The sequence below is a fragment of the Streptomyces sp. NPDC040410 genome, from assembly GCF_055595715.1.
Window position 1 is genome coordinate 1 of the sequence record NZ_JBVIVK010000022.1, and the last position, 102,655, is coordinate 102,655.

Here is a 102,655-nt window from a genome sequence, read left to right on the forward strand (position 1 = left end):
CCCCCCCCCCCCCCCCCCCCCCCCCCCCCCCCCCCCCCCCCCCCCCCCCCCCCCCCCCCCCCCCCCCCCCCCCCCCCCCCCCCCCCCCCCCCGCGCCCCCTCCGGCTCCCTCGCGGCCGGCGCGTGGGTGCGGTGGGCGTTGGCGGGCCCTTGCTGTCTCTCGGTGCTGGTGTGCCTTCTTCGGTTCCTTTGTGGCCGGCGCGTGCGTCGGGTGGGCGTGGGCGGGCCCCTGGCGCTGCCCGGCAGGGCTACCGTGGTGTCCGTGATGGACGTACGGCGCGCCACGGAGCGCTACCGCGGCGGCGACCCCGAGGCCGGCATCGAGTCCTGGCACGCCTTCTCGTTCGGCCCGCACTACGACCCCGGCAACCTCCGCTTCGGCGCGGTGCTGGCGTGCAACGAGGAGCGGCTCGCCCCCGGCGCCGGCTTCGACGAGCACCCCCACAGCCACACGGAGATCGTGACCTGGGTGGTCGAGGGCGAGCTGACCCACCGCGACTCGACGGGCCACGAGACGGTCGTGCGTGCCGGGGACGTGCAGCGGCTGAGCTCGGCGGCCGGCGTCCGCCACGTGGAGCGCAACGACGGCACGGCCCCGCTGACCTTCGTCCAGATGTGGCTGGCGCCCCTCACGGCGGGCGGCGACCCGTCGTACGGGATCGTCCGCGGCATCGCCGACGCGACGCCGTACGCGGTCCCCGGGGCGGGCGCCATGCTCCATGTACGCCGGCTGGCGGCGGGGGAGGGGACGGCGGTGCCGGACGGGCCGTACGTCTACGTGCATGTCGTACGCGGTGAAGTGCGGCTGGAGGACGAGGAGTTGGCGGCCGGGGACGCGGCGAGGATCACCGACGCCAAGGACCTGGACGTGGTGGGGGTGACCGCCGCGGAGCTGTTGGTGTGGGAGATGTCCTAGATCTGGGCGGTCTCGGCGATCTCGGCGCGCACCGCGTCCGTGAACTCCGGCCACGCCTGGACCGCCCACGGCCCGAAAGCGCGGTCGGTGAGGGTCACGCAGGCCGCCTGTGCGTCCGGGTCGATCCACAGGAACGTACCGGACTGGCCGAAGTGGCCGAAGGTGCGCGGGGAGGACGAGGGTCCCGTCCAGTGCGGGGACTTGGCGTCGCGGATCTCGAAGCCGAGGCCCCAGTCGTTGGGGCTCTGGTGGCCGTAGCCGGGCAGCACGCCCTTCGTCCCCGGGTACTGGACGGTCATCGCCGCGGCGACCGTACGCGGGTCGAGGAGGCGGGGCGCCTGCACCTCCGCCGCGAATCGCAGCAGGTCCTCGACCGTCGACACGCCGTCCTTGGCCGGCGAGCCCTCCAGCGAGGTCGACGTCATCCCCAGCGGCTCCAGGACCGCCTGCCGCAGGTACTCGGCGAACGGGATGCCGGCGGCCTTGGCGATGTGGTCTCCGAGCTGCTCGAAACCGGCGTTCGAGTAGAGCCGCCGCTCCCCGGGCGCGGCCGTCACCCGGCGCTCGTCGAAGGTCAGCCCCGAGGTGTGCGCAAGCAGATGACGCACCGTCGCTCCGGGCGGCCCGGCCGGCTCGTCGAGCTCGATCGCCCCCTCCTCGTACGCGACGAGCGCGGCGTACGCCGTGAGCGGCTTGGTGACCGAAGCCAGCGCGAAGCGCCGCGCGGCCGGCCCATGGGTCCCCAGGACCGCACCGTCCGCCCGTACGACACCCGCCGCAGCGGTGGGAACCGGCCAGTTTTCGATCAACGCAAGGCTCTGCAACGACATGCCGTCGAGCCTAAGTGCTCACAGAGTCAGCCCCATCGCGGGGTCCGGTTTGCGGACGAAGCCCAGGGAGGCGTACAGGGGCTCGGCCTCGGCGGACGCGGTGAGATTGCAGTACGTGACGCCCCGCTCGCGGAACCACTCCAGGAGTTCCATGCACGCGCGCGCGTAGCCCCGGCCCCGCGCGTCCGGGTCGGTGGCGACGCTGAACACGTAGCCGACCCTGCCCTGCGGACTGCCCGCCCTGCCGATCCGGTAGTCGACCGTCCCGGCCACCAGCGCCGCCAGCGCCTTCGGCCGCTCCGGGTGGTCGACGACGAACGCCGCGAAGCTCCCGCCGGGCTCCCCCAGCTGTTCCCGCAGCGCCGGCAGAGCCTGCGCGTGCCACCCGCTGTCGGGGTCCGACCCGGCGATCGAATCGATCATCACCTGGCGCAGACGCAGCACTTCCGCGGCGTCCTCGGGCGTGGCACGGCGTACGAGACTCATGCCTCGCACGGTAGCCACCGTGCCGCTGACGCGTCCTGTGGATTTCTCACCTGTTCTCCTTGCTTGGAGTGCACTCCAAGGCCCTAGCGTGGTGGCCATGACGGTGATGGAGACCACGGGTACCAGGACCGACAGCTGCGCAGCCCCGGCGCAACCCCGGCGGCGGCCGGAAGGCCAGGACAGCTACACGATCAGCGAGGTCGTCGCCTTCACCGGCCTGACGGCCCACACCCTGCGCTGGTACGAGCGGATCGGTCTGATGCCGCACATCGACCGCTCGCACACCGGCCAGCGCCGCTACAGCAACCGCGACCTGGACTGGCTCGACCTCGTCGGCAAGCTGCGGCTCACCGGCATGCCGGTGGCCGACATGGTGCGGTACGCGGAACTGGTGCGCGAGGGCGACAACACGTTCACCGCGCGCTTCGACCTCCTTGAGGAGACCCGCCGGGACGTTCTGGCCCGGATCGCGGAACTCCAGGACACGCTCGCAGTACTGGACCGGAAGATCAGTTACTACGCGGACGCCGGCCGCGCCCACGAAACGGGGAAGACAGGATGACGAACGCCAGGATCCCGACCGCGCGACTGGGCGGGAGCGGACCCGAGGTGGGCGCGCAGGGCCTCGGCTGCATGGGCATGAGCTTCGCGTACGGCCCCTCGGACGCCGGAGAGTCGCGGGCCACCCTGGAGCGGGCGCTGGAGCTGGGCGTGACGCTGTACGACACCGCGGACGCCTACGGAGCCGGCGAGAACGAGCGCTTCCTGTCCCCGTTCTTCAAGGCGCACCGCGACGAGGTCGTCATCGCCACGAAGTTCGCCCTGTCGGTCCCGCCGGGCGAGCCGGCCCGGCGGATCATACGCAACGACCGCCCCTACATCCGCCAGGCCGTCGAGGCGAGCCTTCAGCGCCTGGACGTCGACGTCATCGACCTCTACTACATGCACCGCCGTGACGTGAACGTCCCGATCGAGGAGACCGTCGGCGCGATGGCCGAGCTGGTACGCGAGGGCAAGATCAAGCACCTCGGCCTCAGCGAGGTCACGGCCGGCGAACTGCACGCCGCACAGGCCGTGCACCCGATCGCCGCCGTGCAGTCGGAGTGGTCGCTGTTCAGCCGGGACATCGAGGCGAACGTGGTCCCGGCGGCCCGCCGCCTGGGCGTGGCCCTGGTGCCGTACTCACCGCTCGGCCGAGGATTCCTCACGGGCTCGTTCGCCGACGCGGACCAGGACCTCACCGCCGACGACTTCCGCCGCCTGCAGCCGCGCTTCACCGGCGGCAACGCGGCCGCGAACGCGGCTCTGCTGGAGCCGATCCGAACCGTGGCCGAGGCCCACGCCGCGACGGTGGGCCAGATCGCCCTGGCCTGGGTGCAGCAGCAGGCAAAGGTGCACAGTCTGCCGGTCGTCCCGATCCCGGGCACCCGTAAGCCGGGAAGGGTGGAGGAGAACACGGCGGCGACGGCCGTCGAGCTGACGGAGGAGGAGCTGGCCCTCCTGGAGCCCATAGCGGCCAAGGTGGCGGGAGATCGCTACACGGACATGACGTTCACTTCTGCGGGACGGGAGTGAAGGCACCCAAGGGGCGCTGGGAAAGACACGAAAAGCCCCCACCGAACCGCACCACGCGGCACTAGAGTTCCGCCAGCAACTCGGCCTTCTTCACGGAGAACTCCTCATCAGTCACCAGTCCGGCCTGATGCAGTTCCCCGAGATGCCGAATCCGCTCGGCGATGTCCGCAGGGTCCCGGCGCGGCGCAGCCGCGGCCGGGACCGCCGCCACACCCCCACGCAGACGCACCGCGGCAAGCACCGCCGCCGCGAACGGCAACGACTCGTGTACGGGCCCGTATCCGAGCCCGAACACGACCGCCGCCGGATCCTGGTCGACCTGAGCCGGCGGCGCCCCCGCATCACGCCGCAACAGCCGTAGATGCCCCTCGAACACCTCGGGCGAGCGCCACTCGACCCCGCTCAGGCCGGTGACCGGAAAGCTCTGGTCGCCGGCCTTCCACTTCGTCGACGACGCCCCCGTCCAGAACCACCGGAAGTGCACCGTCTTACCGTCGAAGGACGCCTTCCCGTCGTACGCCTTGAAGTTCAGCGGCACGTCCGGAGCCGGCACCAGGAACCGCTCGGCCGGCCGGCCGTCCGCTTCGGTCAGCCGCGCCCGCAGCTCGTCCGCGTAGTACTCGGCGAGCGTCTCCCGCTCGACGGGCAGCACCAGCCGATACGGATCGCACCCCTCCTTGAGCTGTCCCGCGGCCGCCTCCATCAGCGGATCGGCGCCGGGCCTCGGCTCGGCGCGCAGAACGACGGTGCCGCGTTTGCCGGGGGTCAGGGTCACCCCGGCGATCGCCTCCAGGGGGATACGGCGCTCCCCCAGTGCCTGGAAGAGCTTGGGTGTTCGAATGCCCCGTTCGTAACGGATGAGCACCGAGTCGGACTCGAACTCCCAGGCGGCATGAAATCCGGCCAGTACGTCACCCATGCGGCTCATCGTATGCGGCACGAGCTCCTCCGTCCCATCCCCGCGCAGACCGCAGTTTCTGCGCCTCTACGCGCGTCCGGCCGTCGCCGTGCCGGACAGACCCTTCCAGCAGGCGTTGTCCTCGTCGGCACACACGACCGAGCGGTATGCGCCGACGCCGATCTCCGCGAAGTTGAGCAGGCTCGCCGTGCCCGGCTCGAAATAGCCGCTGTGGCCCTCCGCGCCCTGCGCCGACAGCACCCGCGCACCGAACGCCGAGGACACCGGGTCGGCGCCGTGGCCCAGCCCGCCGACCTCCAGGTACGGCACGTCCTGGACCCAGTCGGTGGCGTCCCGCATCGCCCACACCTGGGCGGAGGTGTCCAGCTGGGAGGCCTTCTCGACGCGCATGCCGGGGCTGGCGGCCACGGCCACGTCGGACACCCGGTCCGGCAGGGTGTGCGCGGCGAGGCCGCACACCACGGAACCGTAACTGTGGCAGAACAGCGCGACGGGCGAGCGGCCGGGCAGGCCGCCCAGCAGCGCGTTCAGGCGGACGGCGCCGTCCTTGGCGCGCATCGCGGTGGCCGAGTCGATGCCGAGTCCGTCGGGTGCCGTGTAGTCGGCCCAGGCGATCACGGCCGTACGCGTGGTGGGGCCCGCGTCGCGTTCTGCCGCGTAGAGGGCCTTGGCCATGCCGACGGGCGCCGAGTACTTGCGGTTCGTGCGCTGGAAGGTGAGCAGGTCGGTGTCGACGCCGGGGACGACGACGGAGACCCGCTCGGCCTTGGTCAGGTTGCCGAAGACCTCGGCGACCCGCCCCGAGCCCGCGGGGTCGAAGGCGAGGATCTTGCGGTGCCCGCTCATCAGCGTCCCGAAGCGCTCCATACGGCGGGCCGCCGCCTGCTGCCCGTCCGGCGTGAGGCGGCTGTCGTGCATGCGCTTGCGCTCGACCGTGCGCGCCTTTCTGAGCGCGATGCGGTTGGCGCGGTAGCGGAGCGTGACGGGGGCGCCGTTCATGTTGCCGACCGCGAGCGGGTAGCGCCGCGCCAGCCTGGCGCGCTCCTGCGCGGTGAGCGAGGCGAAGAACCGGGTGAGCAGGGCGGGCGCCGCGTTCGGGTCCGGCAGCCGGTGTCCGTCGATGCGGCCGTGCTCCCACGCGGTGAGCGAGGCCTGCAGTGCGGTCGTGCCCCGCTGGTGGCGCAATGCGGTCCAGCCGGTGGTCGCCAGCATCACGAACACCACGGCCAGCGCGAGCAGTGCGCGCCAGACGTTCAGTTGGGGGGAGGTGTCGAAGGAAGTCACTGAAAGGACACACTAGGAGAACGAGAGGGTCTCGCGTTAACCAAGTGACGGGGATCACGTTTGGCCAAACGCGACAATGTCCTCAACTCGTACGCCAGTTCCCGACAAGGGCGGTCCCGTCCGGTCGAGATACGACGCGGCCCGCTCGGGCATGGCCTCGACGCTGAAGTCGTCCCCCACGGACCGCATCCGCTCGGTCACCCGGATCACGGCACTGAAGACGGCCACTCCGCTCGGTCGCGCTGGCCGCGGGTGTCGTCCTGATGGTCCTGACGGCCATCGCCTTCATGGGCGGCCTGTCTTCGTCACCTTCCACCTGCGGAACGTGCACCGCATGAGCCCGATCGACGGCGGCAGTCCTCGTCGCGCTGCTCACCAGGCGCGGGGAGAACGCGGAGGCGGGCGCGGGCGCCGCGCACACCTGACGGCCGTCCGGCCAAGGCAGGGGGAAACAAGCCGAGTTCGCCTATCAGGGTGACAACGCTAAAGATCCCTCCCTTCCGGTACGCGCCGCGGGTCACAGTGGCGGCCGGTGCTGGGGCGCGCTGCCGGAGGGGGGCGGCGCGCCCGCAGACCGGAGGATTGGGAGACGCAGCGGGGGTACTCGCCTCGTCGAACCCGGAAGAGAACCCGAATCAACCCAGGGTTTCAGGGAGTTGATGATGGCGGGCTTCGGACACGGAACGCGCGGGTACCCCCGCTCTCGTGGCCGCATGGGGTCACGGACCGGGCCGGATCGCGCGACGCTCGGGATCATCGGAGTCATCTGCGCGGTCGCCGGTTTCGTCGTGCTGGGGATCGTCCTCGGCCCGTTGGCGGTCGTCTGCGGCTGGCTCGCCATGGGCCGCGGCCGGTCGGGCGGAAGCCGCTCGGTCCCGGCCCTGGTCGCCCTCGTTCTGGGCGCCATCGATACGCTCCTTGCGGTCATCTGGCTCGCGTGGGCGGCGACTCCGGGAAGCGGCATGTTCTGACCCGGGCGGGAAGGCCCCCGGAGGGACGCCCGGGGGCCCGCGTCCGTTCCCGTCAGCCGTCGGCCGCTCCGGTCACGCTCTCCGACGGTGAGCGCAGCGCAGCCACCTCCGCCCGCAGCGCCCGCACCTCGTCCGTCAGCGCCCGGATCGCCTCCGTCTGCCGCCATTCCTCCACGTCGTCCTTCTCGAACCGTGCGATGAACCACGCGGCGATGTTGGCGGTCACCACACCGAGCAGCGCGATCCCGGAGAGCATCAGCCCCACCGCGATCATCCGCCCCAGCCCGGTGGTCGGCGCGTGGTCCCCGTACCCCACGGTCGTCATCGTCGTGAACGACCACCACACCGCGTCACCCAGCGTCCTGATGTTCCCGTCCGGTGACTCCCGCTCCACGGACAGCACCGCCAGCGAGCCGAACATCAGCAGCCCGACCACGGCCCCCGCGACATACGTCGTCAGCCGGATCTGCGAGGCCATCCTCGCGCGCCGCTGAACCAGCAGCAGCGTCGAGACCAGCCGCAGCAGCCGCAACGGCTGGATCAGGGGCAGCAGCACCGCACACAGGTCCAGCCGGTGCGTGCGTACGAACTCCTTGCGGTGCCGTGCGAGGGCCAGCCTCACCACGTAGTCCGCGGCGAACACCGCCCACACCACCCACTCGACCACCGTGCACACGGCGGTCAGCGTCTTGCCCGCCGAACTGTCCACGATCGGCACCGCGTACGCGACGGCGAACGCCACCGCGAGTGCCATCAGAGGTCGTTGGGTGCGCTGTTCCCACCGGGCCTGCGCCGACTGTTCCTCCATGCCCGCATCGTAAAGAACGTGTGAAGGGCGGCGGAGCCGCAAGCCCCGCCGCCCTCGGGCGCACCCGTGTACCGGTCGCTACGCGTCGCCGCCCGCGGCGCCGGGGTCGGCCGCCGACACGTCCAGCAGCTGGTACCGGTCGATCGCCTGCTTCAGCACCGACCGGTCCACCTTGCCCTCCTTCGCCAGCTCGGTCAGCACCGCGACGACGATCGACTGCGCGTCGATGTGGAAGAAGCGCCGCGCCGCACCGCGCGTGTCCGCGAACCCGAACCCGTCCGCTCCCAGCGACTGGTATGTCCCCGGCACCCACCGCGCGATCTGGTCCGGCACCGACCGCATCCAGTCCGACACGGCGACGAAGGGCCCCTGCGCACCCGAGAGCTTGCGCGTCACGTACGGCACGCGCTGCTCCTCCTCGGGGTGCAGCAGGTTGTGCTCCTCCACCGCGACCGCGTCGCGCCGCAGCTCGTTCCAGGAGGTCGCCGACCACACGTCGGCGCGCACGTTCCACTCCTCGGCGAGGATCCGCTGCGCCTCGATCGCCCATGGCAGGGCCACGCCCGAGGCGATGACCTGCGCCGGGATCGATCCCGACGTGCCCTCGCCGAACCGGTACAGGCCCTTGACGATGCCCTCGGCGTCCACGTTCTCCGGCTCGGCGGGGTGCTGGATGGGCTCGTTGTAGACGGTGAGGTAGTAGAAGACGTCCTCGCTGTCCGGCCCGTACATCCGGCGCAGGCCGTCCTGCACGATGTGCGCGATCTCGAACGAGAACGCCGGGTCGTACGCCACACAGCCCGGGTTGGTCGAGGCGAGCAGCTGCGAGTGGCCGTCGGCGTGCTGGAGACCCTCACCGGTGAGCGTCGTACGGCCGGCGGTCGCACCGAGGACGAAACCGCGCGCCAGCTGGTCGGACATCTGCCAGAACTGGTCTCCGGTGCGCTGGAAACCGAACATCGAGTAGAAGACGTACACCGGGATGAGCGGCTCGCCGTGCGTGGCGTACGCCGAGCCGGCCGCGATCAGTGAGGCGGTGCAGCCGGCCTCCGAGATGCCGTCATGCAGCATCTGCCCGGTCGGCGACTCCTTGTAGGCGAGGAGCAGATCCCGGTCCACGGACTCGTACTGCTGGCCGAGCGGGTTGTAGATCTTCGCGCTCGGGAAGAAGGAGTCCATACCGAAGGTGCGGTACTCGTCCGGCGCGATCAGCACGAACCGCTTGCCGATCTCCTTGTCCCGCATGAGGTCCTTCAGCAGTCGTACGAACGCCATGGTCGTGGCGATCGACTGCTGGCCGGAGCCCTTCTTCACGGTCGCGTACGTCTTGTCGTCGGGCAGCGCGAGTGGCTTGGCGCGCACGACTCGCGTCGGGACGTACCCGCCGAGCCCCTTGCGCCGGTCGTGCATGTACTGGAGCTCCTCCGAGTCCCGGCCCGGGTGGTAGTACGGCGGCGCCCCGGACTCCAGCTCCTTGTCGGAGATCGGCAGGTGCAGGCGGTCGCGGAAGCCCTTGAGGTCGTCGACCGTCAGCTTCTTCATCTGGTGGGTGGCGTTGCGGCCCTCGAAGTTCGGGCCCAGCGTCCAGCCCTTGATGGTCTTGGCCAGGATGACCGTCGGCTGGCCCTTGTGCTCCTTGGCCGCCTTGAACGCCGCGTAGATCTTCCGGTGGTCGTGACCGCCGCGGCCCAGGTGCAGGATCTGGTCGTCGGTCATGTTCTCGACCATCGCGCGCAGCCGGTGGTCGTCGCCGAAGAAGTGCTCGCGGATGTAGGCGCCGGTCTCGGTCGCGTACGTCTGGAACTGCCCGTCCGGCGTGGTGTTCATCTTGTTGACCAGGATGCCGTCCCGGTCCTGCGCGAGCAGCGGGTCCCAGGAGCGGTCCCAGATCAGCTTGATCACGTTCCAGCCGGCGCCCCGGAAGATCGACTCCAGCTCCTGGATGACCTTGCCGTTGCCGCGCACCGGGCCGTCGAGCCGCTGCAGGTTGCAGTTGACGACGAAGGTGAGGTTGTCCAGGCCCTCGCGCGCGGCGATGGACAGCTGGCCGAGCGACTCGGGCTCGTCCATCTCGCCGTCGCCGAGGAACGTCCACACGTGCGACTTGGACGTGTCCGCGATCCCCCGCGCGTGCATGTAGCGGTTCATCCGCGCCTGGTAGATCGCGCCGATCGGGCCGAGGCCCATCGACACGGTCGGGAACTCCCAGAAGTCCGGCATCAGCCGCGGGTGCGGGTAGCTGGACAGCCCGTACGGCGCCTTCGACTTCTCCTGCCGGAACGCGTCCAGGTTCCGCTCGTCCAGCCGGTCGAGCAGGTACGCGCGCGCGTAGATGCCCGGCGAGGCGTGGCCCTGGAAGAAGACCTGGTCGCCGCCGTCGCCCTCGTCCTTGCCGCGGAAGAAGTGGTTGAAGCCCACGTCATAGAGCGAGGCGGAGGAGGCGAAGGTGGCGATGTGGCCGCCGACACCGATGCCCGGCCGCTGGGCACGCGAGACCATCACGGCCGCGTTCCAGCGGGTCGCGTTGAGGATCCTGCGCTCGATCTCCTCGTTGCCGGGGAAAAACGGCTCGCTCTTGGTCGGGATGGTGTTGACGTAGTCCGTGCTGCGCATCTCGGGCACGGCCACGCGCTTCTCACGGGCCCGCTCGATCAGTCGCAGCATCAGGTAGCGGGCCCGCTCCCGGCCTCGCTCGTCCACCGCGGCGTCGAGGGAGTCGAGCCACTCCTGGGTTTCCTCGGGATCGAAGTCAGGAACCTGACTCGGAAGGCCGCCAATGATGATCGGGTTTCGATCGGATCCGGAAGCCACGCTGTTCCTTACCTGTCAGAGGGCTGCTTTTTCGAGGTTTTCCTTGGGGGGATTCGGTATGCCTGCGCCGTTCCCCATCGTGTACCTCGGGAGGTCAAACGTCATCTCTACTGCGAGGTAACCAGGATCTGCGCTGCCTCTCCTGGTTCCCAAACGCACAAACAGGGCAGAAAGGTGTGGTGTACGTCACCTCGGGACCGGACAGCGTGCCTGGAGTTGCGGCGACACGGCCCGGATCGTCACCGTTTCGGCGGTCTGAACGGCCGGGTACTTGCGCGATCCGTCCCGCCCGTGTGGACTACGGCCAATGCCTCGCGCACGCGCGTGGCTGAGATATTCACCAAAACATGATCAGGAGGCAACCCGTGAGCGCGACCGCGGACCACGCGGAGGAGCGGACGAACCCTGCCGTCAGGCTGGGGTTCCAGCCCGAGCAGGTGGTCCAGGAGATCGGCTACGACGACGACGTAGACCAGGAACTCCGCGAGGCCATTGAGGAAGTCATCGGCAGCGACCTCGTGGACGAGGAATACGACGACGTCGCCGACGCCGTTGTGCTGTGGTTCCGTGACGAGGACGGCGACCTGACCGATGTACTGGTGGATGCCATCACGTACATCGAGGAAGGCGGCTCGATCCTGCTGCTGACGCCGAAGACCGGCCGTGACGGCTACGTGGAGCCGAGTGACATCTCCGAAGCCGCGACGACGGCGGGGCTGTCCGCGTCCAAGAGTGTCAGCGTCGGCAAGGACTGGAGCGGCAGCCGGCTGGTGACGCCGAAGGCGGCCAAGTCCAAGAGGTGACCTCCTCCCGGACGGGCTGATTTCGGTCGGCCCGTCCGTGGGCCCCAGGTGATCGCTGCGTAGGGTGTTCCCACCACCCGAACAGCCCCACCGAAGGGACATTCAGGACCATGGCGATCCAGGTCGGCGACAAGGCACCCGACTTTGAACTCAAGGACAACCACGGCCGGACCGTGAAGCTGTCCGACTTCCGCGGTGACAAGAACGTGGTGCTGCTCTTCTACCCCTTCGCCTTCACCGGCGTGTGCACCGGTGAGCTGTGCGAGGTGCGGGACAACCTGCCGAAGTTCTCCGACCGTGACACCCAGGTGCTCGCCGTCTCCAACGACTCCATCCACACCCTGCGCGTGTTCGCCGAGCAGGAGGGTCTGGAGTACCCGCTGCTGTCCGACTTCTGGCCGCACGGCGAGGCCTCGCGCGCGTACGGAGTATTCGACGAGGACAAGGGCTGCGCGGTGCGCGGGACCTTCGTCATCGACAAGGAGGGCGTCGTGCGCTGGACCGTTGTCAACGGTCTGCCGGACGCGCGTGACCTGAACGAGTACGTCAAGGCGCTCGACACCCTGTGATTCTTCGGGTCCAAGCCCTGCGTCGGGCGGGAACCCGTCACTAGGATCGACTCGTTGATCCGATATCAAACGCACGGCGGGGCTCCCCGCCCCTGGACACAAATGGAGGACTCGTGGGAGTCAGCCTCAGCAAGGGCGGCAACGTATCACTGACCAAGGAGGCCCCGGGCCTGACCGCGGTCATCGTCGGTCTGGGGTGGGACGTCCGCACCACGACCGGCACCGACTTCGACCTCGATGCCAGCGCGCTGCTGACGAACGCGGAGGGCAAGGTCGGCAACGACGCGAACTTCGTCTTCTTCAACAACCTCAAGAGCCCGGACGGCTCGGTCGAGCACACCGGTGACAACCTCACCGGTGAGGGCGAGGGCGACGACGAGCAGATCAAGGTCAACCTCGCTGGCGTCCCGACCGACGTCGAGAAGATCGTCTTCCCCGTGTCGATCTACGACGCCGAGAACCGTCAGCAGTCCTTCGGCCAGGTCCGCAACGCGTTCATCCGCGTGGTGAACCAGGCCGGCGGCGCCGAGATCGCCCGCTACGACCTCTCCGAGGACGCTTCCACCGAGACCGCCATGGTCTTCGGTGAGCTGTACCGGCACGGCGCGGAGTGGAAGTTCCGCGCCATCGGCCAGGGCTACGCCTCGGGCCTGCGCGGCATCGCGCAGGACTTCGGCGTGAACGTCTGAGTTCGTCCGAGAGGTCTCACCGTCCGGCGCCGTACCGTTTGTGTGCGGCGCCGGACGTGCAGGACAAACCAGAGAAGCACTGTCTCGGGGAGGGACCAGCAACATGGGCGTCACGCTCGCCAAGGGAGGCAACGTCTCCCTGTCCAAGGCCGCTCCGAACCTCACGCAGGTGATGGTCGGACTCGGCTGGGACGCGCGCTCCACCACCGGAGCCCCCTTCGACCTCGACGCCAGCGCACTGCTGTGCAACGGCGGGCGAGTGCTGGGGGACGAGTGGTTCGTGTTCTACAACCAGCTCAAGAGCCCGGACGGCTCGGTGGAGCACACCGGTGACAACCTCACCGGCGAGGGCGACGGCGACGACGAGTCGCTCCTCGTCGACCTCGCCAAGGTGCCGGCCCAGTGCGACAAGATCGTCTTCCCGGTCTCCATCCACATGGCCGACGAGCGCGGCCAGACCTTCGGCCAGGTGAGCAACGCCTTCATCCGGGTCGTCAACCAGGCCGACGGCCAGGAACTCGCGCGCTACGACCTGAGCGAGGACGCCTCCACCGAAACGGCCATGATCTTCGGCGAGCTCTACCGCTACCAGGGCGAATGGAAGTTCCGAGCCGTTGGACAGGGGTACGCGTCGGGCCTGCGGGGCATCGCTCTAGACTTCGGAGTCAACGTTTCGTAAAGCCGAGTACGGCGCGGGGGAGACCCGTACACACATGATTGGGTAGCCAGTGCTTCTGAAAACCTTCGGCTGGTCGTTCGCGGTCACCGCGCTCGGCCTGGTCGCGGCGGTCTTCTACGGGGGGTGGACCGCCTTCGGTATCGTGGCGATCCTCTCCGTCCTGGAGATCTCCCTGTCCTTCGACAACGCGGTGGTCAACGCCGGGATCCTGAAGAAGATGAACGCCTTCTGGCAGAAGATCTTCCTCACGATCGGCGTCCTCATCGCCGTCTTCGGTATGCGGCTGGTGTTCCCCGTCGTCATCGTCGCGATCAGTGCCAAGATCGGCCCGATCGACGCGGTCGATCTCGCGCTGAACGACAAGGACCACTACCAGGAACTCGTGACCGACGCCCACCCGTCGATCGCCGCTTTCGGTGGCATGTTCCTGCTGATGATCTTCCTGGACTTCATCTTCGAGGACCGGGACATCAAGTGGCTCGCGTGGCTGGAGCGCCCGCTGGCCAAGCTCGGCAAGGTCGACATGCTGTCGGTCTGCATCGCCCTGATCGTGCTGCTCGTCTCCGCGATGACCTTCGCGACCCACGCCCACCAGCACGGCGGTGCGCACGTCGACAAGGCGCAGACGGTCCTCATCTCCGGCATCGCGGGCCTGATCACCTACATGATCGTGGGCGGCCTGTCCGGCTACTTCGAGGACAAGCTCGAAGAGGAGGAGGAACGCGAGCACGAGGCGGAGGAAGAGGCCGAACGCAGCGGCAAACCACGCTCGGCAGTAGCCCTGGCCGGCAAGGCCGCGTTCTTCATGTTCCTCTACCTCGAGGTCCTCGACGCGTCGTTCTCCTTCGACGGTGTGATCGGCGCCTTCGCCATCACCAACGACATCGTGCTGATGGCGCTGGGTCTGGGCATCGGGGCGATGTACGTCCGTTCGCTGACCGTCTACCTCGTGCGTCAGGGCACCCTCGACGACTACGTGTACCTCGAGCACGGCGCGCACTACGCGATCGGCGCCCTCGCCGTGATCCTCCTGGTCACCATCCAGTACCAGATCAGCGAGATCATCACCGGTCTCATCGGCGTCGTCCTGATCGGCTGGTCCTTCTGGTCCTCCGTGCGCCGCAACCGTGCCCTCGCGGCCGAGGGAAAAGCGAAGGCCTCGGACGAGAAGACTGAGGTCTCGTCCGGGGTGTGACCGGCCCCGTTCCCGGAGGCTCGGTTCGCCTCCGGGGCGCCAAAGCCGGGTCCGTTCCTTGGTGTGAACCGGGCCGGGGAGAGGAACGCTCTGTGCGGGGCGGCCGGTGAGGACGTGTCCTCCGGCCGCCCCGCCGGTTTTTCCAGTGGATGTGGGGGCGGGAATGGGCTTCTTGGACGGACTGTGGCCCGGTCGGGTGGCCGACTTCGACTCGGGCAGCGCGGCGACCAACGCGATCGAGCTGACCAAACGGCACCACCAGGTCTCCCTCACCAGGCAGGGAGCGGCCACCGGGCACCTGCGCGTCAACCTGAACTGGCGGATGCGCACGTCCGACATCGGCGGTTCGCAGCGGGAGAGTCTGCTGCGGCACCCCTTGAAGGCGCTCAAGCCGCCGGAGGTGCTGGAGCACAGCCAGAGCATGGTCAACGTCGACCTCGACCTGGGGTGCCTGTACGAGCTGGCGGACGGGACGAAGGGGGTCGTCCAGCCGCTCGGGGGGTACTTCGGTGACGTCAATGCTCCGCCGTACGTCAAGCTCAGCGGGGACGACCGGTTCGGGTCCGCGTCGGGGGAGACGATGTACGTCAACCTCGACCATCGCGACGACATCAAGCGGCTGCTGGTCTTTGTCTACATCTACGACCAGACCCCCGCGTTCGACCGTACCCACGCAGTCGTCACGCTCTACCCCAGCAACGGGCCCCGCATCGAGATCGGCCTCGACGAGCGGCATCCGCAGGCCCGGTCCTGCGCGGTCGTGATGATCGAGAACGTCAAGGGCGAGATGATCGTGCGGCGTGAGGTGAAGTTCGTCTACGGGTTCCAGGCCGAGCTTGACCGGTTGTACGGGTGGGGGTTGCAGTGGGGACGGGGGTACAAGGCCAAAGCGGAGCGCTGACGCCGGGTCCCGGCCGGTTCGCCCAAAAGCTCGGACTCTCCCGTGCGCCGGGCGGCTGCGGCCCGTCTGGCCGGTCGCGCAGCTCCCCGCGCCCCCGGGCGGCTGCTCCTGGTGCCGCGGCCCTAGCGTCCGATGAACTGCGGCCCTTGCGGCGGCAGGCGGAAGTCCGGGTTCGGCGTCGTCGTCGCAGGAGGCGGATAGCCGTACCCGGACTGCGCACCCGTCCCCGCCGCGGCCGGAAGAGGAGCCGTCTGCGGGTATCCGTACGCCGGCTGTCCGGCCGTCTGGGGATAGCCGTAGGCCGGCTGGGCCGGGACCCCCGTCGGCTGCTCCGGCGGGAGCGGGCGGGAGACCTCCGGTGCCGTCTGGGCCGGGGCCGTCCACTGGGGCGGCTGGGTCGCGCCGGGTTCCTCCGCCGTCTCCGACTCGTCGACCGAGATGCCGTAGTCGGTGGCCAGGCCCTTCAGGCCGTTCGAGTAGCCCTCGCCCAGGGCGCGGAACTTCCAGCCCTTCCCGCGGCGGTACAGCTCACCGCAGATCAGCGCGGTCTCCTGGCCCGTCTCCGGCTTGATGTCGAAGTAGGCCAGCGGCTCGCCGTCGGCGGCCGAGGCGTCGTACAGCAGGATGCGCAGGTCCCGTACGCGGTCGAAGGTCGTGCCGTCCGCCGAGGCGACCAGCAGAATCTGGCCGACTCCGGACTCGACACCGGCCAAGTCTGTCTGGATCGTGTCCGTCAGGCCCTCGGTGCCGCGTTTCTTGCCGAGCCGCCAGACCTTCCCGGAGGGGTGCCGGGGCTGGTTGTAGAAGACGAAGTCCTCGTCAGAGCGCACACGACTGTCGAGGCCGAGGAGCAGCGCCGAGGCGTCGACGTCCGGAACCCCCTGCCCGGGTGTCCAGCGCAGCACGGCGCGCACCGTCGTGGCCTCCAGTGGGACGTTCGACCCCTTCAGCATCGCGTGCGTCATGCGGTCATCCTGCCCTCTCGGTCCTGATCACGACAATGCGGGGTACTCGCTCCGACAGAGCCGGGTTACCTGAAATTCATGCCCTGCCGGAGCGTCTGACATGGATCCCTACGTACTATTACCGGCCACCTGTCATCAGTTCACAGGGGTCGCTCAGCCATCACGGGGGAGTTCTATGCGTCATTTCGGGCACATCGCCCCTGAGGTGCGGCAGCGCCTGTTCCACCAGGAGCCGTGCGAGTTCACCGCGGACTCCCCGGCCAGGCTGCTGTCCGTCGCCCTCGGGGCCACGCTCTACAGTCCGGCCACGCGGCCCCGGCTCGCGGACGACATCGTCAAGCAGACCGGGCGCGGCGTGGTCTCGATGGTGCTGTGCCTGGAGGACTCGATCGGCGACGAGGACGTCGCCGACGGCGAGGAGAACCTCGTACGACAGTTCGCGGACCTCGCCGGACGGGACGGCGCGGACCCGCCGCTGCTGTTCATCCGGGTGCGGGTGCCCGAGCAGATCCCCGACCTCGTACGACGTCTCGGCCCCGCCGTCCGGCTGCTGTCCGGGTTCGTGATCCCGAAGTTCAACGAGGAGCGCGGTGTCCCGTTCCTCGAGGCCCTGGCGACGGCCGAGGCCGAGAGCGGACGGCGCCTGTTCGGCATGCCGGTGCTCGAGTCGCCGGAGCTGCTGTACCGGGAGTCCCGCGTGGAGACCCTGGAGGGCATCTCCCGCGCGGTCGGCAAGTATCGCGACCGCGTGCTGGCACTGCGGCTCGGCGTGACCGACTTCTGCTCCTCGTACGGGCTGCGCCGGGCACCCGACATGACGGCGTACGACGTCCAGATCGTCGCCTCCGTGATCGCCGACGTGGTGAACATGCTGGGGCGGGCCGACGGCACCGGGTTCACGGTGACCGGGCCCGTGTGGGAGTACTTCCGCGTCCAGGAGCGCATGTTCAAGCCGCAGCTGCGGCGCAGCCCCTTCCTGGAGGGGCAGGCCGAGGAGCTGCGCGAGGCGCTGATCGAGCATGCCATGGACGGGCTGCTGCGCGAGATCGCCCTCGACCAGGCCAACGGCCTGCTCGGCAAGACGTGCATCCACCCCTCCCATGTGCTGCCGGTGCACGCCCTGTCGGTGGTCAGTCACGAGGAGTTCAGCGACGCGCAGGACATCCTGCGGCCGGAACGCGGCGGCGGGGGTGTGCTGAGGTCGGCGTACACGAACAAAATGAATGAAGTGAAACCGCACCGCGCCTGGGCGGAGCGGACCGTGCTGCGCGCCGAGGTCTTCGGGGTGGCGAACGAGGACATCGGCTTCGTGGAGCTCCTCGCGGCCGGGATACCGGCCGACAACCGCTGACAACCAAGGGACGCATGAACAACGCAGTGAACAACGGGGTCTGGTCGGGCAGCTGGGTCGCCGAGCGGCTCGGTGTCGAACTCGCCGGGGACGGCAGGCTGACCGATCTACTGGGGCTTGCGCTGCGCCGCAACCCGAAGCGGGCGCATCTGCTCGTGTCGAACGTGCTCGGCAAGCACGTACCGCAGTCGCCGTCCGTCGTGTACGGCCACGGGTTCGCCCTCGGCCGACGGGTGCGCGAGCTGCTGGGCGCCGCGGAGGCGGGCAGGGCGGTCGTCGTGGGCTACGCGGAGACCGCCACCGGTCTCGGCCACTCGGTCGCCGACGGGCTGGGGCTCGCCCCCTACCTGCACTCCACCCGCCGCCCGGTCCCCGGTGTCGCGGCCGCGGGCGGCTTCGAGGAGTCCCACTCGCACGCCACCTCGCACCTGCTGCTGCCGGAGGACCCGGCGCTGCTGGTCGGGGACGGCCCGCTGGTCCTCGTCGACGACGAGTTCTCCACCGGGAACACGGTCCTGAACACCATCCGCGACCTGCACGAGCGCTACCCGCGCCGGCGGTACGTCGTGGTCGCCCTGGTCGACATGCGCTCGGCACAGGACACGGACCGGCTGGCGGACTTCGCGCGGGAGATCGGCGCCCGGGTGGACCTGGTCGCGGCCGCCTCGGGGAACGTACGGCTTCCGGAGGGGGTGCTGGAGAAGGGGCGGGAGCTGGTCGCCCGGCACGAGTCCCAGGAGGCGCCCGCCGAGCGGTCGTACGGCCGTGTCGCCCGCGTCGACCCGGGCTGGCCCCGCGGACTGCCCGACGGTGGCCGGCACGGGTTCACGCCCGCCCACCGCGCCCGGCTGGAGGGCGCCCTGCCCGCGATGGCCGCCCGGCTCGCCGAAGCCCTGCCCGAGGATGCCGGGCGGGTGCTCGTGCTCGGCTTCGAGGAGCTGATGTACGCGCCGCTGCGACTGGCCCGTGAACTGGAGCAGGCCGTGGGCGCCGAGGTGCGCTTCTCCACCACCACCCGCTCTCCCGTCCTCGCGGTCGACGACCCCGGCTACGCGATACGCAGCCGCATCGTCTTCCCGTCCCACGACGACCCGGCCGACGGGCCCGGCGAGCGCTACGCCTACAACGTCGCGGGCGCCGGCTTCGACGCCGTGGTCGCCGTCGTCGACTCGGTCGCAGACACCCCCGCACTGCACGCGCCGGACGGCCTGCTGTCCCAGCTCGCCGCGCACGTCCCGCACGTCCTGCTCGCGGTCCTCCCGTCCTACGTCCCCCAGCCCCTGTACGTACCCGAAAGGCCCTCCATGCTGCCCGAGCCCCTCCGCGGCCCCGCCTTCTCCTCGTATCCGCCCGAGGAGGTCGGCTGGCTGCTGCAGGACCTCTCGGACGTGACGCTGGAGGCGCCGACCGAGGAGCGCGAGGAGGCCATCCAGAGCGGCGGCGCGCACTACGCGGAGTCGCTGCCTGTGGAGTACCAGCCGAGCGAGCAGTACCAGGAGCTGTTCCAGGCGGCGCTGGCGGAGTCCGCGGCACGGCTCGCGCTGGCGGCCGGTGCCGTCACCGAGATCGTGCTTGCCGAACGCCCCCACTCTCGGCTTCGCTCGAGCGGGGGGACCCCCGTGCCCCGGCCCGTCCTGGTGTCCCTGGCCCGAGCGGGCACGCCCGTCGGCATCCTCATGCGCCGCTGGGCCCGGTTCCGGCACGGGCTGGACCTGCCGCACTACGCCGTGTCGATCGTGCGCGGCCGCGGCATCGACGCCAACGCGCTGCGCTGGCTGGCCGCCCACCACGAGCCGTCCGACGTCGTCTTCGTCGACGGCTGGACCGGCAAGGGCGCCATCACCCGCGAACTCGCCGACGCCCTAAAGGAGTTCGAGGCGTCAGAAGGCATCACCGGCTTCGACCCGGAGATCGCGGTGCTGGCCGATCCGGGCTCCTGCGTGCGGACGTACGGCACTCGGGAGGACTACCTCATCCCCTCGGCCTGCCTCAACTCGACCGTCTCGGGACTGATTTCGCGGACGGTGCTGCGCGCGGACCTCGTCGGCCCGAACGACTTCCACGGCGCGAAGTTCTACCGCGAACTCGCGGGCGCCGACGTGTCGGTGGACTTCCTGGACGCGGTGACCGCCCGCTTCCCCGAGGTCGCCGACGCCGTCGACGTGCAGGCCAAGGACCTGCTGTCCGGCGACCGCAGCCCGACCTGGGCGGGCTGGGCCGCAGTCGAGCGCATCAGCGAGGAGTACGGCATCCACGACGTGAACCTCGTCAAGCCCGGCGTCGGCGAGACCACCCGGGTGCTGCTGCGCCGGGTGCCGTGGAAGATCCTGGCGCGGGCCGGGGCGGGCGCCGACCTGGACCACGTACGCCTGCTCGCCGAGCAGAGAGGCGTACCGGTCGAGGAGGTAGACGAACTGCCCTACACCTGCGTGGGGTTGATCCACCCCAAGTACACGCGCGGTGCGACGGGCGCCGACGGCAAGGCGGTGACGGTCTGATGCCGGTGCTGGTGGCGAGCGACCTCGACCGTACGCTCATCTACTCGTCCGCGGCCCTCGCGCTGACCATGCCGGATGCGCGGGCGCCCCGGCTGCTGTGCGTCGAGGTGCACGAGAGCAGGCCGCTGTCGTACATGACCGAGACGGCCGCGGCACTGCTGACGGACCTCGGGGACGCGGCGGTGTTCGTGCCGACGACGACCCGCACCCGCAAGCAGTACCAGCGCATCAGCCTGCCGGGCCCCGCGCCGACGTACGCGATCTGCGCCAACGGCGGGCACCTGCTGGTCGACGGAGTGACCGACCAGGACTGGCACGCGTGCGTGAAGGCCCGGCTGGACGACGAGTGCGCGCCCCTCGCGGAGGTGCGCGACCACCTGATGGCGACGGCCGACCCGCTGTGGGTGCGCAAGCACCGGATCGCCGAGGACCTCTTCGCCTACCTCGTCGTCGAACGCGAGCTGCTGCCCGAGGAGTGGGTGAAGGAGCTCGCGGTGTGGGCGGAGAACCGCGGCTGGACCGTGTCGCTGCAGGGCCGCAAGATCTACGCCGTCCCGAAGCCGCTCACCAAGAGCGCGGCCCTGCACGAGGTCGCCCGCCGCACCGGCGCCGACCTCACGCTCGCCGCCGGAGACTCCCTCCTCGACGCCGACCTGCTGCTCGCGGCGGACCGGGGCTGGCGCCCGGGCCACGGCGAACTGGCCGACAGCGCCTGGACGGCACCGGCGATCAGCGCACTGCCGGAGCGGGGCGTGCTGGCCGGCGAGCGCATCCTGCGGGAGTTCCTCAGGGCGACGCGCGGCACGGCGCCGGGGAACGAAAGCTGAAGATCTTCTGAAGAAACGCGGCCGGCGGCGGGTCAGCCGCAGCAGCCGCCGCCGCAGCAGCCGCCCCCGCCGCCCGCGCGGGGCGCGGCTGCCGGGGCCTTCGCCGAGCCGCCCACGGCCACCGTCGACAGCAGCTTGACCGTGTCTGAGTGCCCGGAAGGGCAGGTCGCGGGGGCGGAGGACTCCGCCATCGGGCGGCTCAGTTCGAAGGTGTCGCCGCAGGTCCGGCACCGATACTCGTAGCGAGGCATGCGCTCAGGTTAGCGGGAGCCACAGGCTCGGAGAGTTGCGTGGCTCACAGCTTCCACTTCTGTCCGATCGCCTGTCGAACAATTCGAAAAAATCGCTGGTAATTTGTGGATGCCGCGAGGAGGCCGGAAGGCCGGGGAAATTGGGGGGCTTGCAGCCGAGACGTCGGCCGCCGCATCTACCCGCGCGAGCAACATTGTGTGCGGAGGGAGACGCAGGCGTGACCGAGGCAGGGCAGGGGGATGGCGTCGAGGAGGGCCGTGAGCCGGGCCCTCGGGATACGCCTTGGCGGGCCTGGCGCCGGCACAGGCAGGCCGAGGTCCGGGCCGAGGCGCCCGCGCAGGAGGCGGAGACGCCCCCGGCCGACGAGACCATGCAGCTGAACGTCGACTCGCTGCGCGCCGACCACATGCGGAACACCGACCGGGCCGCGAAGGCCGACCGGGCTGCGAAGGCCGACCGGGCTGCGAAGGCCGACCGGGCTGCGAAGGCCGACCGGGCTGCGAAGGCCGACGGGGTCGCGAAGGCCGACCGGACTCCTAGGGCCGAGCGGACCACCAGGGACGAGGGAGCTCCGAAGACCGGCGGGACGCCCGCGCCGGACCGGACGGCAAAGACCGGTGGGACGCCCGCGCCCGACCGGACGACCAGGCGCGACCGGGCCCCCAAGGCCCATCTGCCGGCCGACGAGACCATGCAGCTGAATGTCGACTCGCTGCGCGCCGACCACATGCCGAAGGCCGACCGGGAGGCGAACGCCGACCGGGCGGCGCAGGCTGAGCGGGCTTCCAGGGCCGATCGGGCGGCGCAGGCTGAGCGGGCTTCCAGGGCCGACCGCGCCGCCAAGGCCAAGCGGACTCCCAGGGCCGAGCGGGATCCGAAGACCGACGAGGCTCGAAGGACCGACCAGGCTCGGACGGCCAACTCGGCCCGGGAGACCAACTCGGCCCGGGAGACCAACCCGGCTCGGAACCCCGACCGGGCGCCGAAGACCGACCGGGCGCCGAAGACCGGCCGGGCGCCCAAGACCGACCGGACGCCCAAGTCCGCCCCGGCTCCCGACACCGCCCGGGCTCCCAAGGCCCACCCCCCGGCGGACGAGACCATGCAGCTCAAGGTCGACTCGCTGCGGGCCGACCCCGCTCTGAAGGCCGACCGGGCCGCGCAGGCCGGTCCGCCGGCGGACGAGACCATGCAGCTGAAGGTCGCCTCGCTGAGGGCCGACCACGCGTCGGCGGAGTCGCGGGCGGGCCGGTCGGAGATGCCCGCCCGGTCGGGCAGCCGTCGTAAGACGTCGCCCCCCGTGCTGGCCCGCGTCACTGTCGCCGCCGGCCCGCTTCTCGCCCCGGTCGCCGCCCGGCTGGCGCCGCTCGTCCAGGGGCTCGCGCCGTACGCGGGCAAGCTGCGGCCGCAGTACCCGCGTCCCGGCCGTACCGACTGGCGCCGCTGGATACCGTCCTGGCGGCAGACGGTGGGAGCCGCGCTGGCCTCCGTGGGACTGACCGGCCTGATGCTGGTCGTCGCCTACGCCGCCACCGACATACCGGAGAACCTGAACACCTACGCCACCCAGCAGGACAACGTCTTCTTCTGGTCCGACGGCACCCCGATGGCCCGCACCGGCTGGGTGCAGCGGCAGGCGATGCCGCTGAAGGACATCCCGGAGGACGTCCGCTGGGCGGTGCTGGCCGCGGAGAACGCGAGCTTCTACTCCGACCCGGGCATCTCCGTCAGCGGCATCGGCCGCGCCCTGTGGCGCACCGTGGGCGAGGGCGACACCCAGGGCGGCTCCACCATCACGCAGCAGTACGTGAAGAACGTCTACCTGAGTCAGGACCGCTCGGTCAGCCGCAAGTTCACCGAGGCGATGATCTCCCTCAAGCTCGACAACAAGATGAGCAAGGACAAGATCCTCGAGGGCTATCTCAACACCAGCTGGTTCGGCCGCGGCACCTACGGCATCCAGCGCGCCGCCCAGGCCTATTACGGCAAGGACGTGCGTGAACTCAACGCCAGCGAGGCCGCCTTCCTCGCCTCGCTGCTGAAGGGCGCCGGCCTCTACGACCCCGTGCTCAGCCCGGCGAACCGCGACCGGGCCGTGGAACGCTGGTCCTGGACCCTCGACCGCATGGTGGAGATCGGCAAGCTCTCGCGCGCGGAGCGCGCCAAGTACAAGACCTTCCCGGAGCCCCTCAAACAGTCCCGCACCTACGACACCGGCAAGCAGAGCGACTACCTGGTCGAACTCGCGGCGCAGTACGCCAAGAAGACCGCGCACATATCGGACAGGGAGTTCGACATGGGCGGTTACCAGATCTACACCACCTTCGACCGCACACGGGAGGCCGAGCTCACCGCCGCCGTGACCAAGGCGCGCAAGGTGGCCAGGAGGAACAGCCCGGCCAAGGCGAAGACCGTCCACTACGGAGCAGCCTCGGTGACCGCCGACGGCAAGATCCTCGCCGTCTACGGCGGACCGGACCACCGCACCCAGGGCTTCAACGAGTCCAACGCCACCACCGTCCCGGCGGGTTCGGCCTTCCTCCCCTTCGTGTACGCCGCCGGCCTGGAGCACGGGGTCACCAAGACCCGCGACGGGGGCGCGACGCCCGTCACCCCGGAGACCGTCTACAACGGCGACAACGCCATCCCGGTCACGACGCCCGAAGGTCCCTACTGGGACCGCAGCGGCAAGCAGGTCTCCGCCCACAACGACGGCGAGGAGTCGTGGGGGCCGATCAGTCTGCGCACGGCGCTCGCCCAGTCGGTGAACACGCCGTTCATGCAGCTCGGCATGGACACCGGCCTGTCCAACGTGCGCAAGACCGCCGAGGCGGCCGGCTTCCTCTCGTCCAGCTTCGGCCGTCAGGTGCCCGAGCTGTCCCTGGGCAGCGTCACGCCCAGCGCGCTGCGCATGGCGAGCGGCTACGCCACCTTCGACGCCGACGGCATGCACACCGAGCCGTACTCCGTCAGCCGGATCACCCGCAACGGCTCCAAGGTCGCGCTGGACCGGCTGAAGCCGAGCCGTGCGATGCGCCCGGAAACGGCCCGCCAGGTCAGCGAGGCGCTCACGGACTCGTTCCGCGGGGCCCATGCAGCCGACGCCACCGGCACGGCGACCGTGGCGGGCAAGGCCGGTACCACGCAGGACGACACGGCGGCCTGGTACGTCGGCACGGACAAGTCCGTGTCGACCGCCGTCGTCGTCTACCGCATCGACCTGTCCAAGAGCCTGGAACCCCTGCCGCTGAAAGGAGTCGCCGGCACGAACGCCACCGACGTCCCCTACGGAGTCTGGTTCAGAGCCATGAGCCCACTCGGCTGACCGCAGCGCACCCGCCACCCCCCTCGAAGAATGAGCCGCCCATGAAGCCCCGCACGCTTTCGGCATCCGGCCGCCGTCGGAGAGCCCGAGCATCCCGCCGTACCACCAAGCCCGGGTTCCTGACCCTGGCCGCCCTCCTCGTCGTGGCCTCGCTGGTCGGGGGCTATCTGGCCCTGAACCGCTCGGACACCACCACGCCGACCGCGTCCTCCGACGACCGTGAGCCCGGCAGGAACCCCTCGGCGGGGGCGAGCAAGGAACCCGAGTGGGACGGCGAGACGAAGGTGCTGGGGGACGGCTCCACGTCGTACACGGGCCTCCAGGAAGGCCAGTTGAAGCCCGAGCGGCTCAAACCGGGCGAGAAGCCGCCCCAGTTCGTCGTGTTCTCCTGGGACGGCGCGCTCGCGGGCGACGACAACCTCTTCTCGCACTACCGGGAGCTGGCCAGGGAGTACAACGCCCACATGACCTTCTTCCTCACGGGCATCTACGTGCTGCCCAAGAGTAAGAGGGACCTCTACCAGCCCCCGCAGCACCGCAAGGGCTCCGCGGCGATCAGTTTCCCCACCGACGAGCACATACGCACCACGCTGGAGCAGCTCGGCAAGGCGTGGGAGGACGGCAACGAGATCGGCACCCACTTCAACGGCCACTTTTGCGAGGCCAAGGGCGGCGGTGACTGGAGCGTCGAGGAGTGGAAGAGCGAGATCGACCAGTTCTACTCCTTCGTGGAGAACTGGAAGACCAACACCGGGTACGAGGACATCGATCCGCTGCCGTTCGACTTCAGGAAGGAGCTCACCGGCGGGCGCGCGCCCTGCCTGGAGGGCCAGAAGAACCTGCTGAAGGCCATCAAGAGCTACGGCTGGCGCTACGACGCCAGCTCCGCGGGTGACTTCCAGATCTGGCCGACGAAGAAGAACGGCGTCTGGGACTTCCCGCTGCAGATGCTCCCGTACGAGGGCGGCACGTACCAGGGCCTGTCCATGGACTTCAACTTCCTCTACAACCAGTCCGAGGGCGAGACCCACGGCGACCCGGCCAAGTACCCCGAGTGGCAGCAGCAGACCCTCGACACCTACATGGCCGGCTTCAACCGCGTGTACTACGGCAGCCGGGCCCCGCTGTTCATCGGCAACCACTTCGAGGACTGGAACGGCGGCATCTACATGAACGCCGTCGACCAGGTCATCAAGAGCGTGTGCACCAAGAAGGGCGTCAAGTGCGTGTCCTTCAAGGAACTCGCCGACTGGATGGACGTGCAGAAGCCGGAGACCCTGGAGCGGCTGCGCAGCCTGGACCCGGCACAGTCGCCGGACTGGTCGACGGTCGTGAAGTAACCAAACCTCAACCGCATCCCTCTTCACAACACGCACACAGGGCGTGCGAAGATTCGCTGCCCGGCTTTCCCCAGTGCCGGGGCAGAGGGGAATCTTCAGTGAAGTCAAGGAAATTGAGCCGCACTCGGCGCCGCGCCACCATATTCGGCGCGGCGGCCGCTTCGGTCGTTGCGGGAGCGGCGCTGCTGCCCAACTGGAGCGCAGGCGCGGCCGTGGTCGACGACCCGACGGTGGACGCGCAGACCAAGGCCACCTTCCAGCGTCTGGCGGACGCGGTCTTCACCGACCGTACGGACGCCCTGGTGACCGGAGGGCAGGGCAACCGCGAGAAGCCGCTGACCGACGGCTTCGCCGGCGACGTCCGGCTGTCCTCCGGCGTGGCCCACAGCGAGGACACCGCGCTGTCCTCGCTCGACCAGCGCAAGAGCCGCCTCGCCAAGGCCGGCGAGAAGTACAGCAAGGCCAGCACCACCGTCACCCTGGACGCCACGCGCGTGACGGGCCGCACGGCCAAGGCCGCGGTCACCGAGACCACGACCCTGACCTACCAGAAGCTCCGCGGCGACGAGCCGAGGACCACCGGGTTCCAGGCCCACCACGAGCTGACGTTCACCGCCGACCGGCAGGGCAACTGGCAGCTGACCGGCGTCCGTGACACCGACGAGGGCATCGCGGTGAACACGCTCGCCAAGCCGTCCGTCACGGCCACCGCCGCCGACACCGACATGCCGGACGCCCCCCGCGCGGCGACCACTTGGCCGGCGCCCGCCAAGGCCAAGACCCTGACCGGCACCGCGCTGGACTACAGGGCCATGGCGACCTACGCGGAGAAGTACTGGAGCACGTACAACAAGGACTACCCGGACTACAACGGGCAGGGTGCCGGCGGCGACTGCACCAACTTCGTCAGCCAGTCCCTGAAGGCGGGCGGCTGGAAGCACGTGCCCGGCTACGTGTACGACTACACCAAGTGGTTCGGCGACGCGAGCATCCAGTCGCACTCGTTCGTCGGAGTCAACGAGTGGTCCTGGTTCGCCCAGAACTCCAAGCGGACCACCAGCCTCACCAACGTCTACCAGCTGGACGTCGGCGACGTGCTCCAGGTGGACTTCGACAAGGACGGGTCCAAGGACCACACGATGATCGTCACGTACCGCAGCCGGCGGGGCCTGCCGTACGTGACCTACCACTCCAACAACACCTTCCGCAGGTCGGTGGCGAGCATCGTCGCGTCGTACCCGAACGCGGCGTACTACGCCTACCGCACCTGACCGGTGCCGCGGGCGGGAGCCGGCCTCAGTGGCCGGCTCCCCGCTCCTCCCGGATCTGCGAGACCACCCGCGCCACCGTCTGCCGCACCGCCTCCGTCTCCGTGAGGAAGTGCCAGTAGTCGGGGTGGCGGCCCTCCTCCAGTGTGCCGATCGCGCGCTCCAGCCGGGCGACCGCCTCGTCCAGCGGGCCCGCGTGCCGCGGATCGGGCGTGTTGCGGCCGGTCATGGCCAGCCGCTGCGCGTCCCGGATCGCGAACCGGGTCCGGTCGATCTCCTGCCGCGGATCCTTCTGCACGGCGTTGAGCCGCCGCAGCCGGTCCCCGGCCGCCGACACGGACTCGTCGGTCGTGTTCAGCAGCGCCCGCACCGTGGACAGCAGCGCGGTCGCGTCCGGCCAGCGCTGCGCGTCCCGCGCCGCCTGCGCCTCCTTCAGCTTCAGCTCGGCCTGCCGTACGTTCTCCGCGGCCTGCTCCGGCACATGCTGGAGGTCCTGCCAGCAGGCGGCCGTGAAACGCCGCCGCAGCTCGCTCAGCACGGGCTCGACCTGACCCGCGCGGGTGGTCAGTGCCTCGGCGCGGGTGCGCAGCGAGACGAGCCGGTGGTCGGTCTCCGCCGCCCGCTCCGGCAGCCGCTCGGCCTCCGCCCGGACCGCCCCGGCCTCCCGGGCCACCCGCTCGGCACGCTCCAGCGTCTGCGGCACGCCGTGCTGCCCGGCGCCCTGGTTGAGCTTGGTGAGCTCCGGCCCGAGGGCGGCGAGGCGGGCGGCGAGGTCGTCCGCCTTCAGGCCCGAACCACGGACCGCGTCCAGGGCGTTCGAAGCGGCCAGCAGCCCCTGCCGGGCCCGCTCCACGGCGGGTGCCACCCGGGCCAGCTGCGTCTCGGCCTTGCCGAGCAGCGGCCCGAGCCCGTCTGCGAAGCGGTCCAGCTCCTGCTTGACACGGCCCAGCTCGTCCTTGGCGGTGGTCAGCTCCGCGCGGGCACGGGACGCGGCGTGCGCTTCCAGGTCGTCGCGGTCGAGATCGTGCGCGTCCACGGCGTTGATGTACTGGTGGCTGGCCTCGTCGATGCGTCTGCCGAGCGCCTCGAAGTCGGCGACCGCGCGCCGGGCGGCGGGGGAGTCGTCCACGGCCGTGATCGTCTCCACCGAGATCCGCAGATCGCGCTGGGCGGTGTCGAGCTCGTAGAACGCGGCCGCTGCGGCGTCCTTCGCGGCCTGCGCCTCGGCCCGCTGGCTCTCGGACCGCCCGCCGAACCAGCGCCGGGTGCCGCCGCCGGCGTACGCGGCGGGCAGCGCGAGCGCGGCGACGAGGGGCAGGCCGATCAGTATGAGGGTGTCGCGGAGCGCGTGACGCCCGGGACGGTGGTGTGCGCGCGGCACCAACGGCGAGTACGGCTGCGAAGGTGTCGCCGTCACATCCCTCTCCCGTGCTGTCATCCGTCCTGGCCGGTGCCCTTGTCATTCTCCCACCGGTTAAGGACGAACACACGGGTCGGTCAGTTCGCCGTCGGGACGGTGACTTTGCCGTCGCCGGTGTGCGCGGACACGAGGTACGAGCCGGCCTCGTCCCGCGGCACGGCACCGAGTTCGAGAACCGCCGCGCCCGCAGGCTCCCGTCCCCGTCCTCGGCCTTCACTGCGACGCCTCGCGGTACCTCGATACACGCTGATCGGGATGTTTGTCCTGCCTGGCGGAGGTGCCACGGGCGGTGCCGCCGGGAGCTACACCACGACAGCACCGGCGACGGCCACGGCGCGGCCCGCGAGACGGCTAGGGCGTGGCCCGCGATACGGGTTTGCAGGACAGGGGGCCGGGCAATGTAGGCTGTCGACTCGTCTCGGGTGCGTAGCTCAGGGGTAGAGCGCCTGCCTTACAAGCAGGATGTCGGCGGTTCGAAACCGTCCGCGCCCACACCGGCGGAAGACCCCGGCCGATCGCGGCCGGGGTCTTCCGCGTTCGGGCCGCCCTCAGGTCTCCCGCGCGTGCTTCAGCGTCATGCGGGCGTCGACGCGCTCCGTGGTCGCGGCCTCCGCCCAGAAGCGGTGTGTGCTGACGAAGACGGCGAGCTCGTGTTCCCGCTGCCGGAGCTTCTCGACCTCGGCCTGCTCGTCGGCCGTCCAGCCGGGGGAGGCGGGGCGTTCCACCTTGCGCCAGCCGTTGTCGTCGCTGAAGCCGTCCAGGGGCTCGACCGACCAGGGCAGCCGCTTGAGCAGGGCCGACAGCTCGGCCCGGACCTGATGCAGCTCCTCCTGACCGGCGAGGAGGTCACTCGGAAAGTCGTAGGTCGTAGCCACGGGGCAATGCTACGCCTGTTCGATTTTGGGCCGCGAGTTCCCGCCGGGTTCATGCGAAACGGTGAGCCCGCGGCGCGGGGCCGCACGGGGGAACGCGCCGCGTGGGTCCGTGACGGTGAGCGGTCCCGAGACGGAGGTGCAGCTGGTGACCCGGCATCGGCGGTATGTCGAGCCGAGGACAGGGGCGGATGTACCGGGTCGCGGCCGGCGGGCAGCGGGGAGACCGTCGGGTCGAGCGGGTTCTGGGGGGCGCGCGAGTGGCGGGGCGGGGAGGTTTGGGAGACCGGGTGGGGGATTCCTGCCGGTGTACCAGGGGCGGGGTCTCCCGGCCGAGGCCGCCCGTGCCGCCGGGGCCGGCGTGGAGGCGGCGCGGGCCGCCGGCGGGCGACGGTGTCCGCACGCGTTCCCGGAGGTGGACCACGCCGCCTCGAACAGGGTCTGCCGCCTGGCCGGGTTCACCCTGCCCGGCACGGTCGCTTCGCGTACCCCAAGGGGCACTGGATCACGTCCAGCGGCTGGCGGGTGGACCTGGCGGGCGGACCCGGCTGATGGAGTCGGCCGGGTCCGCCTCTCGTCGGGTCGTCAGTGAGCCGTTGCCCTCAACTCCCGTACCAGGCGCGCCGTAACCGGTACGGCTATGCCGTACCTGTCGGCCGCGCGCAGCAACGCGCCGCCGATCGCGTCGAGTTCGAGGGGACGGCCCGCCTCGGCGTCGCGCTGCATCGAGGACTTGGTGTGGGGCGGGAACGCGTCGTAGCGGGCGAGTGCCCGGGCCGGGTCGGCGGGGGCGCCGCACGCGGAGCTCACCGCGGCCGTCTCCGCCACCAGGGCCGCCAACTCCTCGCGGTGAAGCGTCCGTACGTCGCCCAGCGGGAGCCCGTGACGGGTGGTCAGCAGCGCGAAGGGTGCCAGGAAGGACATCTTCGCCCACAGGGCGGCGGTCTCGTCCGTCAGCACCCGGGTGGCGGGGCCGGCGGCCGTCAGAGCCTGTGCCAGGGCGTCGAGACGCTCGCGGGGGGCCGCGTCGGCCGTCAGGTCGACCTCGGCGAAGGGGCTGCCGTGTTCGATCATCCCCGGAGCCACGCGAGTCGACTCGACGCGGATGACGGCCGGGGCCACCCGGTCGGGGCGGTAGCGGGCGCGCAGGGCCGCCGGGTGCTCGACGCCGTTCAGGAGCGTTACGACCAGGCCGTCGCCCAGCGCAGACGGCGGGACGCGGTCCAGGGCGGCGTCGAGAGACGTCTGCTTGACCGTGACCAGGCAGGCGTCGACCGGTTCGCGCAGCTCGGTGCCGGCCTCGACGCGGGCCGTGAAGTCGCCGAACTGCCCGCTGCGGACGCGGATTCCGGACGTACGCAGTGTGTGTGCCGTCTCCTCCCCGGCCAGGCAGATCACCCGGTGGCCTGCCCGGGAGAGGAGGGCGGCGAGCAGGCCGCCCGTGCCGCCGGGCCCCAGTATCGCCACCGTGAGGGTGTCGTTCGAGGTCATGGGTTGGTTCCCTTCGTCGGTCGGCCCCGGGTCGGTGGCCGCCTCGGGATAGATCATCGCAAGGCGGGGTGTGAGACTGGAGGCATGTGCAGAAGCATCAAGACACTTCGTCCGCCCGTGTTGCCCGAGGAGGCGACGGAGGCGGAGATCAGGGCCGCTGCGCTGCAGTACGTGCGGAAGGTCTCCGGGTTCCGGGCGCCTGCCGCGCACAACCGGGAGGTCTTCGACCGTGCGGTGGATGTGATCGCAGAGGCCACCGCTGACCTGCTGGCGGGGCTGGAGGTGCGGGGGCAGGCGGCTCGGCGGGCCGGATAGCGGGCGGGGCCGGATCCGCCCGGCTGATTCGGGCGCAGCCGTTACGCCGGCTGTCGCCGCATCACGTACGCCGCACCCGCTCCCGCGCCGAACAGGGCCACCAGGGACACGCCCGTGGCCAGCCAGGTCGCGCCGAGCCAGTGTGCGCCGAAGTAGCCGAGGGCGACGCTGTACGCGGCCCAGGCGATGCCGGCGAGAGCGGACCAGGGGAGGAACTCGCGGACGCGGCGGTGGGCGGCGCCGGCGACCAGGGAGACGACCGAGCGGCCGGCCGGGGCGAAGCGGGCGAGGACGACCAGGGCGCCGCCTCCCTGGGACAGCGCCCCGCCGAGACGTTCCTGCGCGGTGGTCAGACGGCGGGAGCGGGCTATCGCCCGGTCCAGGCGTTCGCCGCCGCGCCAGGCCAGCCGGTAGGCCACCAGGTCGCCCAGGACGGACGCGGTGGCGGCGCAGAAGATCAGGACCAGGATGTCGGGGACCTGGTGCGGAACCTGGCCGGTCGCCGCGCCCGAACCCGCGGCCGCCGCCGTGGCGGCGGTGATGACGAGCACGCCGCTCGGCAGTACCGGCAGGAAGACGTCCAGCAGGACCGACAGTGCGACCATGGCGTAGATCCATGGGCTGCCGGTCAGTGACCCCACGCTCTCGAGACTCTCGAGCACCCTCAACACTCCCCGTGTTTCCCCCGTGAGCCACACAGCGTACGCGGGAGGTGTGACAGAAGGTTAGCGGGGGGCTCATGTGTTCGGCAGAGAGTGTTCACTCGACGGGCAATGGGGCTGCCCCGCAATGTGAACGGCGCCCGCCGCCGCGTGAGCCGCGATTCGGCCACGGGTTCGCCTCGGTTTGCGGTTCCGTCCCGCCCGCAGCCGCACGTAGAACGGCTCTCGCCACCGAGTCGGCGTCCGCGAGCATGACCGAATCCACCCCTGGTCGCGCTCCCGCCGCGGTCACCCAGTGCACACCCTCCGTGGGCACCCCGAACGCGAACCGCCGTGGATGCGCGTGCCCTTGACGGTCCATCAGGCGGTACGGCCGCCGCGTCACGTCCAGCCCTCCGGTTTCGTAACCGTCGACGGTGTGGGGGCGGCACTGACCGGTCTCGAGCAGGCGGGCGAGGAGGCCGTCGGCGGTGCGGCGCAGATCCGGTTCCGGCAGGCGCGCCTCCACGAGCGTCGTCACCCGGACCGCCGAACCGGGCACCTCCGGGGAGCGCGCCAGCCAGGCCCCGCCCTCCTCCCGCACCTCAAGCCGCGGTCCGAGCACCTCCACCACACCCGCCTCCACCAGCGCGGCCAGCTCCTCGATCCGCCGCCGGGGCGGGCCGATGGACAGGAAGGCGTTGAGCGGGGTGTACCAGCGGTCAAGGTGGTCCCGCCGGGACCGGCCCGCGAGCCCGCAGTGGTCGACGATCTGACGCAGTTCGTTGCGCAGGTCCCGCAGCACGTCGAGGGCCGCCTTCAGCGGACCGGCGACATTGCCGAGGGCCGCCTGCGCCGCGTCCTCGCGGAGGTGCCCGAGCAGCCAGTCCCGCCAGGCGTCCGGGTCGGGGAAGGCGTGGCCCGCGTACGGCCGGGAGATCCGGTCCCACGACCAGCGGTCGGCCTGAGCCACTCCGAACTCGTCGAGCACGGCGGCCACTTGGGTGCTGCGGTGAGGGGCGGCCAGGAAACGGTCCCTGAACTCCGCGACCCCGGACTCCGCGACCCCGGACTCCGCGACCCCGGACTCCGCGACCCCGGACTCCGGGTCCGCGAACTGCCGGGTCCCGAACCCCGGCACTCCGAACCCGCCGGCCCCCAGAAGGGCTTCGTAGTAGACCGTCTCCACCTCCTTCGCCACCAGCGGCCATATCTCCGTGAGGAAGTCGGGTGCCTCGCCGGAGTCGGCGCGCTTGCGGAAGCGGGCGATGGTCTCGCCGGTGAGGACGAGCGGGAGGTGACGGCCGTAGGAGCCCTTCGCGTTGTCTCCGCGTGCCTGGTACGGGACGCCGCGCCGCGAGCCGGCGTACAGGCGAGGCTCGCGGCCGGAGGGCGTGTAGCGCAGCCGCCCGTTCTCCGCGCGGGCGAAGCGGCCGCCGCGGCCGGTCGTCAGCAGGGCCGTGTGGTCGAAGAAGTTGAGGCCCAGACCGCGCAGCAGGACCGGTTCGTCCGGCGTGACGCCGGACAGGTCGACGTCGGCCGGGTTGGCGGGCGGGACGTGGCGCAGGCCGTGGCGTTCCGCGTACGCGGCCGGCCCCCGCTGTGCCGTGTCCGCGGCCACCGGCAGATGGCCCTGCGCGAGGACGACGGCCGCCAGCCCGGACAGGGTGCGGCCGTCGTCGAGGGTGAGGGCCTGGCGGCCGTCGGGGGCGTCGTCGAGCCGGACCGCGCGTGCCGTGTGCGTTTCGACCCGCACCCCGTGCGGCGCCTCCCGCACCGTCTTCGCGAACATCCACTCCAGATACCGGCCGTAGTGGGCGCGGGTCGGGTAGTCGTCCGGACTCAGCTCGCCGTCCGCCCACTCGTGCAGGCTCGGACCCGGCCGGACGGGGCCCGAGCAGTCCACGCTGTCGTCGGTGAACAGGGTCACCTGGCAGGCCACGGTGTTCATCAGCAGCTCGGCCGGCTGCGAGGTGCGCCAGACGCGGCCGGGGCCGGGCGGCGCCGGGTCGACGACGTGGACCGTCAGCCGCGCCCCCGGTGGGAGGAGTTCGGGTGCGGAGGCGCACAGGCGCTCCAGAACGCTGGTGCCGCGCGGCCCGGCCCCGACCAGGGCGACGGAGACGGGTACGTGGTCCGTTGTCGGTACAGGCTCTACACGCTCTACAGGCTCTACAGGCAAGGCAGACGGGACAGACTGGACAGACTGGACAGACTGGACAGACAAGACGGGGACTCCCGGGCGTGGGGGCGCGTGGCGGCGGACCATCCGCCGGAAGCGGACGGTCCGCCTCATCATGCCGTCGGGAAGGCGGCGGGCAGAGCCCCGTGTGGCCCTGGTGTGGGATGCGTCACAAGCATCCCGGCCACGGCCGCAGCAAGCGGACGCAACGGGCGGATTACGGGGCGAGTTCGGACTCCGTCACGGTCCGGAGCCGGGTACGCCCGCCGTCGACCGCCCGCGCCTGTTCGAGCCGCACGCGGGCCGAACGGCCGCTCAGCGTCAGCGTCATGAGCTGGTTGCCGAACCAAGGACCGCCTGTCTTGCGCCAGTTCACCGCCGGCCGTGGACTTCGCGCGTGCCGGGCGAAGCACCGGCCGAGGGCGCGGGCCACCGCGCTCCAGCCGAAGCGGAAGCCGAGCCGTATCGACAGGGGGATGGAGTTGTGGACGGGGGAACAGGTCAACTGCACGACGCGGGCGTCCGGCGGCCCGGCCGGCCACTCCGGCTCGGCGACGTACGCGTGATGGACGTCTCCCGAGAGCACGCACACCGTCGCGGGCGCGCCGGGCCCCGAACCGGCCTCGGCGATCAGCTCCGCGAGCGCGGTGAAGGACGCCGGGAACGCCGCCCAGTGCTCCAGGTCGGCCTTGCGCCGCAGATCCTCTCCGAACCGTGCCCAGCGCGCGCCCTTCTCGCCCCGGCACACGGCCGCGTTCCACGCCTCGGCGTCGTGCACCAGGTGCGGCAGCAGCCAGGGCAGGGAGGTGCCGATGAGGAGGTGGTCGCAGGACCCGGGACCGTCCAGTGCCTGCTCGCGCAGCCAGTCCGCCTCTCCCGGGGCGAGCATCGCCCGGCTCTCCTCGTCGAGGACGCGGGCCGCCCGGGTGTCCACCATCAGCAGGCGTACGCGGCCGAAGTCGCGCCGGTAACTCCAGCGCACCGAGGCCGGGTCGGCGTCGGCCCCGCAGGCGAAGGCGCGCACGGCGTCGGTGCCGTCCGGGGTCTCGCGGACGGCCGAGTACAGCGGGTCGGCGGCGAGTTCGGCGGGGGGAAGGTTGCCGAGGTGCTGGTGCACCCAGTACGACATCAGGCCGCTCAGGATCCGCTCCTGCCACCACGGGGTGGCGCGCATGTCGGCGAGCCAGGCGGCGGAGGTGTTCCAGTCGTCGATGACGTCGTGGTCGTCGAAGATCATGCAGCTGGGCACGGTGGACAGCAGCCAGCGGACCTCGGGGTCGAGCCACGATTCGTAGTAGAGGCGGGTGTACTCCTCGTAGTCGGCGACCTGGCTGCCCGGCGGGTCGCCGAGGTCGCGGCGGGCGGCCAGCCAGCGCCGGGTGGCCTCGGACGTCTCGTCGGCGTACACCTGGTCGCCGAGCAGCAGCAGGACGTCGGGCCGTTCGCCGTCCGGGTCGGCCGCCAGCCGGGCCGCCAGGGTGTCAAGGGCGTCCGGGCCGACCCGGTCGTGCCCGTCGGCGGGCGGCGCCGCCCAGCGGCAGGAGCCGAAGGCGACGCGGAGGCCGTCGTCCTCGCCCGGGGTGCGGATCACCGAGGGCGGGAAGGGCGCGTCGGGCAGCGGCCATACGCGGGTGCCGTCGAGGAACACCTCGTACGACCGTGCCGTGCCCGGCGTGAGGCCGCTCACCGGGACCAGGGCGTAGTGATGGCCCGCGACCTGGAAGGTGCGGGCGGAGCCTTCGGCGCCGTCGGAGCAGCGCACTTCGGCGGTACAGGGGCGGCTCGCCTCGACCCAGACGGTCGCGGACGAACCGTCGGCGTACCTCAGCAGTGGTCCAAGGCGCAGTCCCGCCATGTGATCACCCTCCTCCGTCGCCCCGTACGGTACGGAACGACGGAGGTCAGTGGCGAGATCCCGGCGCAGAATCCGCGGATCGGCATCCGCCGGATCAGCAGGCGGAGAGGTAGTTCGTGAGCGCGCTCTTCTCGGCGGAGTCGACCGAGAGGTCGTAGTAGTACTTCACCTGGACCCAGGCGCGGACGTAGGTGCAGCGGTACGCGGTCCGCGACGGCATCCAGGTGGCCGGGTCCTGGTCGCCCTTGGCCTGGTTCACGTTGTCGGTGACGGCGATGAGCTGCGGGCGGGTCAGGTCGTTGGCGAGGGCCTGGCGCCGGGAGGTGGTCCAGCTGCCGGCGCCGGAGTCCCAGGCCTCGGCGAGCGGGACCAGGTGGTCGATGTCGAGGTCGGAGGCGGCGGTCCAGGTCGCGCCGTCGTACGGCGAGTACCAGCTGCCGCTGGTGGAGGCGCAGGCGGAGTCGGTGACGACGTTCGAGCCGTCCCTCTTGAGGACCGTCTCGCGGGTGTTGCAGGTGCCGCTGATGGTGATCCAGTGCGGGAAGAGGTCGCGGTCGTAGCCGGTGCGGTCCTCGGTCGCCACGGTGAGGGAGGCGAGGTAGGTGCGGGCGGTGGCGGCGCTGACCGGGGTCGGGAGCGCGGCGGAGGCGGAGGGCGGGTTGAGGAGGGCGACGGAGGATATGAGGCCGGTGAGGGCCGCGACTATGGCCAGCCGTCGACGCGCGTAGAACTTCGGCATGCGAACTCCCTTGGGGGGTGGGGGTGTTGGAGCGCGAGCGAGTGGAATGCTCGCCGTGCCGTATTGCGGGGAGGTGTGCGGTCGGTAAGAAGCTAATGACGTGCACATGACATGACAAGTCATATCGCAAAACGATCTCGTACCATGAAGACCGCAGAAGGGGAGTAGCTCTTCGCCGGACCGTCGACATACTGCTCAGCTCGTCTGGGCCGGCGCCCGGAGGCGGATCGTTCACGTGGATCCGCCGGCGAGACCTTCGGCAAGCAGTGCACGCCCGTGCCACGCGGCACCGGTGACATGTGTGCTGCCGTGCCGAGAAGGTCTTCGCGCGAAGTGCGACCCACTCTCGGTGGGGCAGCCCCGACCGATTGAGGCACCTTGATCAGCCCGACCGTGACGGCGCTCGTCTTCGGCGTCGTCTTCCTCGCCGAACTGCCGGACAAGACCGCGCTCGCGGGCCTCGTCCTCGGCACCCGCTACCGCGCCTCGTACGTCTTCGCCGGTGTCGCCGCCGCCTTCGCGCTGCACGTGGCGCTGGCCGTGGCGGCCGGAAGCGTGCTCACGCTGCTGCCGCGGCAGATCGTGCACGCGCTCACCGGTGTGCTGTTCCTGGGCGGTGCCGCGATGCTGCTCATGAAGAAGGACGAGGGCGAGGAGGAGATCCGGGGCCCCGGGAACCAGTCCTTCTGGAAGGTGGCCGGGGCCGGATTCATGCTCATCCTGATCGCCGAGTTCGGCGATCTCACCCAGATCATGACGGCGAACCTCGCGGCCCGCTACGACGACCCGCTCTCGGTCGGCCTCGGGGCGGTGCTCGCGCTGTGGGCGGTGGCCGGGCTCGGCATCGTCGGCGGAAAGGCGCTGATGAAGCGGGTCCCGTTGCGGCTCATCACGCAGATCGCGGCGCTGCTGATGCTGGGGCTCGGGGGGTGGAGCCTGTGGGAGGCGGTGGCCGGACAGCCGTCGTGATGCGGCCGGGCGAGCTGAACGGTGAGTGAACAGTCGCCGGAGGAGGTAGCGGGAACCCCGCCGCATTTTGTATCGTGGGGAAACAAAGTGGTTCCCGCCCGTTTTCCCTGACCGGCGGGCGGGACCACCTTGTCCCCTCGGGGGCCGCACCCACACCCCGGCGCCCCCACCCAGCGTCCTGGAGCTGCCGATGACGGCCACCACCGTGCCCACCGTGCTCACCGCCCGCGCCCTTCTGCTGGACATGGACGGAACGCTCGTCAACTCCGACGCCGTCGTCGAACGCTGCTGGCGGCGCTGGGCCGAGCGGCACGCGCTGGACGCGGACGAGGTCATGAAGGTCGTCCACGGACGGCAGGGGTACGCGTCGATGGCGCTGCTGCTGCCGGACCGGCCCATGGAACACAACCACGCCGACAACGCGCGCATGCTCGCCGAGGAGACCGCCGACCTGGACGGCGTCGTCGCGGTCCCCGGCGCACCGGAGTTCCTCGCCGCCCTGCGCGGGCTGCCGCACGCCCTCGTGACCTCCGCCGACGTCGCGCTGTCCACCGCCCGGATGGCGGCCGCCGGCCTCGGCCTTCCCGACGTCCGCGTCACCGCCGAGTCCGTCGGAGCCAGTAAGCCCGACCCCGAGGGCTTCCTCAAGGGCGCCGCGGAACTGGGCGTCGCCCCCGCCGACTGCGTCGTCTTCGAGGACTCGGCGGCCGGCATCGCGGCCGGGCGCGCCGCGGGGATGCGGGTCGTGGGGGTCGGTCCGCGGGCCGGCCTCCATGAGCCGGATGTGGTGGTGCGGGACCTGACGGAGGTGCGGGTGGAGAGTGCTGGGGACGGGGAGATACGGCTGTACGCGGGGTAAGCGCGGGTGCCGTGTGCTTTTCGGACGAGGGAGGGCCGATTCGAGCCCGTCCGGTGCTGAGGACGAGGCCGTTCAGGCCGAAGCGGGGATTCGGCGGCGGCGGCCCCCGGTGACGGCCGCACCGAGGCCGGGTGACCCGTCGCCGGCCCGGCTCGCGCGGCGCCACTGCTCGCGCGGCGTCACGGTTCCGTCGTCTCCGACTCCAGCCGCGCCCGCGTCGCCTGCCCGTACACGCCGAGTTCGTCGCTCTGGATGCCGCGGGCCAACTGGTAGGTGGTGACGGCGTCCTCGACCTGCTCGTTGTAGTTGCCGCTGGCGTCGCCGGTGTACAGGTTCAGCTGGCGCAGGCGCAGCTGGAGTTCGACGACCTCGGGGCCCTTGTCGCGGCGTTGCAGGACGGGGCCGCCGGAGCGGCCGTTGCCGCCGGACTCCTCCACGGGGCCGGGGCCCGTGGCGGTGGCCGTCGGCGCGGTCCGCGACGGAGAGGCCGACCGGGACGGGCTCGGCGAGGCGCTCGACGCCGAGGGCGACGCGGAGGACGGCGACGGGCTCGTACTGGCCGAAGCGGACGGCGACGCGGACGCCGGTGCGGCGGACGAGGCGGGTGGGGGCGGGGACGCGGATGCGGTGCTCCGTGACGGCTCGGGCACGCTCACCCGTACGTCCTCCGGCAACGCGCCGTCCCGCGACGGGGTGTCGTACGAGAACAGCCCGCTAGCGAACCCGGCCGCCGCCACCACCGCGACTACGGCCCCGGCCGTGCCGAGCAGCACGGTACGGCCCCGGCGGCGCGGCCGCCCCCCGTCGCCGGACGACCCCGGCACCGCGGAGTCGTCGCCCGCCTCGAACAGCCGCAGGTCGGTGGCGCTGGGCGGGATCTCGGGGGGTGACAGGGGGGTGGGGAACACGGAGGTCACGTCCGCCGCGTCCGGCTCGGGCGCGACGGCCCGAAACGGCATGGTGGCCTCGGAAGGCGCCACCGCCGGCTCCCGGCTCTCCCGGCCGTCCCCGCCGCTCCCGGCCGTCGTCTCCAGCTCCACATACGGCCGAATCCGCAGCGGATCGAAGTCCTCCGCCGCGGCCGCCTCCGCCGTACGCGCGTCGCGCAGGGCTTCGGACGCCCGCTGCGTGCATCCGCAGGAAGGGGTGTTGTCGGCCCCCCGCGGCACGCCGCATTCCGGGCACAAGTGCCCCTGCGTCTCGTTCATGCATCCATCCCTCCCCTCGCTCACGCGTTCGTTCGTCCCCCAACGACCTCCAGAGATTATGCAGATCTCCTCCACACCCTCTCCCACAAGCCCCCGGAATACAGGCTTCCGCAGGACTCGACAGGCCATAACCGGTCACTCCGACCACGATGGAAGACAACGAGACCCCGAGGGAGGACTTCATGGCAGGGGATGCGCCCGCTGTGACCGGGCATGCGCGTGACGAACGGGAACCGCACGTGCCCGGAAACGTCCTCGCCTCGATCGGCGCGCTGCTGCTCGGGATGCTGCTGGCGGCTCTCGACCAGACCATCGTGTCGACCGCGCTGCCCACCATCGTCAGCGACCTCGGCGGACTGGAGCACCTGTCGTGGGTGGTCACCGCGTACCTGCTGGCGTCGACCGCGGCGACGCCGCTGTGGGGCAAGCTCGGTGACCAGTACGGGCGCAAGAAGCTGTTCCAGATCGCGATCGTGATCTTCCTGATCGGCTCCGCACTGTGCGGAATGGCCCAGAACATGCCCGAGCTCATCGCCTTCCGCGCCCTCCAGGGTCTCGGCGGCGGCGGGCTGATGGTGCTGTCGATGGCGATCGTCGGCGACCTCGTCCCGCCCCGCGAACGCGGCCGCTACCAAGGGCTGTTCGGTGCCGTCTTCGGCGCGACCAGTGTGCTCGGACCGCTCCTCGGCGGGCTGTTCACCGAGCATCTGAGCTGGCGCTGGGTCTTCTACGTCAACCTTCCCGTCGGAGTCGTCGCGCTCGCCGTGATCGCGACCGCGCTGCACATCCCGCGCAAGGCCGCGCGGCATGTCATCGACTACCTCGGCACGTTCCTCGTCGCGTCGGTGGCCACCTGTCTGGTGCTCGTGGCCTCCCTCGGCGGCACCACCTGGGACTGGGGTTCACCGCAGATCGTCGTGCTGGCGGTGCTGGGGGCCGTCCTGGCGGTCGTCTTCGTGGCAGTCGAGCGGAAGGCGGCCGAGCCCGTCCTCCCCCTCAGACTCTTCCGGATCCGCACCTTCACCCTCTCCGCCGTCATCAGCTTCGTCGTCGGCTTCGCCATGTTCGGCGCGATGACCTATCTGCCGACCTTCCTCCAGGTCGTGCAGAACGTCACGCCGACCATGTCCGGTGTGCACATGCTGCCGATGGTGGTCGGCATGCTGCTGGCGTCGACCGCGTCCGGACAGATCGTCAGCCGTACCGGCCGGTGGAAGGTGTTCCCGGTCGCGGGCACCGGTGTCACCACGCTCGGCCTGCTCCTGCTGCACAGGCTCGACGCACACAGCTCCACCGCAGGGATGAGCGCCTGCTTCTTCGTCTTCGGCCTCGGCCTCGGCCTGGTCATGCAGGTTCTCGTCCTCATCGTGCAGAACGCCGTCTCGTACGAGGATCTCGGCGTCGCCACCTCGGGCGCGACCTTCTTCCGGTCCATCGGGGCCTCGTTCGGCGTCGCCGTCTTCGGCACCATCTTCGCCGGCCGCCTCGGCGACAAGCTGACGGACGCCTTCCGCGGCGCCGAACTCCCGGCCGGAATCTCGGCGGACGCGCTGGAGTCCGACCCGCGCGGCATCGCCGAACTGCCGCCCGCCCTGCGCCCGGCTGCCCTGAACGCGTACGCCTCGGCCATCACCGACGTCTTCCTGTACGCCGTCCCCGTCGCCCTTCTCGGCTTCGTGCTGGCCTGGTTCCTGAAGGAGGACAGGCTGCGCGGCTCCGTCACGGCACCCGACCTCACCGAGACCCTGGCCAGCAACCCGGTCGAGCGCTCGTCGTACGACGAGGTGTGCCGCGCGCTGTCCGTGTTCGGCACCCGCGAGGGCCGCCGCGAGGTCTACCGGAAGATCACCGCACGGGCGGGCTACGACCTGTTGCCCGCGGCGAGCTGGCTGCTGCTGCGGATCAAGAAGTACGGCTGGGCGGAGCCGGCCGTGCTCGCCGAGCGGGTCTCCATCCCGCTGGGTGTCGTCATCGGAGCCGCCCGCCAGGTCGAGGAGCGGCACCTGGCCGAGCGGCAGGGCCTGGACCTCGTCCTCACCGACGAGGGCCGCGAGGTCGCCGAACGGCTGTCCCGGGCCCGTGAGGAGTCCCTGGCCGAACTCCTCGGCGACTGGTGGGGGCCGGACCGGCCGACCGACCTGACCCAGCTGGTGAAGGAACTCAACGACGAGCTGTGCGGCTCGGACCGGGAGCAGCCGCACGACGGGTCGGCGCGGCTCGGCTGAGGCCGATGCCGAGGTCGTTGCCGAACAAGTGCTCGGCGTACGGGCCGTCGTTGTGCGGGCCCACGCCGCCGGCCGGCTCACCGTCGTACCGTGCCACCAGCAACTGCCCGCGGGGCGGGGCGGTTCGGCGCAGGTGCGGCACCGATCTCCCGGGCCCTCGCCGCGCATCCCAGGCGCCCCTCGTGCAGCAGACACCGGCGGTCGCTGACCCCTCGCGCGCGCCCCTGCGGCTCGGCGGGCAGTACGCCCGCCGGCGTGCGGCGGCGACGGGGGAGCCGAACGTTCCGGAGCGATCGTCCAGGCCGTGGCGCTCATTCCCGGGAGGCGGTGTGCGGGGCGCGCAACCGGATATGCGTGACCTCCGTCGAGTCCAGCACCTGAGTCTTGCGCCACTCGACGTGCTCGTCCCCGAGGTTGTCGAAGAGCCGCCGCCCGCCGCACGCCAGCACCGGCACGACGTGCAGCAGCAGCTCGTCCAGCCATCCGGCCCGGATGAACTGCTGCACCAGGTCCGCGCCGCCCGCCAGCGAGACGTCCTTGGATCCGGCCGCCCCGCGCGCCAGCTCCAGCGCACGCCAGGGCCCTTGGGTGACGAAGTGGAACGTGGTGCCGCCCTCCTTCACCAGCGACTCGCGCGGGTGGTGGGTGACGACGTACACCGGCATGTGGAAGGGCGGCTCCTCGCCCCACGGGACCTCGCCGGTGATGTACATGCCGTGGCCCATGACCACGGCGCCCGGCCGCTCGGTCCACTCCGCGATCAGCTCGTCGTCGGGGCCGCCCGCCCCGCCCTCCATTCCCTGCATCCGGCGGAACGTGCGCAGCCCGTACACCCACTCGTGCAGCCGTTCCCCGCCGATGCCGAGCGGGTGCTCGCGCCCCGAGTCCGGGCCGGCGACGTATCCGTCGAGCGACATGGCCAGCCGTGCGATGACCTCACTCATGACAACCTCCTCGGTCGGTGACCCCCTACACCCTTGCGTCGATCGGGCCGCCGCCGAATCGACACGCCGGTCCCGTGAAACGGCCCGGCACCCCGGGCGCCGTTTGAGGGCCGCCTTCGGGGCAACCCGGTCAGGGAACCGGTCCGTAAGGGGAGCCGGTTGGGTCGAGAACCCCGGAAGGCATACATGTCCACTGGCGTGATCATCGCTCTGATCGTGATCGTGGCGGCCGTCGTCATCGTCGCGGCCGTCCTGACCCTGCGTGCCCGGCGCGGGCACACGGGAGGCAGCCTGAAGCGGCGCTTCGGGCCCGAGTACGACCGTGCCGTGGCCCGGCACGACGGGGACGCCGAGGCCGCCGAGCGCGAACTCGCCGAGCGCGTGGAGCGGCACGGATCGCTGCGCGAGCGGGAGATCGAGCCGGCGCAGCGGGAGCAGTTCGAGGCGCGCTGGACGGCTGCACAGGAGCGCTTCGTCGACTCGCCGCCGGAGGCGGTGGCGGAGGCGGACCGGCTGCTCGCGGAGCTGGCGGAAGTGCGCGGCTTCCCGGCCGGCGCGGAGTACGAGGAGCAGCTCGCCGCGCTGTCCGTGCACCACGCGGACCATGTGCACGGCTACCGGCGCGTCCACCGCGTCACCAGTACTCGTGTGAGCGGGACGCCGGACGGCGGCCGGGCCGGCACGGAGGAGATGCGCGAGGCCATGGTCGAGGCCCGGGCCCTGTTCGAGGACCTGGTGGGCCCGGCACGCCACAGGGATCACAGGGATCACGAGGACCACAGGGATCACAGGGACCGGGATGAGTCCCGGACGCCCGCCCGCGGCCACGGCCGCGGCCACCTGCCGTGGGCCGTCACCCGGCGCCACGCGAAGGGAAGCTGACCGACATGACGGACGCGACGACCGGCGAGGGCGCGGAGGGCGCTCCGCGCGACGACGAGAAGGATGGCCGCCGGACGTCCCCGGCGACGACTCCGGGTCACGACCCGGCGTCGGCTGCGGGCTCCGACCGGCCGACAGCACCGGTCCCGGACCCGGTGACGGGTAAACCGGCGAGCGTGCCGCGCGGCGAGACGGCGCCCGGCACCGCGACGACCGGCCACCCGGCCGCGCCAGGCGAGGGCCGCGAGACCGTCGCTTCGGGCCGTGAGTTCGCTGCGGGCTCTGAGTCCGGCGCGGGCCGTGAGTCCGTTGGTTCGGGCCGTGAGTCCGCTGAGGGCGGTGGGATGGCCTCGGGCCGTGAGTTCGCTGCGGGCTCTGAGTCCGGCGCGGGCCGTGAGTCCGTTGGTTCGGACCGTGAGTCCGCCGAGGGCGGTGGGATGGCCTCGGGCCGTGAGTTCGCTGCGGGCTCTGAGTCCGGAGCGGGCCGTGAGTCCGTTACTTCGGGCCGTGAGTTCGCTGCGGGCCGTGAGTCAGGCGCGGGCCGTGGGTCCGCTGGGGGCGGTGAGACAGCCGCGGGCCGTGTCGCCGCACCCGACGCCTCCGGGCGCGAGACCCCCGGCACTCGTGCCACACAGGACACCCACACCCCGGAGAGCACCTCAGCACCGTCCACCGCCGCGTGGGAGCCCGGCGGGAGCGGCACGCACCTCTTCCCGCACGACGAGGGCGACAAGCTCTCCCTGCGGCTGCAGCACGCCGTTACCGGGTTCGTCGACGGACCCCGTGCCGCCGTGGAAGAGGCGGACCACGTGCTCGAAGAGGTCGCCGCCGAGTTCACCGACGCCGTGTCGCGGCGCCGCCGTACCCTCCGCGGGTCCTGGCAGTCCGCCGACGGCTACGAGGACAAGCCGGCCACGAGCGTCGACACCGAGCAACTGCGTCTGGCCCTGCGGGACTACCGCGAACTGACGGAGCGGCTCCTGCACCTGTGACCCGTCCGGCCTACCCGGCCGTCGCCCGGCCCTCCCGCCACTGGCGTACGACGTCCTCGACGTCGTACGGCTTCAGACCGAGCGGGGGGCCGGGCGGCGGCTTGAACATGACGTCACGGATCTTGACATTGATGTCCTTCACGATCTTCCGGACGATCCGCTCGGTCGGCGCCTTCGCGGCCGCCAGCAGCGCGTCCTCGGCCTCCTTGCGCAGGGCCAGGGTCGGAGGCAGTACCGAGAGGCCCTCGCGGGCCATCTTCTGCCTGACCCACCACAGTTCGTCGTACGACGTGTCGGTGCCGCCTGGAAGGGGTTTGCCCGCGCCGGCGAGGTGGGCGAAGTCGCCCCGCGCCTCGGCGTCGCGGATCTGCTTGTCGACCCAGGACTCGAACGGGACACCGGGGGGCTTTCGCTCGGTCATGACTCCATTGTGCCGGACGCGGTAGAGCCGGGGGATTTATCATACGGCGGCTGTGTAAGGACACTTCAGAAGGAGCGCACGTGCTCGAACTCACCATGGCTGCCGTCTCCGCGGAGGAGGAGGGCGTCACGGCCGGGATGCTCATGGCCGACGCGCCCAGCGAGCCGGGTGCCGTGCTTCGCGTGGGCCGGGACAAGTCCGTGTGCCGGTTGTCGACGCCCGACGACTGGCTGTTCGTCTCCCGGGTGCACCTGGAGTTCCTGTGCGGCCCCGAGGGCACCTGGCAGGTGACCTGGCTGCGCGGCTCGCAGCCCGACCCGTCCTCGGAGGTCGTGCTGACGGTCGGCGAGTACGCGCAGCCCCTCGCCTACGGCGGGACGGTGGCGCTGCCCAGTGGCGCCGGCGGCGAGGTCATCATCAGGGACCGCACCGCCCCGCGCAGCGTCAACGTCGGCTATTACCACGAGGTCTAGTGCCGGTCAGCCAAGATTTGCCCGTTCAGGCAGCGGCGTCCGGTGGGGGCACCTCCCACGCCCTCAGGGCGGTGGGGGAGCGTGCCGGACGCCGCGACGGGGCGGACCCTGGCCGACGCGGCACTGGCCAGGGTCGGCAGGGAAGGGCTACGCCAGCACGCGGGCCAGTGCGAAGCCGTCGTAGCCCTTGGTGCCCACCGTCTGGATCGCGGTGCCGTCCAGCCTCGGGTGGCTGCCGATGAGTTCGATGGCCTCGCGGGAGCCCCGCACGTCGGAGGCGGTGCTCTCCTGGTCGGCCACCCGGCCGCCCCGCACGACGTTGTCGACGACGATCAGGCTGCCCGCGCGGGTGAGCCTGAGAGCCCACTCCACATAGTTCGGGTTGTTGGCCTTGTCCGCGTCGATGAAGACCAGGTCGAAGGGGGCCGGGTTCTCGTCGGCCAGCTGGGGCAGGGACTCCAGGGCCGGGCCCACCCGCACCTCGACGACCTTGTCGAGTCCGGCACGCGCGATGTTGCGGGTGGCGACCTCGGCGTGCCGGGGGTCGTACTCGAGGGAGATCAGCCGGCCGTCGGCGGGCAGGGCGCGGGCCAGCCAGATGGTGCTGTAGCCCCCGAGCGTGCCGATCTCGAGGATGGTGCGGGCGCCCTGGATCAGGGCGAGGAGGTGGAGGAACTTGCCCTGCGGTGCCGTGACGGCGACGTGCGGGAGCTCGGCGGCCTCGCTGTCGCGCACGGCCGCTTCCAGGGCTTCGTCGTCGGGCGAGAGATGGGCGGTGAAGTAGTCGTCGACGGCGTCCCAGAGCTGCGACTCGCTCATGCACCTATGCCTTTCGTATTCTAGTTAGATGGGCTAACTAGTTGCGCTAACGAACATAGTCGTGTGCAGGGTTCCTGTCAGCGTATTTCCTTCGGCCTTCCGCCGACGGTTTCAGCCGATCGGCGGAAGTGCCCCGACCGGGCTGCAGGCTACGGAGTGGCGGCCGCGGCGAGTTCCCGCAATCACTTCCCGCAACCACTGTGATCCATCTCGCGCCCTGCGGAGGCGAACGAACCGTCCGCGCACTATCGTCATCCGGACAAAAGAAGGACGGACGTCAGGTGAAGCGAGGGTTGCCTGCGTCCTTTTCCGGGGGTGGTGCGAGCCTCATAGGGTTCGCGAAGAGAATGCGGCACACGGGGCGCGCGGGACGACGGGGCGGGAGGCCGACGAGGCGTGGCGAATGCGGAGCACAGCGGGCGACCGGCGGAAGCTTTCGGGGCGACGACGGCCGGTACGGCCCGGGCGCGCCTGCACGCGGCACGGCTGGGTCTGTGGCTGGTCGCCGCCCTCCTCGCCGCACGGCAGATGACCGTCGTCCTCAGGACGCCCCGCGGCGAGCGGCTGACGGACCTGGAGAACTGGGTCGGGCCCGACGGCGTCCTGCACGTCAACGGCTCGCTGTACGACTCGACGCGCTTCACCGGTACCCCCTTCGGGGGACTGGTCCTCAAGCCACTGACCCGGGCTGCCGAGCAGGCCCTCGGCTGGGGCTGGACCTTCGGCACCCTGCTGCTGGTCGTCGCCCTCGGCCTGGTCGCCGCCCGCGCCCTCCCGCAGCCCGTCAGCCGCCGCACCTCACTGCTGGCCGCCCCGGTCGCGATCAGCATGCTCATGCTGTCGCTGCCGGTACGCAACACGCTCTGGCTCGGCCAGACGAGCATCATCCCCGTCCTGCTCGTCCTGCTCGGCTGCTTCGCCATACGCGGTGAGCGGGCCGGCGGCCTGCTGATCGGCTTCGCCGCCGCCCTCCAGCCGACGGTGCTGCTCTTCGCGCCGCTGCTGTGGTACACCGACCGCCGCCGCGCCGCCGCGTCCCTGGGCGCCACGTTCGCCGGCTGCACCGCGCTCGCCTGGGCCGCGATGCCGCACGACTCGTACATGTACTGGGTGCACCACATGGCCGGAGTCGGCCTCGGCGGCAAGGCCGACGACCTCGCCAACCAGTCCCTGCACGGCGCCCTGCTGCGCCTGGGCCTGTCCGGGCCACTGGAGATCACCCTCTTCCTCCTCCTGGGTGCGGCCGTCGCCGTCCTCGGCCTGCGCCGTGCCGTGCGCTACGCCCGCGACGGACAACTGCTGCTCGCCGTCGCCATCACCGGCTGCGCCGCGATCGCCGTCTCGCCCACCACCTGGCAGCACCAGCTGCTGTGGGTGCTGCTCGCGGTCGTCGGCCGGGTCGGCAAGCGGGCCTCCGACCGGTACGTGTGGCCGGTCGCCGTGATCCTGGTGATGACGCTGCCGGCGACGATGATGCTGCCGAACATGGCGGCCCTGTACACGCTGCGTGACAACGTCGTCCTGCTCGCCGCCCTCGCCGCCGCCACCTTCATCCCGTTCCTGTCCCGGACCTCGCCGTACTACCAGTCACCCGTCCCCACCGAGCACGCCGCGCCGGTCCCCACGCGCTTCAGGCACATCCCGTTGCTGCCGTTCCTGCGCCGCGTCCTCACCCGCCCGAACCTGCTGCTCGAACTCCTCCTGATCCGCGTCACCTACGCCGCCTACCAGCAGGTCCGGCTCGCGGCGACCGGCGGCAGCAACTCGGAGGGTCGCGCCGCCGCGGAGCACCACGCCCACCAGATCCTCGACCTCGAACGCTTCCTGCGGCTCGACATCGAGCACGCGATCAACCACGCGGTCGTGAAGGTCGACTGGCTGCGGAACTTCTTCGACTTCTACTACGAGTCGTTCCACTTCGTGGTCCCGCTGAGCGTCTTCGCCGTCCTGTACTGGCGCCGCCCGGTCGACTACCGCTGGGCCCGCTCGGCCCTCGGCTTCACCACCCTGCTCGCCCTGGTCGGCTTCTGGCTCTACCCGCTGGCCCCGCCGCGCCTGCTGCCCGGCCTCGGCATCATCGACACCGTGCACGGCGTCCAGGACTTCTCCAAGCCGGACTACGGCACGCTGACGGCCCTCACCAACCAGTACGCGGCGATGCCGTCGCTGCACTTCGGCTGGTCGCTGTGGTGCGGACTCGTCATCGCGGTCGTCGCGCCCAGGTGGTGGATGAAGGCGCTCGGCCTGCTGCACCCGTTCTTCACGGTCTCGGCGATCGTCGCCACCGGCAACCACTGGGTGCTGGACGCGGCCGGCGGCGCGGCGGCGGTCGTCGCGGGCTTCGGGCTGACGTATCTGTTCCAGGGGCCGCGGGCACGGCGCGCGACGCCTGCGCCTGCCGACAACGAACCGGCCCTGGTGAATGAGGGCGCGCCGAGCTGACCCGGGCGCGTTGCACTGCCTGGTGGTTCTCGGGGGAGGCAGGGGCGGGGCGTAGGGACGGGGTGCGCTCCCGCCTCCCTCGGGAGCCGCGGTGCCAGGGCCTGTCCCAGGAAGCCGCGGGACTTGCTGGACCTGCGGACCTGCGGACCTGCGGACCTGCGGACCTGCGGACCTGCGGACCTGCGGACATGCTGCTTCAGGGTCATCAAGAACGTCGGCATTCGCCGATTCGTGAGCTACGTACGGGCCATCAGGCAGGGCAAGAGGGTCCAGGGCACGGTTCGCCACGCGGCGGCCGTCATCCTCGGCTACGGAGGGATCAAGGCTGCATGTAGCGGAATCTGACGAACCCGGCGCTCTGGGAACCCCTCCCAGGGCGCCGGCCTGGCCGCAGCCCATGAAACCGCGACAGAAAGTCGAATCACCGTGCTCGCAATGGAACTGGCCTCACGCGCCGACGATGCCGCCTCGGCCATCGTGGTGGGCTGCCTTCTGCTTGCCGTCGCCGTCATCGCCTACGGGTTCATCGCCCGAGAACACATTTCGAATCCCAGGCGATCTCCGAGCCGCCCCCGTCCCGACAGCCCCGAACATGGTCCGTCCCGAACCGTGCTCTTCGGTGGCGTCGCCGTTGTAATCGGCCACATCATCGGATCAGTGGCTTCCAACCGGTGGGCATTCCACTGGGACCTTGCACTTGAGGTCCTGGTCTATGCCTCGGCACTGTACTTCTTCGAGTTCGCGGCGAACTGGCGCCAACTGACTCCTAAGAAGCGCCGGATCGCCATCGCCGGGCTCCTGCTCATCGCGCTCGCCGGAAGCGCGTCCGCGGCGTACACGAATGGAATCCTCTAGATGATCTAGTCCAAGGGGTCAGTGATCGTAGGCGATCAGTGAGCGTAGGACGGTTTGTCCGGTGGCGTCGTTGTGCCAGATCGCGGCGGTCAGCGCGAGGATGCGTTGTATGACGCGGGCTATGAGACCTCTGGGTGTGCGCCCTCGGTGCCGTTCGAGGTCAAGCTGTCCCTTGAAGGTCTCGTTGATCGATTCGATGACCTGTCGCAGCGGCTTGAACAGGGCTGCGCCAGGCCGTTCCCGTTCACCTTTACGGGCAGGCCGCAGCAACTGGACTCCATGCTCGGACAGTTCGCGTTCGAAACCACGGCCGAAGTAGTTCTTGTCGCCGATGAGAGTCTGTCGGGGGCGCTCTCGCAGAAGCTCGCATTCGGCTGCCAGGAGGTCAAGGAGGGTCTCGCGTTCGTCGGCCTTGGCCCCGGTCAGGGCGAAGGCGATGGGCAGGCCCTGAAGGGTGCAGACCAGGTGCAGGCGCAGGCCCCAGAAGAAGCGGCTGTGGCTGGCGCAGTAGCTGTATTCGGCCCAACCTGCCAGGTTGGAGCGTTTGACGGTCTCGCGGGAGCGGCCGCACTCCACCGGGGTGGAGTCCACGACCCATATGTCGTCGCTCCACACCGAGGTGGTGGTGGCCAGGATCCGGTTGACGCTTCGCATCAGACCGGCGGCCTTGCGCAGCCGCTTGTTGTAGCCGGGCTGCTGGGGCAGGTAGGGGAAGAGGTGGCGCAGGTGGGCACGGGCATGGCCGAGCCATTTGGCCTCGGAGGTGTAGCCGAGTATGGCCTGCATCGTGGCGCGGGTGACCAGTTCAGCATCGCTCAGGCGGGGCGTAATGCCGACCGGCGGGCGCCGCGGCGCCAGGTCGGGATGCTCCTTCAGCATGTCGTCGGTGGTCGCATAGAGTGCTGTCGCGAGGGTGTCCACGTCGTTCGTCACAAAACGATCTTGGACACCGATTGCCGGTGGCGGTGCGAACGCCTATGGCTATCCGCCGGACCCGATCACCATGTACGACCTGAACGGCAAAGGCTGGTTCTCCTGGGGCCGTGCCTGGCGCATCACGGTGTGCGTGGGCGCCATCCTGTGTCTGCTCGGCAGCTCCTACTTCGCCATCACCAAGATCCGCAGGATCTGGCGCGTCATCAAGCGATGGGGCGGCATCCGTGCCGCCGTCACCCGCGTGATGAGCGCACGCAGCACATCCCTGAAGATGGAGCGCCTGGCAACTATGCTGCTCACCGCCAGCGCCACGATCCTGGGCATCGACACCGTCTACGACAAGTGCATCAAGACCAAGCTGTAGACACCGGACGCCGTCGGCGCTGAATCCGACGACGCCTTCTGTCGTGCCCGATTCACCCCTACCACAGTCTGTTCTGGCCGGGGCCAGCCCCGGCCAGAACAGACTGATGAGGAAGAACCCCCATCAACACACCCACCCCCCTCTCGGTTGTCCCTGCGCTGTTGTGGACCGTGGTTGCCGGCGCCTCACTGATCACATCGATCATGCTCTCCGTCCGCGCCAAGCGTGGGGAGACGGCCTCCGCCGCCTGGAACCCGTTCGGCACCGGCTTCCCGGTTGCCGCAGCAGCGGCGATCGCCGGGTACGCAGTAGCCGCCGTGACAGACCACTTCTCGCTCGGCACTGCCGCGTTCAGCATTCTGTGGCCCGCCATGGCCGCCACGGCCCTCGCCTACGCGGCAGGGACACGCGTCTCCTCTTGGCCCCAGTGGGCTGGCGCGGCCTTCGCTGCTGTCGGCGCGGCGCTGTACGGTGCACTGCCAACGTGACCACTGCCCGGCGGCTACAGCCAAGTGAAGGCCCCTGGGCCCTGCTGTCTCCCAAGTCCACCACATAGGCAATCTCGCATCAGCCTGGGCAGCTCTCAAGAGACCCGGGCTGTAAGCGGCTGTTTGGCTGCAACCACCAGCAAGACCGGTAACACCGTCCTGCACGCCAGTACATCCACGGCGACATCACCGTCCAGCTCCCGCTGGCCCCAGCAAGTCCCCCACCGTCCAGGACACCTCCACGTACGGCAACACGCGAGCCAGCAGCACGCCCGCTCGCTATGCAGGAACGTCGGCATTCGCCGATTCGTGAGCTACGTACGGGCCATCAGGCAGGGCAAGAGGGTCCAGGGCACGGTTCGCCACGCGGCGGCCGTCATCCTCGGCTACGGAGGGATCAAGGCTGCATGTAGCGGAATTCGACCGAACCCGGCGCCCTGGGAGGGGTTCTGAGGATCGGCCCCGCCGGGTTCTTCGAGTCGCGGCTGGCGAGGGCGGTGCACGGGACTTCGGCGATCTCCAGGCACTCGCCGCCCTGGCCGCCGCTGTAGCTGGACTTACGCCAGGACAGGTCGCCGAGAGGCGCTCCCTCGACGCAGGAGCCGCCCTGGCCGCCGCTGTAGCTGGACTTACGCCACCGGATCCCGTTCGGCGTCACGTTGTTCGCCATGGCGTTCCTCCATCACGCGCCGGATCAGCTCCGCCCAATCCCTGAGGGGAAGGGCGGCTGCCTGGAGGTGATCGTAACGGAGCCAACAGTCCTTGACGGTGTCCGGGTTGGCGGTTTGATGTCCGCTGCCGTACCCCTCCGTGCAGACGATGTCCGGGTCGCTGACGAAGCGGAAGAGGTCGAACGAGCCTTGCGAACCGGCATGCGCTCCGGCCGGGAACGGCAGTACCTGGAGACACCAAGGACGGCACGCGCGTACGCCTTGGTCCGCAAGAGGCCGTGCACGAGGTGCGTGTGACCGGCGGAGGCAAGGCGATGTGGTTCGAGTGCGGGGACCGATGACTTTCTCTCGCCGTTGCCGTCCTATAAGAAGAGGAGGTGTTCGCCATGGGTGGATCCGCACGGCAGGAGGCTCTGGAGAGGCTGGACGTGCTGGTCGGCGAATGGGCGGTGGAAGCCGCGTTTCCCGGTCTGGACGCGCCTGCCGCCCGCAGCGTGTTCGAGTGGACCTTGGACGGACGTTTCCTGGTCCAGCGCACCGAGATCCCGCTCGCCGAGGCCCCGGACAGCATGGCGATCGTCGCGGTGGACCCGGAGACCGGCGCGTACACGCAGCACTACTTCGATTCGCGGGGCGTCGTACGGGTGTACGCGATGACCTTTGCCGACGGGATGTGGCGGCTGCTGCGGGAGGCGCCGGACTTCTCGCCACTGGACTTCCGGCAGCGGTTCACCGGTCACGTCAGCGACGACGGCAGCACGATCCGCGGCGAATGGGAGATCGCGCGGGACGGCGGCGAGGCGGCATGGGAGCAGGACTTCGCCCTCAACTACCGCAGGAGCCGCTGAACTGCTGCCCGGCGCACCACCCGGATCACTCCCGCCCGGACGCCACCACCGCCAGCACCCCCACCACCAGCGTCGCGACGAGCAGGGGAATGCCCAGGCCGTGGTGGATCACCAGCCACGCGCCCAGCACGGCGCCGCCGAGCATCGCGAGGACCGAGGCCGTGCGCCGGGGAGAGCGGAGGCCGGAGCCGCCGCCGGCTCGGGAGTCGGAGGCGAGGCCGGTCAGGGTCATTGTCAGCACGGTCGTGGTCAGGTCGGGGACGCCCAGTTTGCGGACCGTCGCGTTGCGCAGGCCCATGGCGAAGGCGGTGAGGGCGATCAGGGCGTAGGTCGCGGCCGTGGCGTCGGGTGCGGCGAAGGCGACGACCGCCGAGGCGCCGAGCAGCACGGCCTCGGCGGCCAGCGTCACCCGGGCCCAGGTACGACGCGAGCCGCCACCCAGCCGGCATGTCGATGCTCCTTGTCAGCGTTGGCCACGCCCCCGGGCCGTTCGCCCAGGCGCGGGGGTCCTGACTGAGCGTCAGCCTGCCGCCTGGTGATGCACAGCAGTTGCACCGAAGGGTGCAACTCCTCTCGACGGGAACCTGCTATATCCCCACCCACTCCGCGTACTGCGCCAGCGAACTGTTACGCGCCCGCTCCTGCCGCTTGAGAGCCAACACGGTCTCCCGCACGGTCGGGTGATAGCGGGTCTGCTGCGGCGCGATGCGCCGAGCCTGGAGCAGGCAGTCCAGCGCTTCCTCAGGGTGGCCGGTCCAGGCGTGCGAGCGGCCGAGATCCATCCAGTGGTGCCCGGCCCGGGAACGGGTCCAGCCCCGCGGGATGTGCACATCCTCGGCGAGTTCGATCGCCCGCCCGAAGTCGTCCATCTCCGAGGCGATGGCCACGGCGTGCACACCGACGTTCACCGGTCCCCAGGTGACCCCGAAATCGGGCAGCTCGCCCGTGGTCCGGGCCAGAGAGAGGGCCTCGGCCAAGCGGGCGTCTGCCTGGTCCCTGTCCTTCATCCGACCCGCGATCACCGCAGCCCGCAGATGCATCACACCCCGCATGGCCTCAACGCCTGCCGGGCGGCGCGCATCCTGCCCGTCGAGATCCCGTAGAGCCCGGTCAATCACCCGCAGACCCACGTCGTACCTGCCGGACGACATCGTGGTCTGCGCGCGAAGATAGGCATACATGGCGGCCAGTCCCGGCTCGTCGGCGCGCGGCGCGGTCCACGCCAACCGGTCCAGCGCGACAGTGGCGAGATCGATATAGCCGAAGTTCCACGCCACCGTGAACACACACCGGAACGTCCCTGCCAGACACTCGTAGGCCAGTCGCTGCTCTTCCCCGGTACTGGTGTGCACCGCCTGCACCGACTCATTGATCAACCCGGGCAGGTCACGCACCATCTCCGTGTACTGCGCCTGCCGGCGCTGCACGAGGGCCCGCTGGACATCGGCCCGGATCAACCCGACCGGACGCGGGGCTGTCTCCCAGCCGAGAGCGCCATCCCAGTTCTCCAGCCCTTCACGGATCGGCTGGATCAGGGCGTCCATGCGGTCGCGCCGCAACTCCTCGGCGTACGGCTGTCCCAGCAGATCGGACGTCGAGACGCCCAGCGCACGGGCACAGGCAGCCAGAAGAGCCGGGGAGGCAGGCTTCTGCCCACACTCCACCTTCGACAACAGCGACTTGGACACATGCGTGCGCATCGCCAGCCCCTGCTGTGTCAGGCCGCGCTGTTTCCGGACGCGGGCGATCCGAGCGCCGGTGTGCTCCTCGATGCTCTGCGGCACGGCGAACTCCGTTCTGCGGCAACACTCAGACGGTACCCCTGCCCCACGGTCCCGGACCGACCGACCGACCAACGACCATCCCAGCTCCCCGCCGGACCACTGCCAGTCCGATGTACCCCCGCCGAACGACCAGCCGACGGACACGGCATACCGCCAAAGCAGGATGCGTCCCAGAGTCGGCGTATCGTCCGGGTACGCCCCGCACCACTACCCGTTGCCCGGTGATGGGGCGCGCCGCGAGCACCGGTCTGCCGCCGTCGGTCCCGGACGGGTGCGGGCCCGCGCAGCCGGCTCTGCTGGGGCCAGCCGGCCGGAATCGTCACCGCGGTGCTGGGCGCGATGCCCCCGGCGGGGTAAGCGGCCAAGACCCGCAGCGCCACCGCGCTGCGCACGGAATGACCGGGCCGACAAGGCGAAGGCGGCGGCCCCGGGGATCAGGGGGCCGCCGCCTTCGCGCTCAGGGGGCCGCTCGGAACTGCTCCCGGCTGTTTCGGCTGCGATCAGTACCAGCCGTTTGCCTGCCAGAAGCTCCACGCGGCGAGCGGGCTGCCGTAGCGGGCGTTCATGTAGTTGAGACCCCACTCGATCTGGGTGGCGGGGTTCGTCTTCCAGTCGGAGCCCGCGGAGGCCATCTTCGAGCCGGGCAGGGCCTGGACCAGGCCGTAGGCGCCGGAGGAGGAGTTGGTGGCGGTGACGTTCCAGCCGCTCTCGTGCTCGACGATGTTGCTGAAGGCGTTGAACTGCGCGGCGTCCGGGATCATCTTGTGCGCGATCGTCTTGGCCGAGGCGGCCGACGAAGAGGCCGAGGACGTGGCCGCCTGAGCGGGAGCCGACGTCAGGACCAGGCCGGTCGTGGCGGCCGCCAGCGCGGCGGCGGTCAGGGCCTTCTTCGGGGAAGCGATGCGACGAGCGATACGGGACACGGACACGGAGAACCTTTTTCTTCGGGGACAGGGGCGTCGCGGTGCGTGCCGGACCGCGTGGGCCCGGCCGGGACATGCCTCGGCGCCGCGGCCCTGGGGGCTCGTCGGCGCCGTGCGACGTCGTCCACACAAACAGGTCGGCGAAGTGTCCGCAAAAACCCTATTTGCTGGTCGTGGTCGTATGCGGGAGGAAGGCCGCCGTGTGTCCTGAGCCTCAACCAGCAGGTCAGAGGCCTAGGGACGCGTACATGCCAGGCGGTTACGGCTACGGCCCGGCATCGTAGGTGACCTGAGTCATGTGGGGTGGCTCACCATGGGCGCGGGTTTGCGTGACGGTCGGCGTACGCCGTTTCACGCAGCGGGAGCGTCAGTGCGGGCGTCAAGGGGGCGTCAGGGGGCGGTCACCGCGGGCTGCCCCTTCATGAGCTACTGCCGTAGTCGAGGGCGTCCATCGCGGCGGTGAGGGCGACGGAGAGCTCCGGCGCTCCCTCCAGGACCGGGAGTCCTACGTGCAGCAGGCCGCGTATGCCCTTGTCGGGACGGCCGCGCAGGTGGCGGGCCGCACGAAGGCGCTGCTCGTCCGCGAAGAGGTTCGGCGCGAAGGTGAGGGCGACGGCGACCGCCACGTCCGTCTCGTACAGGGCGCCGGGAAGGGACTTGAGGAGGCGGGCCGGGTTCGCGAGGGCGTTCGCGGCGCCCACGCAGATCAGCGGCGTGGCCAGCTTCAGGCCGTCGTACAGGGCGCCGGCGGGTTCGGCCCCGGGAGTCGTGGACCGGAGCACCACACGGGACGGCGACTCGGGAAGGACTGGGGGATGTCCGCGGTGATGCCCGCCCGGGTCGCCCTCTTTGCCGAAGCTCTCGCCGATCGTCGCGGCCTGGTCCGGCCTAACGCTGGAAGGCGTACCAGAGCTCGCAGTCGGGGGTGATGCTGTCGCCGGGGTTGCCGAACACGACGTCCGTGCTCGCGCCACAGCTGGTCACCACGTCGGTGCCCGCTCTGTCGCGCAGGTTGATCAAGTCGTCGCCGCCATCGGTCGACACGGTGTCGGAGCCCGTCCCGGCGTCGACCGTCGTGTTCAGCGGAACGCTGGAGTGCGCGGTGTCGGACTCGTCGCCCAGGTCCATGACGAACCGGGTGAGGGGGGCGACGGGTCCGCAGTCGACGGCGGTGCCGTCGGTGTTGCCGGCCAGCGGCACGCAGCCCGGGCCCGCCTCGACACCCGACTGGTCCTCGATGATCAGGCGGCCGTCGACGACGCCGGCTTCCACCACGTTCACCGCTCCGTCGCGGGCGTCGAGGGTGACCTTGCTGCTGTAGCGGATCGCCGTGGAGCCGGGCGCCTCCTGGGCGGCGGCCGGGGTGGCGAACGCGGCCAGGACGAGCCCCGCGGCCAGGGCGGGAGCGGCAGCCCGCTGCACGGTGCTGCTTGCGATCTTCATGCTGTTCTTCTCTCCTCGTTCCGGGGAGGGCGCCGCGAGTGACGGCCTCGGCGCAAGTGAACAGTCTGTGATCAGCTGTGCACAATTTGTGACGGGCGATCGAGTGTCGTGCTTGTGTTCGATGTGCATGCGGTCTACACCGCCACGTACGTCACGGGCTCACTCCCCGCCACCGCCTCCGCCCGCCCCAGCTTCACCAGCCGCCGCAGATGGGCCTCGGCCTCCGAGGTGGCGATGTTCCTTGATCCGTACGGGATTTGCTCCCAGGGGCGGTTCCACTCCATCCGCTCGGCGAGCTGCCAGGGGGTGAGGGGCTCGGCCAGGAGGGTCAGCAGGCCGGTGAGGCGTTCCTCGTGGTGGGCGAGCAACTCCCTTACCCGGGCGGGCGCGTCGGTGAAGGCGTGCTGGTGGGCGGGGAGCACCTCGGCCGGGGCGAGACGGCCGACGCGTTCGAGGGAGTCGAGGTAGTCGCCGAGCGGGTCGGTGACGGTCGCGTCGTCGGGGTCCTCGTAGAGGCCGATGTGCGGGGTGATCTCGGGGAGCAGGTGGTCGCCGGAGAACAGGCGGCCGTGGCCCGGGAGTCGGGAGTCGGGAGGGATGCTCCTCCTCCAGGTGGAGGCAGACGTGGCCGGGCGTGTGGCCCGGCGTCCAGATCGCGCGCAGACTGCGGCCGGGGAGGTCGAGGAGTTCGCCGGGGGCGATCGCGCGGTCGGGCAGGGCGGGGGAGAAGCCCGGCAGAGGGCGGCGACGGGGCGTGCGCAGGGGCGCGACATGCTCTTCGGGAGCGCCCGCGGCGGCGATTTTGGCGGCCATGTAGGAGAACCAGCGCTCCGGGCGGGTCTCGCGGGTCCTGCGGACGATCGAGGCGTCCGCCTCGTGCATCGCGACCCATGCCCCGGACGCCTCGCGCACCCGGCCCGACAGGCCGTGGTGGTCGGGGTGGTGGTGGGTGATGACCACCCCGTGGATCTCGCCGGGCGCGGTGCCGCACGCCGCCAGGCCCTCGGCGAGGGTGTCCCAGGACGTCGGGTCGTCCCAGCCGGTGTCGATCAGGACGGGTCCGCGGTCGGTGTCGACGACGTGGACGAGGGTGTGGCCGAGGGGGTTGTCCGGGATGGGGACCTCGGTGGACCGTACGCCTCCGCCGTGGTCGTGGATCTCTGTCATGGGCTCCCCGATCGCCGCGTTCCGGTCACTATAACTAGAACGAGTTTCGATGGGAGCCCGAGTCGACCTTCTCGTGTTCTGGCCGGATTGCTCGGTGGCGGCGGGCAGGCGTGTCATGGAGGTGGCGTCACGGAACCTGACCCGCGTGACCCTGGAGCTGGGCGGTAAGTCGGCGGCCGTGGTGCTGCCGGACGCGGACCTCGAGACCTCCGTCCCCGGCATCGTCTCCGCGGCCTGGATGAACAACGGCCAGGCCTGCGTGGCCCAGACCCGTATCCTCCTGCCGCGCTCCCGCTACGAGGAGTTCGCCGACGCCTTCGCCGCGGCCGCGAGCGCGCTGGTGGTCGGCGACCCGCTGGACGCGGCGACGCAGGTCGGCCCGCTGGTGGCCGGACGGCAGCAGCAGCGGCACCTCGACTACATCCGCATCGGCCAGGAGGAGGGCGCCAAGATCCTTACGGGCGGCGGGCGTCCGCCGGGCCTGGACCGCGGGTGGTACGTCGAACCGACGCTCTTCGGTGACGTGGACAACTCCATGCGGATCGCCCGGGAGGAGATCTTCGGCCCGGTGATCTGCCTCCTCCCGTACGGCGACGAGTCCGAGGCGCTGAAGATCGCGAACGACTCCGACTACGGCCTGAGCGGCAGCGTGTGGACGGCGGACGTCGGGCACGGCATCGAGGTCGCACGCCAGGTGCGTATTGAGCAGGCCGTTCAGCCCGTCGACGGACATCTTGACCTTGACGAGGTACTTCGGTATCGCCGCCGCCCTTTCACGTGTGTCTCAGGAGTCACTTGTCCGCATGGTCACTATTCTTCGCGCATCTCCGTTTAGTGACAGTTCGGCCGAAAAAATTACCCGGCAGGGGGTTCACAGCCTTCCAGAAGTTCTATCCTGGACAGTGGCCTACGGGACGAGTGAGGGAGTTCGACCGGAGTAGCCGACTTTGGCGAGAGGCACCTGCTTCCGCTGGGGCCGACGTCGACGGTCGGGCTGAGAGGCCGGAAAGCAGCAGTCGGGCTGGAAGGCGACCCCCATCACCTGATCCGGACAATACCGGCGAAGGGAACCCGTCTCGTAGGTCCTACTCGTGCCCTTCCGGGTCTGTCAGGTCGATCAGCCGGCACACCGTCTCGATGTCGATCCTCACCTGGGCGATGGAGGCACGGCCCGAGAGCCAGGTGATCAGGGCCGAGTGCCAGGTGTGCTCGATGACACGGACCGCCGACAACTGGTCCGGAGTCGGGTTCTCCAGGCCCATCGCGTCCAGGATGATCATCGTGGTCTGCCGGGAGACCTGGTCGACCTCCGGACTCACGCTGCGGTCCGCGAAGGTCAGGGCCCGGACCATCGCGTCGGCCAGGTGCGGCTCGCGCTGCAGGGCGCGGAAGGCGCGCATCAGGGTCTCCGCCACCCGCTCGGCCGCCGTCTCCCCGGCCGGCGGCTTCTTGCGCAGCGTGCCGTGCATGTGTTCCAGCTGATCCTGCATCGTGGCGACCAGCAGATGGACCTTGGACGGGAAGTACCGGTAGAGCGTGCCGAGGGCCACCTGCGAGGACTCCGCGACCTCGCGCATCTGCACCGCGTCGAAACCGCCCCGGCCGGCCAGCTGGGCGCTGGCGTGCAGGATGCGGCGCCGACGGGCCTCCTGGCGCTCGGTGAGGGGCGCCGGTGGGGGTCCCCCCGCCCGAGCGGGGCCCAGAGTGGGGGACGGTCGCGAGGTTCTGGCTTCCACCTTGACCACCTTGGCTTCCGCAGGCATGGATCCCGTTCCGTGACAGTCGGTGAGGGCGAGTGATCACACAGCATGGCAGGGGGCCCGGGCCGTGGCGTGAATCACCTGATCCACTGCTCCCAGTGCCCCTACCTGCCGGTAGATTCAGAGCCTCTTGAACGATCAAGTCTGAAACTTGTTCTAGATTAGCGTCCCGGCGTAATGTCGCGGGACAGTGCAGGCAGAAGGGGGCCCAGAGTGACCGCTGAGGCCAGTCAGGCGGGGTCTCCCGAGGACCTTGCGGCCGGTGGGGGTCCCTCCCGCTCGAGCGAAGTCGACAGTGGGGGAGAGCGACCGCTCCGCATCGCACTCCTCACGTACAAGGGAAACCCGTTCTGCGGCGGCCAGGGCGTCTACGTCCGGCACCTCTCGCGCGAACTCGCCCGCCTCGGCCACCGGGTGGAGGTCATCGGCTCCCAGCCGTACCCCGTCCTCGACGAGGGCTACGACGGCCTGAGCCTCACCGAACTGCCCAGCCTCGACCTCTACCGCCAGCCGGATCCCTTCCGCACCCCGAAGCGCGACGAGTACCGCGACTGGGTCGACGCGCTGGAGGTCGCGACGATGTGGACCGGCGGCTTCCCCGAGCCGCTGACCTTCTCCCTGCGAGCCCGCCGTCACCTCCGGGCCCGGCGCGGCGACTTCGACGTCGTCCACGACAACCAGACGCTGGGATACGGGCTGCTGGGGGACGTCGGCGCCCCCCTGGTCACCACCATCCACCACCCCATCACCGTGGACCGCCAGTTGGAGCTGGACGCGGCGGAGGGATGGCAGCGCAGGCTCTCCGTACGGCGGTGGTACGCGTTCACCCGCATGCAGAAGCGCGTGGCGCGCCGCCTGCCGTCCGTGCTCACCGTCTCCGGCACCTCACGCCAGGAGATCGTCGACCATCTGGGCGTACGTCAGGACCGCGTCCACGTCGTCCACATCGGCGCCGACACCGACCTCTTCTCGCCCGACCCGGCGGTGCCGCAGGTGCCGGGCCGGATCGTGACGACGTCCAGCGCCGACGTACCGCTCAAGGGCCTGGTCCACCTCGTCGAGGCACTCGCCAAGGTCCGCACCGAGCACCCCGACGCCCACCTCGTCGTCGTCGGCAAGCGCCCGGAGGAGGGACCCGTCGCGCAGGCCGTCGAGCGGTACGGCCTGGAGGGCGCCGTCGAGTTCGTGAAGGGCATCTCGGACACCGAACTGGTCGACCTGGTGCGCTCGGCGCAGGCCGCCTGCGTGCCGTCCCTGTACGAGGGCTTCTCGCTGCCGGCCGCCGAGGCCATGGCGACCGGGACACCGCTGGTCGCCACGACCGGCGGGGCGATCCCGGAGGTCGCGGGCCGGGACGGGGAGACGTGCCTCGCGGTACCGCCGGGGGACTCCGGGGCGCTCGCGGCGGGACTGAGCCGGCTGCTGGGCGACCCCGAACTGCGGGCACGGCTCGGCGCGGCCGGACGGGAGCGCGTGCTGGAGCGCTTCACCTGGGCGCGAGCCGCCGAGGGCACGGTGTCCCGGTACCGCGAGGCCATCGCCCGCTCCGCGGACACCACGACCGGCCGCTCCGCGGCCACAGGGACGAGCGGCCACCTCCAGGCGACCACACCCGTGCAAGTGACCGTCGATCGAGTGACCGTCGATTCCAACCGCGAAAGCAGGGCCACGTGCTGACCGTCGACTTCTCCCGGTTCCCGCTCGCGCCGGGCGACCGCGTCCTGGACCTCGGCTGCGGTGCCGGGCGGCACGCGTTCGAGTGCTACCGGCGCGGCGCCCAGGTCGTGGCCCTGGACCAGAACGGCGAGGAGATCCGCGAGGTCGCGAAGTGGTTCGCGGCGATGAAGGAGGCGGGCGAGGCCCCGGCCGGCGCGACCGCGACCGCCATGGAGGGCGACGCCCTCGCGCTGCCCTTCCCCGACGAGTCCTTCGACGTCGTCATCATCTCCGAGGTCATGGAGCACATCCCGGACGACAAGGGTGTGCTCGCCGAGATGGTCCGGGTCCTCAAGCCCGGTGGCCGCATCGCCGTCACCGTCCCGCGCTACGGCCCGGAGAAGGTCTGCTGGGCGCTGTCCGACGCCTACCACGAGGTCGAGGGCGGCCACATCCGCATCTACAAGGCGGACGAACTGCTCGCGAAGATGCGCGAGTCGGGACTCAAGCCGTACGGCACGCACCACGCGCACGCGCTCCACTCGCCGTACTGGTGGCTGAAGTGCGCGTTCGGCGTCGACAACGACAAGGCGCTGCCGGTGCGCGCCTACCACAAGCTTCTGGTCTGGGACATCATGAAGAAGCCGCTGGCCACCCGGGTCGCCGAGCAGGCGCTGAACCCGCTGATCGGCAAGAGCTTCGTGGCGTACGCGACCAAGCCCCACCTCCCGGCGCTCTCCGAGGCGGCCGCCAAGTGACGACCCCCCGGACAGAACACCTCGTCCTGCCCGGGGTCCTCACCGCCGAGCAGGCTGCCGCGACCGTCCGCGGCATTCTCGCCGTACAGCGGGAGGACGGGGCGATCCCGTGGTTCCGGGGCCATCACCTCGACCCGTGGGACCACACCGAGGCGGCGATGGCGCTGGACGCGGCGGGCGAGCACGAGGCCGCCCAGCGGGCCTACGACTGGCTGGCCCGGCACCAGAACGCGGACGGCTCCTGGTACGCGGCGTACGCGGACGGGGACTTCGAGGAGGTCACCGACCGCGGCCGGGAGACGAACTTCGTCGCCTACATAGCCGTGGGCGTCTGGCACCACTACCTGTCGACCGGCGACGACACCTTCCTGGACCGCATGTGGCCGGCCGTCTACGCGGCGACCGAGTTCGTGCTCGGCCTCCAGCAGCCCGGCGGCCAGATCGGCTGGCGGCGCGACGACGACGGGACGGACACCGCGGACGCCCTGCTGACCGGTTCCTCCTCGGTCCACCACGCGCTGCGCTGCGCACTCGCCATCGCCGAACAGCGTGAAGAACCGCAGCCCGACTGGGAGTTGGCGGCGGGCGCGCTCCGGCACGCCATCCGCCGGCACCCCGAACGGTTCCTCGACAAGGACCGCTACTCGATGGACTGGTACTACCCGGTCCTCGGCGGCGCGTTGACGGGCGCGGAGGCCAAGTCCCGTATCGAGGAGGGCTGGGAGCGCTTCGTCGTCCCCGGGCTCGGCGTGCGCTGTGTCGTGCCCAACCCGTGGGTGACCGGCGGCGAGTCGGCCGAACTCGCCCTGGCCCTGTGGGCGATGGGCGAATCCGACCGCGCCCTGGACGTCCTCCAGTCGATCCGGCACCTGCGCGACACGGAGACCGGCCTGTACTGGACGGGTTACGTATTCGAGGACGAGGCGATCTGGCCCCGGGAGCTGACCTCCTGGACGGCGGGCTCCCTCCTCCTCGCCGTCGCCGCGCTGGGCGGCCACGAGGCGACCTGCGCGGTGTTCGGCGGCGATCGCCTGCCGGCGGGGCTGGACCCCGACTGCTGCGCCTGAGCGCCCCAGAGGGGCGCGGGGCCGGGTCACGATGCGGCTCGGCCGCGTGGGCGCGACCAGGCACCTACGACGGCCCGCACTCGCAAACCGGCAGTGCGACCCGAGCTCCCAGGCGCCTGCGGCTCACCGCGGAGCGCTCAGTGCCGGTGGACCCGGTTCGCGATCGCGTGTCCCACGAACAGGTACACGACCGCGGCGAGCCCGTAACCGGCCACGACCCGGGCCCACGCCTCGTCGAACGTGAACAGGTCGTGCGACCAGCCCGCGAGCCAGCGTGCCGCGTCGTGGATGAACTGCACGAAGTCGTTCGCTCGGTTCGCGTCCAGCAGGTACATCAGGATCCACAGGCCCAGTATCAGGGCCATGATGTCGGCGACGACGGCGATGACCGTGCCCGCCTGATTGGCGCCGTTGCGATAATGAGGGGACATGTCCCTCGGGTTGCCGCCGGAGCCCGGACGAAACCCTGACGGGTTCCCTGGCCGTGTTTCTTTTTCAACCCGGGTTTCCTTCTGCCGTCGTTGTGCCGGTTGCTCATGTGTTGAGCTCGGCGAGCACACGCAGGGTGTGCCGGTCCGGGGCTGATCCTCGAGGTCTGCGCGGCGATCCAGGTGAGCGGCGTGAAGGCGTCGGATCCCCACGACTCCGCGGTCCACACGGAGTCGTAGCCGAGCCGCTCGGCCTCCCGCGCGAGCGGCACATGGCCGGGGGAGGGGCCACGGCCCCAGTAGCCGAGGGCGAGGCCGAGTCGCATGGCGACCTCCTGGTTCTGACGGTTAGTCAGCTGAGAAACTGTAAGTTGCGACTGTGCGACAATGGCCCCCCACCCGGAAGGGCGAGGGGCCATGAACGGCTTTCGAGGGCAAGCTCAGCGGCACTGTTCCAGGTGGAGGGCCCCATACCGTGCTGCTCGAGGCCAGCTACCAAGTGCCCGGCGCGTTCCGGGTTCCGAAGGATTACGCGTAGCCATAATTAGACTTAACGCAACCGTAGTTCACGCCATCTTTCCTCAAGCAGAGCTTGATGTATACGATAGTGCCCTCAGCTACGTTGTCTGAGTTAGTCAAACAGTTACCGGAGCCTCCGGCGAAGGCGGACTTGATGAAGTCATCAGAAGAGCGCTCGTAAAGACCAGCCCACGCCCCGTAGCCGTCCTTCTTGCCGTCGCAGGCAGTCAACTGATCGCCGTATGACTTGAAGTTTGCGGCAGCGATCGGGGCCCCCATGGTTGGGCTGATAGTGACGGAAGTGTCGCCTGTCACGGCACTTGCCGACTGCGGGAAGGTGAGCCCGGCCCCTATGAATAGAGCTATTGAAGTTACGGCGGTTGCAATCGTTCTCGACCTAATCACAGTTCCCCCGATTGGTCAATCGTTTAGTATAAACACTCTGCTGCGCGCTTAATTCTGGACCGGCCAAGCGAGAACTTCAATGGATTAGGTGTGTGATTTTCCCCACTTGAAGAGTGGGGCAATTTCCCACATATGGGTTGTTTATTCTTCATGGCCTTCCTGTATTGTCGCGAATGCTGGCGGGTAGTGCCAATCTGCTCCCTTTTGTTAAAAACTTCCAGCAATTTCAACTAGGCAGCTCCTGTGCACGGCCTTCTGTAACGCATTAGTCGGTAATCGCTGGTCATTGGGTTTCAAGTATGGCAACGGCCCCCCGGCCTGGAAGGCCGAGAGGCCGTGAACGTCATCGCGGGCGGGCTCAGCCGCGCTGGATCCCCGACGTGTCCTGCAGTACGCCGCGACGGCCGTCCTGGGTCTGGGCGACGAGCACCGCGCCGCGCTGCTCGACGGCCAGGTACCAGGTGCCCGGCGCGAGTTCGGCGATCGGCGTCTGCGAACCGTCCTCCGCGAACAGGTGGCGCGGCGCCGGCACGGCGAACCAGAACGGCGAGAACTCGGGCGCGGGCGGCTGCGCGGCCTGCTGCGTCTGTCCACCGTAGGCCTGTCCGCCCTGGGAGGGCTGACCGCCGTACGGCTGGCCCGGCTGCCCGGACTGCGGGGCACCCGGGTAGCCGTAACCGCCCTGGGGCTGGGCGCCGTAGGACTGGGGGGCGACAGGGCGGGGGGCCGGGATGAGGGCGGCATTCAGAGCGGGGACCAGAGGCGCGGCGATCGCGCCGGCAGCGAGGACCAGCGCGGCGATGAGACCGAGGATGAGGCCAGTGCCCGCGCCCTCCGCGTCGATTGTCCACCACAGCAGCGACCAACCGGTCGTGACTGTCATGGCGACGCCGACCGTGCCCATGTCCAGGCCCGCGATCTTGCGCGGCTGGGGGAGGAGGCGGGCCACCACGATGAGCGCGGCGCCGACCACGCCAGCCATGTACGTGCCGAGCCCGAGGCCGAGGCTCAGGTCCCATGCATTCGGAACGTCGCCGCAGAAGCTGCCTTCGCAGTCGGCTACGTTGAGGAACGACGCGATGAACAGCAACACCGCTGCTCCGATCACCACGCCGTCGCCTCGAGTGAGAGAGCGGATATTCACTTCAGGTCCTTCGTCAGTCGTCTCGTCGTCGGCAACGCTGGACGACCTTATCGTCCGCGCGATCACGCTGTCCGCTCGGGATCAGCGCAAGAGGATCTACCGGCGCAGGAAACTCACGATTCCCTCAGAGATCCCCTGCGCCGCCTTCTGCCGCCAGGCACCGCTGGTCAGCAGTGCCGCGTCCTTGCTATCGCGCATGTTGCCGCACTCGATGAACACCTTAGGAACCGTTGACAGATTGAGACCGCCCAGGTCCTCACGTGTGACGAGACCGGTACCTTCGCCGACGTAGTTGGAGGGCGCGCTGCCGGTGACCCGGACGAAGTTGCCCGCGACGCGCTCGCCGAGGTCGCGGGAGGAGGCGACGATCGCGCGGGTGTCGGCGGCGCCCTCGTCCACCGAGCCCGGCAGGATCACATGGAAACCGCGGTTGCCGGAGGCCGAGCCGTCCGCGTGGACGGACACCACGGCATCCGCGCGCGCCTCGTTGCCGATCCGCGCCCGCTCGTCCACGCAGGGCCCGTACGCCCGGTCGCCGTCCTGGGTCAGCTTCACGGTGGCGCCCTGCCGCTGAAGGAGCGTGCGCATCCGGTGGGCGACGTCGAGTGTGAACTTCGCCTCGGTGTAACCGGCGTTGGTGGAGGTGCCGGTGGTGTCGCATTCCTTCCAGTTGGTCCCGATGTTCACCTTGCGGTTGATATCGGAGGCATGCTGGAAGTTGCCGGAATTGTGGCCCGGGTCGATGACGACGACCTTGCCCTTGAGTGGGCCGGAGGCGGCGGGCGCGGATGTTCTCGAAGTGGGCGTGGGCGTGGGCGCGGGCGTCGGCTTCGAGGCCGAGGACGCGCTCGGCTGCTCGCCGTCGTCGGTGGGCGGGACGAACGTGCTCGCCGAAGTGCGGGGCGCCCCGACGCTCTTGTCCGATCCCCCGCCCGATCCGCCCATCGCCTCGTACACCACCCACCCGAGCAACGCCCCCGGCACGAGCGCGGCAAGGGCGACTGTCACCGGACCGCGCCGGGGACGGCGGGGCCGGGGTGGATCGAAGTCCGGGCCTAGGTACGACACGTCAGCCACCCTAGCGGCCCGTCCTGCCGTCGCCGGCGGGGCGCTCTCAGGTCCCCGCCCCCGTCCGCCGCAGCACCCGCAGCGAGCCGGTGACCGAGATCTCCGTGAACGCGCCGGACTCCAGCGCCCGGAGGTACACGCGGTACGGGGCCTGGCCGGTGAACTCGTCCACCGGGTCCGGGAAGACGTCGTGGATGACGAGGAGGCCGCCCTCCGCGATGTGCGGTGCCCAGCCCTCGTAGTCGGCGGTGGCGTGTTCGTCGGTGTGGCCGCCGTCGACGAAGACGAGGCCGAGAGGGGTGGCCCAGACCTTCGCCACCTGCGGTGAGCGACCGACCAGCGCCACCACGTGCTCCTCCAGGCCCGCCTTGTGGAGGGTGCGGCGGAAGGTGGGCAGGGTGTCCATCAGGCCGGAGTCGGTGTCCACCGTCTCGGGGTCGTGGTAGTCCCAGCCGGGCTGCTGCTCCTCGCTGCCGCGATGGTGGTCGACGGTGAGCGCGGTGACGCCGGCCTCGCGGGCCGCGTCGGCGAGCAGGATGGTGGAGCGTCCGCAGTACGTGCCGACCTCGAGGAGCGGCAGCCCGAGCCGGCCGGCCTCCAGCGCGGCCGCGTACAGCGCGAGCCCCTCGTCCACGGGCATGAACCCCTTCGCGGCCTCGAAAGCGGCCAGGATCTCCGGCTTGGGTGCCGCAGGCATGGGGGTCCCTTTCGGTCGTACGTGCGGGCAGCTGCCGTACGACGTCCATCGCACCGTACGAGCCCGTGGGCGCCCCATGCTGCCGCACCCCCCGTCGGCGAGCGACAGGGGGTGCGGAAAGCGGATGGAGCGCTTTGGGCGGTGACCGTCATGCCCGGCAGCGGCAGGTCCACGTCGACCGTGAGGTCGTCGCGCGCGTGGGTCGCCGAGGAGGCGAGCGGGCCGTGCCCTGCGGCCTTCGCGGCCAGGGCGTACGGGCCCTCGGACGGGACGGTGAGCGCGTAGCTGCCGTCCTGTGCGGAGAGGGTGGCGCCCGCCTGGCGGCCGCGGCGGTCGATCAGGGTGACCTGGGCGCGGGTGACGGGGGTGCCGTCGGCGTCCAGGACACGGCCGCGGAAGCCGCGGAGCGTCTCCTCGGCGCGGGCCAGGCCGGCGTCCTCCTCGCTGCTCGCGCGCAGCTGCGGTGCGCGGTTCGGCTTCGGCAGGAACAGCGCCATCAGCAGGCCGATCGACACCGCGCCCGTCGCGATCAGGAAGGAGACGCGGAAGCCGTGCATGGTCGGGATCGCGACGCCGTTCACCGCACGGCGGGACGGGCCGTGGTGCGCAGGACCCGGGTGGCGCTGCTGGGTGCGGTGTCCAGCAGCTCCGGCAGGTCCTTGATCACCACTGTTCTGACACTCCGTCAGGAGTCTTCACAAGTCCGCAGTGCTGGGCTATACAGGGTGCGCCGGACTGGAACGCGTTCTAGATCGGCTCGTGGCGACCTCGGTGCGGCCGACGGTGCGGACGGTCGCACCGAGGTCTCTTCCGCCAGCTACCGTCGTGATCAGGAGCCTCATGCCCATCGACGCAGCCAAGGCCCTCGCCGCCGAGCCCCGCTCCGGCGAGATCTCCTGGACCGCCAAGGACGTCCTGCTCTACCACCTCGGCATCGGGGCAGGCCTGCCCGCCACCGACCCCGACGAGCTGCGCTACACCCTGGAGTCCCGGCTGCACGTCCTGCCGAGCTTCGCCACCGTCGCGGGCTCAGGCTCCCCCGGGGTGATCAGCGGACTGTCCATGCCCGGCGTCGAAGTCGACCTGGCGCGCGTCCTGCACGGCGGCCAGAGCCTGCGGATCCACCGCCCGATCCCGGCGCAGGGCACGGCCACCGCGACCTCACACATCGCCGCCGTGTACGACAAGGGCAAGGCGGCCGTCCTCGTCATGCGCACCGAGGTCACCGGCGACGAGGGCCCGCTGTGGACCAACGACGCCCAGATCTTCTTGAGGGGAGAAGGCGGCTGGGGCGGCGACCGCGGCCCCTCCGCCCGCCTCGAACCGCCCGTCGGCGAGCCCGACCGGGTCGTCGAGCGCCCGATCCGGGAGGACCAGGCCCTGCTCTACCGCCTCTCCGGCGACTGGAACCCGCTGCACGCGGACCCGGAGTTCGCCAAGGTCGCCGGGTTCGACCGGCCCATCCTGCACGGACTGTGCACCTACGGGACGACCCTGAAGGCCGTCGTCGACACGCTGCTCGGCGGGGACGTGACCCGGGTGCGCGCGTACGACGCGCGCTTCGCCGGGGTCGTGTATCCGGGGGAGACCCTGCGGATCCGCATGTGGCGCGGGGACGGCACCGTCCGGGTCGCCGTGAGCGTCATCGAGCGGGACGACGCGCCCGTCCTCGCCGACACCGTCGTCGAACACTCCTGAGAACGCCCTTCCTGAGACCGCCGACCGCTGAGGGGAGCCGCACCATGCGCGCAGCCGTACTGCACGAGACCGGCCAGGACAAGCTGGAGGTCCTCGACGACGTCGAGGCGGTGGGCTTCGGGCCCGGACGGGTGCGGATCCGGGTGCGGGCCACCGGGCTGTGCCACTCGGACCTGTCCGCGATGGGCGGGGTGCTGCCGCAGCCGGCGCCGTTCGTGCCGGGGCACGAGGGCGCGGGCGAGATCCTCGAAGTCGGCGAAGGCGTCAGTCACCTGAAGCCCGGCGACCGGGTCGTGGTCTGCTGGCTGCCCGCCTGCGGGGCGTGTCCCGCCTGCAAGCGGGGCCAGACCGAACTGTGCCTGGCGGGGTTCATGAACGCCGGCACCCCCAACTTCGAGCGCCCCGGCGGGGACGTCTTCGGCTTCGCCGGCACCGGCACCTTCGCCGAGGAGGTCGTCGTCGACGCGGGCTGCGCGGTGCCCATCCCCGGCGACGTGCCCTTCGACATCGCGGCCCTCATCGGCTGCGGCGTGACCACCGGACTCGGCGCCGCCCTCAACACCGCGGACGTGAAGGCAGGTTCGTCGGTCGCCGTCATCGGCTGCGGCGGTGTGGGCATCTCCGCCGTCCAGGGGGCGCGGCTGAAGGGGGCCGCCGAGATCGTCGCCGTCGACCCGGTCGCCTCGCGCCGGGACTCCGCTCGCAAGTTCGGTGCCACGAAAGCCGTGTCGCCGGAGGAGCTGCCCGCCGCCAAGCAGCAGATCACCGCCGGCGAGGGCTTCGACTACGTCTTCGAGGTCGTCGGCCGCTCCGCCACCGCCCGCGCGGCGTACGAGAACACCCGCCGCGGCGGCACCCTGGTCGTCGTCGGCGCCGGCGCCATGGACGACTTCCTGCGGCTCAGCATGTTCGAGCTGTTCTTCGACGAGAAGCGGATCCTGCCGTCCCTGTACGGCGGCGGCGACGTCCTGAGCTCCTACGAGCGGACCATCGCCCTGTCTCGACCCGCTCGCGCCCGAACATGTCGCCCCGCTCGTCGGCTACTTGGCCTCGCCCGCCGCCGGGCGCGTCAACGGCCAGCTGCTCGTCGTGCACGGCGGCATGGTGGCGGTCGTCGAACGGCCGCGCGTCCAGGCGAGGTTCGACAGCAAGCAGGAAACCTTCACCTACGACGAACTGGACGCCCTGCTCACCCCGCACTACGCCGACCGTCCCCGGGGGGAGACGTTCGGAGCGCTGGAGGTGCTGGGACTCAGGCGCGGGTAGGAGCCGCGGGCGGGAAAAGGGAAGGGGGCCCGCGCGTCGGCTGACACGCGGGCCCCCTTCATACGTACCGTCAGGCAGCTGCCTCGGCTTTCTCGGCCGGCTTGCGGTGACGGCCGCGAGGGGCCGTCTCACCGTCGTGGACCGAGCGCGGACCCCGGTGCCGGCCGTGGCCGGCGTTCTCCTGGGCCTCTGCGGACCGCGGCTGCATGGTACTTGTGTTGCTCATCGGAAGGATTCACCCCGTCAACATGATCTTTTTACAGCCGGGTGAGTCTAACGAACCCGCCTCGGGGTGAATCCAGGCGGCCACGCCGACCGGCACTACTTCGTTACAAGTCGCCCAAGGGGCGCCTCCTGCAACGGCACAGGACGCGGCGCGCCAGACCCCGGCGGACCCGGATCCGACGGCCCGCCCGGAGCCGGGGCCGAAGCCGTGCCGTCGCGGAGCGGAACGTTCAAGCCCGCGTTCTCCGCGTTCTCCGCGCCCTCTGCGTTCCCCGCGCTCCGTGGCTTCGCCAGGGGCACGGCCAGCCGCGCCACACCGCACGGCACCTCGGCCGTGGAATGCGGCAGGTGCAGCACGCCGTCCGTGGTCCACATCCCGGCCCCGGCCAACCACCCCTCGGGCGCCGGAAGATGGTGGACCTCGCGCTCGGCGGGCCGCCACACCGCCACCCAGCAGCCGACCGGACCGTCGACGCGCAACGCCACCGCGCAGTACTCCGGCGTCAGCACCTGCCCCGGCTGGATCGCGAAGGGTGTCATCGCACAGTCCGGCACCTTCAGGTACTGCGGGAAGCGCACCGGCAGCGTGCTGCCCAGGACGCCCCAGCCCAGCCGGTCCCGGCCCGGCGAGGGCGCGTCCGAACGGATCAGCAGCAGCCCGCTGTCGGGGTCGGCGAGCAGCAGCCGGTCGTCGCTGTCCGCGGTGATCTGCAGCAGAGGGGACACCTCGCCACCCCGCTCCAGGTCCACCACGACCGACTTGGTCCGGCCGCCGGCCTCCCGGTCCAGGGCCAGCATCCGTCCCGTACGGTCCAGCCACACCCCGCCCGAGCAGCGGCCGGGGATCTCGGCCAGGTGCTCGGGCCCGAAATCGCCGCCCGCCACCCGCCACACGGCGCTGGAACGCGGGCCCACGGTGAGGGCGTACGCCTTCTCGCCGCACGGGGCCGGCGGCAACAGCCGCAGCCGGGTGCCGGCCTCCGGGCAGTCGACCGCGCCCAGCGGCAGCTCGCCCGTCCCCGGCCCGGCCGGGTAGAGCAGCGAGAACATGTGCCGTCCGGCGGCCGTCCGGTGGATCAGCACGCGTCCGTCGCCCATCGGCTGGACCTCGGTGGCGGGTTCCTCCGGCTGGTTGGCGGGCAGGGGCACGGCGTACGGCTCGGGGCCGTCCAGGGTCCAGCGCTCCGCGAACCAGGAGTCGCCGGCCGGCGCGAGGCGGGCCGCGTAGGCACCGTCCGCCGTGATGGAGCACCCTGCCCACGCGGCCTCTTCCCCGTGGTCCGCAACAGACTCGATCTCACAGGCCGTCATCGTCTGGTCACCTCCGGTAACGAAGGTAGTTTTCGTACGCACAGACGCAGACCGGCGAGCGGCCACTTCACACATAAGGATGGCCCAGGAACGATTCGCCTGAGAAAACGTGGGCGAATGTGCTGGACGGGGCCGGGCGCGATCCCCGGCCGATTCCGCCACCGGCACCGGTTCAGCGGCCGAGAACGGCCAGGTAGCCTTGCCCCGTGCCCCGTCTGTCTGAAGTCATCGCCGCGCTGGAGAACCTGTGGCCCGCCGAGCGGGCCGAGTCCTGGGACGCGGTCGGCACCGTAGTGGGCGACCCCGGCCAGGAGGTCTCCCGGGTCCTGTTCGCCGTGGACCCGGTGCAGGAGATCGTCGACGAGGCGGTGAAGCTGGGCGCCGGCCTGCTGGTCACCCATCACCCGCTCTATCTGCGCGGTACGACGACGGTCGCGGCCTCCACCTTCAAGGGCCGCGTGGTGCACACCCTCATCAAGAACGACATCGCGCTGCACGTCGCCCACACCAATGCCGACACGGCCGACCCGGGCGTCAGCGACGCGCTCGCCGGGGCCCTGGACCTGCGTGTCGTACGGCCCCTGGTGCCCGACGGCACCGACCCCGAGGGCCGCCGGGGCCTCGGCCGCATCTGCGAACTCGACCACCCGCTGACACTGCGCGAGTTCGCCGCCCGCGCCGCCGAGCGGCTGCCCGCCACCGCACAGGGCATCCGTGTGGCCGGCGACCCCGAGGCGCTCGTCCGCACGGCCGCCGTCAGCGGCGGCTCCGGCGACAGCCTCTTCGACCACGTACGCGCGGCCGGCGTCGACGTCTTCCTCACCGCGGACCTGCGCCACCACCCGGCGTCAGAGTTCATGGCGGGCCGCGCCCACCGTCCTCTCGCGCTGCTCGACGCGGCGCACTGGGCCACCGAATGGCCCTGGTGCGAGCTGGCCGCCGCCCAGCTCGACGAGATCTCCGACCGGAACGGGTGGGGCCTTCGCGTCCATGTCTCGAAGACGGTCACCGACCCCTGGACCGCCCACGCGGCGTCCAACACGACCTCTAGCGCAATGGGAGCCCCCAACTGAACGCCGCGCCCGCCGACCAGATCCGACTCCTCGACGTCCAGGCCCTCGACGTCCGCCTGCAGCAGCTGGCGCACAAGCGGAAGTCCCTGCCCGAGCACGCCGAGATCGAGACGCTGACCAAGGACCTCACCCAGCTGCGCGACCTGCTCGTGGCCGCGCAGACCGAGGAGAGCGACACCGCCCGCGAGCAGACCAAGGCCGAGCAGGACGTGGACCAGGTGCGCCAGCGCGCCGCCCGCGACCAGCAGCGCCTGGACTCCGGCGCGGTCACCTCCCCCAAGGACCTGGAGAACCTCCAGCGCGAGATCGCCTCCCTCGCCAAGCGCCAGGGCGACCTCGAGGACATCGTTCTGGAGGTCATGGAGCGCCGCGAGTCCGTGCAGGAGCGGGTCGCCGAACTCACCGAGCGGGTCGGCTCCGTCCAGTCGAAGATCGACGACGCCACGGCCCGCCGGGACGCGGCGTTCGAGGAGATCGACGGCGAGGCGGCGTCGGTCACGAAGGAGCGCGAGGTGATCGCGGGCGCGATCCCCGAGGATCTGCTGAAGCTCTACGACAAGCTGCGCGGACAGCAGGGCGGTATCGGTGCGGCCAAGCTGTACCAGCGCACCTGCCAGGGCTGCCGCCAGGAACTGGCGATCACCGACATCAACGACATCCGCGCGGCCGCGCCCGACACGGTCGTACGCTGCGAGAACTGCCGCCGCATTCTGGTGCGGACCTCCGAGTCCGGTCTGTAAGGGGCTCACGGCGTGCGGGAGTTCATCGTCGAGGCCGACGGCGGGTCGCGGGGCAACCCGGGACCCGCGGGCTACGGAGCTGTGGTGCTCGACGCGGCGACGGGGGAGACCCTCGTCGAGGCGGCGGAGTACATCGGGATCGCCACGAACAACGTGGCCGAGTACCGGGGCCTGCTGGCCGGCCTGCGCGCCGCCCGTGAGCTGGATCCTTCCGCCAAGGTCCACGTCCGCATGGACTCCAAGCTCGTCATCGAGCAGATGTCGGGCCGCTGGAAGATCAAACATCCCGGCATGAAGCCCCTGGCGACGGAGGCGAGCCGGGTGTATCCGCCGACGCAGGTGACGTACGAGTGGATCCCCCGCGAGCAGAACAAACACGCGGACCGCTTGGCCAACGAGGCGATGGACGCGGGCAAGCGGGGGGAGCAGTGGTCGGCGGCGACGTCCACGGCCGAACTGGACGCGGCGGCCGCGAAGTCCGCCGCGAGGGCCGCCGTGTCCGCGCCTCCCGAGCCGGCCGGGCCGCCCGGAGACGCGGCCGCGGGCGCGGCACGGGCGCGCGCGGCGCTGGCCGACGGCCGGGGCACGGCGGCCGGGCCGGGGCCCGCGGCGCCGCCGGAGGCCGCTCCCGCTGCGAGGCCTGTGGCCGAGCCGGATGCGGCCCCTTCTCCAGGGCTGGCGGCTGAGCCGGACGTGGCTTCCCGTGGGGGGCTGGCGACCGAGTCGGACGTGGCTTCCCCTGCGGCGCCTGTGGCTGAGCTGGCTTCCCGTGGGGGGCTGGTGGCTGAGTCGGACGCGGCTTCCCGTGGGGGGCTGGTGGCTGAGTCGGACGCGGCTTCCCCTGCGGGGCCTGTGGCCGCGCCGGACACGGCTTCCTCTGCGAGGCTGGTGGCTGAGTCGGACGTGGCTTCCCCTGCGGGGCCTGCCGGTTCGGTGGCCGGCCCTCCTTCCGCCGCCACTGCCGGCAAGGCCGCCAAGACCGAGGCGGATGTGCGGGCCGCGCGGGCCGTGGCCGCGCCCAGTGCCGGCTGGGCTCCGGCGGATCTCGGGGCGCCAGCCACCTTCGTACTGCTCCGGCACGGTGAGACCCCGCTGACGCCACAGAAGCGGTTCTCCGGCAGCGGCGGCACCGACCCCTCCCTCTCCGACGTCGGAAGGGAACAGGCCGAGCGGGTCGCGGCGGCGCTCGCCCGGCGCGGCACCATCCAGGCCATCGTCTCCTCGCCGCTCGCCCGGACCCGGGAGACCGCAGGGGCGGTCGCCGCCCGGCTCGGCCTCGACGTGAGCATCGACGACGGCCTGCGCGAGACCGACTTCGGTGCCTGGGAGGGGCTCACCTTCGGGGAGGTGCGCGAGCGCCACGCGGACGACCTGAACGCCTGGCTGGCCGACCCGGACGCCGAACCGACCGGCGGCGGCGAGAGCTTCGCGGCGACCGCCACCCGCATCGCCGCCACCCGCGACAAGCTGGTCGCGGCCTACGCGGGCCGCACGGTTCTGCTCGTCTCGCACGTCACCCCCATCAAGACGTTCGTACGGCTCGCCCTCGGAGCCCCGCCCGAGTCCCTGTTCCGCATGGAACTCTCGGCGGCCTCCCTGTCGGCGGTGGCCTACTACGCGGACGGAAACGCGAGCGTCCGGCTCTTCAACGACACGTCACACCTGCGTCCCTGAGCCCCGCCGCGTCCCGGGCCAGCCTCTCGACGCGGGCCCAGTCCCGCGCTGCGATCGCGTCCGCCGGGAGCATCCAGGTCCCGCCCACACAGCCGACGTTGGGGAGCGCCAGGTACTCCGCCGCGTCGGCCGGGCCGATTCCCCCGGTCGGGCAGAACCGCGCCTGAGGGAAAGGCCCGGCGAGCGACTTCAGGTACGCCGTGCCGCCCGCGGCCCGCGCCGGGAAGAACTTCATCTCCCGCACCCCGTGCTCAAGGAGCGCCACGACTTCGGAGGCGGTCGAAACCCCCGGCAGGAAGGGCACGCCGGAGGCCCGCATCGCCTCCAGCAGTACGCCCGTCCAGCCGGGGCTCACGAGAAAGCGCGCTCCCGCCGCCACGGACTCCGACACCTGATCCGGCGTGATCACGGTCCCGGCTCCGACCACCGCCTCCGGGACTCCCGCGGCGATCGCCCGGATCGCGGCCGGCGCCGCTTGCGTCCGCAGGGTCACCTCGATCGCCCGCAGCCCGCCCGCGACCAGGGCCCGGGCGAGCGGTACGGCATCGGCGGCGTCCTCGACCACGACGACGGGCACGACGGGTGCGAGGTCCAGCACGGACCCGGGCAGGGGAGAGGCCATGGCCTCCATCGTGCCCAGCGCGAGCATCATGCGCAAAGACCGTTGCGCATGATGCAATGCGCTGCTGCAATGACCCGCCGCAGTGAACGCTCAGTGGACCTCGTCCACCAGCACATCCAGCGTCCACGCCTTCCCCGCCCCGGCCGGAGCCTCCACCTCCACCACGTACCCGAGGTCCCGCAGCGCCTCCACCAGCTCCGCCGGACCCGAGAGCGCCGCACCCGCCGTCAGCACACTCCGTACGATGCGGCCCTTCGTCGCCTTGTTGAAGTGGCTGACGACCTTCCGCGTCGGCGCGTGCAGCACCCGCACGCTCGCCGTCCGCCCGGCGACCTCGCCCTTCGGCTTCCACGCGGCCGCGTACGCGGCGGACCGCAGGTCCAGCACCAGCCCGTCCCCGGCCGCCTCGGGCAGCGCCGCGGCCATCGCCGTACGCCAGTACGCGCCCAGCGCGCCCAGACCGGGCAGCTTCACGCCCATCGAGCAGCGGTAGGAGGGAATCCGGTCGGTGACACGGACCACCCCCCACAGCCCCGAGAAGACGAGCAGCGACCGGGCTGCCCGCCGCTTCGCGGCCGCGTCCAGCGTCGCCAGGCCGAGTGCGTCGTACAGCACCCCGGTGTAGATCTCCCCGGCCGGCCGCGCCCCGGCCGTGCGCAGCTCCGCGTTCTTCGCGACCTCGCCCCGCAGCCCCTCGCTCAGCCCGAGCACCTCGCGCGCCTTGTCCTCGTCACCGGCGCACAGCTCGACCAGCTCGTCCAGCACGGAACCGCGGGCCCCTTCGAGCGCCGGCAGCGACAGCGACTCCAGCTTCAGCGGGGCGCCACGACCGGAGGACGCCTTGCCTTCGGAGGGCGGCAGCAGGACAAGCACGGATTCTCCTTCTCTAGGACTCCGCGACAGCGTACGGCGTGCCACGGGCCCGCCCCGGTCCTACGCTCGACACATGCCCCGCCGCCACATCCGCGTGACCGGCGCCCCCGAAGCCCCCCTCCGGGCCGCCCTCACCACGCTGCGTGCCGAACTCGGTGTGCCCGAGAGCTTTCCGGCCGACGTCCTCGCCGAGGCGGAGCAGGCCGCCAGGGCACCCGCCCTCCCCTCCGAGGACGCCACCGGCATCCCCTTCTTCACCATCGACCCGCCCGGCTCCACCGACCTCGACCAGGCGATGCACCTGTCCCGGCAGGGCACCGGCTACCGGGTGCGGTACGCCATCGCCGACGTCGCCGCCTTCGTGGTACCCGGCGGACCGCTGGACGTGGAGGCCCACCGGCGGGTGACCACCCTCTACTTCCCGGACGAGAGGATCCCGCTGCACCCACCCGTGCTGAGCGAGGGCGCCGCGAGCCTGCTCCCGGACCAGGTCCGCCCGGCCGCCCTGTGGACGCTCGACCTCGACACGGAGGGCCGTACACTCGCCGTCGACGTCCGCCGGGCCCTCGTCCGCAGCCGGGCCGGGCTCGACTACGCGGGCGTACAGAAGCAGATCGACGACGGCACGGCGGAGGAACCGCTCGCGCTTCTGAAAACCATCGGGCAGTTGCGGGAGCGGCTGGAGGTCGAGCGGGGAGGCGTCTCGCTGAACGTGCCCGAGCAGGAGATCGCCGAACGGGATCACGCGTACGAGCCGGCGTTCCGCGCCCCGCACCCCGCCGACGGCTGGAACGCCCAGATCTCCCTGCTCACCGGGATGGCGGCTGCCGACCTGATGCTCGCGAACGGCACCGGAGTGCTCCGTACCCTCCCCGCCGCTCCGGACGGCGCGGTCGGCCGCCTCCGCCGCACGGCCCTCGCCCTGCACATCGACTGGCCGCACCACGTCTCGTACGCCGAACTCGTCCGCTCCCTCGACCCGCACCGCCCGCGGCACGCGGCCTTCCTCCAGGAGTGCACGACGCTGCTGCGCGGCGCCGGCTACACGGTCTTCCGGGACGGCAAGCTGCCCGAGATCACCACGCACTCCGCCGTCGCCGCCCCCTACACCCACTGCACGGCCCCGCTGCGCCGCCTCGCCGACCGGTACGCCACCGAGCTCTGCCTCGCCGCCGCACCCGGTCGGCCCCCGCCCGACTGGGTGCTCTCCGCGCTCGACGCACTGCCGAAGCAGATGGCCGAGGGCAGCCGGCGCGCGGGAGCCGTCGAGCGCACCTGCGTGGACATCGTCGAGGCCGCGCTGTTGCAGGACCGGGTCGGCGAGGTCTTCGACGGGTGGGTGGTGGAAGTCGAGGAGCGTCAACCGTCCGTCGGAACCGTGCAGTTGGAGTCCCCCGCGGTCATCGGCCGGATCGAGGGCGACCGCCTCCCGCTGGGGGAGCGGCTGCGAGTCCGGCTCACCCAGGCCGACCCGGCAGCGGCGAAGGTGAGCTTCGCGCCTGCGTGATCGCCGGCGCGGCCCGTCGCCGACCTGCTCGCTCAGCGACGGCGGACTTTGACGGCGGACTTTATCGGGGCCTCCCGACGTTGCACCCGTAGAACGACAGGAGGGTGCGGGTGAGCGCACGGGAACAGGCCCTGTGGACCAGGGCACGGCTGGGCCGCGGCGGGCCCCCGCTGGACCTGCTCACCGCCCGCTTCGACAAGCACGTCTACGCCCCGCACGCGCATGACGAGTTCACCATCGGCGTCTGCGTCGGCGGCTGCGAGTTCATCGACTACCGCGGCGGCCACATCCACACCGGCCCCGGCTCCATCGTCGTCCTGGCCCCCGGCGAGATGCACACCGGCGGCCCCGGCAACGACACCGACGGCTACGCCTACCGCGCCCTGTACGCCGAGCCGTCCCTCCTCACCGACGGCACCCAGGGCAGCGGCCTCCCGCACTTCCGCGAGCCCCTGCTCGACGACGGCGAACTCGCCGCCGCCCTCCGCCTCACCCACACCGAACTCAGCGCCTGCCCCGACCCCCTGGAGGCCGAGTCCCGCCTCCCGTGGCTGCTCACGGCACTGGCCCGCCGCCACTCGACGGCTCGCCCGACGACGGACGCGATCCCCGGCGCCGACCACATAGCCCACACGGTCCGCGACCGCCTCGCCGACGAACTCCTCTCCCCACCCTCCCTGTCCGCCCTCGCCACCGACCTGGGCCTGTCCCGCTACCAGCTCCTCCGCGCGTTCCGCACGACGATGGGGGTGCCGCCGTACGCCTGGCTGGCCCAGTACCGGGTCAACCGCGCCCGCGGCCTGCTGGACTGCGGCCTGCGCCCGGCGGAGGTGGCAGCCCTGGTGGGCTTCGCGGACCAGGCACACCTCACCCGCTGGTTCCGTCGCGTACTGGGGGTCACCCCGGCGGCATACCGCAACAGCGTTCAAGACGGCAGGGGCTGACCCGTCCGAGACTCGCCGTATGACTGCACGCGGCTGGTTCCTGTTCTCCCTGGTGGGAGTGGTCTGGGGCATCCCCTACCTGTTGATCAAGGTGGCGGTGGACGCCTCCCTGTCCCCGTCCATGGTGGTGTTCACGCGCTGCGCCCTGGGCGCCGTGCTCCTGCTCCCCTTCGCCCTGCGCCAGGGCGGCCTGCCCCGAACGGTACGAACACACTGGCGCCCCATGCTGGCCTTCGCGTGCATAGAGATCATCGGCCCCTGGTACACGCTCACGGACGCCGAACGCCACCTGTCGAGCTCCACGGCAGGTCTCCTCATAGCGGGCGTCCCGATCGTCGGGGTGGCCCTGGCCCGCTTCTTCGGCGACGAGGAGAGGCTGGGGACACGGCGGCTGACGGGCCTGTCCCTGGGCCTGGCCGGCGTGGCGGTGCTGACCGTCCCGCACCTGACGGGCGGCGACGCCCGCTCCCTGGCCGAGGTGCTGCTGACGGTGCTGGGCTACGCGACGGCGCCCCTGATCGCAGCCCGCCACCTGAAGGACGTCCCGTCCCTCCACCTCACGGCCCCATGCCTGGCACTGGCCGCGCTGGTGTACGCCCCCGCGGCGGCAGCGACGTGGCCTGCTGAAATGCCCTCAGCCCCGGTCCTGGCCGCACTGGCGGCCCTGGGCGTCATCTGCACGGCGATCGCTTTCGTGGCCTTCCTGGAACTGATCAAGGAGACGGGCCCGACCCGGGCGACGGTCATCACGTACGTCAACCCGGCGGTGGCGGTGGCGGCGGGAGCGCTGTTCCTGGGCGAGGAGCTGACGCCGGGGATCGCCTTGGCCTTCACCCTGATCCTGGCGGGCTCGGTCCTGGCGACGGCGACCTCGGGACGGGGGCGGGGCGCACGCCCGGGGCCGGGTGAACCCGGGGGAGGCACCGCCGTCCGCATCCGCCATCGTCTGCGCCGCGGACCGGACCCCCGGGCGGACCGAGGCGAGGCGCACGCCCGGTAACATGGTCGACACGGCAGACGAGCCGGGCGGACGGCCGCGTGGAGTCCCCCTAGGGGGCTTCCCGAGGAACGTCCGGGCTCCACAGGGCAGGGTGATGGCTAACGGCCACCCGGGGTGACCCGCGGGAAAGTGCCACAGAAAACAGACCGCCGAGAGCTCCGGCTCTCGGTAAGGGTGAAACGGTGGTGTAAGAGACCACCAGTGCCCAGGGCGACCTGGGCAGCTAGGTAAACCCCACCCGGAGCAAGGTCAAAAGGAGTGCTGTAAAAGGCACTCTGCGCGGACGTTCGAGGGCTGCCCGCCCGAGTCCGCGGGTAGACCGCACGAGGCCGGCGGCAACGCCGGCCCTAGATGGATGGCCGTCGCCCCGGGGTCCGCGAGGACCCGGGGGAACAGAACCCGGCGTACAGCCCGACTCGTCTGCCGCTGTCTGCGGCTTTACCTTGGAAAGGGCCTCTGATCTGCGACGGAGGCCCTTTCGTGTCTTTCGGGAACTTGCCGCGTTAGGCGGCGCAAAGTCCCTCGGAAGTCCCTCAGACAGAGCTGAAAGTCCCTGAAAAGTCCCTGGGGCAGAGGCGCGGGCGACGCCTCTGGGCTGGGCGTTCGCGCAGCCGCCGAGCATGGCGCTGGAGCTGCAGGCATCGGGCGGTTTTGGCCCGGCGGGATTACGCGGCCTTGGAGTGGGCCGTCGTATCGGTCCGCGTGGCACACTCGGCGCGGGCTGCGGTGAGCCGGGGGTGCCTTGCGCGGAGCTCTTCCATCTGCCCGGCCACCGTTTCGATGAACTCGGTCAGCTGGTCCGGATCCATCGGGCGGGTGTACATGTCGGCGGCCAGTCGCCGCCGGCCACGAAGCCCAGACCGGGCGTTTCGTCGTTGACCTGGGACAGGTGGAACGCCATGATGCCGTCCCGCCAGACACTGATCCGGACCGACTTGAGCCAGAGCGAGTTGGGCCGCTTCGATGTGGTCGGAGGCGGTGTTGGAGCCGGCGTTGCCGGGCCGCAGCAGGGCGGCCCCCGACTCTCCGGAACCGGCCTGGCCGTGGTCGACGAACGCGACGAGCGGATGATGGCCGAAGGGTTTCTTCCAGGTCGCGGTGCCGTCCTGCTCGTCGGAGTGCGCAAGACGAGCACGCCGTCGATGTCCACGATCAGCTGCCTGTCGGCGGCCGGACCGTTCGCCCCGGCCAGTTCCCAGGCGTGAACGTACTTCGGCCCGCGCCGACCGGATCGCGGTGAGAGCCTTCGGGCCTGCTGCGGCGAGGGCGTCGATGAGCCGGGAGACCGTGGGGTCGGACGCCACCGGGCCGAACACATGGGACTCGGCCCGCAGCATGGCGACATCGGCGAGGCAGTCCCCGCCCGGAGCCGTCGCGAGCGCGACATCCAGCAGGACCTTGCCCGGGTCGTGCACTGCCCGCGGCTTGCGCCACGGCGCCAGTGCCGCCGATACCGCGGTGTCCAGGCCGGACTTGCGGACCGTCTCGATCAGCAGCACCGACCCGGCCTGGGAGACCGCCCCGCTGCCGCCCTCGACGCGGACACGCGGGTACAACCCGATACGCTTGCTCACCTGGAGAGTGCTTCTTTCCGTGCAGCCAACAGGACCCTAGACAAGTCCCATCGTTGCAGGTCAGGAGAACTCTCCGCTTATTCGATCAAGGCATGGACGAGCCCGCTCATGAAAGCGCGGGGTTAGACCCCAGCCGCAACACCAAGATCGCCGCAGCAGCCCTCGTCCTGCTCCAACTTGAGTACGACCGCAGCATCTGAGCAATCACAGAACGTCGTGATCCGTTACCGGCAAAGACTTAGTGCCGCAGCGGCGCTGTAGCCTGATTTACATCCCCTGCATAGCGCCCATATCGTGACCCATTCCCGGCATGTCGCCCATTTTGTGGTCCATTGACGACGTATCACCCGAACCGGACCCCGCCGGCTTCTTGCCGCTCATCATTGCCATCATCATGTTGTGCACGGTCAGCACCTTGGGTGGCATGAGGACAAGGGGCCGCATCATGCCTTCGTCTTCATGATCGAAAATGTGACAGTGATACATGAATCTGCCGGTCTGGCGTCCGAATCTGCCGCCAATCGTCACAATAGAGTTGGCTGGTACGTTGACGGTGTCCTTCCAACCTGACTCGCCCGGGGCGATCGGGATCGTGCCTTTGATAGCGATCGGGGCCGTGGTCCTCTCGCCCGCCTGGTCGTAGGTGCTGCCGTCGACTGCACGACGCTCGAGGAGTTGGAATGTCATCAGGTGGATGTGCAATGGATGTGGGATCGGCTGCTGGACAGGTGCGACGTTGAAGAACGTCCACTTCTCCCAGCTTTCCGTAGCCGCGAAGAAGGTTGTGGTGTCTTCGAAGTTCCTGCCCACTGTGCGGAACGTTCGCGTCCCACCGGGCAGGGCAAGCTGCACGATCCCTCTGCCGGAGGGGGCGTCCGGACGGGTTTCCTGGAGCTCCATGAGCGTCGGCATGCCGTTGGCGCCGATGGCGAGCATGACGAACCGCTCGACAGCGCTGTCGGGTATATCGGCCGCGGTGAGGTGCCTGAAGTCAGGGGACAACCGCTTGGGCAACCGGTAGTCGGACTTCCTGCTCCGGGCCACGCGGAACTGCATGACCTCCGGGTGCGGCATCGCCGCGGGTGGCACGGGGGTACCGGCGGGGACGCCCGGAACGGTGTTGACGAGCCGAAGCCGCTTGCCCGGGAAATCCGCGAAGTCGATCACGAGGTCGACGCGTTCGCCCGGGCTGATCGGAAGGGTCTCGTCAATGATCGCAGGCTCGTCGAGGAGGCCCGCGTCGGTTCCGATTACGTTCATGACGCCCTTTACGGACTTACCGGTCGTCTCGTCCACCACAGTCAATTCGTAGGACCGCGCATTGGAGGCATTCACCAATCGGAACCGGTAGGCCGTGGCGTCCACATCCAGGTACGGCCACACGACGCCGTTGACCATCGTGTATGGGCCCATGAACTGCACGGCCTCGGGGATCACGCCAGGGACGCTGGGACTCAACTGTACGCGCTTGACGAGCACCTGCCCGTTAAGCCGACCTTCGTCGTCGGTGTCAAAGTTGATGTCAGAGAGCATCAAGGGGATCTCGTAGCGACCACGCGGCAGATCGAGTCGGTCCTCGGCCTGGTCGCGAACGACGTAGCTGCCAGCCAGCCCTGCCTGTACATTCAGCGCCGTGATCGGCATGGCGTGGTCATGATAAAAGCTGTGCGCCGCCGCCATGTCGTTGGCGTACTCGGCCAGCTGCGCATCCCCCGGTGTGACGCCGCCATCCGCCATGCCGTCGGATATGGAGTGCTGGTGACCGCCGTGCACGTGGACGGTGGTCCACGGGGTCAGTGCTGCGACCTCGGGCCGGACCGTCGCCCCCTTCGTTCCGGGTGTGTTGATCAGCTCCAGGTCGGGAATCCCCCCCTCGGCTTCAACCCAGGCTCCCTTGACGGGGTGGGTTCCCGTGAGTTCGTTCTTCCAGGCGACGCGGAACTTCTGGCCGCGGCGAGCCTCGATCGTCGGACCGGGGAAGTACCCCTCATACGTCCACATCCGAGTCTCGGGAAGCATGGAGTGCAGCCGGACCCTCTTCTCGACGAGCCGGACTTCCGTCACTCCGCTCCGGGCTGGCCTCAACGTTGGCGGAATCCGCAACCTGTCCCTGAACGGCTTGAGTTCGGTGACCTCTGGATGCGACGCCCCATCGAGTGCCATCGCCGTACCACCGGTCAACCGTGCCGAAGCGGCAGTCTCCGAGGCATCCGCCTCCGATGCCTTGCCCGCCAGTAGATCGACTCCTCCGTACACCGCCACGCCCGCCGCCGCAGAACCGGCAAGGCCGAGGAAGGTGCGCCTCTTATGTGCTGCCACGTCTTCGCTTTCTCCTTGAATGAGCATCGTCCGGCTTCATGTGAAATTCGGGAGTTACACCGAACCTTTTACACTCCCGTGATCAGCAGGTTTGTGAGTTCCGCCGGCTTAGCAACGGAGGTAAGAGAGCCCGCCGACTCGGCCTCACCGCCGTAGCCCCACAGCACGTGGACGGTCGGGAGCCCCTCAGCGGCGGCACTCGTGACGTCGTGGGCCCGGTCGCCGACCATGAGGGGCCTCGTGACGTCGATGCCGCACCTTCGCATCCTGATCAGGCACTCTCGGATCACGTGCCGCTTGGTGGAGCGGCCTTCCTGGTCCGAGATGCCGCATACGGCCGCAACATGGCTGTCGAGGCCGTAGTGCCGGATGATCCGCTCCGCCTGGTCCTCGACCTTGGAGGTCGCCACGCCCATCGGCACATCCGCGCGGTCGAGTTCGGCAAGCATCTCGGGGATTCCCTCGTACAGGCTGCTATTGAAGGCACCGTGCGCGGCATAGTGCGCTCGGTACGCCTCCAAGGTGCGCCGAGCGGCCGCTTGGTCCAGACCGAGGACATGCAGCAGGGAGTCGCGCATAGGAGGGCCGATGAGGCTGCGCAACCTGGCCTCGTCGGGAACCTCAGCCCCGACCGTGCGCAGTGCCGCAGCGACGCTGTCGGTGATCCCCGGAGCTGAGTCCACCAGGGTGCCGTCCAGGTCGAGCAAGAGGCAGGTAGGCCTCACGTGATCACCTCAGACTTCTGCGGCTGAGCCGCGCGATCCTTCGGGCGGTGGTACAGAGCGGGCGGGCTGAGTGGAAGGAAATTTCAGCAAGGTCCTCACGAAACGCTCAGCACACCGAGCTTGGCCACCGTGTCGGTGAAGTGGTGGGGGGGGGCCACCCTCTGGACGACGGAGTCCTTCACGGTGGATGAGAGTGCCGGATCTAAGGCGTGCCGCAGAGTGCACCACTACCGTGGGTTCGGACGGACGCGGCCGGAGAAGCATCTGTGTCGCGGAGTTGCCGCCGAGCCGCGGTCCGCGGCAACTACACGGAACCGGACGCACCTCTATTGTCAATGTCCTCGCCCCATGACCAGGGATCCGGGTCAAGCTCGGCCCAATGCGTGGCTCCACTCTCGTGAACGACGGCGCCGTGCCTGGCTGCCAGGGCAGAGACGATGCAGAGTCCACGGCCATGTTCATCCTCGCCGGCGGGCTCTGGCAGGACGGTCCGGCAACCGCCGTCCCTCACTTCGATGCGGATGGCGTTCGACGGCGCCGGGAAGCAGACACGCAGGGCGGTGGGGGGCAGTGCGTGGAGGATCGCGTTGGTGACCAGCTCAGATGTGATCATCAGCACGTCATCCTGTAGTTCATGAGGCAGTCCCCATACACCCAGGCAGGCCCGCAGGCGACGCCGAACGTGCCCAACTGACTCGGCGATTGCGGGCAAATGGAGCGCGAATCGCCGGTCGGGCAGCAGCCCAGTGAGCTCCGGGATCACCGCGGAGCGGTGTGGTGTGGGTGCTGCGGCTGCCTGCAGCGGATGAGGGATCATGACGGCCTCGGATTCCGGGGCGGGAGTGGAACCACAGACCACGATCCAGAAAACCATTCCAGAGGTCTAGCAAATGTTTCCGAGCGATGTTCATTAGATAACCTGTCCATTTAAGTCTCGGGCTTCGGTGCAGCGTTTGCCCAGGCGTTCCTGTGACTCCAGCAACTCCGCGTTCTGAGCGATCTTCACAGGCTTGGGGCGGGGCCGGCGTGACTCGGCACGGGGCCTCTGCGGCGTGCGGCCGGTACTGGCCGTTGGTCGGGTGCCGGTTGCTGCGTATCTCCCGGCTGATCGTCGACGGACTGCGCTCCAGGTCCGCAGCGATCCTCCGCACGGGCACCTTTGCCCACACCTGCCGAGACGCGGAAACGAGCGCCCGCACTCTGCGTGCGGGCTGAGCGGGTCTCGTTTTCGTTGGTTGGTGCCGTTGCGCCATCGCTTGCCGGTGCGCCGGTTGATGCCGAAAATCCGGCATGCCTCCCGACTGCTCACACCTTGATCCATGAGCCGGAAGTATTCCTCCCGCTCACCCACCAGCTTCTTGCGTCGCTACGAAAAGCGGCGATTACGGATCCTGAAGGCCATCGCACCCCCGGAGGTCGGGCGTTGCGACGACTACTGGAACTCAAGATGAGCGGGGCCGGGGGCGATTTTCCCGGGGGTCGCGGCTCGGCACCACCTGAGTAGTGACGGCCAGGGGCCGTATCCCGCGTTCAGATCGAGGTGCCCGGCACCGGGAAGGATGTCGATGGGTAGATCGAATCGTTCGGCGTAGGCGGTCGCGGCGCCTTCGGGACAATACGGGTCATTGTCCGAGGCGACGATCCGGGTGTCCGCAGCGGTGGCTGCTAGATGGTCTCCCGTCAGTGTGGATGGCAGAGCGAAGGCGGCCAGGTCCTCGTATCGCGTAAGGACGGCCGGTGATGGGGGGGCGATCATGAGGACCCGGTCGATCGGGACGGCGATAGCACCGCGGGCCGCAGCATGCATCCAGAGCAGACACGCAAGACTGTGGCAGACGACGATGCGCTGCTCGGTGTCGAGCGCGTTGAGTTGGGTGTGAAGTTCCTGGAGCCAGCGGTCGAGTGAAGGGTGATCAGGGTCGGGGAGTTGAGGATACGCAACCAGCTCACCGTCGTGGCTGAGGCGGTCGGCCAGCCAGTGCTGCCAGTGGGCGGCAGGGCGGCGATTCTGCCAGCCATGAAGGAGCAGGAAGCCGCGTTCGGACATCGGGGCGGCCTTATCTGTGTGGAAAAGGGGGACACCAAATGGTCACTGAGCGGATTCATAAGGTCCAGTTAATCTTTTTACACAGAATCGGTCAGCATTCCCAATGAATCCTGGGAACTCCGTTGCTGGGCGCTGTCCGGCTACACCGCCGTTCTGGACCGATTTCCTGTGTCTTAGGCGCAGGGAGGCTATTGGTGAGGCCGTCGGTGCGGTGGATTCTTCAGCGTCGGACGGGGGAGACGGCTGCGGCGGGAGGCAGCCTGCGCCTGTCTCATCCCACGGTGCACAAGAGGGCGGAGTTGCCCGCGGTAAGCCAAGGTCATGGCCGAGCGTTCGCTCGTCCAGGTGATCGGCCCGATGCTCGCTGGGCGTGGGTCGCACCGGTGCTGTCTGCCCGGTAAAGACCTCCACCAGGGTCCGCGCCGGCTTACCGGGCACCGATCGACATGCTCGGGCTGCTGACCGGCGCCGTCACCGCAGCCGGCAGCCTTGCGCAGGTTCGGGTGGGCAGCGGCAACCTGGTCGAGCAGGCGGGCGATGGCCGAGTCCCATTGGTGTGGACGGCGGCTACCGCCAGCGCCTCGTCGGAACACGCCCCGCCGCACTGGGCAGCGGCACGGTGACCCGAGCGGCGCGCGTACCTGGCGGGCGGGGGGTGGGCGCGGCCTTATTCCACCGTGCTTGGAGGAGTTCTGGCCCGTTCTGCCGAGGGCTTCCCGGTCGTGCGGCTTACGCACCAGGGGCGCGCCGTCTTCCGACGGCCCTGGGCTTGGCAGACGAGGCACTCACGGCTCGCTGAGCGGCCGGTGAGGCGATTCGCCGTCATGACAGTGCAGTTCGGCATGCCGCGTGGTCATTGCGGCATGCGGCCGGTGACAGTCCGGTCAGCCAGGCTCTGATCAGCCGCAACGTAGAGGCTGCGGCGGACTGCGAAGGAGCCCGGCAGACGACCTCGCCGACGTTGCCCTACACAGCGATCGAGTCGCATCTCCCAATTGGCGGTCGAGTCGTCGCGGGGCTCCGGGCGGCCAAGCTCCTTCAGCCATCTGACGGCGCACACATGACAGCCATACCCGGAACCCCTGGGTCCACCGATCTTACGAATGACCAGTTCAAACCCACGACCAAGAAAGTAGGGCCATCACATGGGCCGATACGACCTCGCCCTGATCGGATTCGGGGGTGTCAACCGTGCGCTGGCGGAGCTGATATCCGAGCGTGGGGATCGCCTTTCCGAGGAGCTGGGTTTCGCCCTGCGCGTCGTCGCGATCACCGATCTGCGGGCCGGTTCCCTGGTCGACACGAACGGCATCGACCTCGCCCGGCTGCTGGCGGCAGAACCAGGCGAGCTCTCGTTCGCCGGGATAACCGGCGGCAGCGCCGATCCCCGCAACGAGTGGGTAATCCGCGAGGTCCCGGCCGACATCGTCGTGGAGGCGACGTTCACCGACCCTGCCGACGGCGAGCCTGCTCTCTCCCACGTCCGCTGGGCCCTGGAATCCGGCAAACACGTGTGCACGACCAACAAGGGTCCGATCGCCTTCGCTGGCCGGGCACTGAAGAACCTGGCCGCCGAGCGCGGTGTGAGCTTCGAATTCGAAGGGTCGGTGCTCAGCGGCACCCCCGTCCTGCGCACCGCCCAGCACATGTTCGGCGGGCTGGAAATCACCGGCGTCGAGGGCATCATGAACGGCACCTCCAACTACGTCCTCGGCCGCCTCGAAGAGGGCATCGACCTGGTGGCGGCCATCGCGGAAGCGCAGGATCTGGGATACGCCGAGGCCGATCCGACCGCCGACATCGAGGGCTACGACGTCCAGCTAAAGGTCATGATTCTGGCCAACGAGGTCCTCGGCGCCGATCTGCGCCGCGAGGACGTCTTCCGCGAAGGCATCTCCGAGCTCACGCCGCAGGATGTGCAGGACGCCGCGTCGAAGGGGTTGCGCTGGAAGCTGGTCGGCTCGGCCACGCGCCGGGCGGACGGCAGCGTCGACGCCCGAGTGGCCCTCCAGGCATTGCCTGCCCACCACTCGCTAGCCGGAATCTGCGGACCGCTCAACGCGGTCGCCTTCCACACCGACACGCTCGGCACCGTCACGGTGTCCGGACCGGGCGCGGGCCGGATGGAGACCGCCTATGCCCTGCTGTCGGACATCATCGCCACCCACCAGAGCCAGGGCGCGGCCGACGACGCTGCCCCCGCGCACCGCGTTCGTCAGGAGAACCACCGTGGCTGAGACTGCTGTGAACCCCCGTTTCCAGTTGGGCGCCGGCACGGCAGAAGTGGACAACCCCTACACCGGCGAGGTCATCGGCTCGGTCTGCACCGTGGACGCCGGCGCCATCGGCACCGTCCTCCAGCGGGCCCGCTGCGGCCGCCTTATCGCGGCGTCGCTGTCGCGCGCCACCCGAGCTGCCGTCCTGGACCGGGCCGCCCGGCTGGTCGAGCAGCGCGCCAAGTCCTTCACGCGTCTGATCGTCAGCGAGGCCGGCAAGACCATCACCCAGGCCCGCAAAGAGGTCGCTCGGGCGGTCAACACGCTGTCGCTGTCCGCCGCCGAGGCACGGCGCAACGCTGGTGAGATCGTGCCCTTCGACGCCTACGAGGGCTCCGAGAAGCGGCAGGGCTGGTTCACCCGCGAGCCCCTGGGCATCATCGCGGCGATCACGCCGTTCAACGATCCCCTCAATCTTGTCGCTCACAAGCTCGGCCCGGCCATCGCCGGCGGCAACGCGGTGATCCTGAAACCGTCAGCCCTGACCCCGCTGTCGGCGCTGCGCCTGGTCGACGCGCTCATCGAGGCCGGTCTGCCTGAGGAGGTCGTCACGGTCGTCAATGGCGGCGCCGACATCGGTGCCGCGATCGTCACCGCTCCCGACGTGCGGATGGTGTCCTTCACCGGCGGATTCGCCACCGGCGAGGCCATCGCCCGCACCGCCGGGCTGAAGAAATTGGCCATGGATCTCGGCGGCAACGCTCCAGTGATCGTCATGGAAGACGCAGGACTGGATGCCGCCGTGGAGTCGTGCGTCTCCGGCGCCTTCTGGGCCGCCGGCCAGAACTGCATCGGAACGCAGCGCATCCTCGTCGCCCGCGAGGTGTACGAGCCCTTCCGCGACGCCGTCGTCGCCCGTACGAAGATGCTGCGCGTGGGCGACCCGCTGCACGAGCGCACGGACGTCGGCCCCATGATCACCAGGCAGGCCGCGCTGGCCACCCGGATGAAGGTCGACGCCGCGGTTGCCGAGGGAGCGGTGCTGCTGTGCGGCAACGAGCTGAACGGCTCCATGTATACGCCGACGGTCCTGGAGGACGTTCCAACCAGCTGCACGATCTGGCGGGAGGAGGCGTTCGCCCCGGTCGTCGTTCTGCAGCCGTTCGAGTCCTTCGAGGACGCCATCGAGCAGGCCAACGCGATCAACTACAGCCTCCACGCAGCCATCTTCACCTCGCGCCTGGACCGCGCTCTGTCGGCGGCCAGGCTGCTGGAGGCAGGCGGCGTGATGATCAACGACTCGTCCGACTACCGGTTCGACGCGATGCCGTTCGGCGGGTTCAAACACGGCAGCATGGGCCGTGAAGGCGTGCGTTTCGCCTTCGAGGAGATGACTCAGCCGAAGGTGGTCTGCGTCAACTCGGGCCATGCGCAGTGACGGCCTTCCGAACCGGGTCGATTCCCTGGCCGAAATCCCGGTCCCGGTCGACGCCTACCGGGGGGTGCACCCGCTCGGGCGCTGGAGAACTTCCAAGTGAGCTCCCGCTGGCCGCGCGTCCCGTCCTCGAGGAGCCGTCGGCCACCGTCAAGCACGCAGCCGCCCTGGCCAACGGGGAGGATCGGCGCGCTGGAACCGGCCATCGCGCAGGCCATCATGGCGGCCTGCCAGGCCATCGGGGCCGGACACCACCGCGGCGGCGCCGTCACCAGCACGAACATGACCGCCGACGAGGTCATCGCCGACCGCGCCCTTAAACACCTGGGCTTCGAGCGGTCAGTGGGCTCGGTGCGGCTCTGACCGCGCACATCGGCTATGCGGCCGCAGCACAGATCGCCAAGCAGGCCCTGGCGACCGGAGCGGACACACTGTACTCGCGGTCCAGTCCGGGCTGCTGGAGAGAGAACAGGCGGCCGGGGTGCTCACCGCTACGCCGCAAAACTCCTCCCTCCTGACGGGCGGTTGACAACCCGGGACAAGGTCAGCGCCGTAACCGTGTCACGTACGCCGGGCATCTGGGCAATGTCTTCCCAGATGCCTCGTACGCGTTCCAGTGATCTCGCTTCGAGCCGCAACATGATGTCGAAGTCGCCGCTGAGGACCTCGCAGATGACCACCTCCGGGATGCGTTTGAGCCCGGCCAAGACGTCGCCGCCGCGCATGCGGTCTCGTCGGTAGACGAGCACCAGAGCGGAGACGACGTCGTTGTCGGCCTCGTCGGTGGAGCGGACGATGGTGTAGCCGGCGATGTGCCCCTGCCGTTCCAGCCGCTCGATGCGCTGGCGCACCGCGTTGCGTGACAGCAGGACCCGACTGGCCAACACGGCATGTGAGATGCGGGCGTTGTGGGTCAGTTCGGTGATGATCTTCTTGTCGATCGTGTCCACGGCGGACGGTCTCCTTCGCGATGAGGCCCCCCGGCAGCCAGGAGGCTTACCGAGGGGCCGGGGACGACGGACCGCGGCCCATCAGGGACAGGCGCGCGATGTGGGGTCCTCCTCCGGCTCTCTCCATGCCGGCAGCAACGTGGCCTAGGCTTGCGGAAGTCTGCGGTGGCGGCCATCCGCGGGCTGTGGGGCTACGGCACTCCGGCCGAGTCGACGGGAGCACACGGGGTCCACTCGACGTGCTGGAGTACCGGCTGGTCAGCGCGAAGATGCCCACTCCCCTGCGGCCGGTGAAGTACTTGGCCTTCTTGGCAGGGAAGTCGTAGTTCTGGGTCGCCGAGTTCCTGGCGCGGTTTACCTGTTCTTCTCGGTCCGGGTCGCCACGAGTGTCTTGACGACGGGGTCGAGTCGGTCAAAGGCTTCCTGAAGGATGGCGCGAGAGGTGGCGTAGCTCAGGCGTAGGTAGTCGCTGGCGCCGGGGCCGAACCAGCGGGCGGCGCCGGGGACGAGTGCGACGCCCGCGTTGTTGCGCAGGTGGGTACAGAGCCGCTCCACATCCGCATCGAGCGCGCTGACATTGGGAAAGGCGACGTAGGTGCCTTGCGGCGGCCGAGTCGTGACGCCGGGCCAGCAGGCGAGTCTCTCGAGGACATAGTCGCGTTGGGCATGCAGGTGCCGGAGGAATTCTCCCAGCCAGTTGTGAGCGTCTGTCAGGGCGGCTGCCGCGGCGACCTGCGACAGCACGGATACGCCGGTCACAGTGCTACAGGCATCGGACGCGGCGAGGATCTGGTTGCGCCAGCTCGCTTCGGTGGCGATGACGCAACCGACGCGGAGCCCGGCAAGCGCGAAGTTCTTGGAGAAGCCGTACACGGTGACGGAGCTACGGCCGATCTCCGGGTGGAGCGAGGCGAGGCTCGTGTGCTGGTGAGGCGGATAGACGATGTCGGACCACACCTCGTCGCTGAGAATCCGCAGATCATGGCGGACTGCCCACGTGGCGACCCGTTCCAGCCAGTCCCGGGGATAGACCACGCCGTAGGGGTTGTGGGGGTTGCACAGCCACAGCATTCTCGTGCGCGGGCTCATGTGCGTCTGCAGTTGATCGATGAACTCGTCGGCAGAGGTGGTCGGCCTAATGGCGATCCGGACCGGGACACCTCCGGCGAGCCCGATGGTGTGGGCGAACAGGAAGTCAACCGGGTCGGGGATGAGGACCTCGTCGCCAGGGGCGAGGCTGGCGCGGGCGACCGCTGCGAGGCCGGCAGCAGCACCGTCGGTGGCAAACACTGCGTCAGGGCCGCATGGAAGGCGCCGAGTACTGCAGAAATATTCCGCGACACTCTCTCGGAATCGCGGTAGCCCTTCGGGGGGTGCATAGCTGAAGGTGCCCTCCCGGACGTAGCGAGCCATTTGCTCCTGGATGGCGGGGCTGACGGGGAAATCGGGGTCGGCTGCGGTCAGCGGAATGATCTGGCCAGGTTGCTGTGCCCACCGCTGGTTGAAGGCCCGTTCGCGGAGCAGATCCAGCCGTATCGCGTGGTCTGCGAACCAGTTATGTGACATGTGCCTGTCTCTATCCGGCCAGGGGCAGCAACGGTGCGGTGGCGTCCAACGGTTCCAGGAACCGCCGGGTGAGCTCACGCCCCTGAATGGTGAAGGAGCAACGCGGCCCGCGGCGTTCCTCTGTATAGGCGGCCAAGGCGGCAGCGGGCGTGTCTGCCGTCTCCAGAAGTGAGGCAAGGGCGGTGGAGTCTGCGATCGCCGTGTTGACGCCCTGGCTCGTGAAGGGTGACAGGGGGTGCGCGGCGTCACCGAGCAGGACGAGGTTGTTGCCGTGGAACCGGGGAACGACGTCGGTGTCGACCGGGCTCCACAGGTGCACACGCGAGAAGTCTGTGGATGACAGTAGATGCGGGATCGGCTCTGCCCAGGAACCGGCTATGGCGTTGGCGAACCGCCGGAGCGAGCCTGGGTCGTTTGAGGGTGGTTCGAACTGCTGGGTGTCGAATTGCAGGTACCACACTATGTTTTGGCGGTCTACGGGTACCATCCCGAACGCTTGGCCTCCCCCGAGGTCGCTGAACTTGTTGAAGTCGCCGGCTGCCCATTCGACAGTCTCGGGACTATGCACCACACCAACGACCTCCATAACCTGAGCCAGCGGCATCGGCCATCCGGGGAACAGTGATGAGCGGGCATGCGAACGCGCCCCGTCAGCGGCGACGTACAGGTCCGCCGTGACCGTTTCTCCTGTGATCAGGCGGGCGTTGGTCACCGCTCCAGCCGCATCTAGGGTCAGTCCTACCAGCCCGGTTTCGAATACCACCGGTGAGCTCAGAGCGTTCCGCAGCGTACTGACCAGATCGGCACGGCGCATACCCAGGGCACCGGACGGCATGTCCTCGACCCGAAGTACCGTGCCGGCGGCATCGTGCTGGTGGAAACGCTCAAGGCTGGCTCCTGACGACCCGACACCCACCTCGACCCCGTAGGCGGCCAACTGCTGGACGCTTTGCCCGGCGAGGATGAAACCCATTCCTGCGTCGATGACTGAGTTTTGGCGTTCATACACCCGGCACCGATGCCCTTGGTTTTCCAGCGCGACCGCCGCAGTCAAGCCCGCGATCCCTGCGCCGAAGATCGCTATATCCATGACCGCACCTCCGTGGCCGTAGCCTGTTGGGGATTCTCGTGAAGAAGGATCATTTGCGAAACCGGATTTTCGTGGTGCGGCCTCGGTATCGAGGACGGATGAGGCGAAGGCACGTATCGCTTAGGCGAACCTCGACGACCCCCAGCACTGCCAACTACTCGTGGCATCCAGGCGAAACCCTGCAAGTCAGGGGGAATCGGCAGAGTCCGGCCAGCGACGAAGAGCGAAGCACGGGATTCGCCGCCGACCTGAGGGGTTACAGGAGACTCATGCCTGGAGCCGCTGTGCTCCAGGTCCGGTAGGTCACCCGTCCCCACTGTCCATCCACTACAAGTGCCAGTCCGTGGTCAGCGAAGTCGGGCAGCAGCCGTTGGATTCGGGCCCTGAGTGCCCGCAGTTGCATGGGAAGGCCGGGAATTCCCAAGGGCAGTCTCAGATGATGACAGCAGACAGGCTTTCGGGCTTTGGCAATGCGGGAAAAGAGGAGGCGTTGGCTTGCGGTGCGCTGGGATAGGCAGGGGGCGGAGGCACTGGCGGGCGGCGTCTGAGGTCAGCACGGATACGCCAGGCCAGTTCGGCAGCCGGTGCCTGCCGGTCAAGAACATCTACCGCCCCCGCAGCGAATGCGGCGACCGCATCCCGCCTTCGGCTCGCAGGACGGCAACGGGGGCGATCACGGACGCTGCACGGATGAGTTCGGCCAGCCCGTCAGCCTTCCTCGTCGGCGCGTCGAGCAGGCTTATCGCCGGTCGTTCCAGCATGGAGGCACAGGCTGATTCGCTCCCCCATCGCGCAGCGGCGCCGAGACTGAGACCGGCAATTTCCAGCCTCATGGCCAGGACCGAACTCGGGGTCTCGTCCACCGATACCAGGGCCGTAGGGTGGCGGCGTGCCGACGGGGCCGGACAAAAGCGCCGCGTGCTTTGTGTGTGCAATTGCTTGTTCCTTTGTCCTGTCCGCTCTCGGCGCTCGTCACCACCGCGGGGAGCGACATGGTGGGGTGCGGTGGCGGGACCACCGAAACCAAGGCAAATAGGGAGCTGCTCATCGACGGCGCGGTCCGACACCGGCTGGGCAGGGGCCCGGAGTTGCGTCTTCTCAGGGGCCCGAACCACTGCGGCGAGTACCGAGCCGCCGAAGAGATCGGCACCCCGTCTTCGAAGCACGCGCTCACTTTGCCGAACGTCGTGGCATTGTTCCAGCGAGCGTTTCCGACCGGCGATGCTTAGGAAACCCGATGATTCAGCCCCTCGAGGTCTCGTGCGTCCGGAGCCCGTAACCAGGCCGCTTCTCGCGCCCGGAGCGGTATTAGGCCACGCGGCATGGCTTCGGCGTAGTCGCGTGACGCCCGGCTTTTGATCGCCCGAGAAGGGGTGAGGGTACGGCGGGGGTCGCGGGCATTGCGGCGGAGGCCGGCCGCGCTGTTCTTCACTTCGGCGGTCCGGAAGCTCCGGTGGTGAGGTTGCGCCAGGTGGCCATCACGCGGGGCGCGTTGCCGGTCCGTACCTGTGACGCGTCCTCGGCGAAGGTGGTGTCGCGGTGGTACAGGGCTTCGCTCTTCCAGTGTTCGCTGACGAGTCGGGCGAGCTGGACCGGAGTGGCGTGCGCGGCGCTCAGGCTGGTGGCGTAGACGGTCTTGATGGTGGTCTTGCCGGTCATGCGGTCGGTACGCGGCGCCTGATCTGGATGACCTGGCGAGCTCCGGGGAAGAGGTTGTTCACCGTGGCGACCTTGATCCGGCGGATCTCCAAGTGGCCGTGGGCCGCTGCCCCCGGTACGACCCGTAATGGCATGTCCTTCCAGGGAAGGGATTGAGTTGAGTGCGCAAACAGCTTCAGGTCACCCTTGGCGATCACGATGTAGTGGGCGCTTCGGTCGAGGAGGTGGTCGGTGTACTCGCGCTGGGTGCGCATCGCGTCGCTGGTGACCACTCCTCCCGGCGGGGTCTGCGATGGTGTCCAGGAGCGGCTGGAAGCAGGTGATCTCGCTGGTGTTCTCGCCGACGTACAGCTTGGCCAAGACCAGGCCGATGGTGTGATCCAGCGCGGCGAACAGATGGACCTTCCGCCCCTTCGCCTTGGCGCCACCGCGCAGGCTCTTGCTTCCATGGCCAGGCCGCGCAGCCTGGGCGGTCCTGGTCGGCTTGGGCCAGCGATCCGCGAGCCAGCGTCCGACCGCTCGGTCCAGTGCGTCGCTGTCGATGCGGCCAGCAGCCGACGGACCGTTGTCTCGGCAGGTCAGGACCCGCCTGGGTAGGAGTGGATCGGGGACAGGAACCGATTTGTTCCAGCATATGCGCCGGGGGCATCGGCAACCCATCCGCTGACCGCCAGCAGTGAGTTCGCCCCGGCCAGCACGGCGCACGCGGTGAGTGCGGCGACGACGGTCAAGCGGTGGCGGACCCCGCGCCGATTCCGTGGGTCCGGCACCTCGGCCAGCCGCTCCAGCAGGGCCGGGACCTCCCCGGTGTCCGCTGAGCTGGTCAAGGGCAGGCGGGATCAACGATGATGCGTCGGCAAGCATGGTCTTCCACTCGGATCCCGCAGGGGCCCCAGAGCACTCCATGATCTTGGAAGCCGTGCCTGTCACGTTCCAGGGCACGACAAAGCTGACAGATCATGACGAACCGGGCGCCACGCGACTATGCCGAAGCGTTGGGCCGCGGCTGGTGCATGCCCGCCCGGTGGCACCGCCATGATCGAGGGCCTTCGGACGCACTCACGAACGATCAGTGACCGCGGGCCGAGTGTCTGCCCGGTCGCCTACCGTCGGACTCACGCCTCAGCGTCGCTCGTCGAAATCAGTCATCAACAGCGTCAGGACTTTCAGGCCAGGGGAAGGACGGTGCGGTGCCGTCTGTCTGACGGCCGAAGTGGATGTCAGAAGCTTTGTCGAGCGCTTGCCGGCCGGCATGGATGGCGGGGTGTTGGCCGCTACCGCGGCGTACGACGGTGACCAGTGTGCGCTCCTGGTGCGCGAAGGCAACCGGCTGGAGGGCGATAGTCGGGCGACGGCCCAGCCATACGAGGTCCGGGAGCAGTGCGGCAGCATGCCCCTCTTCCACCAGCCGGAGGTGGAGAAGAAGGTCGGCGGACTCATAGCGCACGTCGGGTTCGAATCCGGCCTCACGACACACGGTCATCGCCCAGGTGCGGGCGGCCGTTCCCTCAGGCTCCATGACCCATGGGTGATCGGCCAGCATGCACAGGACCTCCTGTGGCTCAGCCCCATCCGTGATCCCTGGGTGGACCAGGTGCAGGGTGTCTCGGCCGAGGACCTCCTGCTCGAGTTCGGCGTGGCGAGGGCTGGGGTCACCCGGGTATTCCACATCGATGACCAGGTCGACATCGTGAGCCATCAGCGCCGAACGTGCGCTCTCGCGCTCCAGCTGGGTGACCTGGACGCGCAGGCGAGGGTGGGCATCACGCAGAAGTGTCAGTGCCGTTGGGACGAGAGCCAGCGCCGCAGTTTGAAAAGACGCGATGCGCAGGGTGCCGGAGAGTTCGCTCAGGGAACTGATGATGTCGGCTTCGGCTTGTTCCAGCCTCTCCAGTACGGCTTCGGTATGAGCAACCAGGATCTCAGCCTGAGCGGTCAGGCGCACGCGTCTGCCCACGGGCTCAAGGAGCGGGACACCAACCTCCGACTCCAGCAGCGAAAGCTGCTGGGAGATCGAGGAAGGGCTGTATGACAACGCGGAGGCGACCGCGGCGAGTGTGCCCCGGTGCTTGAGCTCCCGCAGAAGGCGGAGCCGGTGGAGATCGAACATGGAGCCGGCCAAGGAATCGTCGCTTTCTCTAACGAGTGTCACTCGGAAATGTCCACTGGAGCAATGGCAGGAGAGTCGGCACAGTGTCGGGGACCTGTCTGGCGGTCAGACAGGTTGCCATGCTCGCGCCTTCTGGACCACCGCGCCTGCCCGTGCGGTTCGGAAGGCGCGGGACCTTCAACAGATTGCGGAGGAGCCCCGTGAGTGAGCATCCAGCGGACCGCGTGGTCCGTTTCAGGGGGCCCGCGAACGAGGCTGCGGCGGTGAGAGCGAGGCCTGGCGACTTCAGCCCGTGAGAAGACCGGCCCGACGGAGCGGCGGAAGGCAGCTGCACTCCCTGAGCCCGGACCAGACTGCCGCATCCGCCGGTCATCACGGATCGAGACAGTGCTGTGACGATCTGTCGAAGCCGACGGGACCGACAGCGGGATCGAGAGGAGCCGGCTGTGCGCACGATCCCCCCGCGCCAGCGGGGACGGCGATGTTGACCACGACTACTGCGAGTTGAGCAATGATGTCTCCACGCTTCAGACAAACCAAGCTCGTCTCAGGCTCAGCGTTGTGTGGCGTTTTCGACGCTGCCGGGGATCGAACGTGTGACGCGGCTGCTCTGCGACGGTGTCGAAGAGGTCAGCGATGACCTCCGTTCCGGGGCCGGCGGGCGCCATTACCAACAAGAGATGACCGCTGATCCGAAGCGCATCGGCCATGCTCGGCGTACAGCCCGACTCGTCTGCCGCCTTGTATTTCCGCAGTTCAGAGGCCATGTTTGTGCGGAACAGCACCTTGCCCGCCCACCCGCTCGACCATGCGCTGGAAGACCGCGCTGAATCGGCCGGCCCGTGGGGGCCGGCCGTCGTGCTGAGGTTTCGCTCGTTCGCGTTGCTGCGGGTACGCGGTGTTCAGCCCCGGTCGATTTCGGGGTGGAGGTAGAAGGTCTCGTTGGGCACGGGGACGGGGCCGAACCAGTCGGGGAGTTGGACGACCGGCGCGGATTGGCCGGACTGCAAGACGTTGGCGTACATGCCGGTGCTGTTGTCGCGCAGCATCGTCAGGTTGGGCCGGGAGCGTATGGGGTGTTCCAGCGTGAAGTTCTGGCTGTCACGCTGCGGCCCGCCGGGCTTGGGGGAGCCGTCCAGTCCGTGGCACGTCCAGATGTGCATGATGGAGCCGACGCCGGAGTTCTGTCCGTCCTTGACGTCCAGGCACTTCTTGGAGTCCTGGCTGACGATGCGGTAGAGGGTGTCGCCGTCGGGGGCGGTCTCGATGAGCGGCTCAAGCTTCCACTTCTGGTTGCTGCCGTTGTTGGCACTGTAGGCGATGACCGGGGTGCCGTCCGCGTCGAGGGCTCGCCGGACGTCGAGGTTGCGGCCGTTGCCGTCGTTGTGGACGGTGATGGTCGCGGGACCGGCGGAGCCGAGCAGGGAGCCGAAGACCACTGGCCAGTGGTCGCTGCCACGGTTGGTGTCGACGGTGGCCTGCCACCGGTTGGTCTCCACGTTGGAGACGCCGTAGTCCAGCTCGCGGCCTGAAATGTGGGTGGCCTGGCCGCTGTTGTAGAGGAAGGTGCCGGCGGGAAGGCTGAGTTGATGGGGTTCGCGGTTGAAGTCACCCAGGGCGATCCAGTCCCAGCTCCAGGCCCGGGCGCGGGCCTGAACGCGGTCGATCAGGGTGCGGGCGTCCCCGCCGCCCCGGGCCGAGGCGTGCACGGAGGCGATCAGAGTGCCGGTCACGTTGTTCACCACGCCCAGCGCATCCCGGTAGACGCTGTCGATCGGGAAGACGTCGTCGGCCCGCCAAGAGGTGACCATGCCCAGGTTCCGGGACGGCTCCGGCATGATGTACAGGTAGCGCAGCGGGCCACCGCTGTTGTGCCACTCGTACTCCTGGACGCCGTTGACCGTGCGCAGCAGCCTGGTTCCGGCCGGCGGCCGGTCCGAGACCTCCTGGAGCGCGACGACGTCATGGGTACTGGCCAAGGTGTAGGCGCCGGCCCAACGGTCGCTGCCGTCCTGCAGGTTCCAGGTCGCCGGAGTGTGCGAGTCGGGGGGATCCACCGCATGCGCGCTGCGGACCGGCCACACGATCATCGCGCACATCAGGGCGACTGTCGCGGCCAGCAGCGTCGCCATGCGCCGCCGGCCGCTGCTCATGGGTCCGGGGTCTAAGAGAGAGATCATGAAGCGAGAACATAGTGGGGCCCCCTAAACGTCTGATGAACGTGGTTCGACCCACTGAGCCCCATTTTTCCTCAGCCTGAGCTGGCTAGATGGAGGGTGAGGACGGCTTGGACGAGGCTGGTGATCCGGGTCGTCGAGCAGCGGATCTAGCGGAGGAGCCGCCCGGACTCGAGGGTGGTGACGGCCTGTTCGACGAGTGCCCGGATCTTTCGCTGCCATCAGCTGCGCGAGCTCGGCGCCACTGACGCCGCCCACCTGAAGCGCCTGCGCCCCGGTCAGCAGCTCTTCGTCGCCGGCAGCTGTCTGCCCTATGCAGCGAATGGGCACACACAAGTGATGCGCGCCTGCAGTCGCGGTTACTGCCATTTGTCAACACGCTATTCAGCGAAAGCAGAGTGAGCGCAGATGGCGGCCTTTCGCCCCGCTGGCCGGGTGGGTTTGTACATACGGGCGCCCTTGTGCGGAGACCGCGGTGCAAGAAATTCGGTGCTCCGTCTGAGGATCGCCTCGCTCATTATGGAAGAATCCCGGCAGGCCACGGGATGGGGCGCGGTGCTGACGCCGACGGGCCGGCCGGTTGTACTCACATGAGCTGCCGGCGACTTCCTGCGCTCCTGGAGTGAGGACGAGGACCGCATCGAGGCGGCGGTGATGATCGTCTGCGAGCTGGTCACGAACTCCATCCGCCATGGCGGGCGTGGTCTGCCAGGTGAACGCAGGCGCAGGCGATGGCCGGGCGCGATGATCGTCCTGGTGATGCCGCTGCAACCCGATGCCCTGTTCATCGAGGTGCGTGACGGTTCACGGCTCCTGTCCGTTGCGCGCGAACCCGCGGACGGCGACGAAAGCGGGCGCGGGCTGATGATCGTCGACGCCTTCGCCGACTCCATCGTCCACTGCCTGAGCCTCAAACGGCGGCGAGACGGTCACCGCCATGCTGCGGCGGACGTCCGGCGTGCCTGCGGGGTGGCGGGTACCGCGCCGCGGGTTCCTGCCGCGTCGGCGGCAACTGCGCGTTCGCTAGGGCGATGTCCTCGGGCAGAGCGGGCCGCCACCTCGGCGGCCCTGAAGACCGGCCTCTTCAACGGCATCGTCACCGGCGCCGCGGTCGCCGACCACCTGCTCGCATGACCCGGGCAACCGCCGGTCCGCGAGGGCCGTGTTGTGGATTCGTGCACCGCAGGCCCCCGATTCGGTTAACAGCGGATGTCGGACATGTTGCCAATGCCGCGATGACCTGCGGGAATTCCGTCCGCCCGGCACAGGCAAGCGGGCAAGTTTCCCCCACAAACGGGCGCCTCATCTGGAGAAAGCCGGCTGTATAAATCCAGGGCGGGCACATACGGGCAGTGTTCGCCCGAACGGAAATCTCAGAAGGGTGCCGTGTGCGTGAAAGCTGAGGAGCGGCAGCATCGGATCCTGGCTCTCTCACGCCAGAAGGGAAGCGTGGAGGTCTCCGCCCTGGCGATTGACTTCCGGGTGGCACCGGAGACAATCCGCAGGGATCTCAGCGCACTCGAGCGGAGTGGTCTGGTCCGCAGGAACCACGGCGGCGCCTACCCGGTGGAAAGCGCCGGGTTCGAAACCTCTCTGACCCAGCGCCAGACCCAACACGTGGAGGCCAAACGCCGCATCGCCGCCGCCGCCACGCGCCTGATAGGTGAGGCGGAGACAGTATTCATCGACGAGGGCTACACCCACCGGCTCATCGCCGACATGCTGCCCACCGACCGGAACCTGACCGTGATAACCGCCTCGCTGCCCACCGCCGCAGCGGTGGCGGAAACCTCCCAGGCCACTGTGCTGCTGCTCGGTGGCAAGGTACGCGGCCGCACCCAGGCCACCGTCGGATCCTGGGC

Annotated in this window: 88 protein-coding genes, 1 tRNA gene, 1 other RNA gene and 12 pseudogenes; 48 read left to right on the forward strand and 54 right to left on the reverse strand. The window is 70.0% G+C overall.

Annotation, left to right across the window (positions count from 1 at the left end):
- Positions 1-265 precede the first annotated feature (265 nt).
- Positions 266-916, forward strand: coding sequence for a pirin family protein (locus ACZ562_RS31750; protein WP_471186414.1), 651 nt, complete (start codon positions 266-268; stop codon positions 914-916).
- On the opposite strand, the gene ACZ562_RS31755 is transcribed toward ACZ562_RS31750, so the two are convergent.
- Both ACZ562_RS31755 and ACZ562_RS31760 read right to left on the reverse strand, forming a co-directional pair.
- Positions 913-1,746, reverse strand: a complete 834-nt coding sequence (locus tag ACZ562_RS31755; RefSeq protein WP_471186198.1) for a serine hydrolase domain-containing protein — start codon at positions 1,744-1,746, stop codon at positions 913-915. The genes ACZ562_RS31750 and ACZ562_RS31755 overlap by 4 nt on opposite strands.
- 18 nt (positions 1,747-1,764) lie before the next feature.
- Complete coding sequence (locus tag ACZ562_RS31760) at positions 1,765-2,232, reverse strand: GNAT family N-acetyltransferase (RefSeq protein ID WP_471186200.1); 468 nt, start codon at positions 2,230-2,232, stop codon at positions 1,765-1,767.
- Positions 2,233-2,329: 97 nt separating this feature from the next.
- Here ACZ562_RS31760 and ACZ562_RS31765 point away from each other — a divergent pair, with 97 nt between their 5' ends.
- Both ACZ562_RS31765 and ACZ562_RS31770 read left to right on the forward strand, forming a co-directional pair.
- Positions 2,330-2,794: a MerR family transcriptional regulator gene (locus tag ACZ562_RS31765; protein ID WP_471186203.1), complete on the forward strand. Its 465-nt coding sequence runs from the start codon at positions 2,330-2,332 to the stop codon at positions 2,792-2,794.
- Positions 2,791-3,807 (forward strand): aldo/keto reductase, encoded by a 1,017-nt coding sequence (locus tag ACZ562_RS31770; protein WP_471186206.1) that lies wholly within the window; start codon positions 2,791-2,793, stop codon positions 3,805-3,807. The genes ACZ562_RS31765 and ACZ562_RS31770 overlap by 4 nt, the downstream gene beginning before the upstream one ends.
- 61 nt (positions 3,808-3,868) lie before the next feature.
- Here ACZ562_RS31770 and ACZ562_RS31775 read toward each other — a convergent pair whose 3' ends face one another.
- Together ACZ562_RS31775 and ACZ562_RS31780 are read right to left on the reverse strand one after the other, a co-directional pair.
- Positions 3,869-4,735 (reverse strand): DUF4429 domain-containing protein, encoded by an 867-nt coding sequence (locus ACZ562_RS31775; RefSeq protein ID WP_471186417.1) that lies wholly within the window; start codon positions 4,733-4,735, stop codon positions 3,869-3,871.
- Between the two features lie 57 nt (positions 4,736-4,792).
- On the reverse strand, positions 4,793-6,010 hold the full coding sequence (locus tag ACZ562_RS31780) for an alpha/beta hydrolase (RefSeq protein WP_471186209.1): 1,218 nt from the start codon (positions 6,008-6,010) through the stop codon (positions 4,793-4,795).
- A gap of 659 nt (positions 6,011-6,669) precedes the next feature.
- Here ACZ562_RS31780 and ACZ562_RS31785 point away from each other — a divergent pair.
- Positions 6,670-6,981 (forward strand): small hydrophobic protein, encoded by a 312-nt coding sequence (locus ACZ562_RS31785; protein WP_471186211.1) that lies wholly within the window; start codon positions 6,670-6,672, stop codon positions 6,979-6,981.
- A 52-nt stretch (positions 6,982-7,033) separates the two neighbouring features.
- Here the strand turns inward: ACZ562_RS31785 and ACZ562_RS31790 are convergent, their stop codons facing one another.
- Both ACZ562_RS31790 and aceE read right to left on the reverse strand, forming a co-directional pair.
- Complete coding sequence (locus ACZ562_RS31790; protein WP_471186214.1) at positions 7,034-7,789, reverse strand: potassium channel family protein; 756 nt, start codon at positions 7,787-7,789, stop codon at positions 7,034-7,036.
- 78 nt (positions 7,790-7,867) lie between these two features.
- Entirely contained in the window at positions 7,868-10,600 is a 2,733-nt protein-coding gene (aceE, locus tag ACZ562_RS31795) for a pyruvate dehydrogenase (acetyl-transferring), homodimeric type (protein WP_471186216.1), read from the reverse strand.
- Between the two features lie 365 nt (positions 10,601-10,965).
- Between aceE and ACZ562_RS31800 the strand changes: the two genes are divergently transcribed.
- The 6 genes from ACZ562_RS31800 to ACZ562_RS31825 all read left to right on the forward strand — a co-directional run bounded on the left by ACZ562_RS31800 (position 10,966) and on the right by ACZ562_RS31825 (position 15,436).
- Positions 10,966-11,403 carry a DUF3052 domain-containing protein gene (locus tag ACZ562_RS31800; RefSeq protein WP_161063946.1) on the forward strand — a complete coding sequence of 146 codons (438 nt, stop codon included), beginning with the start codon at positions 10,966-10,968 and terminating at the stop codon, positions 11,401-11,403.
- Between the two features lie 110 nt (positions 11,404-11,513).
- On the forward strand, positions 11,514-11,972 hold the full coding sequence (locus ACZ562_RS31805; RefSeq protein WP_471186219.1) for a peroxiredoxin: 459 nt from the start codon (positions 11,514-11,516) through the stop codon (positions 11,970-11,972).
- Positions 11,973-12,085: 113 nt separating this feature from the next.
- A complete protein-coding gene (locus ACZ562_RS31810; RefSeq protein ID WP_471186222.1) occupies positions 12,086-12,661 on the forward strand; it encodes a TerD family protein in 576 nt (191 codons plus the stop codon).
- Between the two features lie 103 nt (positions 12,662-12,764).
- Positions 12,765-13,340 carry a TerD family protein gene (locus ACZ562_RS31815; protein WP_471186225.1) on the forward strand — a complete coding sequence of 192 codons (576 nt, stop codon included), beginning with the start codon at positions 12,765-12,767 and terminating at the stop codon, positions 13,338-13,340.
- A gap of 49 nt (positions 13,341-13,389) precedes the next feature.
- Positions 13,390-14,535, forward strand: coding sequence for a DUF475 domain-containing protein (locus ACZ562_RS31820; RefSeq protein WP_471186227.1), 1,146 nt, complete (start codon positions 13,390-13,392; stop codon positions 14,533-14,535).
- A 163-nt stretch (positions 14,536-14,698) separates the two neighbouring features.
- Complete coding sequence (locus tag ACZ562_RS31825) at positions 14,699-15,436, forward strand: TerD family protein (RefSeq protein WP_471186229.1); 738 nt, start codon at positions 14,699-14,701, stop codon at positions 15,434-15,436.
- 122 nt (positions 15,437-15,558) lie between these two features.
- On the opposite strand, the gene ACZ562_RS31830 is transcribed toward ACZ562_RS31825, so the two are convergent.
- Positions 15,559-16,401, reverse strand: coding sequence for a TerD family protein (locus ACZ562_RS31830; RefSeq protein ID WP_471186232.1), 843 nt, complete (start codon positions 16,399-16,401; stop codon positions 15,559-15,561).
- 175 nt (positions 16,402-16,576) lie between these two features.
- Between ACZ562_RS31830 and ACZ562_RS31835 the strand changes: the two genes are divergently transcribed.
- Genes ACZ562_RS31835 through ACZ562_RS31845 form a run of 3 tightly spaced genes read left to right on the forward strand, consistent with a single transcriptional unit; the run spans position 16,577 to position 21,077 of the window.
- Positions 16,577-17,752 (forward strand): HpcH/HpaI aldolase/citrate lyase family protein, encoded by a 1,176-nt coding sequence (locus ACZ562_RS31835; protein WP_471186235.1) that lies wholly within the window; start codon positions 16,577-16,579, stop codon positions 17,750-17,752.
- A gap of 14 nt (positions 17,753-17,766) precedes the next feature.
- Positions 17,767-20,250: a phosphoribosyltransferase gene (locus tag ACZ562_RS31840; RefSeq protein WP_471186237.1), complete on the forward strand. Its 2,484-nt coding sequence runs from the start codon at positions 17,767-17,769 to the stop codon at positions 20,248-20,250.
- Positions 20,250-21,077: an HAD family hydrolase gene (locus ACZ562_RS31845; RefSeq protein WP_471186240.1), complete on the forward strand. Its 828-nt coding sequence runs from the start codon at positions 20,250-20,252 to the stop codon at positions 21,075-21,077. The genes ACZ562_RS31840 and ACZ562_RS31845 overlap by 1 nt, the downstream gene beginning before the upstream one ends.
- A gap of 32 nt (positions 21,078-21,109) precedes the next feature.
- Here ACZ562_RS31845 and ACZ562_RS31850 read toward each other — a convergent pair whose 3' ends face one another.
- The gene (locus ACZ562_RS31850) at positions 21,110-21,328 is read right to left on the reverse strand and encodes an FmdB family zinc ribbon protein (protein ID WP_471186243.1); all 219 of its coding nucleotides are present in this window, start codon (positions 21,326-21,328) and stop codon (positions 21,110-21,112) included.
- Positions 21,329-22,431: 1,103 nt separating this feature from the next.
- On the opposite strand from ACZ562_RS31850, the gene ACZ562_RS31855 reads away from it, so the two are divergent.
- From ACZ562_RS31855 to ACZ562_RS31865, 3 genes are all read left to right on the forward strand, one after another.
- Complete coding sequence (locus ACZ562_RS31855) at positions 22,432-24,654, forward strand: transglycosylase domain-containing protein (protein WP_471186420.1); 2,223 nt, start codon at positions 22,432-22,434, stop codon at positions 24,652-24,654.
- A gap of 41 nt (positions 24,655-24,695) precedes the next feature.
- Positions 24,696-25,994: a polysaccharide deacetylase family protein gene (locus ACZ562_RS31860; RefSeq protein WP_471186245.1), complete on the forward strand. Its 1,299-nt coding sequence runs from the start codon at positions 24,696-24,698 to the stop codon at positions 25,992-25,994.
- 113 nt (positions 25,995-26,107) lie between these two features.
- Positions 26,108-27,265, forward strand: a complete 1,158-nt coding sequence (locus tag ACZ562_RS31865) for an amidase domain-containing protein (protein WP_471186248.1) — start codon at positions 26,108-26,110, stop codon at positions 27,263-27,265.
- 25 nt (positions 27,266-27,290) lie between these two features.
- Here ACZ562_RS31865 and ACZ562_RS31870 read toward each other — a convergent pair whose 3' ends face one another.
- On the reverse strand, positions 27,291-28,679 hold the full coding sequence (locus ACZ562_RS31870; RefSeq protein WP_471186251.1) for a hypothetical protein: 1,389 nt from the start codon (positions 28,677-28,679) through the stop codon (positions 27,291-27,293).
- Between the two features lie 423 nt (positions 28,680-29,102).
- Here ACZ562_RS31870 and ACZ562_RS31875 point away from each other — a divergent pair.
- Positions 29,103-29,174 (forward strand) — tRNA-Val (locus ACZ562_RS31875).
- A 56-nt stretch (positions 29,175-29,230) separates the two neighbouring features.
- Here the strand turns inward: ACZ562_RS31875 and ACZ562_RS31880 are convergent.
- Together ACZ562_RS31880 and ACZ562_RS31885 are read right to left on the reverse strand one after the other, a co-directional pair.
- Entirely contained in the window at positions 29,231-29,557 is a 327-nt protein-coding gene (locus ACZ562_RS31880; RefSeq protein ID WP_471186254.1) for a hypothetical protein, read from the reverse strand.
- Positions 29,558-30,139: 582 nt separating this feature from the next.
- Entirely contained in the window at positions 30,140-31,045 is a 906-nt protein-coding gene (locus ACZ562_RS31885) for a ketopantoate reductase family protein (RefSeq protein ID WP_471186256.1), read from the reverse strand.
- Positions 31,046-31,129: 84 nt separating this feature from the next.
- On the opposite strand from ACZ562_RS31885, the gene ACZ562_RS31890 reads away from it, so the two are divergent.
- A complete protein-coding gene (locus tag ACZ562_RS31890) occupies positions 31,130-31,360 on the forward strand; it encodes a DUF2277 domain-containing protein (RefSeq protein ID WP_471186258.1) in 231 nt (76 codons plus the stop codon).
- Positions 31,361-31,401: 41 nt separating this feature from the next.
- On the opposite strand, the gene ACZ562_RS31895 is transcribed toward ACZ562_RS31890, so the two are convergent.
- The 4 genes from ACZ562_RS31895 to ACZ562_RS31910 all read right to left on the reverse strand — a co-directional run bounded on the left by ACZ562_RS31895 (position 31,402) and on the right by ACZ562_RS31910 (position 36,777).
- Positions 31,402-31,965: a DedA family protein gene (locus ACZ562_RS31895; RefSeq protein WP_471186423.1), complete on the reverse strand. Its 564-nt coding sequence runs from the start codon at positions 31,963-31,965 to the stop codon at positions 31,402-31,404.
- A 154-nt stretch (positions 31,966-32,119) separates the two neighbouring features.
- The gene (locus ACZ562_RS31900) at positions 32,120-34,183 is read right to left on the reverse strand and encodes an FAD/NAD(P)-binding protein (RefSeq protein ID WP_471186260.1); all 2,064 of its coding nucleotides are present in this window, start codon (positions 34,181-34,183) and stop codon (positions 32,120-32,122) included.
- A gap of 217 nt (positions 34,184-34,400) precedes the next feature.
- Positions 34,401-36,038 (reverse strand): alkaline phosphatase D family protein, encoded by a 1,638-nt coding sequence (locus ACZ562_RS31905; protein WP_471186263.1) that lies wholly within the window; start codon positions 36,036-36,038, stop codon positions 34,401-34,403.
- Positions 36,039-36,132: 94 nt separating this feature from the next.
- Positions 36,133-36,777 carry an HNH endonuclease family protein gene (locus ACZ562_RS31910; RefSeq protein WP_471186265.1) on the reverse strand — a complete coding sequence of 215 codons (645 nt, stop codon included), beginning with the start codon at positions 36,775-36,777 and terminating at the stop codon, positions 36,133-36,135.
- A gap of 378 nt (positions 36,778-37,155) precedes the next feature.
- Between ACZ562_RS31910 and ACZ562_RS31915 the strand changes: the two genes are divergently transcribed.
- Positions 37,156-37,746, forward strand: a complete 591-nt coding sequence (locus ACZ562_RS31915) for a TMEM165/GDT1 family protein (protein WP_471186268.1) — start codon at positions 37,156-37,158, stop codon at positions 37,744-37,746.
- A 190-nt stretch (positions 37,747-37,936) separates the two neighbouring features.
- A complete protein-coding gene (locus ACZ562_RS31920) occupies positions 37,937-38,605 on the forward strand; it encodes an HAD-IA family hydrolase (protein WP_471186271.1) in 669 nt (222 codons plus the stop codon).
- 179 nt (positions 38,606-38,784) lie between these two features.
- Here the strand turns inward: ACZ562_RS31920 and ACZ562_RS31925 are convergent, their stop codons facing one another.
- A complete protein-coding gene (locus tag ACZ562_RS31925) occupies positions 38,785-39,813 on the reverse strand; it encodes a peptidoglycan-binding protein (RefSeq protein ID WP_471186274.1) in 1,029 nt (342 codons plus the stop codon).
- A 182-nt stretch (positions 39,814-39,995) separates the two neighbouring features.
- On the opposite strand from ACZ562_RS31925, the gene ACZ562_RS31930 reads away from it, so the two are divergent.
- Complete coding sequence (locus ACZ562_RS31930) at positions 39,996-42,038, forward strand: DHA2 family efflux MFS transporter permease subunit (RefSeq protein WP_471186277.1); 2,043 nt, start codon at positions 39,996-39,998, stop codon at positions 42,036-42,038.
- 311 nt (positions 42,039-42,349) lie between these two features.
- Here the strand turns inward: ACZ562_RS31930 and ACZ562_RS31935 are convergent, their stop codons facing one another.
- Positions 42,350-42,982, reverse strand: a complete 633-nt coding sequence (locus tag ACZ562_RS31935) for a dihydrofolate reductase family protein (RefSeq protein ID WP_471186280.1) — start codon at positions 42,980-42,982, stop codon at positions 42,350-42,352.
- A 186-nt stretch (positions 42,983-43,168) separates the two neighbouring features.
- On the opposite strand from ACZ562_RS31935, the gene ACZ562_RS31940 reads away from it, so the two are divergent.
- Positions 43,169-43,864 (forward strand): hypothetical protein, encoded by a 696-nt coding sequence (locus tag ACZ562_RS31940; RefSeq protein ID WP_471186282.1) that lies wholly within the window; start codon positions 43,169-43,171, stop codon positions 43,862-43,864.
- A gap of 5 nt (positions 43,865-43,869) precedes the next feature.
- On the forward strand, positions 43,870-44,856 hold the full coding sequence (locus ACZ562_RS31945) for a hypothetical protein (RefSeq protein ID WP_471186285.1): 987 nt from the start codon (positions 43,870-43,872) through the stop codon (positions 44,854-44,856).
- A 10-nt stretch (positions 44,857-44,866) separates the two neighbouring features.
- Here ACZ562_RS31945 and ACZ562_RS31950 read toward each other — a convergent pair whose 3' ends face one another.
- Positions 44,867-45,277, reverse strand: coding sequence for a DnaJ family domain-containing protein (locus tag ACZ562_RS31950; protein ID WP_471186287.1), 411 nt, complete (start codon positions 45,275-45,277; stop codon positions 44,867-44,869).
- An 80-nt stretch (positions 45,278-45,357) separates the two neighbouring features.
- Between ACZ562_RS31950 and ACZ562_RS31955 the strand changes: the two genes are divergently transcribed.
- Positions 45,358-45,750 carry an FHA domain-containing protein gene (locus tag ACZ562_RS31955; RefSeq protein ID WP_471186290.1) on the forward strand — a complete coding sequence of 131 codons (393 nt, stop codon included), beginning with the start codon at positions 45,358-45,360 and terminating at the stop codon, positions 45,748-45,750.
- Positions 45,751-45,897: 147 nt separating this feature from the next.
- On the opposite strand, the gene ACZ562_RS31960 is transcribed toward ACZ562_RS31955, so the two are convergent.
- Complete coding sequence (locus ACZ562_RS31960) at positions 45,898-46,569, reverse strand: O-methyltransferase (protein ID WP_471186293.1); 672 nt, start codon at positions 46,567-46,569, stop codon at positions 45,898-45,900.
- Between the two features lie 396 nt (positions 46,570-46,965).
- Between ACZ562_RS31960 and ACZ562_RS31965 the strand changes: the two genes are divergently transcribed.
- Positions 46,966-49,011, forward strand: coding sequence for a bifunctional glycosyltransferase 87/phosphatase PAP2 family protein (locus ACZ562_RS31965; protein WP_471186296.1), 2,046 nt, complete (start codon positions 46,966-46,968; stop codon positions 49,009-49,011).
- 435 nt (positions 49,012-49,446) lie between these two features.
- Positions 49,447-49,866: a hypothetical protein gene (locus ACZ562_RS31970; protein WP_471186299.1), complete on the forward strand. Its 420-nt coding sequence runs from the start codon at positions 49,447-49,449 to the stop codon at positions 49,864-49,866.
- Between the two features lie 18 nt (positions 49,867-49,884).
- Here ACZ562_RS31970 and ACZ562_RS31975 read toward each other — a convergent pair whose 3' ends face one another.
- Positions 49,885-50,799 carry an IS982 family transposase gene (locus tag ACZ562_RS31975; RefSeq protein ID WP_471186301.1) on the reverse strand — a complete coding sequence of 305 codons (915 nt, stop codon included), beginning with the start codon at positions 50,797-50,799 and terminating at the stop codon, positions 49,885-49,887.
- On the opposite strand from ACZ562_RS31975, the gene ACZ562_RS31980 reads away from it, so the two are divergent.
- Both ACZ562_RS31980 and ACZ562_RS31985 read left to right on the forward strand, forming a co-directional pair.
- On the forward strand, positions 50,780-51,166 hold the full coding sequence (locus ACZ562_RS31980; protein WP_471186304.1) for a hypothetical protein: 387 nt from the start codon (positions 50,780-50,782) through the stop codon (positions 51,164-51,166). The two genes, ACZ562_RS31975 and ACZ562_RS31980, sit on opposite strands and share 20 nt — an antisense overlap.
- A 203-nt stretch (positions 51,167-51,369) precedes the next feature.
- Positions 51,370-51,654 carry a hypothetical protein gene (locus tag ACZ562_RS31985; RefSeq protein WP_471186307.1) on the forward strand — a complete coding sequence of 95 codons (285 nt, stop codon included), beginning with the start codon at positions 51,370-51,372 and terminating at the stop codon, positions 51,652-51,654.
- A 397-nt stretch (positions 51,655-52,051) separates the two neighbouring features.
- Here ACZ562_RS31985 and ACZ562_RS31990 read toward each other — a convergent pair whose 3' ends face one another.
- Together ACZ562_RS31990 and ACZ562_RS31995 are read right to left on the reverse strand one after the other, a co-directional pair.
- Positions 52,052-52,324 carry a DUF397 domain-containing protein gene (locus tag ACZ562_RS31990; protein ID WP_471186310.1) on the reverse strand — a complete coding sequence of 91 codons (273 nt, stop codon included), beginning with the start codon at positions 52,322-52,324 and terminating at the stop codon, positions 52,052-52,054.
- Positions 52,284-52,559, reverse strand: a pseudogene (locus ACZ562_RS31995) (Scr1 family TA system antitoxin-like transcriptional regulator); the annotation flags it as partial. The pseudogene ACZ562_RS31995 and the gene ACZ562_RS31990, both read right to left, overlap by 41 nt.
- Before the next feature lie 152 nt (positions 52,560-52,711).
- Between ACZ562_RS31995 and ACZ562_RS32000 the strand changes: the two are divergent.
- Positions 52,712-53,173, forward strand: coding sequence for a hypothetical protein (locus ACZ562_RS32000; protein WP_471186313.1), 462 nt, complete (start codon positions 52,712-52,714; stop codon positions 53,171-53,173).
- Positions 53,174-53,198: 25 nt separating this feature from the next.
- On the opposite strand, the pseudogene ACZ562_RS32005 reads toward ACZ562_RS32000, so the two are convergent.
- The 6 genes and pseudogenes from ACZ562_RS32005 to ACZ562_RS32030 all read right to left on the reverse strand — a co-directional run.
- Positions 53,199-53,618: pseudogene (locus tag ACZ562_RS32005) on the reverse strand (DUF1275 family protein); the annotation flags it as partial.
- A 142-nt stretch (positions 53,619-53,760) separates the two neighbouring features.
- Positions 53,761-54,957 carry a helix-turn-helix domain-containing protein gene (locus ACZ562_RS32010; protein ID WP_471186316.1) on the reverse strand — a complete coding sequence of 399 codons (1,197 nt, stop codon included), beginning with the start codon at positions 54,955-54,957 and terminating at the stop codon, positions 53,761-53,763.
- A 500-nt stretch (positions 54,958-55,457) separates the two neighbouring features.
- A complete protein-coding gene (locus ACZ562_RS32015) occupies positions 55,458-55,886 on the reverse strand; it encodes an aggregation-promoting factor C-terminal-like domain-containing protein (protein ID WP_471186319.1) in 429 nt (142 codons plus the stop codon).
- Between the two features lie 416 nt (positions 55,887-56,302).
- Positions 56,303-56,623, reverse strand: a pseudogene (locus ACZ562_RS32020) (energy-coupling factor transporter transmembrane protein EcfT); the annotation flags it as partial.
- A 145-nt stretch (positions 56,624-56,768) separates the two neighbouring features.
- A complete protein-coding gene (locus tag ACZ562_RS32025) occupies positions 56,769-57,323 on the reverse strand; it encodes a hypothetical protein (protein WP_471186322.1) in 555 nt (184 codons plus the stop codon).
- A gap of 134 nt (positions 57,324-57,457) precedes the next feature.
- Positions 57,458-58,490: pseudogene (locus ACZ562_RS32030) on the reverse strand (MBL fold metallo-hydrolase).
- 91 nt (positions 58,491-58,581) lie between these two features.
- Between ACZ562_RS32030 and ACZ562_RS32035 the strand changes: the two are divergent.
- Positions 58,582-59,190 (forward strand): annotated as a pseudogene (locus ACZ562_RS32035) (aldehyde dehydrogenase family protein); the annotation flags it as partial.
- 385 nt (positions 59,191-59,575) lie between these two features.
- Here the strand turns inward: ACZ562_RS32035 and ACZ562_RS32040 are convergent.
- Complete coding sequence (locus ACZ562_RS32040) at positions 59,576-60,253, reverse strand: TetR family transcriptional regulator (RefSeq protein WP_471186324.1); 678 nt, start codon at positions 60,251-60,253, stop codon at positions 59,576-59,578.
- A gap of 210 nt (positions 60,254-60,463) precedes the next feature.
- On the opposite strand from ACZ562_RS32040, the gene ACZ562_RS32045 reads away from it, so the two are divergent.
- The 3 genes from ACZ562_RS32045 to ACZ562_RS32055 are packed head-to-tail and all read left to right on the forward strand — an operon-like array spanning position 60,464 to position 63,731.
- The gene (locus ACZ562_RS32045) at positions 60,464-61,927 is read left to right on the forward strand and encodes a glycosyltransferase family 4 protein (protein WP_471186327.1); all 1,464 of its coding nucleotides are present in this window, start codon (positions 60,464-60,466) and stop codon (positions 61,925-61,927) included.
- Positions 61,921-62,664, forward strand: coding sequence for a class I SAM-dependent methyltransferase (locus tag ACZ562_RS32050; protein ID WP_471186330.1), 744 nt, complete (start codon positions 61,921-61,923; stop codon positions 62,662-62,664). The genes ACZ562_RS32045 and ACZ562_RS32050 overlap by 7 nt, the downstream gene beginning before the upstream one ends.
- Positions 62,661-63,731: a prenyltransferase/squalene oxidase repeat-containing protein gene (locus ACZ562_RS32055; protein WP_471186333.1), complete on the forward strand. Its 1,071-nt coding sequence runs from the start codon at positions 62,661-62,663 to the stop codon at positions 63,729-63,731. Before ACZ562_RS32050 ends, ACZ562_RS32055 begins: the two co-directional genes overlap by 4 nt.
- 137 nt (positions 63,732-63,868) lie before the next feature.
- Here ACZ562_RS32055 and ACZ562_RS32060 read toward each other — a convergent pair whose 3' ends face one another.
- The 6 genes and pseudogenes from ACZ562_RS32060 to ACZ562_RS32085 form a co-directional block, all read right to left on the reverse strand.
- Positions 63,869-64,162 (reverse strand): hypothetical protein, encoded by a 294-nt coding sequence (locus ACZ562_RS32060; protein ID WP_471186335.1) that lies wholly within the window; start codon positions 64,160-64,162, stop codon positions 63,869-63,871.
- Between the two features lie 92 nt (positions 64,163-64,254).
- Positions 64,255-64,485 (reverse strand): annotated as a pseudogene (locus ACZ562_RS32065) (LLM class flavin-dependent oxidoreductase); the annotation flags it as partial.
- A 956-nt stretch (positions 64,486-65,441) separates the two neighbouring features.
- Complete coding sequence (locus tag ACZ562_RS32070; RefSeq protein WP_471186338.1) at positions 65,442-66,227, reverse strand: DUF5336 domain-containing protein; 786 nt, start codon at positions 66,225-66,227, stop codon at positions 65,442-65,444.
- Between the two features lie 96 nt (positions 66,228-66,323).
- Entirely contained in the window at positions 66,324-67,295 is a 972-nt protein-coding gene (locus ACZ562_RS32075; RefSeq protein WP_471186340.1) for an N-acetylmuramoyl-L-alanine amidase, read from the reverse strand.
- 46 nt (positions 67,296-67,341) lie between these two features.
- Complete coding sequence (locus ACZ562_RS32080) at positions 67,342-67,992, reverse strand: class I SAM-dependent methyltransferase (RefSeq protein WP_471186343.1); 651 nt, start codon at positions 67,990-67,992, stop codon at positions 67,342-67,344.
- 176 nt (positions 67,993-68,168) lie between these two features.
- A pseudogene (locus ACZ562_RS32085) lies at positions 68,169-68,549 on the reverse strand (carboxypeptidase-like regulatory domain-containing protein); the annotation flags it as partial.
- Between the two features lie 283 nt (positions 68,550-68,832).
- Here ACZ562_RS32085 and ACZ562_RS32090 point away from each other — a divergent pair.
- The 3 genes and pseudogenes from ACZ562_RS32090 to ACZ562_RS32100 form a co-directional block, all read left to right on the forward strand.
- The gene (locus tag ACZ562_RS32090) at positions 68,833-69,690 is read left to right on the forward strand and encodes a MaoC/PaaZ C-terminal domain-containing protein (RefSeq protein WP_471186346.1); all 858 of its coding nucleotides are present in this window, start codon (positions 68,833-68,835) and stop codon (positions 69,688-69,690) included.
- Between the two features lie 44 nt (positions 69,691-69,734).
- Positions 69,735-70,703: pseudogene (locus ACZ562_RS32095) on the forward strand (Zn-dependent alcohol dehydrogenase); the annotation flags it as partial.
- Positions 70,678-70,956, forward strand: a pseudogene (locus ACZ562_RS32100) (short chain dehydrogenase); the annotation flags it as partial. The pseudogenes ACZ562_RS32095 and ACZ562_RS32100, both read left to right, overlap by 26 nt.
- Positions 70,957-71,277: 321 nt before the next feature.
- Here the strand turns inward: ACZ562_RS32100 and ACZ562_RS32105 are convergent.
- Positions 71,278-72,492: a hypothetical protein gene (locus ACZ562_RS32105; protein ID WP_471186348.1), complete on the reverse strand. Its 1,215-nt coding sequence runs from the start codon at positions 72,490-72,492 to the stop codon at positions 71,278-71,280.
- Between the two features lie 206 nt (positions 72,493-72,698).
- Between ACZ562_RS32105 and ACZ562_RS32110 the strand changes: the two genes are divergently transcribed.
- From ACZ562_RS32110 to ACZ562_RS32120, 3 genes are read left to right on the forward strand one after another with little or no spacing between them, the layout of a single operon-like run.
- The gene (locus ACZ562_RS32110) at positions 72,699-73,565 is read left to right on the forward strand and encodes a Nif3-like dinuclear metal center hexameric protein (protein ID WP_471186351.1); all 867 of its coding nucleotides are present in this window, start codon (positions 72,699-72,701) and stop codon (positions 73,563-73,565) included.
- Positions 73,562-74,305, forward strand: coding sequence for a zinc ribbon domain-containing protein (locus ACZ562_RS32115; protein ID WP_471186426.1), 744 nt, complete (start codon positions 73,562-73,564; stop codon positions 74,303-74,305). The genes ACZ562_RS32110 and ACZ562_RS32115 overlap by 4 nt, the downstream gene beginning before the upstream one ends.
- A 12-nt stretch (positions 74,306-74,317) precedes the next feature.
- Positions 74,318-75,979 (forward strand): bifunctional RNase H/acid phosphatase, encoded by a 1,662-nt coding sequence (locus tag ACZ562_RS32120; protein WP_471186354.1) that lies wholly within the window; start codon positions 74,318-74,320, stop codon positions 75,977-75,979.
- Here the strand turns inward: ACZ562_RS32120 and eda are convergent.
- Both eda and yaaA read right to left on the reverse strand, forming a co-directional pair.
- On the reverse strand, positions 75,951-76,601 hold the full coding sequence (gene eda / locus ACZ562_RS32125) for a bifunctional 4-hydroxy-2-oxoglutarate aldolase/2-dehydro-3-deoxy-phosphogluconate aldolase (RefSeq protein WP_471186429.1): 651 nt from the start codon (positions 76,599-76,601) through the stop codon (positions 75,951-75,953). The genes ACZ562_RS32120 and eda overlap by 29 nt on opposite strands.
- 90 nt (positions 76,602-76,691) lie before the next feature.
- Complete coding sequence (yaaA, locus tag ACZ562_RS32130; protein WP_471186357.1) at positions 76,692-77,474, reverse strand: peroxide stress protein YaaA; 783 nt, start codon at positions 77,472-77,474, stop codon at positions 76,692-76,694.
- A gap of 73 nt (positions 77,475-77,547) precedes the next feature.
- On the opposite strand from yaaA, the gene ACZ562_RS32135 reads away from it, so the two are divergent.
- The 4 genes from ACZ562_RS32135 to rnpB all read left to right on the forward strand — a co-directional run bounded on the left by ACZ562_RS32135 (position 77,548) and on the right by rnpB (position 81,348).
- Positions 77,548-78,981: an RNB domain-containing ribonuclease gene (locus ACZ562_RS32135; protein WP_471186360.1), complete on the forward strand. Its 1,434-nt coding sequence runs from the start codon at positions 77,548-77,550 to the stop codon at positions 78,979-78,981.
- Positions 78,982-79,091: 110 nt separating this feature from the next.
- Positions 79,092-79,925, forward strand: a complete 834-nt coding sequence (locus tag ACZ562_RS32140) for an AraC family transcriptional regulator (protein WP_471186362.1) — start codon at positions 79,092-79,094, stop codon at positions 79,923-79,925.
- A gap of 19 nt (positions 79,926-79,944) precedes the next feature.
- The gene (locus ACZ562_RS32145; RefSeq protein WP_471186365.1) at positions 79,945-80,925 is read left to right on the forward strand and encodes a DMT family transporter; all 981 of its coding nucleotides are present in this window, start codon (positions 79,945-79,947) and stop codon (positions 80,923-80,925) included.
- 18 nt (positions 80,926-80,943) lie between these two features.
- Positions 80,944-81,348: RNase P RNA component class A (gene rnpB, locus ACZ562_RS32150), an RNA gene on the forward strand.
- 482 nt (positions 81,349-81,830) lie between these two features.
- Here the strand turns inward: rnpB and ACZ562_RS32155 are convergent.
- The 6 genes and pseudogenes from ACZ562_RS32155 to ACZ562_RS32180 form a co-directional block, all read right to left on the reverse strand.
- Positions 81,831-82,499 (reverse strand): annotated as a pseudogene (locus tag ACZ562_RS32155) (transposase); the annotation flags it as partial.
- Positions 82,500-82,766: 267 nt separating this feature from the next.
- The gene (locus ACZ562_RS32160) at positions 82,767-84,818 is read right to left on the reverse strand and encodes a multicopper oxidase family protein (RefSeq protein ID WP_471186367.1); all 2,052 of its coding nucleotides are present in this window, start codon (positions 84,816-84,818) and stop codon (positions 82,767-82,769) included.
- Between the two features lie 68 nt (positions 84,819-84,886).
- On the reverse strand, positions 84,887-85,543 hold the full coding sequence (locus ACZ562_RS32165) for an HAD hydrolase-like protein (RefSeq protein ID WP_471186370.1): 657 nt from the start codon (positions 85,541-85,543) through the stop codon (positions 84,887-84,889).
- Positions 85,544-85,847: 304 nt separating this feature from the next.
- The gene (locus ACZ562_RS32170; protein WP_471186373.1) at positions 85,848-86,417 is read right to left on the reverse strand and encodes an ATP-binding protein; all 570 of its coding nucleotides are present in this window, start codon (positions 86,415-86,417) and stop codon (positions 85,848-85,850) included.
- 75 nt (positions 86,418-86,492) lie between these two features.
- Positions 86,493-86,897: pseudogene (locus tag ACZ562_RS32175) on the reverse strand (helix-turn-helix domain-containing protein); the annotation flags it as partial.
- 78 nt (positions 86,898-86,975) lie between these two features.
- Positions 86,976-87,590, reverse strand: coding sequence for an RBBP9/YdeN family alpha/beta hydrolase (locus tag ACZ562_RS32180; RefSeq protein WP_471186376.1), 615 nt, complete (start codon positions 87,588-87,590; stop codon positions 86,976-86,978).
- 1,145 nt (positions 87,591-88,735) lie between these two features.
- Here ACZ562_RS32180 and ACZ562_RS32185 point away from each other — a divergent pair.
- The 3 genes from ACZ562_RS32185 (at position 88,736) to ACZ562_RS32195 (ending at position 91,604) form a co-directional block, all read left to right on the forward strand.
- A complete protein-coding gene (locus ACZ562_RS32185; protein ID WP_471186379.1) occupies positions 88,736-89,827 on the forward strand; it encodes a homoserine dehydrogenase in 1,092 nt (363 codons plus the stop codon).
- The gene (locus ACZ562_RS32190; protein WP_471186382.1) at positions 89,820-91,244 is read left to right on the forward strand and encodes an aldehyde dehydrogenase family protein; all 1,425 of its coding nucleotides are present in this window, start codon (positions 89,820-89,822) and stop codon (positions 91,242-91,244) included. Before ACZ562_RS32185 ends, ACZ562_RS32190 begins: the two co-directional genes overlap by 8 nt.
- A 216-nt stretch (positions 91,245-91,460) precedes the next feature.
- The gene (locus tag ACZ562_RS32195) at positions 91,461-91,604 is read left to right on the forward strand and encodes a hypothetical protein (RefSeq protein ID WP_471186385.1); all 144 of its coding nucleotides are present in this window, start codon (positions 91,461-91,463) and stop codon (positions 91,602-91,604) included.
- 128 nt (positions 91,605-91,732) lie between these two features.
- On the opposite strand, the gene ACZ562_RS32200 is transcribed toward ACZ562_RS32195, so the two are convergent.
- The 10 genes and pseudogenes from ACZ562_RS32200 to ACZ562_RS32245 all read right to left on the reverse strand — a co-directional run.
- Complete coding sequence (locus tag ACZ562_RS32200) at positions 91,733-92,191, reverse strand: Lrp/AsnC family transcriptional regulator (protein ID WP_471186388.1); 459 nt, start codon at positions 92,189-92,191, stop codon at positions 91,733-91,735.
- 354 nt (positions 92,192-92,545) lie between these two features.
- Positions 92,546-93,757 carry a pyridoxal phosphate-dependent aminotransferase gene (locus tag ACZ562_RS32205; protein WP_471186391.1) on the reverse strand — a complete coding sequence of 404 codons (1,212 nt, stop codon included), beginning with the start codon at positions 93,755-93,757 and terminating at the stop codon, positions 92,546-92,548.
- Positions 93,758-93,767: 10 nt separating this feature from the next.
- Positions 93,768-94,847 carry an FAD-dependent oxidoreductase gene (locus tag ACZ562_RS32210; RefSeq protein ID WP_471186394.1) on the reverse strand — a complete coding sequence of 360 codons (1,080 nt, stop codon included), beginning with the start codon at positions 94,845-94,847 and terminating at the stop codon, positions 93,768-93,770.
- A gap of 1,428 nt (positions 94,848-96,275) precedes the next feature.
- Positions 96,276-96,506: a hypothetical protein gene (locus tag ACZ562_RS32215; protein WP_471186396.1), complete on the reverse strand. Its 231-nt coding sequence runs from the start codon at positions 96,504-96,506 to the stop codon at positions 96,276-96,278.
- On the reverse strand, positions 96,503-96,778 hold the full coding sequence (locus tag ACZ562_RS32220; protein ID WP_471186399.1) for a hypothetical protein: 276 nt from the start codon (positions 96,776-96,778) through the stop codon (positions 96,503-96,505). The genes ACZ562_RS32215 and ACZ562_RS32220 overlap by 4 nt, the downstream gene beginning before the upstream one ends.
- Positions 96,779-97,084: 306 nt before the next feature.
- Positions 97,085-97,276: a transposase family protein gene (locus tag ACZ562_RS32225; protein WP_471186432.1), complete on the reverse strand. Its 192-nt coding sequence runs from the start codon at positions 97,274-97,276 to the stop codon at positions 97,085-97,087.
- Positions 97,277-97,647: 371 nt separating this feature from the next.
- Positions 97,648-98,616, reverse strand: coding sequence for a LysR substrate-binding domain-containing protein (locus tag ACZ562_RS32230; RefSeq protein WP_471186402.1), 969 nt, complete (start codon positions 98,614-98,616; stop codon positions 97,648-97,650).
- 527 nt (positions 98,617-99,143) lie between these two features.
- Positions 99,144-99,383, reverse strand: a complete 240-nt coding sequence (locus ACZ562_RS32235; RefSeq protein ID WP_471186405.1) for a hypothetical protein — start codon at positions 99,381-99,383, stop codon at positions 99,144-99,146.
- Positions 99,384-99,518: 135 nt separating this feature from the next.
- On the reverse strand, positions 99,519-100,796 hold the full coding sequence (locus tag ACZ562_RS32240; RefSeq protein ID WP_471186408.1) for an RICIN domain-containing protein: 1,278 nt from the start codon (positions 100,794-100,796) through the stop codon (positions 99,519-99,521).
- A 71-nt stretch (positions 100,797-100,867) separates the two neighbouring features.
- Positions 100,868-101,005 (reverse strand): annotated as a pseudogene (locus ACZ562_RS32245) (IS5/IS1182 family transposase); the annotation flags it as partial.
- Positions 101,006-101,402: 397 nt separating this feature from the next.
- Between ACZ562_RS32245 and ACZ562_RS32250 the strand changes: the two are divergent.
- Together ACZ562_RS32250 and ACZ562_RS32255 are read left to right on the forward strand one after the other, a co-directional pair.
- A complete protein-coding gene (locus tag ACZ562_RS32250) occupies positions 101,403-101,927 on the forward strand; it encodes an ATP-binding protein (protein ID WP_471186435.1) in 525 nt (174 codons plus the stop codon).
- Positions 101,928-102,185: 258 nt separating this feature from the next.
- Positions 102,186-102,655, forward strand: a 470-nt coding sequence (locus ACZ562_RS32255; RefSeq protein ID WP_471186411.1) for a DeoR/GlpR family DNA-binding transcription regulator, incomplete at its 3' end; no start/stop codon positions are given.

Coding starts and splice junctions, on each gene's coding strand:
- ACZ562_RS31925 (WP_471186274.1), bottom strand. CDS start 39,813: ATGAACGAGACGCAGGGGCACTTGTGCCCGGAATGCGGCGTGCCGCGG.
- ACZ562_RS31760 (WP_471186200.1), bottom strand. CDS start 2,232: ATGAGTCTCGTACGCCGTGCCACGCCCGAGGACGCCGCGGAAGTGCTG.
- ACZ562_RS32195 (WP_471186385.1), top strand. CDS start 91,461: ATGGCGGCCTGCCAGGCCATCGGGGCCGGACACCACCGCGGCGGCGCC.
- ACZ562_RS31835 (WP_471186235.1), top strand. CDS start 16,577: ATGCGTCATTTCGGGCACATCGCCCCTGAGGTGCGGCAGCGCCTGTTC.
- ACZ562_RS31970 (WP_471186299.1), top strand. CDS start 49,447: ATGGAACTGGCCTCACGCGCCGACGATGCCGCCTCGGCCATCGTGGTG.
- ACZ562_RS32090 (WP_471186346.1), top strand. CDS start 68,833: ATGCCCATCGACGCAGCCAAGGCCCTCGCCGCCGAGCCCCGCTCCGGC.
- ACZ562_RS31895 (WP_471186423.1), bottom strand. CDS start 31,965: ATGGTCGCACTGTCGGTCCTGCTGGACGTCTTCCTGCCGGTACTGCCG.
- ACZ562_RS32170 (WP_471186373.1), bottom strand. CDS start 86,417: ATGGTTTTCTGGATCGTGGTCTGTGGTTCCACTCCCGCCCCGGAATCC.
- ACZ562_RS32215 (WP_471186396.1), bottom strand. CDS start 96,506: ATGACCGGCAAGACCACCATCAAGACCGTCTACGCCACCAGCCTGAGC.
- ACZ562_RS32230 (WP_471186402.1), bottom strand. CDS start 98,616: ATGTTCGATCTCCACCGGCTCCGCCTTCTGCGGGAGCTCAAGCACCGG.
- ACZ562_RS31960 (WP_471186293.1), bottom strand. CDS start 46,569: ATGAGCGAGTCGCAGCTCTGGGACGCCGTCGACGACTACTTCACCGCC.
- ACZ562_RS32235 (WP_471186405.1), bottom strand. CDS start 99,383: ATGGCCTCTGAACTGCGGAAATACAAGGCGGCAGACGAGTCGGGCTGT.
- ACZ562_RS31850 (WP_471186243.1), bottom strand. CDS start 21,328: ATGCCTCGCTACGAGTATCGGTGCCGGACCTGCGGCGACACCTTCGAA.
- ACZ562_RS31775 (WP_471186417.1), bottom strand. CDS start 4,735: ATGAGCCGCATGGGTGACGTACTGGCCGGATTTCATGCCGCCTGGGAG.
- ACZ562_RS31785 (WP_471186211.1), top strand. CDS start 6,670: ATGATGGCGGGCTTCGGACACGGAACGCGCGGGTACCCCCGCTCTCGT.
- ACZ562_RS31920 (WP_471186271.1), top strand. CDS start 37,937: ATGACGGCCACCACCGTGCCCACCGTGCTCACCGCCCGCGCCCTTCTG.
- ACZ562_RS31750 (WP_471186414.1), top strand. CDS start 266: ATGGACGTACGGCGCGCCACGGAGCGCTACCGCGGCGGCGACCCCGAG.
- ACZ562_RS31805 (WP_471186219.1), top strand. CDS start 11,514: ATGGCGATCCAGGTCGGCGACAAGGCACCCGACTTTGAACTCAAGGAC.
- ACZ562_RS32145 (WP_471186365.1), top strand. CDS start 79,945: ATGACTGCACGCGGCTGGTTCCTGTTCTCCCTGGTGGGAGTGGTCTGG.
- ACZ562_RS31830 (WP_471186232.1), bottom strand. CDS start 16,401: ATGACGCACGCGATGCTGAAGGGGTCGAACGTCCCACTGGAGGCCACG.
- ACZ562_RS31910 (WP_471186265.1), bottom strand. CDS start 36,777: ATGCCGAAGTTCTACGCGCGTCGACGGCTGGCCATAGTCGCGGCCCTC.
- ACZ562_RS31860 (WP_471186245.1), top strand. CDS start 24,696: ATGAAGCCCCGCACGCTTTCGGCATCCGGCCGCCGTCGGAGAGCCCGA.
- ACZ562_RS31940 (WP_471186282.1), top strand. CDS start 43,169: ATGTCCACTGGCGTGATCATCGCTCTGATCGTGATCGTGGCGGCCGTC.
- ACZ562_RS32205 (WP_471186391.1), bottom strand. CDS start 93,757: ATGTCACATAACTGGTTCGCAGACCACGCGATACGGCTGGATCTGCTC.
- ACZ562_RS31855 (WP_471186420.1), top strand. CDS start 22,432: ATGCAGCTCAAGGTCGACTCGCTGCGGGCCGACCCCGCTCTGAAGGCC.
- ACZ562_RS31815 (WP_471186225.1), top strand. CDS start 12,765: ATGGGCGTCACGCTCGCCAAGGGAGGCAACGTCTCCCTGTCCAAGGCC.
- ACZ562_RS31765 (WP_471186203.1), top strand. CDS start 2,330: ATGACGGTGATGGAGACCACGGGTACCAGGACCGACAGCTGCGCAGCC.
- ACZ562_RS31790 (WP_471186214.1), bottom strand. CDS start 7,789: ATGGAGGAACAGTCGGCGCAGGCCCGGTGGGAACAGCGCACCCAACGA.
- ACZ562_RS32080 (WP_471186343.1), bottom strand. CDS start 67,992: ATGCCTGCGGCACCCAAGCCGGAGATCCTGGCCGCTTTCGAGGCCGCG.
- ACZ562_RS31985 (WP_471186307.1), top strand. CDS start 51,370: ATGCTCTCCGTCCGCGCCAAGCGTGGGGAGACGGCCTCCGCCGCCTGG.
- ACZ562_RS32105 (WP_471186348.1), bottom strand. CDS start 72,492: ATGACGGCCTGTGAGATCGAGTCTGTTGCGGACCACGGGGAAGAGGCC.
- ACZ562_RS32210 (WP_471186394.1), bottom strand. CDS start 94,847: ATGGATATAGCGATCTTCGGCGCAGGGATCGCGGGCTTGACTGCGGCG.
- ACZ562_RS31755 (WP_471186198.1), bottom strand. CDS start 1,746: ATGTCGTTGCAGAGCCTTGCGTTGATCGAAAACTGGCCGGTTCCCACC.
- ACZ562_RS31905 (WP_471186263.1), bottom strand. CDS start 36,038: ATGGCGGGACTGCGCCTTGGACCACTGCTGAGGTACGCCGACGGTTCG.
- ACZ562_RS32180 (WP_471186376.1), bottom strand. CDS start 87,590: ATGTCCGAACGCGGCTTCCTGCTCCTTCATGGCTGGCAGAATCGCCGC.
- ACZ562_RS32185 (WP_471186379.1), top strand. CDS start 88,736: ATGGGCCGATACGACCTCGCCCTGATCGGATTCGGGGGTGTCAACCGT.
- ACZ562_RS32040 (WP_471186324.1), bottom strand. CDS start 60,253: ATGCCTGCGGAAGCCAAGGTGGTCAAGGTGGAAGCCAGAACCTCGCGA.
- ACZ562_RS31930 (WP_471186277.1), top strand. CDS start 39,996: ATGGCAGGGGATGCGCCCGCTGTGACCGGGCATGCGCGTGACGAACGG.
- ACZ562_RS31825 (WP_471186229.1), top strand. CDS start 14,699: ATGGGCTTCTTGGACGGACTGTGGCCCGGTCGGGTGGCCGACTTCGAC.
- ACZ562_RS31845 (WP_471186240.1), top strand. CDS start 20,250: ATGCCGGTGCTGGTGGCGAGCGACCTCGACCGTACGCTCATCTACTCG.
- ACZ562_RS32000 (WP_471186313.1), top strand. CDS start 52,712: ATGGGTGGATCCGCACGGCAGGAGGCTCTGGAGAGGCTGGACGTGCTG.
- ACZ562_RS31945 (WP_471186285.1), top strand. CDS start 43,870: ATGACGGACGCGACGACCGGCGAGGGCGCGGAGGGCGCTCCGCGCGAC.
- ACZ562_RS31840 (WP_471186237.1), top strand. CDS start 17,767: ATGAACAACGCAGTGAACAACGGGGTCTGGTCGGGCAGCTGGGTCGCC.
- ACZ562_RS31990 (WP_471186310.1), bottom strand. CDS start 52,324: ATGGCGAACAACGTGACGCCGAACGGGATCCGGTGGCGTAAGTCCAGC.
- ACZ562_RS31885 (WP_471186256.1), bottom strand. CDS start 31,045: ATGACCTCGAACGACACCCTCACGGTGGCGATACTGGGGCCCGGCGGC.
- ACZ562_RS31935 (WP_471186280.1), bottom strand. CDS start 42,982: ATGAGTGAGGTCATCGCACGGCTGGCCATGTCGCTCGACGGATACGTC.
- ACZ562_RS32135 (WP_471186360.1), top strand. CDS start 77,548: ATGCCCCGCCGCCACATCCGCGTGACCGGCGCCCCCGAAGCCCCCCTC.
- eda (WP_471186429.1), bottom strand. CDS start 76,601: ATGGCCTCTCCCCTGCCCGGGTCCGTGCTGGACCTCGCACCCGTCGTG.
- ACZ562_RS32060 (WP_471186335.1), bottom strand. CDS start 64,162: ATGTCCCCTCATTATCGCAACGGCGCCAATCAGGCGGGCACGGTCATC.
- ACZ562_RS32025 (WP_471186322.1), bottom strand. CDS start 57,323: ATGAAGATCGCAAGCAGCACCGTGCAGCGGGCTGCCGCTCCCGCCCTG.
- ACZ562_RS31950 (WP_471186287.1), bottom strand. CDS start 45,277: ATGACCGAGCGAAAGCCCCCCGGTGTCCCGTTCGAGTCCTGGGTCGAC.
- ACZ562_RS31770 (WP_471186206.1), top strand. CDS start 2,791: ATGACGAACGCCAGGATCCCGACCGCGCGACTGGGCGGGAGCGGACCC.
- ACZ562_RS32240 (WP_471186408.1), bottom strand. CDS start 100,796: ATGATCTCTCTCTTAGACCCCGGACCCATGAGCAGCGGCCGGCGGCGC.
- ACZ562_RS31890 (WP_471186258.1), top strand. CDS start 31,130: ATGTGCAGAAGCATCAAGACACTTCGTCCGCCCGTGTTGCCCGAGGAG.